Here is a 114,399-nt window from a genome sequence, read left to right on the forward strand (position 1 = left end):
CTGGTCGGAGGCGGACATCATGTCCCGCGTCGGCATGCGCATCACGACCCTCGGCGAGAAGGGTGTGGAGATCGTCGGCTCGGACGGCTCCGTGCTCCACGTCAGCGCCGTGCCCGAGACCACGAAGGCCGACCCGACCGGGGTCGGCGACGGCTTCCGCGCCGGGTTCCTGGCCGGTCTGACCCAGGGGCTCAGCCTCGAACGGTCGGCCCAGCTCGGCTCCTTCATCGCGGTGCTGGTGCTGGAGACCGTCGGCCCCCAGGAGTGGACCTTCGACAAGGCCGAAGCCCTCACCCGCATCGGTGGCGCGTTCGGTCCTGAGGCCGCCGCCGAGATCGGCGCCGTGCTTCCCGGCTGAGCCAGACCGCACTGCCGATTCGGTCCCCGCACCCACCAGGGTCGGGGACCGAATCCGTTTCGTCAGGCGGTGAGGATCCGCGGGCCGTCGTGGGTGATGGCGACCGTGTGCTCGGCGTGCGCGGCGCGGCTGCCGTCGGTCGTGCGCAAGGCCCAGCCATCGGCGGCGACCTGGTAGGTGTCCTTGCCGCCCGCGTGGAACATCGGCTCGATGGCCAGCACCATGCCCGCGCGCAGCGTCATGCCGCGGCCGGGGTCGCCGTCGTTGGGCACGCTCGGCGGCTCGTGCATCTCCCGGCCGATGCCATGCCCGCCGAAGTCCTCCGGGATGCCGTAGCCCGCCGCGCGGCCGATGGCGCCGATGGCGTGGGCGATGTCGCCGAGCTTGCGGCCGGGAACGGCGACCCGGATCGCGGCTTGCAGCGCCTCGTTCGTGGTCCAGATGAGGTCGAGGTCTGCCGGGTCCGCCGCACCGACGACGAAGGAGACCGCGGCGTCGCCGTGCCAGCCGTCGATGTTGGCGCCGAAGTCGACGCTGACCAGGTCGCCGTCGACGAGCTGGGTCTTGTCGGGGATGCCGTGCACGATGACGTCGTTGACCGACGCGCAGATCACCGCGGGGAACGGCGTGGGCGCGAAGTGCGGGTGGTAGTCGAGGAAAGACGACTTCGCGCCGTGCTTGGTCAGCACGTCCCGGGCGACCTCGTCGAGTTCGAGCAGCCGCACACCCACCGCCGCGGCCGCGCGGACGGCGGCCAGCGCCGCCGCGACCACCTTCCCGGCGACTCGCATGGCGTCCAGTTCCGCGGGTGTCTTCAGCTCGATCATGCGGATAACTATACCGGTATTACTATGACGGTCATGGTGCGACCACCGCTGACTCCGTTCGAACGCGACCGAGGCGAACTCCTAGGCCAAATCCTGCGCGACGCGCGGGCTGATCGCAGCATGGTGGAGGTCGCCGCCCACGCCGGAATCTCCGTCGAGACGCTGCGCAAGATCGAGCGAGGGCGGGTGCCCACGCCCGCCTTCTTCACCGTGGCGGCGATTGCCAATGCGGTGGGACTGTCCCTTGAGGACTTGATCGCCCAGACGGCAATCGACCCAGGACGCATGAGCGCCTGACATCGCCGTCCGCCGAGGGGGTTGACGCATTCTTCGGCGCTTGCCAGCCGGCCTGGTTACCGGCCGCCGGATGTTCGCGCACCAGCGAAGCCGGTGTTTGTCCACAGCCCAGCCGAGTCGTCCACAGGAATTCGCACACCGACCGCAAACCCCTTGCGCGCCGATAGACTGGCCAAGGGCAGCCCCCCGTGGTGGGTGGGGGCTTTGTTGTCGCGCGGGGGCGGTTCGCTAGAGCTTGACGGGTTCTGAGGCTCCGGGCTCTGTTGAGGCGCTGTGCAAGATCGGGCGTACCGTCGCCGCCATCGCGGGACTTGGTCAAAGGGCCCGGCGCTCCGGGCGGATCGACGACCGAACGGACAAACCACCCGACCGAGCCCACGATCTCGGCTTGGTCGGGTGGTTCGGTCTCGCGGCCTAGAGCTTGACCGGGTAGTGCGGCTCCGGGATCACCGGGGCGATCCGGCGCTCGATGAAGATGCCGTGCCACAGCATGAACACCAGCAGCGCCCAGATGCGGCGGCTGTGGTCCAGGGTGCCCGCCTTGTGCTCCTCCAGCAGGCGCAGGACGGCGTTCTTGTCGATCAGGGCGTCGGTTTGCGATGTCATCACGATGTCGCGGGCCCAGTCGTACATCTCGTCGCGCAGCCACAGGCGGATGGGGACCGGGAAGCCGAGCTTGCGGCGGTTCAGCACGTGCGCCGGGACCACCTTGCGCAGGGCCTGGCGCAGGGCGAACTTGGTGGTCTCGCGGGTGACCTTCTGCTCCAGCGGGACCTGGGCGGCGATCTTGAACACCTCGGGGTCCAGGAACGGCACCCGCAGCTCCAGGCTGTTGGCCATGGTCATCTTGTCGGCCTTGACCAGGATGTCGCCGCGCAGCCACGTGTAGAGGTCGACGTGCTGCATGCGGGTCACCGGGTCCCAGCCCAGCGAGTCGCGGTACGGGCCCGCGGTGATGTCCTTGTGGCTGACCGCCGGGTTGAAGGTCCGCAGGACCTTCTCCAGCTGGTCGTCCCGGAAGATCCGCGCGTTGCCGTAGTAGCGCTCTTCCAGCGACAGCGCGCCGCGACGCAGGAGGTCCTTGCCTCGGGTGCCCTCGGGGATCTTGGTCGACACCTTGCCCATGGCCCGCCGCAGGGCGCCCGGGACGCGTTCGAACGGGGCCAGGGAGATCGGCTCGCGGTAGATCGTGTAGCCGCCGAACAGCTCGTCGGCGCCCTCGCCGGACAGCACGACCTTGACGTGCTTGCGGGCCTCGCGGGCGATGAACCACAGCGGGACCAGCGCCGGGTCGGCCACCGGGTCGTCGAGGTACCAGACGATCAGCGGCAGCGCGTCCATCATCTCCTGCGCGGAGACCGTCTTGACGACGTGCTTGACCCCGATCGCCGCGGCCGACTCGGCGGCCACGTCGATCTCGGAGTAGCCCTGGCGCTCGAACCCGGTGGTGAAGGTGATCAGGTCCGGGTTGTGCTCGCGGGCCAGCGCGGCGATCGCGGTCGAGTCGATGCCGCCGGAGAGGAACGAGCCCACCGTCACGTCGGCGCGCATGTGCATGCGGACCGAGTCGCTCATCACATCGGCGATGCGCGAGTACAGCGCCTCGGCGTCGGCCGGGCCGCCCACGGGCTTCGGGGTGAACCGCGGCGCCCAGTACCGCTTGGTCACCGGCTCCTCGCCGGGAGTCAGCGTGAACGACGTGCCCGACTCGATGCGGTGGATCTTGGTGTGCAGCGTCGCGGGCTCCGGCACGTACTGCAGCGTCAGATAGTGCTGCAGGGCGCGGCGGTCGAGTTCCTGGTTGACGCCGATGAGGCCGGTCAGCTCCAGGATCGACTTCTTCTCACTGGAGAACGCCACCCCGCCGGGGCCCGCCGCGTAGAACAGCGGCTTGATGCCGAACGGGTCGCGGGCGCCGAAGAGCACCTGCTTCTGCCCGTCCCAGATGAGGAACGCGAACATGCCGCGCAGCCGGGTGACGGCCTCTTCGCCCAGGTAGTGATATGCGGCGACGATCGTCTCGGAGTCGCCGTCGGTGGTGAACCGGGCGCCGAAGCGCTGGGTCAGCTCCGCCCGCAGCTCGAGGTAGTTGTAGATCTCGCCGTTGAAGAGCAGCGTGTACCGCTCCGGCGACTCGGGCGGACCCCACGGAAGCGGCTGGTGGGAGTGCTCGATGTCGATCATCGAGAGCCGGTTGAAGCCGAAGACGGCCTCGCCCCCCGTCCACGTCCCGCTCTCATCGGGCCCACGGTGCCGTTGGCAGCGCATCGCGGCGCCAACAGCCGACCGCGCAGCCGCGGCATCCATCTCAGAAGGACAAACCAGACCAAGCAGACCGCACACGCTTCTCGCGCACCTCTCGTATCGAGCCGGAGTATCGCGGGGGAGTGGTCAGTATGCCGGTGTCCGAATCGACTGCGCCGCGCGGAGTGTGACCGACTTAGCTCTCACCCTCCGGGGGTGTGGCGTGGGTCGCTGGGCTAGGCTCCGCATTGCTCGACAGAGCGCTGTTCCTCCCTGCCCAGCGGGGTGGGAGCGGCCGAAATCGGGCATGGGTACGAGATCGCCTTCCCGCGCGGGTTCCCCGGAACCGGCGAGGATCGCAATAGGAGGAGTCGAGCAGTGGGCACACCCATGGCCTCCGGTGCGGACAAGCACCGGAACCGCACGTCGGTGACACGGCTGGCCAAGGTCGCCGGTCTCGCCGTGTTGGTCGTCCTCGCCGCCAGCGGCTGCTCCACCGAAGAGGTGCTGCGCTTCGGCTGGCCGGAGGGCGTCACCCCACAGGCGCACCGCATGCGCGACTTCTGGACCTGGTCGGTCATCGCCTCGCTCGCCATCGGCGTGCTGACCTGGGCGCTGATGCTGTGGCCGGTCATCGCCCACCGCAAGCGTGGGGACAAACTGCCGCGGCAGTTCCAGTACAACCACGTGTTGGAGATCATCTACACCGCGATCCCCGTGGTCATCGTCGTCGTGCTGTTCTACTTCACCGCGACCACCCAGAACTACGTCCAGGCCGAGACCGACAAGCCGGACGTCACCGTCGACGTCGTCGCCTTCCAGTGGAACTGGGAGTTCGACCACAAGTCGTTCATCAACTCCAAGGGCGCGCTCGACGTCCCCGCGGCGCCGGGTGACACGACGGTCCGCACGGTCGGCAGCTCGACCGAGATCCCGCTGTTGGTCCTGCCGATCAACAAGAAGATCCACTACAACCTGCGGGCGACCGACGTCATCCACTCCTTCTTCATCCCGGAGTTCCTGTTCAAGCGGGACGTCTTCCCGCACCCGGACAAGAACAACCAGGACCCGACGTTCCAGAACGAGATCGACCGGACCGGGTCGTTCGTCGGCCGCTGCGCCGAGCTGTGCGGCACGTACCACTCGGCGATGAACTTCGAGGTCCGGGCCGTCACGCCGGAGCTGTTCGAGCAGTACATGGCGCTGCGCACCAAGGTGAACCCGAAGACCGGCAAGGGCTACACCACGGCCGAGGCGCTCGCTCAGATGAACTGCGGCGAGCTCTGCACCCCGCACGCGGTGACCACGACGCCGTTCAACACCGACCGCACCGCGCGCAAGGCCTCCGGCTGAGGCCGGGGACCTGACAGCGGAATCAACGGTCGACAGGTGAATGTGAGGACAGCATGAAGGTCGAAGCCAGGCTCTTCGACGTCACGACCATCTTCTTCTTTCTCTCCGCCGTGGTGTACGGCGTGTGGGCGAAGGAGCCGGTGGGCACGGTCGGCCTGATCCTGACCGGCGGTCTGTCGCTGATCATCGGTTCGTACTTCCACTTCGTGGCGCGCCGGATCACCCAGCGGCCCGAGGACAACCCGGACGCGGAGGTCAGCGACGGCGCGGGCGAGCTGGGCTTCTTCAGCCCGGGCAGCTACTGGCCGGTGGCCCTGGCCGCCTCGGCGGCGGTGACCGGTGTCGCGCTGGCGTTCTGGCAGATCTGGCTGCTCGTGATCGCGATCGTCCTCGTCCTGCTCACCATCGGCGGGCTGGTCTTCGAGTACCACACGAGGCCCGAGCACGACTGAGTCGCGAAAGTGCTTCAGGCGCCGCCGAGACCAGGTCTCGGCGGCGCTTAACTTTTAACAGACTTCCGTTAATTCAGGGTATCTCCGCTGATCAGGTGAATAGGCGTGTGCTTATTCCCGCAAATCGCGAAGTTACCTTCTTGGTTGATACGCCCGACGCCGGAAAGCCGGCACGATCGCGCTGACCTGTCCCTGCCCCTGGGGAGAACCCCCGGGGGCAGCCAGCAGAAGGAGCGTTCGTGAAACTTGCCCGTCGAATGGAGCGTCTCGGCACCGAGTCGGCGTTCGAGGTGCTCGCCAAGGCGAAAGCCCTGGAGAAGACCGGCCGCCAGATCATCCACATGGAGATCGGCGAGCCCGATTTCGACACCCCGGCGCACATCGAGAGCGCCGCTCAGGAAGCGCTGAGCAAAGGGCACACGCATTATGTGGCGGCGCCCGGAATTCCCGAACTGCGCACGTCGGTCGCCGATTTCCTCGACCGCACGGGCAGGCTCGTCACCACGCCGGACCGGGTGATCATCACGCCCGGCGCGAAGCCGATCATGTTCTTCGCGATCATGGCGCTGTGCGAGGAGGGCGACGAGGTCATCTACCCCGACCCCGGCTTCCCGATGTACGCCTCCATCACGTCGTTCGCGGGCGCCACCCCGGTGCCGATACCGCTGCGCGAGTCCAACAACTTCACCATCGACCCCGACGAACTCGCGTCGCTGGTGACCGACCGGACCAAGCTGCTCATCCTGAACTCGCCGCACAACCCCTGCGGCAGCTCGCTCTCGCAGGAGCAGATCGAGGCCATCGCCAAGATCGCCATCGAGCGCGACCTGATCGTGCTCAGCGACGAGGTCTACTGGGCGCTGCAGTACGACGGTGAGCACCGCAGCGTGCTGAGCGTGCCCGGCATGGCCGAGCGGACGATCCTGCTCGACGGCTGGTCGAAGACCTTCGCCATGACCGGCTGGCGGCTCGGGTTCGGTGTGTTCCCCGAGAAGCTGGTGGAGCCGATCAGCAGGCTCGTCATCAACTCGGTGTCGTGCACGTCGGCGTTCAGCCAGCACGCCGCCATCGCCGCCCTGGACGGCCCGTGGGACGAGGTCGACAAGATGAAGGCCGCGTTCGCCGAGCGGGCCGAGATCATCGTCGACGGCCTCAACGCGATCCCCGGTGTCTCCTGCGTGCGGCCGGGTGGCGCGTTCTACGCGTTCCCGAACATCACCGGCCTCGGCCGCTCCTCGGGCGAGCTGTCGGACCTGCTGCTCAACAAGGCCGGTGTCGCGGCGCTGCCGGGCACGGCGTTCGGCGCCTATGGTGAAGGCTACCTGCGGTTCTCCTACGCCAACTCGCCGGAGAACATCCGCGCCGCGCTCGCCGCCTTCGCCGAACTCGCCGGAGAGGTCGCCAATGGCTGACTCGGAGATCCTGCTCACCCGCAGGCTGGTCGACGAGGCCATGGCGGCCCTGGACGGCACCTGCGAGGTCGACCTGTACGAGGGTCCGCCGACGGCCATCCCGCGCTCGGAGCTGCTGCGCCGGGTCAAGGGCAAGGACGGCCTGCTGACCCTGCTCACGGAGAAGGTCGACGCCGAACTCCTCGACGCGGCGGGTCCGCAGCTCAAGGTCGTGGCCAACTACGCGGTGGGTGTCGACAACATCGACATTCCTGAGTGCACCCGGCGGGGCATCCTGGTGACCAACACCCCGGATGTACTGACCGAGGCCACCGCCGACCTGGCCTGGGCGCTGATCCTGTCCTGTGTTCGCCGGGTCGCCGAGGGCGACCGGTTCCTCCGGTCGCGCGAAGAGTGGATCTGGGACCCGCGGATGATGCTCGGCCAAGAGCTCTACGGCCGCACGATCGGCATCGTGGGCTGCGGCCGTATCGGCCAGGCCACGGCCCGCCGCGCCCTCGGCTTCGGGATGCGGGTGATCTATCACAACTCCCGGCCGCTGCCCGCGGACATCGCGGGGGAGCTCAAGGCCGAGCTGCGCACGTTCGACCAGCTGGTGGCCGAGTCGGATGTCATCTCGGTTCACTGCCCGCTGACCCCGGCGACCCGGCACCTGTTCAACGCCGACGTCTTCGCCCGGATGAAGCCATCGGCGGTGCTGGTGAACACCGCCAGAGGCCCGGTCGTGGACGAGAAGGCCCTGGCCGACGCGGTCCGCGCGGGCGAGATCTTCGGCGCCGGACTCGACGTGTTCGAGCGGGAGCCGATCGTCGAGGAGTCGCTGCTCGACCTGGACGCGGTCACGATCGTCCCGCACCTGGGCAGCGCGACCGTGCAGACCAGGGCGGCGATGGGCCTGCTGGCGGTAGAGAATCTGCTGGACGGACTAGCGGGCACTAGGCCGCGTGCGCTGCTCAACCCGGAAGCGCTCAGTGACTAGAAGATGGAAGGTTTGACTACCTCGGAACGCGGGCATTCCGGCTGGTGAGGAGGTACTAATCATGGCAACCCTGTTGTGGATTATCGCTGTGGTGCTCGTAATCGGTGGCATTGTCACCTTGATTCGGGGACAAATGCTCTACGGAGCGCTACTGATCGTGCTCGGCCTGCTCATCGGCCCTGGTGGCGTCAGCATCTTCACCTGACCAAGCTGACCCCACCGCCTCTCTGAGGCACCTGACATAGCGAAGCCCGTGCGTGAATCACGCACGGGCTTCGCTATGTCAGCGACAGATCAGCCTGCGAGCTCCGTGGACCGCACGGTCCAGCGGTCGAGCAGGGTGCTCGCGGCGCCTGAGTCCAGGGCGAGCGTGGCCTGCCCGAGGGCGGCCTCCAGGTCGGCGTGCACGTCGGCGGACAGCCCGCGGAACGCCGCGATGGCGCCCGCGGCGTTGAGCACCACGGCGTCGCGGACCGGGCCGGACTTCCCGGCCACCAGATCGCGGATCACCTGGGCGTTGAACGCGGCGTCGCCACCGCGCAGGTCCTGCGGCTCGGCGGCGGTGACCCCCAGCTTCGCCGGGTCGATCCGGTCCTCCCGGACCTTGCCGCCACTGACCACCCATACCGACGTGGTGGTGGTCGTGGTGATCTCGTCGAGGTTGTCGTCGCCGCGCACGACCAGCACGCTCGCGCCGCGCCGGGCGAACACCTCGGCCACGATCGGCGCCATCCGGGCGTTCGCGCAGCCCACCAGGCCCGCGGTCGGCTGAGCCGGGTTCGTCAGCGGCCCCAGCACGTTGAACGCCGTGGGCACGCCCAGCTCGCGCCGGGTCGGGCCCGCGAACCGCAGCGCCGGGTGGAACGCGGGAGCGAAGCAGAACCCGATGCCGACCTCGCGCACGCAGGTGGCGACGGCGTCGGGGGACAGCTCGATCGCCACCCCGAGCTCCTCGAGGACGTCGGCGGTCCCGCACTGCGAGGACGCCGAGCGGTTGCCGTGCTTGGCCACCGGGACGCCCGCCGCGGCGGTCACCAAGGCGCTCATCGTGGAGATGTTCACCGTGTGGGCCTGGTCGCCGCCGGTGCCGACCACGTCGACGGCGTTGCCCCCGACATGGACGAGCTTGGCGTGCGCCAGCATGCCCTCGGCCATGCCCGCGATCTCGGCGGCCGTCTCACCCTTGGCGCGCAGGCCGATCGCGAACCCGGCGATCTGCGACGGGGTCGCGCTGCCGGACATGATCTCGTTCATCGCCCAGGTGGTGTCCTCGGCGGCGAGGTCGACCCCGTCGATCAGCTGGTTGAGCAGCCGGGGCCAGGTGCGGGCGGTCATGTCAACCACGCGCGACGGGAAGGCGCTTCGAGCGCAGCACGTCGGCGACCGTCTCGGCGGCGGTCAGCGGGTCGAGCGGGTGCACGATCACCGCGTCGGCCTGCGACCAGGTGGCCAGCCAGCGGTCGTCCTTGCGGCGCACGGCGATGACGACCGGCGGGCACTCGTCGATCTCGTTCTTGAGCTGGCGGCACAAACCGATGCCGCCGGTGGGCTGCGATTCGCCGTCGAGGATCGCGAGATCGATGTCACCGCCGTCCATCTCCATCAGCACCTCGGCCACGGTGCCGACCTCGACATACGCCACGCGGCCGATATCCGCCGCCGGACGTCGCCCGATGGCTGTGACGATGGTCTCCCGGACCTCGGGGCGGTGGCTGAACACCAGGATCTTCAGTGGCTGCGTGCTCATGCTCTGGGGTCCTTCGCTAGGCCAGGTGCTGGTGGACACGATGTTATCGGTCTCACGTTCGGGCCTGGCCCAAGGCGTCCAACTGGGGCCCGACGTGCGGTTTTCCGCTCGAACGGCCGACGGTTCGCCGGTGGGGGCGCACCTTCGCCCACGATCGTCAAGGTGTGACCGGGGCGACGCGCGACCCGCCGTGGACCCGATACGCCATCCCGGTCACACGCACGACATAATGCGTCGCGTGACAACAGCAGCGCCCTCCATTGGTCAGCGTGTGCATTCGCTGAACCGGCCGAACATGGTCAGCGTCGGCACCATCGTGTGGCTGTCCAGCGAGCTCATGTTCTTCGCCGGCCTGTTCGCGATGTTCTTCACCGTCAAGGCGCAGAACGCGACCGGACACTGGCCCCCGCCCCTCGAGGCGGGCGGTGAGCCGATCCACCTGAACCTGCCCTTCGCGCTGCCGTTCACCATCATCCTGGTGGCGTCATCGTTCACGTGTCAGCTCGGCGTGTTCGCCGCCGAGCGGGGCGACGTGTTCGGCCTGCGCCGGTGGTACATCCTGACGCTGATCATGGGTGCGATCTTCGTCGGCGGCCAGGCCTACGAGTACATGCAGCTCGTGCACGAGGGTGTCACCATCCCCTCGGGCGGCTTCGGCACCGTGTTCTACCTGACCACCGGGTTCCACGGCCTGCACGTCATCGGCGGTCTCGTCGCGTTCGTGTACCTGCTGATCAGGACGCGGCTGAGCAAGTTCACCCCGGCCCAGGCCACGTCGGCGATCGTGGTCTCGTACTACTGGCACTTCGTCGACATCGTGTGGATCGGACTGTTCGCGGTCATCTACCTGGTGCCGTGATGGCCGCCACCCACCACAGCTTCGCCGAGCCCGCACTGACAGCAAGGGTTGCCGCTTAAATGACCAAGAAACAACGGAGCCACAGCAAGGGCCGCAGGCGCATCGCGGGCCTGCTGGCGCTCGGCATGGCGCTGATGACGCTCGGCCTGCTGTACTCGGCGTTCGCGCCGCAGCCGCAGGTCGCACAGGCCCAGGGCGACCCGGCCGCGCTGCGCAAGGGCGAGCAGATCTACAACAACACCTGCATCAGCTGCCACGGCACCAACCTCGAGGGCGTCACCGACCGCGGCCCCAGCCTCATCGGCGTGGGCGAGGCGTCGGTGTACTTCCAGACCGCGACCGGGCGCATGCCCGCGGTCCGGCAGGAGGCCCAGGCCGAGCGCAAGCCTCCGAAGCTGACCCCCGAGGAGATCGACGCCCTGATGGCGTTCGTCCAGTCCAAGGGCGGCGGCACCCAGCTGCCCCAGGAGTCGGGCAGCCAGCTCGTCGGCGACAACCCCGCCCGCGGTGGCGAGCTGTTCCGGCTGAACTGCGCCTCGTGCCACAACTTCACCGGCCGCGGCGGAGCGCTGTCCTCGGGCAAGTTCGCGCCCAAGCTCGACGGTGTCAGTGAGACCGAGATGTACGCGGCGATGCTCGTCGGCCCGCAGAACATGCCGACGTTCTCCGACCGCCAGCTCAGCCCGGCTGAGAAGAAAGACATCATCGCCTACGTGAGGTCGGTGACCGACGGGAACAACAACCCCGGCGGCAATCCGATCGGCGGCCTTGGTCCGCAGTCCGAAGGCCTGATCGCGTTCATCGTGGGTATGGCGGCCCTGGTCGGCATCACCCTGTGGATTGGGGCGAAGTCATGAGTTCGAACACCCCCCAGGACGTGCCCAGCGACGAAGAGCTGGCCCAGATGTCCCGGGACGACCTGGTCAAGCTTGGCAACAAGCTCGACGGCGTCGAACTGGTCGAATACCCGGACCCGTGGCCGGTCAAGGGCACCCGCGCGGAGAAGCGCGCCGAGCGCGCCGTCGCACTGTGGTTCCTGATCGCGGCGCTCGCGGGGTTCGCGTTCATCGGCGTGTTCCTCTTCTGGCCGCACGCCTACGTCGCTCCGAACACCGACGGGTACTTCATGTACTCGCTGTTCACCCCGATGCTGGGTGCGACCCTGGGCCTGTCGATCCTGGGTGTCGGTGTCGGCGCGCTGCTCTACATGAAGAAGTTCGTCCCGCACGAGGTCGCGGTGCAGCAGCGCAACGACAGCGGGTCCTCCGAACTGGACAAGGCGACGATCCTCGCCGAGCTCGCCGACGCGGGTGACCGCACCACCATCGCCCGCCGCTCGCTGATCAAGCGCTCCGCCGGCCTCGGCGCGGGCGCGATGGGCCTCGGCATCGGCGTGTTCGCCATCGGCGGCCTGGTCCGCGACCCGTGGGCGCAGACCGAGTCCAAGGACTCGCTGTGGCACACCGGGTGGAAGCACGAGAAGCCGGGCGAGAAGGTCTTCCTGCGCCGCGCCACCGGCCACGCGCACGAGGTCTCCCTGGTCCGTCCCGAAGACCTGTCCGCCGGTGCGATGGAAACGGTGTTCCCGTTCCGCGAGTCGGAGCGTGAGGACCACCACGCGCTGTCCAAGGCGCTCAAGCGCTCGGACAACCCGGTCATGCTGATCCGCCTGCGCTCCGAGGACGGCCGCAAGGTCGTCAAGCACCAGGGCCAGGAAGACTTCAACTACGGCGACTACTACGCGTACACGAAGATCTGCAGCCACCTCGGCTGCCCGACGTCGCTGTACGAGGACGCCACCAACCGCATCCTGTGCCCGTGCCACCAGTCGCAGTTCGACGCGCTGGCCTACGGCAAGCCCATCTTCGGTCCGGCGACCCGCAAGCTGGCCCAGTTGCCCATCGCGGTCGATGAGGAGACGGGCTACTTTATTGCCAGGAGCGATTTCATCGAGCCGGTCGGGCCCGCATTCTGGGAGCGGAAGTCATGAGCGCAATCACAACTCCCACCAAGGCCAACTCCGCCGCCTCCCGTGCCGCGGGTGGTGCTGCCAAGTGGGCGGATGACCGCTATCACCTGGCCAAGGGCATGCGCCACCAGATGAACAAGGTCTTCCCGACGCACTGGTCGTTCCTGCTCGGCGAGATCGCGCTCTACAGCTTCATCGTGCTGCTGCTCTCGGGCACCTACCTGGCGCTGTTCTTCGACCCCTCCATGCAGGAGGTCGTCTACCAGGGTTCGTTCGTCAACCTGCGTGGCCTGGAGATGTCGCGGGCCTATGAGTCGACGCTGATCATCACCTTCGACGTGCGCGGCGGCCTGTTCGCCCGGCAGGTCCACCACTGGGCGGCCCTGCTGTTCATGGCGGCGATCGTCTGCCACATGTTCCGCGTGTTCTTCACCGGCGCCTTCCGGCGCCCGCGTGAGGTCAACTGGGTCATCGGCGTGCTGCTGTTCCTGCTCGGCGCGTTCGAGGGCTTCGCGGGCTACTCGCTCCCCGACGACCTGCTCTCCGGCGCGGGTCTGCGGATCATGTCCGGCCTGCTGCTGTCGCTGCCGGTCGTGGGTACCTGGGTGCACTGGCTGCTCTTCGGCAGCGAGTTCCCCGGCGAGGACATCGTGCCTCGCCTCTACACGGTCCACATCCTGCTGCTGCCGGGCATCCTGCTCGCGCTCATCGGCGTCCACCTCGCGCTGGTCTGGTACCAGAAGCACACCCAGTTCCCGGGCGTGCGGCGCAAGGAGACCAACGTCGTCGGCGTCCGGATCATGCCGGTGTTCGCGATCAAGGGCGGCGCGTTCATGGCCGTCGTCGTCGGCGTCACCGCCGCCCTGGGTGGCCTGTTCCAGATCAACCCGATTTGGAACTTCGGACCGTTCAACGCGGCGCACATCTCCGCGGGCACGGTGCCCGACTGGTACATGGGCTGGACCGACGGGTTGATCCGACTCTGGCCCGCGTGGGAGATCTACCTCGGGGACTACACGATCCCGGCGGCGTTCTTCCCGTTCCAGCTGGGTCTGCCGCTGCTCGGCGGCATCGCGGCGGCCTACCCGTGGATCGAGCGCTGGTTCACCAAGGACTACGCGCACCACAACCTGCTGCAGCGTCCGCGTGACGTTCCCGTCCGCACCAGCCTCGGCATGATGGCGATCACCTACTTCATGGTGTCGCTGCTGTCGGCGGCGAACGACGTGCTGGCCGAGAAGTTCTTCATCTCGCTCAACGCGACGACGTGGATGGGCCGCATCGGTCTGCTGGTGCTGCCGCCGCTGGCGTACTTCATCACCTACCGCATCTGCCTGGGCCTGCAGCGCTCGGACCGCGAGGTGCTGGAGCACGGTGTCGAGACCGGCATCATCAAGCGCCTGCCGCACGGCGAGTTCATCGAGATCCACCAGCCGCTCGGCCCGGTGGACGACCACGGCCACCCGATCCCGCTGGAGTACCAGGGCGCGGCGGTGCCGAAGAAGATGAACAAGCTCGGCTCGGCGGGTGCGCCGGTCGCCGGTTCCTGGCTCACGCCGGACCCGGTCGAGGAGACCACGGCACTGGCCCGGGCCCGCGCGGCCCAGCACAACGGCCACACCGAGATCGAGGCGACCAAGGCTGAAGAGCCGAAGAGTCACTAAGTCAGTCGAATAAGGGGCGGCACCCGGTTCAGGGGTGCCGCCCCTTTTCGTTTCCTGGGATGGTTTCAGGCGGCGCACGGTAGCCTGCCGCGGTGCTGGGGTCGCGTCGGGAATGGCTGCGGTGGGTCGCGAGCGGAATCGCGGTGTCCGCCGTACTGTCCTGTGCACCCGCCCGATCAAGCACCCCGGAGACACTGCCCGTGACGAGCCACGTGCAGGCGGCGCACGCCGCGTGCCCCTTGCCCGAATCCGGTTTCGACTGTGACTTCCAGGGCCGCTTCGCCGCCGTCGAGACCTACCTGGCGGGCAGGCCGGGCACGGTCGGGATCGTCGTGCGCGACGGCGCCACGGGTGCGCTGTGGAGCAACGGGCACGCCGAGGACCTGACGTGGACGGCGTCCACGATCAAACTCGCGATGGTGGTCGACCTGTTCGTGCGCGAGCGCGAACGCAAGCTCCGGCTGTCCGACGCAGACCGACGCGCGATCGACGCGATGCTGCACACTTCGGACGACGAGTCGGCGACCATGCTGTGGTCGAAATTCGGCGGACGTGACCATTTGGCGTTCAACAACGCCTTCCCCGCCTTCGGGATGACGTCGCTGAAGCCGCAGCCGGGGTTCGGGAAGATGTTCCCGTACTGGGGCTTCCAGAAGTGCACGGCGGCCGACCTGGAACGTCTCATGAGGTATGTGCTGACCGAGCTGCCCGCGGCCGAACGCTCCGCGATCGTCGACCGGATGCGCGGTGTGGGGCCGAACCAGCAGTGGGGTCTGTGGGCCGCGGGCACGGCGGCCCGGCCCGGGGTGAAGGCGGGTTGGTCGGACGAGGAGGGCGGCGCGGTGATGAACAGCGTCGGCTTCGTCGGGCCCGAGGAGCGCTACACGGTGGCGATCATGAACAACCTCGCGGGCCGGGGCGGCCAGGAAGACGGCCGGACAACGGTCAGCGAGGTCGCCAGGATGCTCTTCGACGGGCGGTTCTAGCCCCTCGTCTCTAGCCCTCGTCGACGCCGCTGTCGAACGCGGCGTCGGTGTCGCGCCTGGAGTACGAGCGGAAAGCGATGTGGGTGTCGGTGTCGAGGACACCGTCGACCTTGTTGATCTCGTCGGGGATCAGCTGCGCCAACTCCTCGTGCTGCGCGACCCGGACGATGGCGACCAGGTCGACGTCACCCGCGCACGAGTACACCTCGGCGACCCCCTCGATGTCCGCGATCGCCTGAGCGGTCTCGGGAATGCTGTCCGTCGCTGCCCGGATCAACACGATCGCGGTGATCATCTGACGCTCCCTTGTCGGTTCTCCTGAGCCTAGCCGCCGAAGACATTAGGCTCTCGACGGCGACCGTACGACAGGGGAGACACACGTGCAGACTCCGGACGAGTGGCTGGCGGACTTCGAGCGGAAAGTGGCCGACCTGCAGCAGAAGGCCACCGAGTTCAAAACGAACGTCGAGGCCGCCGGTGCGACTGAGCGGTCCGAGTCGGTGACGGTGACGGTCGCGGCTTCTGGGGCCCTTTTGGACCTGAAGCTGGAGGACTCGGCGCTGCGGAAGTCGGCTTCGGAGTTGGCGTCGGAGATTTTGACGTTGACCCGGCAGGCTCGGCAGAGTGCGGCGGTGGGGGTGGCTCAGGCGTTCCAGCCGCTTGGCGGGGACGCGGGGGTGGTGCAGCGGATTCCGGTGCCGGAGCCGGTCGAAGCGGATAGCCCCGCGCCCAAGGGGTCTGTCGCTCGGGACGATGATGACTTCGGTGATGAGACCGTGGTGCTTCGGGACGCGGACAAGTGGTGATGGTCTTCCCGGCTGCGGGCGTCGTTGGGCTGTGGGTGCCTGTTTGGGTGGTTCGCCTTGATTCGGGGACCCCGGAGAAGGACCTGCGCGGGTAAAGCGGGCAGGGTGAAGAAACTGCCCCGCGCCGGGCGAGTTTAGGTCCTTCTCACCCCGAATCAAGGCGAACCACCCAAACAGGCCGTTCTGTTGGGCCCCTTGCGTTCGCGGGTGGGTAGTTGGCCACTGCCCGCCACCGATCACCGCCCGCCACCGCCGGCCACGCTGGCCACTGCCGGCTATCGCTGGCACCGCTGGCCACCGCTGGCACCGCCGGCCACGCCCGCCATCGCTGGCCACTGTCGGCTATCGCCCGCCACGCCCGCCACTGCCGGCCACTGTCGGCTATCGCCGGCCACCGCCCGCCACTGCTGGCTATCGCCCGCCATCACCGCCAGCACGCCCGCCACTGCCGGCCACGCCCGCCACCGCCCGCCACGCCGGCCACCGCTGGCCACTGTCGGCTATCGCCAGCCACGCCGGCCACCGCTGGCCACTGCCGGCTATCGCTGGCCACCAGCGCCAGCACGCCCGCCACTGCCGGCCACCGCCAGCACGCCAGCCACCGCTGGCCACCGATTGCTATTGCGCCGTCGTCGCCACCGCCGGTGCTGTCCAGGGGCGTTGTGTTCTGTGGCCCCGCTTGTGTTTCAGTCCCTGGTCACCAATGCGACTCTGGCTCGGTCGGCGATGTCCAGCCACGGGCGCCATCTCGCGGCGCAGTGGGCGGGTTCGGACCACGGGGACGTGCAGCGGACCATTCGGGTTCCTGGGCGGTCGAGCCACCGTAAGACCACGCCCACCTCCTCGGCAGGCGCGCCCCTCAGCGGGCCCTCTCCGGGGATCACCGTTTCCGCCGACGCCACCAGGTGCTCCACGACCGGCATCGGTTGCACCCCTCGCCTGGCCACCCCCGCCGAGGCGAGTCGGCCGTGGCGGACTACCGCGAACTCCCACCCCCCGGCCGAGTCCGGGCGGGCCGCAACCAGCTCCTCTACTGAGGCCAGGGCCGCGAGGCGTTGGCCTCGGTCCAGGGCGCGGATGAGGGTTGACATTCGGTCTCGGCCGGTGCGGGCCTGTTCGAAGCGGTGCTCGGTGGACAGTGCGGCCAGCCGGGATTCCAGGAGCCGCAACGGGTCCAGGTGTCTGCCTGCCACCAGGGCGTCCACGGCGTGGACCATGGGGCGGTATTGCTCGACCGTCTGCCTTCCCGCGCAGGGTGCGCCGCAGCGGTCCAGTTCTGCCAGGGCGCAAGGGCTTCCGGTGGCCGCCTTCGCGGGAATCCTTACCGTGCAAGGGCGAATGCCGGTCGCTTCCTGCATGGCCAGTAACGCCTCGTCGGCCATTCGCTTGCTGCGGAACGGTCCCAGGGCGCCGTCGCGCGGGCGTCGCACCACCGAGAGCCGGGGGAACGGTTCCTCGGTCAACGTGATCCACCATGAGTTGCGAGAGTTCTTGGACCGCCGGTTGTACGCCGGTTTGTGCGCTGACAGCAGCCGCAGCTCCCGGACCTCCGCCTCCAGCGGGTGGGCGCAGGTGACCGTGTCGACCCGGACCGCGAGGCTGACCATCTCGCGCAGCCTGCGGCGGGTCTCGCCCGCCGTGAAGTACTGGCGGACCCGCCGTTTCAGGTCTGAGGCGGTGCCGACGTAGAGGACTTCCTCGGACGGTCCTCTGAACAGGTACACGCCGGGTTCGTTCGGCAGGTCTTCGGCGAGGGTGCGCTTGCGGCGCTGGGCGGCGGTGACCTCCGGCAGGTAGTCGAGCAGTTCCTCCAGCGACTGGACGCCGAGTGACCCCACCCGCTCCAGCAGGCCGTGCAACACGTCGACCGTCGCGCGGGCGTCGGCGAGGGCGCGGTGGTTGGGCATGGTGGAGGCGCGGAACAACGCGGCCAGGGCGGAGAGGCGGCAGCTTGGCGCCTCCTCCCGGGTGAGGACTCGACGGCCCAGCCGGACCGTGCAGACGACCGCGGGTTTCGGCCACCGGTAGCCGAGCCTGCGGCAGGCCGCCTTGATGAACCCGACGTCGAATCCGGAGTTGTGCGCGACCAGCACCGAGCCCGCCGCGAACTCCAGGAAGGCGGGCAGCACCGCCTCGAGTTTCGGCGCCGTGTAGACCATCGAGTCGGTGATGCCGGTCAGCGCGATGATCTCCGGCGGGATGCCCCGGCCCGGGTCGACCAGGGTGGCGAACTCGCCGATCACCTCACCGCCGCGCACCTTGACGGCGCCGAACTCGGTGATCGCGTCGGTCTCCGCGCTGCCGCCCGTGGTCTCCAGGTCGAACACGACGAAGGTGGTCTCGCGCAGCGGCGTTCCCAGCTCGTCGAAGGCGAGCTGGGTGCGGGTGGCGGATGCGGTGCTCATCACCGCCGAAGCTAGATCACACCACCGACACTTCCGTCGGTCCCACGGCCGAGGAGCCGTCAAGTCGCCCCCGGCCTCAGCCACTAGCCTTACGGAATGGCCACGCCGCCCCAGCCGGAAGACCCCGGCCCCGAACCGTCCACCAGGGACGAAACAGGCGGCGCGGACGGCACGAACACCGTGGCCGTGGACTGGTCGACCCTGCCCGACGCGGTCAGGAACCGGCTCGCCGAACTCGGCGCCGACGCGGTCGGGTCGCTGCCGCCGGTCGACATCCCGCAGATGGTGCGCCCGGTGGCCCGGTTCGCGCCCAGCAAGCGGGCCCGGCTCGGCGGCTCGGCGATCATCGCCGGCCTACGTGACGTTGTCGGTTTCCGAACCGCCGTCGTGCAGTGGTGCCGGGAGAACAAGCCCGCCGCGCTCGACCTGGGCGGCAACGACCCGGTGAGCGTCGCCGCGGCCGCCGTGCTGCTCGGCGAGGAATCTGCGGTGCACTACCTGGAGCTCGTCACCAGGCGCGCTTCGGACACTTCGTTGCGGGCGGAGCGGGACACCGCCGTCGCCCGGCTGCAGAAGGCCGAAGCCGAGTTGGCTCGGGTGCAGGCCCTGCTCGACGAGTCCGCGGGGGCGGTCGACCGGGTGCGCGCCGAAGCCGAGGCCGAGGTGGAGCGGCTGCGCAAGCGGCTGCGCGACCAGGGCGTGAAGCTGCGCGAGGCCAAGGACACCGCCGAAACCGCCCAAGCCGCCGTGGACCGGGTTCGCACCGAGTGCGCCGCCCAGGTCGCCGCGCTCACCGAGCAGCGCGACCGCGAACGCGACCGGGTCGAGACCGAGCGGGGCCGCGCCGAACGCGCCGAAGCCGACGCCGACATCGCCCGGCAGTCGGCCCGTGAGGCACGCCAAGCCGACGAGGTGCGCCTGGCACTGCTCGTCGACACCCTCGACGGCGCCGTCACCGGCCTGCGCCGCGAGCTCGCCCTCGGCGGCGGCGGCCCCCGGCCCGCGGACTTGGTGCGGGGCGCCACGGCCGCCCAGGGCGTGGTGGGTCGGGTCGAAGACCCGGCCGCACTCGACCGGCTGCTCGCGCTGCCCTCGGTGCACCTTGTCGTCGACGGATACAACGTCACCAAGACCGGCTACGCGGAACTCTCCCTGGCCGACCAGCGCGACCGCCTGGTCCGCCAGCTCGCCTCCCTCGCCGCGCGCACATCGGCGGAGGTCACGCTGGTGTTCGACGGCGCGGGAGTCGTCGCCGTGCCGGTCGCCGCCCCGCGTGGGGTCCGCGTCCTGTTCAGCGATCCCGGTGTCCTGGCCGACGACGTGATCAAGGCGTTGGTCACCGCGGAGCCCGAGGGCAGGCCGGTCGTCGTCGTCACGTCCGACCGGGCGGTGGCCGACGCGGTTCGTCGCCGAGGCGCCCACCCCGTGCCGTCGGCCGTCCTGCTCGCCCGGCTTGGGCGCATCTGATCACCCGATAGGGCCCGCGCCGTCACGTGGTCGGTACCTTCGCGTTAGTACTTGTGAGTAGGAACGCGACACCGAGGAGTTGGTACGCGGGTGCGTAGGTGGGGTTCGGTGAAGATTGCCGCCGCGCTGGCCTTGGTGGCCGCGCTGTTGGCCAACCCGCTCGCGGGCGCGCAGCCCACGGAGCCGCCGCAGGTCGAGGCCGGTGTCGGCCCGGGCGCCCCGGTGCCGGACTCCCGGCCGGGTGAGGCCTTCGCCGATCCCAAGGTCGCCGAACTGCAGCGCACCGCCACCGACGTGCAGCGCGAGCTCTCCGATCTCTCGGACAAGATCCGGACCGCCGAGGACGAGCTGCGCCAGGCCACCGGCCAGGTGGAACGCGCGCGCGGGGAGCGGGAAGCCGCAGACAAGATCGTGGCCGCCCAGCAGGGCGAAGTCGACGCCTACTCCGCCGCTCTGTACTCCGCGCTGGCTCAGCCCAGTGAGCTGCAGATGCTGCTCACCGCGGGCGGCCCGGAGGAGTTCCTGCAGGGCAGCAGCCTGATCGAGCGCGTGCGGATCGACCAGGACCAGCGGCTCGCCCAGGCGGTCGGCAGGCAGCGTGGGGCGCAGGAGGCCGAGAACGCCGCCCTGGGCACCGAGCGGGCCGCGGCCGAGCGCAAGGCCGACCTTGACCGCCGCAACGGCGACGCGTCCAACCGGGCCGCGGCCGTGTCGTCGGAACTGCGCGGCAAGGTCGAGGACACCAACGCCGCGGTGATCGCCCAGCAGACCGCGCAGCGCGAGCGCAACCAGAAGACAGCGGCGAGTTGGAAGGCCTATACCGACAAGCTGGCGCTCGCGGGCATCGTCGCTCCGAACGCTGCCGCCCTGCGCGATCCGGCGCAGCTGCCCGCCCGGTTGGAGCCGCTGCCCGGCTCGACCGGCGCGCCGCAGCCGGGCGTCGCCCGGGCCACGCTGCCGACCGGCGAGAAGCTGCTCGTCCTGCCCGCCGAGGTGATCGGCGCGGTGAACACCGCCGTCGGCGTGCTCGGCAAGCCCTACGTTCCCGGCTCGGGCGGCGAAGGCCCCAACGCGTACTCCTGTGACGGGCTGGTCAAGGCGGCCTTCGGGGCGGGTGGGCTGAGCCTGCCCGGTGCCGTGACCGAGCAGATGAGTGTGCTGACGCCGGTGCCGACCCCGGACGCCCAGCCCGGCGACGTCGTGTTCCTCGGCCCGGCTCGGCTGGGTGTGCAGGGCGTCGGCATCGTGCTCGACGAACGCACCATGCTCACCGCCGACGGCAGGCTGGCAGGCGTGGTGGTGACGGACCTGCCCGGCGGGGACACCCTGCTCGGGGTCGCCCGGCCCGCGCTCGGGCAGCGCCAGCCGCAGCCCGCGCCGCAGGCCACCGACGGCGGACTGCGCTGGCGCTGTGGGGGAGTGCAGCTCCCGCCACGCGGGCCTGGGGAGGCGCCCGGGGCTTGGGGCGGCTATCCCAACGGCCTCATCCCGCAGGCGGCGCTGTGCCTCATCGGTGTGGGCTCGCACTCGCTGCGCTGCGACGCGGCCGGGTCGTTCCGGGCGATGTCGGACGCGTTCGCCTCGGTGTTCGGCCGCGCGATCTGCCTGACCGACTCCTATCGGACCTTCTCCGCGCAGGTGCGGCTCTACGGTGTGAAGCCCGCTTTGGCCGCGGTGCCGGGCACCAGCAACCACGGCTGGGGACTGGCGGTGGACCTCTGTGGGGGAGCCCAGTCGTTCGGCACCCCGGAGTACGCCTGGCTCGCCCAGAACGCGGGCGTGTTCGGCTGGGCGAATCCGCCGTGGGCGCGTCCGGGACGGGGCCGCGAGGAGCCGTGGCACTGGGAATACATCGGTTCTTGATCCATCTGTTTCGATCATTTCGAACACCTGAGCGAAATTGTCGGTGCCCTCTTCTAGTGTGTGAAACACGAGATCGTCGGCACCGGAAAGGACCCGGGTAATGATCATCGATTGCGATAGCTGCGAGGTCCGCGGGAACGCTTGTCAGGATTGTGTGATCAGTGTGCTGCTTGGCGCGCCGCCCAATGTCGATCTCGACAGCTCCGAGCGGCTCGCGATCGATGCCCTCGCGAGCGCCGGCCTCGTACCCCGTCTGCGGCTGATTCCGGTGGAGAAAACGGCCTGAAACCGGGTGATCGGTTGGGGTGATCGCGAATATTCGCCGAACGGTCGCTCTAGATCGCCGAACGGTTCCACGCCCGGGTGAACTGGGTGTTGTCGTTGTCACAGGGTGGAGTTGCCACTGCTCCGTTGGTGTTTGGGAAGGATTCTCGGCGCTTTTCCGGCGCACCTGGTAGACGAGGAGGCTCACGTTTCGTAACCTGTCCGAGATCTCGCGGCCAGCAGCCGCCCACCCCGAGGGGGCTACGCGAGATCGCCGCCGAAGTCAGCCACGTCCGGCTGACCCGGATCCCCCACGGTGGGGTCGTCGATGATCGAGAAGTGAGCGACACGATCGCGAGCGGATCGGTCCGGCCGGAAGGCGCTTCCCCAAAGCGCGCCGGTGCCCGAGGACAACCCCGTCGGCGGTTTTGAGGACGAAGGAGTACGCGCGACGTGTCGTCGCATCGACTCAAGCGAGCTGTGCGTGGAGCCCTGAGTGTCACCGCGGTCATCTCGGTGATCGGTATGTCCCAGAGTCCCGCGTACGCGCAGCCGGCCCAGCCGCCGCCTCCGACCACCGTGTCGGAAGCGATCAAGCAGTTCCAGGAGCTCAGCAAGCAGGCCGAGACGGTCAGCGAGGAGCTCAACCACGCCAAGGAAGACCTCAAGGTCAAGCAGGCGGACCTCGACAAGGCCATCGCCGACGTCGCGGCCTCCGCCGAGCTGGAGAAGCAGGCCGCAGCTCAGGAAGAGCAGTTCCGCGGCCAGGTCGACCAGTTGACCAGCGCTTCGTTCCAGGGCGCGCGCTTCAACAAGATCAGCGCGCTGCTCACCGGGTCCTCCGCCGACGACTTCCTTGAGCGTGCTTCCGCGCTCACGGTGCTCGCCTCGGACAACCAGAACGCCCTGGAGAAGTACACCGGTGCGGTGGACCTCGCCGCCCAGGCCCGCAAGCTGGCCGAGGACGGCCAGAAGCGCGCGGCTGAGGCCAAGGCGGCCTCGGAGAAGCTGCTGGCCGACATCACCAAGAAGAAGTCCGACCTCGACGCTCAGATCAAGCAGGTCGAGGAAGCCAAGAACAGGCTTTCGCCCAAGGACAAGGACGACCTGTTCAACCCGCCCGTCGACACCGGCGTCTACGTCGGCTCCGGCGACGCGGGCAAGGCCATGGAGGTCGCGCTCGCGCAGCGCGGCGACCCGTACGTCTGGGGCGCCGAAGGCCCGAACGCGTTCGACTGCTCCGGCCTGGTTCTCTACGCCTACCGCGCCATCGGCATCAACCTGCCGCACTCCAGCCGGTCGCAGTACACCTACGGCAAGTCGGTCTCGAAGAGCGAACTCGCCCCCGGTGACCTGCTGTTCTACGGCGGCAGCGCCAGCTCGATCCACCACGTCGCCATGTACATCGGCAACGGCATGATCGTGCACGCCTCCACCTCGGGTGTGCCGGTGAAGACCGCCCCGCTCTCCGGTGGCGGCAGCGACTACTTCGGTGCCAAGCGCATCGTCGGGTAGTCGTCGGCAACAGTTTTCGAATCGGGACCAGTGCCATTGGGTACTGGTCCCGATTCATTTCTCCCTTACGATCACGCAATGGCCATGAGGGCACGGGTGCGAGCTTGGCTGAGCGCCGTGGTCGCCACGACCGCGCTCGCCGGGATGGTGTTCATCGCCGTCCCCGCGTCCCAGGTGGCCCCCTCGCCGGTCGCGCCCAGCCAGGGGCAGCCGCTGGGCGGCCTGGAGCCCGCGGGGCCCAAGGGCGGCGACACCGAGCGCGCCGACGCGATCCGGTCGCTGCTGGAGCGGCGCGCCGCCGCTGTCGCGCGCCGTGACGAGGCCGCGTTCCTGGCAGGCCTCGACCCGCTGGCCGACCCGAACTTCCTGGAGAGCCAGCGCGCGCTGTTCGCCAACCTCGCCGGGGTGCCGTTCGACCACTGGTCCTACGTGCTGCACCCCGACGACAGCCTCGACCTGACCTCGCTCGACGACGATCGCAGCGCCGAGCTGTGGGCGCCCGCGGTGGATCTGCGGTACGCGCTCGGCGGGGTCGATCCGGCCCCCACCAGCCGGGCCATGGGTTACCTGTTCGTCCACCGCGAGGGCACCTGGTACCTGCGGTCCGACACCGCCCTCAACGACCTGGGCAGGCGCTCGTGGCGCGGCCCGTGGGACTTCGGCCCGTGCGTGGTGACCAAGACGGCGTACGGCCTGGTCCTGGCCCACCCGGGCAGCCAGCCGATGGTCGACCGGCTGGTCCGCGAGCTGGATCCCTCGGTGGAGGCCGTCAGCCAGGTGTGGGGCAACGGCTGGTCCAAGCGGGTCGCCCTGTTCCTGCCCGACGGGCCCGCCGAGATGCGGGCCCTGGTCGGCCCGGACTTCCCGGTGGAGTCCGTCGTCGCCGTCGCGATCGCCGACCGGGTGGACACGGCCGAGCGGACCGCCACCGGGCAGCGGGTCATCCTCAGCCCGATGGGCGCCCGCGCGCTGTCGGTCGCCTCGCTGCGGGTGGTCCTGCGGCACGAGATCACCCACGTCGCCGCCCGGTCGGTGACCGTCGACGGCTCCCCGATGTGGCTGCTCGAAGGCTTCTCCGACTACGTCGGCTACCGCGACACCGACATCTCGCTGTCCCAGGGCGCGCCCGACCTGGCCAAACAGGTCCGCGAGTCGGGCCCGCCCGCGTCACTGCCCGAGGACCGCGCGTTCCGCGGCAAGGACCGCGAACTCGACCTCGCCTACCAGCAGGCGTGGTCGATCACCCGGTTCATCGCCGACCGTTTCGGCGAACCGCGCCTGGTCACGCTCTACCGCGAGCTGGGCGGGGCCGGGCCGCTGTCGGCCAGCGAGACCGACGACCTGCTGCGCCGGGTGATCGGCATGGACCGCGCGATCCTGCTCCGCGAGTGGCAGGCATACCTGCGTGGGGCGCTGCGATAGCCGGGGAATAGGTTGGCCGGGTGCGTCGAACGCTTCTGGTGACCAACGACTTCCCGCCCCGCCCCGGCGGCATCCAGACCTATCTGCACTCGTTCGCCACCCGGCTCGGGCAGGACCTGGTCGTCTACGCGCCGTCGTGGGAGTCGGGCACCCACGAGGAGTTCGACGCGAAGCAGCCGTTCACCGTCGTGCGGCACCCCGGCAAGCTGATGCTGCCCACCCCCGACGTCGCCCGCCGCGCCCGCGAGATCCTGCGCGCCGAGAGCTGCGACTCGGTGTGGTTCGGCGCCGCCGCCCCGCTCGCCCTGCTCGCGCCCACGCTTCGCGCCGCGGGCGCCCGCCGCGTGGTCGCCAGCACGCACGGCCACGAGGTCGGCTGGTCGATGCTCCCCGGCGCCCGCCAGGCCATCCGCCGGATCGGCGCGACCACCGACGTCGTCACCTACGTCAGCAAGTACACCCGAGCGCGGTTCGCCGCGGCCTTCGGTCGCTCGGCGGCGCTGGAACTGCTGCCCTCGGGGGTCGACACCGACCTCTACCGGCCGGACGCGGGCGCCCGGGCCGAGATCCGCGCCCGGTACGGGCTGGGTGACCGGCCGACCGTGGTGTGCGTGTCCCGGCTGATGCCGCGCAAGGGCCAGGACATGCTCATCCGCGCGCTGCCGGGGATCCGCTCCCGCGTGCCGGACGCGGCGCTGCTGCTGGTCGGTGGCGGCCCGTACCGGCCCCGGCTGGAGTCGCTGGCGCGGCAGGCGGGCGTCGCCGAGCACGTGGTGCTCACCGGTTCCGTGCCGTGGGAGGAGCTGCCCGCGCACTACGCGGCCGGTGACGTGTTCGCGATGCCGTGCCGCACCCATGGCCGCGGCCTGGATGTCGAGGCCCTGGGGATCGTCTTCCTGGAGGCCGCCGCCACCGGCCTGCCGGTCGTCGTCGGCGACTCCGGCGGCGCTCCGGAGACCGTGCTCGACGGCGAGACCGGCCATGTGGTCGACGGTCGGGACGTCGCCGAACTGTCCGACCGCGTCGGTAGCCTCCTGGCCGACCCCGCGAAGGCCGCCGCGATGGGCGCGGCGGGCCGCGAGTGGATGCGGCGGTCCTGGCAGTGGTCGGACCGGGCCGGGCGCCTGTCCACCCTGCTGGATGGTGAGACGACCTACCGGTTCGGCTTGAGCTGAGGAGCGCGCGCATGGTCTTGGACCCGTCGATCGAGGAACGTCCCGCGCAGGCGTACGTGGGCGTGCGTCGGGTGGTCACCATGGCGACGATGAACGAGATAGCCGACCGGATCCCGGAGATCATCGGCAGCCTGATCGAGCGCGGCGTCGCCATCGCGGGCGCGCCCTTCCTGCGGTACCTGCGGGTCGACACGGCGGGCGAGGTCGAGGTCGAGGCGGGCGTGCCGGTGGCGGCGTCGGACGTCGAGGAGGCCGCCGTGCTCCCCGCCGGCCGCTACGTGACGATCACCCACGTCGGCCACCCGGACGGCTTGACCGACCTCACCGCCGCCGTGCTCGCCTGGGGTGACGAGCTGAGCCTCGACTGGGACGTCGAGGACGGACTCTGGGGAGCACGGGTCGAACGCTTCCTGACCAACCCCATGGAGGAGCCCGACCCGGCCCGGTGGCGCACCGAGCTGGCCATCCGGCTCGCCGGTCAGCCGTAGAGGGCGGCGATCTCCTCGGCGTACGCCTTGATGATCGCCTCGCGCCGCACCTTCATGCTGGGCGTGATCTCACCCGCCGCCTCGGTGAAGTCGCGCGGCAGGATGGTGAACTCGCGGATCGACTCGGCCTTCGACACCGCGCGGTTCGCCTCATCCACCGCGGTCCGGATCTCGGCGCGCAGGTCGGGGTCGTCCACGAGGTCGGCGACGGTCAGCTGCTTGCCGTGGCTCGCCGCCCACACCGAGACGAAGTCGGGGTCGAGGGTCACCAGCGCGGCCACGAACGGCTGCCGGTCGCCGACCACCACGCACTGGCTGACCAGCGGGTGCCTGCGCACCCGGTCCTCCAGCAGCGCCGGGGCGACGTTCTTGCCGCCCGCGGTGACGATGATGTCCTTCTTGCGGCCGGTGATCCGCAGGAATCCCTCGTCGTCGAGGGTGCCGAGGTCGCCGGTGCGCAGCCAGCCGTCTTCGAGGACCTCCGCGGTGGCGGCCGGGTTGTGCCAGTAGCCGCGGAACACCATCTCGCCGGACAGCAGGATCTCGCCGTCGTCGGCGATGCGCACCGACGCGCCCGCGACCGGCTTGCCGACCGTGCCGACCCGGAAAGCCCGCTCGGTGTTGACGCAGATGGCTGCCGACGTCTCGGTGAGCCCGTAACCCTCGTACACCGGCACGCCGACGCCGCGGAAGAAGTGCGCCAGGTGCTCACCCAGCGGCGCGCTGCCGGAGATCGCCGCCACGCAGCGGCCGCCGAGGACCCCGCGCAGCCTGCTGTAGACGAGCTTGCTCATCGCCGCGCGACGGGCCTTCAGCGCCAGCGACGGGCCGGGCCCGTCCAGGGCGGTGCTGTATTCGACCGCGAGTTCCTCGGCGAGGTCGAAGACCCGGCCGCGGCCCGCGGCGTGCGCCCGCTGCTTCGCCGAGTTGTAGACCTTCTCGAACACCCGCGGCACGGCGACGATGAACGACGGCCGGAACGTCGCGAGGTCGGCGACCAGGTCGCGGACGTCGGGCAGGTGGCCCAGCGTGGTGCGGGAGTACACGCAGCACAGCGCGATGGCGCGGGCGAACACGTGGGCCAGCGGCAGGAACACCAGCATCGCGTTCGAGGGCCGCATGAGCTGCGGGAACGCGGCGATGTCCGCGCGGATCTCGGCCAGCAGGTTGCGGTGGGTCAGCTCGACGCCCTTGGGCCTGCCGGTGGTGCCCGAGGTGTAGACCAGGGTCGCGGTGTCGGCGGAGCGGACCGCGAGCCTGCGCTCGTGGGCGGTCTTGTCGCTGACGTCCGCGCCCGCCGCGGTGAGCTCGTCGACCGCCGGGTCGAGTTCGCCTCCCGGCTCGATCTGCCACACGTGCTCGACCTCGGCGAGCCGGTCGACCACCTTCTCCACGGTGTGCCGGTGGGCCTCGGTCTCCACCACGACCGCCCGCGCGCCGGAGTCGCCCAGGATCCACGCGATCTGCTCGGCCGAGGAGGTCTCGTACACCGGGACGGTCACACAGCCCGCCGCCCAGATGGCGAAGTCGAGCAGGGTCCACTCGTACCGGGTCCGCGACAACAGGGCCACCCGGTCGCCCGCCCGCAGCCCCGAGCCGATCAGGCCCTTGGCCACGGCCGCGACCTGCGCGGCGAACTCCGCCGTGGTGACGTCGATCCATGACCCGTCCACCCGCCGTCGGAACGCCACGGCGTCGGCGAACCGCTCGGCGTTCGCCCACACCATGTCGGTGAGGCTTTCCTCGTCGGCCACTGTTCCGATGGCGGGCACGCTGTATTCGCGCACGTAGACCTCCCCGTGATCGCCCCCAAAATTAGTCCTACCGGCCCGTGCCGTGTGGGTCACCCCGGGTGACATGGGATGCTGCGGGAATGCCGCATGTCGACGTGGTGGACGAGACGTTCATCGTGGTGCCACCGAAAGTCGTGGCCGCCGCCTTCGCCGATCCCGGTGCGTGGCGCCGTTACTGGCCCGACCTCGAGCTGGAGGTCTACGCCGACCGCGGCGACGAGGGCCTGCGCTGGACCGTGGGCGGCGCGCTGGTCGGGACCATGGAGGTCTGGCTCGAACCGGTGCTCGACGGCACCGTCGTGCACTACTTCCTGCGGGCCGACCTGCCCGAGGGTCGCTCGGTCAAGAACGTGCGCCGGGAGCTGACCGCGCGCCAGCTCGCGGCGAAGTCGGTGGCGCTGGGGCTCAAGGCCGTCCTGGAGGACGGGCGAGCGCCGGGATGCGCGCCGACGTCCGCGTAATGTAGATCCCGTGCGGGTTCATGTGGTGTCCGACGTTCACGGCAACGCCGAGGCCTTGGCCCGGGCTGGAGAAGGCGCCGACGCGCTCATCGTCCTCGGCGACCTGATCGACTTCGTCGACTATCACGACCACTCACGCGGCATCCTCGGCATGGTGTTCGGCGCGGAGAAGGTCGCGGTGTTCGCCGGGCTGCGCCGCGAGCGGCTCACCGCCGAGGCCTCCGCGTACGCCCGCGAGCTGTGGTCGACGCTGCACGACGCCGCGGGCGTGGTCGAGGAGGCCGTCCGCACGCAGTACAAGGCGCTGTTCGCGGCGATGACCGTGCCCACGTTCGCGACGCCGGGCAACGTCGACCTCCCGCACCTGTGGCCCGAGTTCGCAGGCGACGGTGTCGAGGTGCTCGACGGCGACGTCGCGGAAGTGGGCGGGCTGCGGTTCGGCTTCGTCGGCGGCGCCCTGCTTCCGCGCGGGGTGGCGCCCCGGCGCACCGGGCCGTTCGTGCCGTACCTGCGCACGCCCGAGGAGTTCGACGACGCCGTCGCGCGGCTCGCCGACGTCGACGTGCTGTGCAGCCACATCCCGCCGGACGTGCCCGAGCTGACCTACGACGTGATGGCGCGACGCGCCGAACTGGGCTCGGTGGCACTGGTCGACCTGATCCACCGGCAGCGGCCGCGCTGGTCGGTGTTCGGCCACGTCCACCAGCCGCTCTCCGCCCGGATGCGGCTGGGGCGCACCGAGTGCGCCAACGTCGGACACTTCCAGCGGACCCGGTGGCCGTACGTCCTGCGCTGGTGACGGGGTAACCTCCCGAACTATGGCCGACGAGTCCACGCAGTCCATCGTCGTCGACGCCCCGGCGGACGCGATCATGGCGGTAATCGCAGATTTCGAGGCATATCCCGAATGGGCGGGGGCGGTCAAACAGAGCGAGGTGCTCTCCCGTGACGCCGACGGCCGCGGGCAGGAAGTCACCTTCACCCTCGACGCCGGGGTGTTCAAGGACGTCTACACCCTGGCCTACACCTGGGCCGAAGACGGCCTCGCGGTCGACTGGACGCTGGTCAAGGGGCAGATGCAGCGCTCGCAGAAGGGCCGCTACGCCCTGCGCGAGGAGGGCGGCCGGACCACGGTCACCTACACCCTGTCCGTGCAGCTGATGGTGCCGATGATCGGCCTGTTCCGCCGCAAGGCCGAGAAAGTGATCATGGACACCGCGCTCAAGGAGCTCAAGCGCCGCGTCGAAGCGCTGTAGCGGAGGGCGTCGCGTGCGGATTCTGCTCTTCACCGGCAAGGGCGGGGTGGGCAAGACGACCCTGGCCGCGGCGACGGCCGCCCGCATCGCCGCGTCCGGCCGCAAGGCACTGGTGGTGTCCACCGATCCCGCGCACTCGCTCGCCGATGCGTTCGGCACAGTCCTGGGCGCCGAGCCGTCCGAAGTGGACACTTCGCTCTACGCCGCGCACGTCGACGCCCGGTCGCTGGTCGACCGGTCGTGGCCGGAACTGCGCGACCAGTTGCGCGGGGTCTTCGCGGGAGCGGGACTCGACGAACTCGACGCCGAGGAACTCACCGTCCTGCCCGGCGTCGACGAGCTGCTCGCGCTGTCCGAAGTGGCCCGACTCGCCGAGAGCGGGCCGTGGGAGGTCGTGGTCGTCGACTGCGGTCCGACCGCGGAGACGTTGCGGCTGCTCGCTTTGCCGGAAGCGATCGCCGGATACCTCGACCGCGTGTTCGGCTCCGCGCGGGGAATGCTCGCGAGCGCGCAGGTCCGCTCCGCCGCCAAGTCGATCTCCACGCTGGCCACGCACCTGGCGGGCCTGCGTGAGGTGCTGACGGACCCGGCGATGACCAGCGTGCGACTCGTGCTCACCCCGGAACGGCTCGTCGTGGCCGAGACCCGCCGCACGCTGGCCGCCCTCGCGCTGCGCGGGGTGCATGTGGACGCCCTCATCGCCAACCGGCTGGTGCCCAAGGCGCGGCTGTGGCAAGGGCCCGCGGCGAGCTGGCTGCGCACCCGCCGGTCCGAACAGGACACCGTGCTGTCCGAATTGGACGCCTCGACGCCGCTGTCGGTGCACGTCGTCGAACACCGTGCGGTCGAACCGATCGGCTCGCGCGCGCTGATCGACCTCGCCGACGAGCTCTACGCGGGTATCGACCCGCTCGACGGTCTGCGCAGGCCGGGTGTGCCGCTGCTGTCGGTGCAGGCCGACGGCGACGACTACCTGCTCACCGTCGCCCTGCCGCTGCTGGACGGCTGCGACCTGGACCTGGTGCGCGTCGGTGACGACTTGGCGGTCACTGTGGACGGCGTGCGCAGGCTCGTCGCGTTGCCGCTTATGCTTCGGCGCTACACCGTTATCGACGCCGAGGCCGACGGCGCCGGTCTGGTGCTGCGCTTCGCGCCCGGCCAGGAGGAGCGCCCGTGACGCAGACGACCACGCAGGACCCGGGGTCGAGGCTGGCCGACGAGCTGCGGCTGCTGATGGCCGCGGTCGCCGAGCGCGCGGGCCCGTGGCTCGACCGGGTCGCGGTCAGCACCCACGACGAGCACGAGCCCGCCCCGCCCGGTGAGTCGTGCCAGTGGTGCCCGGTGTGCGCGCTGATCGCCCTGCTGCGCGGCGAGCCGTCGGAGCTGGCCACCCGCGGCCTCGACCGTGTCGCCGACCTCGTGGCGCTGCTGCGCGCCGTGCTGGCCGACCGGTGGGAGCCGGAGGCCGACCCGCACATGCCGGGGTTCCGCCCGGAACCGCCCGCACCGTCGGGTTCGCCACGAGTGCAGCGGATCGTGGTGCGGCGCAAGGGGATGACGCCGGAGTGACGGCCATCGGTGTCGACATCGGCGGCACCAGCGTCCGGGCGGGTGTGGTGGACGCCCACGGCTCGGTGCTCGACACGGCCCGCGGCTCGACGCCGAGTGGCGAGGCCGAACTCGAGGACGTGATCTGCTCCACCATCGAGACGCTCCGGCGCAAGCACGAGGTCAGCGCTGTCGGGCTCGCGGTGGCGGGCTTCGTCGGCAACGACCGCCGCTCGGTGATGTTCGCACCGCACCTGGCCTGGCGCGCGGCCCCGGTCGCCGACCGCATCGCTTCGCGTATCGGGTTGCCGGTGGTTCTGGAGCACGACGCCAACGCGGCGGCTCTGGCCGAGTATCACTTCGGCGCTCTTCGTGGGGCGCGGGTCGGGCTGCTGATCGCGATCGGGACGGGCATCGGCGGTGCGCTGCTGATCGACGGGAAGCTGTTTCGGGGGGCGCATGGGGTGGCGCCGGAGCTTGGGCACCTGCGGTTGGTGCCCGGGGGACGGCCGTGTCCGTGTGGGAAGTCGGGGTGTTGGGAGCGGTACTGCAGCGGGACGGCGCTGAGCGCGACCGCGGTGGATCTTCTGGCCCGGCATCCTTCGTCGACGCTGGTTCGGGAGGCTGCTCGGGATTCTCGGGCGTTGACTGGGCGGAAGGTGGCCGCGGCTGCCCGTGAGGGTGATGCGGTGGCGCTGATGGCGATGGCGGATCTTGCCAAGTGGTTGGGGGAGGGGTTGGCGCTTGTCGCCGATGTTTATGACCCCGAGCTGATTGTGATCGCGGGTGGGGTTTCGGAGTCCGGGCCGTTGTTTCTGGATGACGCTCGGGATCGTTATCGGGCTGTTGTGACTGGGGCGGGGCATCGGCCGTTGGCCCGGGTGCGGATCGCGCATCTTGGGGATGACGCTGGATTGGTGGGGGCTGCCCTCGCTTGCGGCGTCAGGTGATGCTCGCCTGCGGCATCGGGCTCGGCGAACACCACCTACCCGTGCGTTTGCGTTGGCCGGTGCGGGATCGGGGGCAAGGGTCTCTAGAACTTCTCTAGACCTGAGCCCCGTTGTCTTCGTCAAAGTCCGGGGGCGTTTTGCGCACTCGCATGAGCAAGAAACCGATTCCGCCCGCGAGTGAGATCAACGCGATAGGTGTGGCGATCCTTGGGTCGAGCCCGATGATGTTGGGCAGCACCAGCAGGACTACGCCGATCACCAACAAGACGATCGCGATGATTGTCAGCGGGCGCAATTTCGGCAGGGGTGGCGGTTCCGGTGGTTCGTAACCGCCTGGGTCGTCGTCGCCCGCCCAGTCGAAGTCGGACTCGTGGCCGCGCCAGGCCGATGCCGTGGCCGGGGCCGGCGGTGCCGGTGGGGGTTCCGGTTCTTCCTGGACAGTGTCCGATCGGCGCTGTTCGACGTCGCGGCCGATTCCTTCGCGTTCGAGGTCGGCGATGATCTCGGCGAAGGCCGCGTCCACGTCTTCTGGGCCGTCGCCCGGGCGGTTGATCACACTCGCTCACCTGCGGTAATCCGACGAACGAACTCGACGCTGGAGTCGAAGATCAGTTGGGCGTCGTGGTCGAGGGTGGCGACGTGGAAGCTGTTCTCCAGGACCACCTCGGTGGCGTCGGCGCTGGACACGCGGCGCAGGATCTCGTGGGAGTTCTCCGGCTCCACCACGTGGTCGACCGCCGAGTGCAGCACCAGCAGCGGCTGGTCGACCTTGCCCAGGTCCTGCCGCACGAGCGCCCAGAACTTGGTCAGGCTCGCCATCGCGCGCAGGGGAGTGCGGGGGTAGGCGTACTCGCTGACGCCCGCCAGCGCGATGTCGTCGCTGATCGGCGGTATCGACGGGACGACCTTGGACAGCATCCCGACGAACCGGACCTCCTTGCGCAAGGTCATGATCGACGGGTTGACCAGCACCACCCCGGCGATCGCGTCCCCATGCTCCTCCGCGAGCCGCAGGCACAGGGCCCCGCCCATCGACAGGCCGAAGACGAAGACCTGGTCACAGCGTTCGCGCAGCTCGGCGAAGGACTCCGACACCGTGGCGTACCAGTCGGGCCAGCCGGTGCGGTTCATGTCCTGCCAGCGCGTGCCGTGGCCGGGGAGCAGCGGCACCCGGACGCTGTAGCCCTGGGCGACCAACTGGTCGGCCCACGGGCGCATGCTGAAGGGCGAGCCGGTGAAACCGTGGCTGAGCAGCACACCGATCTCGGTGGACCCATCGTGCGCGTAGGCCTGCGCGCCTTCGATAGCGGGCACCCCGCTCCTCCTATGATCAGCTCGGTGAGCCTGGGATGTGGCCATAGTCGCACGAACTGGCGCCTCGGTGACCGGATCCGTGCCCGTGGTTTCCTCGTTGTGTACTCGGATGACTTGGGTGTCTCGCCTCGGTGCGTTCGTGTTACCGCTTGGCCGTAGCGTTGTGCGGGCCACCGGGGGTTCGTAGGCTCGAGTGGGAATCAGGGGAGAACGGGAGCGCTGGTCGCGTGGTGTACTGGTTGGTCAAGTGGGTCTTCCTGGGGCCTTTGCTGCGCCTGTTCTTCCGTCCCAAGATCGAGGGCGCGGAGCACATTCCCGCCGAGGGCGGTGCGATCCTGGCGAGCAACCACCTGGCGGTGTCGGACTCGTTCTTCCTCCCGCTGAAGGTGTCCCGGCGGGTGACGTTCCCAGCCAAGATCGAATACTTCACCGCGCCCGGGATCAAGGGCAAGCTCAAGAAGCTGTTCTTCACCGGTGTGGGTCAGATCCCGATCGACCGCTCCGGTGGGTCCGCCGCGCAGGCCGCGATCGCCACCGGCGTCCGGCTGCTGCGCGAGGGCCACCTGATGGGCATCTACCCCGAGGGCACCCGCTCGCCCGACGGCAGGCTCTACAAGGGCAAGACCGGCATCGCGCGGATCGCGCTGCAGGCGGGCGTGCCGGTCATCCCGGTCGCGATGTTCGGCACCGACAAGGCGAACCCGATCGGCTCGAAGATGTGGCGGCCGTACCCGATCCGGATCAAGATCGGCAAGCCGCTGGACTTCTCCCGCTACGAGGGGCTCGAAGGCGACCGGTTCGTCGAGCGGTCCATCACCGACGAGATCATGTACGCCCTGATGGAGCTCTCCGGGCAGGAGTACGTCGACGTGTACGCGGCGAAGGCCAAGGAACTGCAGGCCGCGCACGACGCCGGGACCGTCACCGACGTGCCGACCCAGCTCAAGCGCGACGCCCGAATCCCGGAGACCGAGGCCAGCTAGGCTTCTGCGGTGCGATTTCTCTACGACACCGATCCGTATCGGGCGATGATTTCATGAGCCCAGGCCAGTGCGTCCTCGACGCGTTGCCCGCGCGGCTGTCGAGTGACCCACAGCTCCAGGTTTTCGGGTCGGTTGTCCACTCGGTCGCCGTTGAGGTGGTGGACGTTCTCGCCGGGCAGCAAGGGGCGGCCGAGCTTCAACTCCATGATGTGCCGGTGCTCCAGAACCCAGCCGCCCGCTTTCAGGCGAATCAGCCGATAGCCGTTGGACGTCAAGCGCTGTCCGGGTTTCTCGTTCCGTCGCGGTCGGCCGGGCGCTCCACGGCCCGGAGCGGCTTCAATTGAACCCCATTTGCGTATCTTGACCAGGTGCGGTCCGCAGATTCCGAGGGCTCGCTGTCCCGGCCGTGTGCAGTTCTCGACCGAGCACGTTGGGCGCTGTCGGTCGAGATGAGCCAGGTAGTGCTTTCCGCACAAGCGGTTCGTGGTGTTGCGCACTGGTCGGGAGCACCCGGTCGTAGAGCAGACGGACACATCGGCCATGAACACATCTTAGGAGAAAACGTAGCGTGCGCTTCTTTTATGACTGCGAATTCATCGAGGACGGAACGACCATCGACCTGGTGTCGATCGGTGTCGTCGACGAGAACGGCCGCGAGTTCTACGCCGTCTCCACCGAGTTCGACCCGAACAAGGCGGGCCAGTGGGTCCGAGACAACGTCCTCGACAAGCTGCCCTCGCCCGCGGACAAGGCGTGGTGTGACCGCGCGACCATCCGCAAGCGGTTGCTGGAGTTCCTGACCACGCCCAAGACGCGCGACAAGATGGAGCTGTGGGCCTGGTTCGGCGCCTACGACCACGTCGTCCTGGGCCAGCTCTGGGGCGCCATGCCCGCGTTGCCGCGGGAGATCCCGCGCTTCACCCGGGAGCTGCGGCAGCGCTGGGAGGACGTCGGCAAGCCCTACCTGCCCACCCCACCCAACGACGCGCACGACGCCCTCGCCGACGCCCGCCACAACCTCGTGCGCTGGAAGATCATCGAAGCCGAGTGGCAGAAAATGATCGCCGACTGACGAGTTGTCCACACCCTGGACACCCCTGCTTGCTACACCGATTCAGTAGCCGGCAGGCTTGGCGTCGAAGTGGTGACGGCGGTCACTGCTCGCGAAGTCGGAGGAGGGTCGAAGACATGCGCGTCGGCGTGCTCACCGGTGGTGGTGACTGTCCAGGTCTCAACGCGGTCATCCGGGCCGTGGTGCGAAAAGGCATCGAGGGGCACGGCTGGGAGATCGTCGGCTTCCGCAACGGCTGGCAAGGCCCGCTCGAAGGGCTCACCAAGCCGATCGGCCTCGCCGAGGTCGAGGACATCCTGACCCGCGGCGGCACCATCCTCGGCTCCTCGCGCACGAATCCGTACAAGGTCGACGGTGGCCCGGAGAAGATCCGCCAGACCCTGGCCGAACTCAAGGTCGACGCGCTGATCGCCATCGGCGGCGAGGACACCCTCGGGGTCGCCAAGCGCCTGACCGACGACGGCATCGGCGTGGTGGGCGTGCCGAAGACGATCGACAACGACCTCGGCGCCACCGACTACACCTTCGGCTTCGACACCGCGGTGCACATCGCGACCGAGTCGATCGACCGGTTGCGCACCACCGCCGAGTCTCACCACCGCGCGCTGGTCGTGGAGGTCATGGGCAGGCACGCGGGTTGGATCGCCCTGCACTCCGGGCTCGCGGGCGGCGCGAACGTGATCCTGGTCCCCGAGCGCCCGTTCAGCGTCGACAAGGTCATCGAGTGGGTGCAGCGCCGCTTCGAGCGCCAGTTCGCCCCGATCATCGTCGTGGCGGAAGGCGCGCTCCCCGAGGGCGGCGCGGAACTGCTGGCCAGCGGCGAGCGGGACGCCTTCGGGCACGTCCGGCTCGGCGGCGTCGGCCAGTGGCTGGCCGAGGAGATCGCCGCCAAGACCGGCAAGGAGTCGCGCGCCGTCATCCTCGGCCACACCCAGCGCGGCGGCACCCCCACCGCCTACGACCGAGTCCTCGCCACCCGCTTCGGCCTGCACGCGGTCGACGCCGTGGCCGACGGCGACTTCGGCGTCATGGTCGCGTTGCGTGGCACCGACATCGTCCGGGTCAAGCTGGCGGAGGCGACCGCCGAGCTCAAGACCGTGCCGCTGGAGCGATACGCCGAGGCGGAGATCTTCTTCGGCTGAGCTACTTGAGTTGGCCGCGCACCTCGCCACCGGTGTAGGTCGGGGTGTGCACGTTGACGTAGTAGGCCCGTGGGTTCGCGACGATGCCCGCGAGTTCCGTCGGGGTCAGCGCGCCGCCCTCGACGGCGGTGACGCACCCGGAGACGGTGCTCGTCGCCGCTGGGGGAGTGATCAGGCCGACGACCACCGGGCCCGCGACGTTGCGGGCGCCGACGTGGATGTGGGCGGCGACCGGGCTTCCGGTCAGGTTCCGCACTTCGAGGGTGTAGCAGAGCTCGCTGCCGTCGACCTCGTAGGTGAAGAACCCGCTGCCGCCGCTGACCACGGTGCCCGTCTCCTGCTCGGGGTTCAGCGGGATCGCGGGCGCCGCGGCCGCGACACCCGCGGTCAGCACGAACGCCGCCGCGGTGGTGGTGATCAAGGTGAGCGCTCTGGCCATTGTCGTCTCCTCGGATCGGGGTCCCCTTAAAGACAACGCGTGCCGAAAGCCCGGGGTTCAACGACTGGACCACAAACGCGTACCCGCGGGTATGGTGCCCGCCATGGAAGATCTGCTCTGGGCCGGAGCCCACGCGCAGGCACGGGCGCTGAGCGCGGGTCAGGTCACCGCGCCGGAGCTGCTCGAAGCCGTGCTGCGCCGGGCCGAGACGGTGAACCCCACGGTGAACGCCTTCCGCGTGCTCTACGCCGACGCGGCGCGAACGGCCGCTGTGGACGCCCAACGCAGACTCGACGCGGGGGAGCGCACGCCGCTGCTCGGCGTCCCCATCGCCGTCAAGGACGACACCGATGTGGCGGGTGGCGTGACCACCAAGGGCGGCCGCCCGCAGTCGCCGCCCGCCGAGCAGGACAGCGCCGTCGTCGCGAAGCTGCGCGCGGCGGGCGCGGTGATCGTCGGCCACACGCTCACCCCCGAGCAGTGCCTCTGGCCGTTCACCGAGTCGCTGGCCTACGGCGCCACCCGCAACCCGTGGAACCTCGACTACACCCCCGGAGGCTCCTCCGGCGGTTCGGCGTCGGCCATCGCCGCGGGCATCGTCGGCGTGGCCACCGGCTCCGACGGCGGCGGCTCGATCCGCATGCCCGCCTCCGCCACGGGCATCTTCGGCGTCAAGACCTCCCGGGACCTCGTCGACGTGGCACCGTGGTCCGGTACGTGGAGCGGCCTGTCGGTGATCGGCCCGCTCGGCCGCACGGTCGCCGACACTGCCGCCATGCTCGACGTGATCGCCGAGGACGCCGGCACCTACGGCGACGCGGTCACCGCCGACCCGGGCACCCTGCGTATCGCCCTCTCCTGGCGCACACCGCTCGGCCCCACGCCGATGAACCCCCGCTGGAAGCGCGCCGTCGTCGACACCGCCGACCGGCTGCGCGACCTCGGCCACCGGGTCACCGTCGCCGACCCCGCGCTCGGCACCGGCCCGTCCACCCAGTTCCTGATCCGCTACCTGCGCGGCGTCGCCCAGGACGTCGCCAAGCTGCCGAACCCGAAGTGGCTGGAGCCGCGCACCCGCAAGGTCGCCGCCCTCGGCAGGCGCGTCCCCGACCGCACCCTGCGCTGGGCGCACGCGGGTGAGGCCCCGCTGCGCCGGGTGCTGGAGGAGTTCTTCACCCGTTTCGACGTGATCCTGCAGCCCTCGTGGACCCGCAGGCCGACCCGCATCGGGCAGTTCCACGGCAGCGGGCTGTCCGCGACGTACACGGGCGTGACGCACCGCATCCCGTACTTCCCGACGTGGAACGTCCTGGGCAACCCGGTCGCCGCCCTCCCGGTCGGCCGCGACGAGACGGGCATGCCGATCGGCGTCCAGCTGATCGGCCCGGACCGCTCGGAGCGCCTGCTGCTGTCGCTGGCCGGGCAGTATGAGCGGGCTCACCCGTGGGTCGACCGCAGGCCCGACCTCTGAGGCCGGAGAAAGCGGCTGCCACCAGCGAAAATCGGGTGCACGCAAGTCGCTTGGCAGGACCCCGTCCGGTGAATCGGTCAAGGGATTCGTCGTCCACGTGATGGGACCTGGTGTCCCGCTGTGCGGTCGCCAAGTCCGACCTCCTACTCTTGACACGTGAACTGGACCGTGGACGTGCCAGTGGACACGCTTCCCGAGCTGCCCCCGCTGCCTCCGACGCTGCGTACCCGACTCGACGACGCCCTTGCGCGGCCCGCCGCGCAACAGCCCGAGTGGCCCGACGCCGACCAGGTGCGCCAGGTGCGCACCCTGTTGGAGTCGGTGCCGCCGATCACCGTGCCCGCCGAGATCGACCGGCTCAGCCGCCGACTCGCCGAGGTGGCCAACGGTGAGGCGTTCCTGCTGCAGGGCGGCGACTGCGCCGAGACCTTTGTCGACAACACCGAGCCGCACATCCGCGGCAACATCCGCACGCTGCTGCAGATGGCGGTCGTCCTGACCTACGGCGCGAGCATGCCGGTGGTCAAGGTCGGCCGCATCGCCGGGCAGTACGCCAAGCCGCGGTCGAACAAGACCGACGCGCTGGGCTTGGCGGTCTACCGGGGTGACATCGTCAACTCCCTGGTCGCCACGCCCGAGGCCCGGGTGCCGGACCCGTCGCGGATGATCCGCGCCTACGCCAACGCGGGCGCGGCCATGAACCTGCTGCGCGCCCTCACCGCCGCGGGCATGGCGGACCTGACGAAGGTCCACGACTGGAACCGCGACTTCGTGCGCACCTCACCCGCGGGTGAGCGCTACGAGGCGCTGGCCACCGAGATCGACCGCGGCCTGCGCTTCATGCAGGCGTGTGGTGTCGAGGACAGCTCGCTGCACACCGTCGAGGTGTTCGCCAGCCACGAGGCACTGCTGCTCGACTACGAGCGCGCACTGCTGCGGCTGGACGCGACCGGCCCGGAGCCCAAGCTCTACGACCTGTCGGCGCACTTCCTCTGGATCGGGGAGCGCACCCGCCAGCTCGACGGCGCGCACATCGCGTTCGCGGAACTGCTGTCGAACCCGATCGGCCTCAAGATCGGCCCGACGACCACCCCGGAACAGGCCGTCGAGTACGTCCAGCGGCTCGACCCACGCAACGAGCCCGGCAGGCTGACCCTGATCAGCCGCATGGGCAACGGCAAGGTCCGCGAGGTCCTGCCCGCGATCGTGGAGAAGGTCGAAGCCTCCGGCCACAAGGTCATCTGGCAGTGCGACCCGATGCACGGCAACACCCACGAGTCGTCGACCGGCTACAAGACCCGCCACTTCGACCGGATCGTGGATGAGGTCCAGGGCTTCTTCGAGGTCCACCGCAGGCTGGGAACCCACCCCGGCGGCATCCACGTGGAGCTCACCGGCGAGGACGTCACCGAGTGCCTCGGCGGCGCCCAGGAAATCTCGGACGCCGACCTGCATGGCCGCTACGAGACCGCCTGCGACCCGCGCCTGAACACCCAGCAGTCCCTGGAACTGGCCTTCCTGGTCGCGGAGATGCTCCGCTCGTAATCACCGAGACAAAGCGCCCTTCCTGGAGCAAACCGTTCCAGGAAGGGCGCTTTGTCCATTTGCCCCGTCAAACGCCACGGGCCAGGACAAACAGGCGCCAGCGGCCAGAGCAGGCATCCGAGCTGCGGAACTAACGACCAGCCCGAGCAGCAAGAAATTCAGCGAACTCCACCAGCAACTCCAGCCGCCGATCCTCAACCACCGGATCAGGAGCGATCTCCCGCCGAATCGTCTCCCCGTCAAACGTGTGCTCCAACGTATTGACCAGCAGCTCCAAATCCGCGTCCGAGAACACCTCAGTCCCGCGAACAGTCCGCGCGATCTGCTGGATCTCGGCGAAGAACCACTGCCAGGTCGCGGACAGCCGCGAGCGCAGCGCCGGATCGGTCCGCGCCGCGACCAGCAGTTCGAACCACACCACGTTGTCCACGGCCCGGTGCCGTTCGCGCATCACCCGCATGGCGTCGGCGATCGTTGGCGCCCGCAGTTCGGCGAATCGGGCTCGCACGCTCTGGGTGTGCCGCCGGGCGACTTCCTCCGCCGCGGCGACGACCAGGTCCAGCCGCGAGTCGAAGTGCCGAAACAATCCGCCTTTCGAGACGCCCGACCGCTCGCACACAGCCCCAAGGGAAGTCTGTGCGTATCCGACCTCGGAAATGGTGTCGATCGTTGCGTCGATCAACAGCCCGATGGTCGTTTCCCGGCGTTCCTGCTGGCTGCGCCGCTGCTGCCCGCTCACATGCCTCCGACAGTCTCCCGCAGTGTCGCCGGGTCGACTGTGCCGCGCGGCTCGCCCGCGCGCAGGAACCGGCCGGTGCGCCGGGGTGGGGCGAACTCGCCCGCGCCGAACACCTGGTTGCCCGCGACAAGCGTCGCCGTGACGGCGCGGTCGTTGCGGTTCACCATGCGGCTGAGGTTACCGAAGACCTCCACCGGTGCCTCGCTGAACTGGTCGACCGATTCGTCGAGCCCGGCCGGGTCGATGACCACGAGGTCGGCCCGATCACCCTCACGGATCCGTCCGGCGTCGAGGTCGTACCAGTCGGCGAGTTCGCCGGTGAGACGGTGCACCGCCCGCTCGATGGTCATGAACCCGCTCGTGTGCGCCCGGCGCAGCAACCGCAGCCCGAAGTTGTAGAACGCCATGTTCCGCAGGTGCGCCCCGGCGTCGGAGAAGCCCATCTGCACGTCGCGCAGCGAGCTGAGCTTGTCGAGGACCTTCGGCCGGTGGTTGGAAATCGTTGTGTACCAACGCACTCCGGTGCCGTGTTCGACGACGAGGTCGAGGAACGCGTCGACCGGGTGCAGCCCGCGTTCGTCGCCGACCTGGCCGAACGTCTTGCCCACCACCGACTCGTCCGGGCAGGCCAGGATGTGCGCGTCGTAGAAGTCGCGGTTCCACACCCGGGGCGTCCACTTGCGGTCGTACTCGCGCCGGAACCGCCGCCGGTAGGCCTCGTCGCGCATCAGCTCGGTGCGCGCCTCGTCCTTGAGGTGCAGCGCCGCCGCGCCCGAACCGAGTTCCTCGAACACCACCAGGTCGATGCCGTCGGCGAAGATGTCGAACGGCACCGGCAGGTGCTGCCAGCGGAAGTCGCCGCGGCCGACCCGGTTGGTGAAGCCCGCGATCGGGCCCATGAGGTGGCCGAGCGCCGGGTTCGCCTTCACGTCGGCGGCGGTCAAGAAGCTGGTCTTCAGGGCGGGCCGCAGCCCGAAGCCCATCGACTCGAGCAGGTAGGGCGCCAGGCTCGTCGGCGTGGTCAGGTTCGGGATCGACTGCAGCACCCGACCCTCGCGGCGCAGGATCCGGTGCAGCGCCCGGTACTCCTTCCACGACGCGTACGTCGAGGGCAGGGTGCGTGAGCGGTAGCGGTCGCCGTCGAGCTTGTCCCACGGGCTGCGCATCTCCGAGAGCCCGACGAACCCGGCCGCCAACGCGTCCTCGAGCAGGTCCCGCATCCGGTCCAGTTCGGCGGCGCTGGGCTTGACCTTGCGGTCGGTCGAGCGGTCCAGCCCCATCACCCCGGCGCGGAGATCCGAATGGCCCAGGAACGAGGTGACGTTCGGCCCCAGCGGCAGCGACTCCAGCGCGGCGACGTACTCGGCCGCGTTCGACCAGGTCTTGTGCTCCTCGACCGCCTTGACCACGCAGTCATGCGGGATCGCCTCGACCCGGCTGAACAGGTCGGCGGCGTCGAGCGCGTCGACGTGCAGGGTGCCCAGCGAGCAGGAGCCGATCAGCACGGTCGTGACCCCGTGCCGCACCGACTCGGTCAGCCCGGGCGCCAGCAGGACCTCGGCGTCGTAGTGGGTGTGGATGTCGACGAACCCCGGCACCACCCACTGCCCGGCCGCGTCGATCACGTTCGCGCAGCCCGTCGCGTCGAGTGGGGTCGCGGACACGGCGGCCACCCGGCCGTCCTTGATTCCGAGGTCTCGGATGGCGGACGGTGCACCGGTGCCGTCGAACCAGCGGCCACCGCGGATCAGTGAGTCCCAGGTCATGCCTAAAGATAGAAACCGATCGGTCTCAAAATGTCAACGGATCAGGCGCAGAGCTCGTGCAGGGTCGCTGTCGACTTGACGATCGCGTCGGCGAACCGGCCGAGGTTCGCGACCGCGCCCGCGTCCGCGTTGATTCCGATGTGGACACCGTCGCGATAGGTCGACACGGCGATGCTCACCCGGTGGCCGGGCGCGATCGGCACGATCGGGTACACCTCCCGCATCTCCGCGCCCGCCAGCCGCAACACCATGGGAGGGAAGGGAACCGCGGTCACGACGGTGTCGAACAGCATCGGCGTCGCCGCCGCGAGCAGCCGGGTGCCGACCCGGTGGGCCAGCGGCGGCAGCCACGACGCCATCATCGACAGCGCGCCCGCGCCCTTCTTGGGACCGGCCAGCTTGTTGGCGTCCATCGCCGTGCGGACCGTCTTGAGCCGGGCGACCGGATCGGGCTCGCCGACCGGCAGGTCGCACAGGTAGCCGGAGATCTGGTTGCCGCCGCCCGCGTCGCCCCGGCCGCGGATGTTCACCGGGATCAGGGCTCGCACGTCCACGCCGTCGACCTTGCGCCCCGAACCCTCCATCCAGTCGCGCAGCGCGCCGGTGAGGACCGCGAGGACCACGTCGTTGACCGTGCCGCCGTGGGTTCGGCGGATGTGCTTGATGTCGGCCAGGTCGAGCCGCACGCGGGCGAACTCGCGGGCGGGCGTGGTCCGGCTGAGCAGGGGAGCCGACCAGGGCGCCCGCATCGCCTGGACCACCGACCCGGCGACGTCCACGCCCTGCCGGACCCGGTCGAGCAGCCCGGGCAGCGGGGCAGGAGCGGACTCGGCGGGCTGGGGGTGCTCGCAGAGCCCGTCGAGCAGGCCCGCGGCGATCTCGACCGCGCCCGCGCCGTCGGTGAGCGCGTGGTGCAGCTTGAACAGCACCGCGAACTCGCCGTGCGGCAGGCCTGCGACGACGTGGAGGTCCCACGGCGGCCTGCTCAGGTCCAGCGGCCGCTCCACCCACGACGAGGCGTAGGCGTCGAGCAGGTCGAGTTCCTCGGGCAGGCGGTACACCGAGATCTGGTCGGCCGCGCGGAAGTCCGGTGTGGACGCCCACTCGGCGCCGCCGGGCGGGAACAGGGTGGACCGAACCCGCTTGCGCAGCTTCGGCATGGCGTCGATCCGGTCGGCGAGGAGGCGGGCGACCTCGTCCGGGTCGACCGGGGTCCGCGGTCGGAACACCGCGACCGCGCCCACGTGCATGGGCGTGCTCGCGCGTTCCAGGCTCAGGAAAGCGACGTCAAGGCCGCTTAATGGGGTCGTGGGGGGCATACCTCAACGACACCAGATCGACATGACACCTGGGTTACCCCGGCGGGTCTACGCCGCGGTAATCCCCCAATCGAGTTCGTCACACTCAGAAGGCGAAGGCCCCGATCTTGGTGCCGCGTTGGACCTTCGTGCCGGGCGGCGGGTTCTGCGCGCGGATGATCCCGTTCGGATTGGTGAACACGCCCAGGTCCAACTCCAGGCCCAGCGGCGCCAGCGTCGCCTGCGCGTCCGGAACCGTCTTGTTGCTGAGGTCGGGCACGGTCACCGCGTTCGAGACCACGACCGCGACCCGTTTGCTCGCGTCGGGCGCGATCTTGGTCCCCGGCGCGGGATCGGTGCGGATGACCCGTCCGCCCTCGACGTCGGCGGAGAACTCCGCGGTCCCGTCGAACGGCTCGAAGCCTTGGTCCTGCAACGCCTTGAACGCCTCTTCGCGCGTCTTGTTCCGCACGTCGGGCACCGGTTTCGGGGCAGGCCCCTTGCTCAGCACGATGATCACGCGCTGGCCCAGTTGCAGCTTCGTGCCCGGCGGCGGGTCCAGCCGCACGACCGTGCCCTTGGCAACCTGTTCGTCGAAGACGTTCTTGCCGTCGTCGCGCTGCGGCTGCAGTTCGGCCGCGCGCACCAGCTGCTCGGCCTGTTCCACAGTGGACCCGGCGGCCACGTCCGGCACGACCGGGCGCCCGGCGGACACGATCAGCTTCACCTCGTCGCCGCGCAGGGCCTCGGTGCCGCCGCCGGGCTCGGTGCCGATCACCTCGCCTGCGGCGATGTCGTTGTGCCGGACCGTGGTGACGTTCGGGTTCAGGTCAGCCGCGCGGATCGCCTGCTCGGCGGTGGCGGAGTCCTTGCCCTGCACGAGCGGGACCTCGGTGTAGCGGCCGCTGGTGAACCACCAGAGCGACGTGACCAGCACCGCCAGAACCACCGCGCCCGCCACGCCCCAGCCGATGATCTTCTTCGTCCGCGACGGCGGCGGCGGGGGAGGAGGGGGCGGGCCCGCGTGGATGGGACCGCTGTGGATCGGGCCGCTGTGCGGGCCCACGTGGTGCGGGACCGGGTGCGGACCGGTCGGCGGCATCGGGTTCGCCGCCGCCGAGTCGATCACCTTCTCCAGGTCCGATCGCAGCATCGCGCGCGTCCCCTGTGGACCGCCGCCGCTGAACCCCGTGGGCGCCTGTCGCATCACCGTCGCGTCCGGCGGCGGTACCGCCAGGTTCGGCACGGGCATGTTCCGGACGGTCGCCTCGGGGTCGGCCAGGACCGGGGCCACAGAGCGGGTGGAGTCCTCCCCGACGGGCGCGGCGACCTCGGCGGGCGGCACCGGCGCGGCCACGTCGATCGGCGGCGCCTCGACCACCGGCACCCGCATCCGGGGCAGTGCGAGCTGTTCGCGGACCGACCGCAGCTCGCGGAGGAACGCGGCGCCGTCGGCGGGCCGCGACTCCGGGTCGCGGCGGGTCGCCCGGACCACCAGGTCGTCGAGCAGCGCCGGGATGCCGGGAGTCGACGAGCCGGGGGCGGGCATGTCCTCGTTGACGTGGCGGTAAGCCACCGACAGGGCGTTGTCGCCGTTGTACGGGGTGCTCCCGGTCAGCATCTCGTAGAAGACGATGCCAGCGGAGTACACGTCGCCGCGCGCGGTGGCGGTGCCCGCCTCGACCTGCTCGGGTGAGAGGTAGGACACGGTGCCGAGGATGACGCTGCTCTTGGTCGTGCCCGGGCTGGCCACGGCGCGGACCAGGCCGAAGTCGGCGACCTTCACCACGCCGCCCGCCCCGATCAGCACGTTCTCCGGCTTCACGTCGCGGTGGATCAGCCCGGCCTCGTGCGCGGCGCCGAGGGCGGCCAGGACCGGCTCCATGATCGCCACGGCCAGCGGCGCGGGGAGCGTCCCGCGCTGGGCGAGCAGGTCACGCAGGGTGCCGCCGGAGACCAGCTCCATCACCAGGTAGACGTGCTCGCCGTCGAGCCCCTGGTCGTGCACGGCGACCACGTTCGGGTGGTGGATCTTCGCGGCCGACCGGGCCTCCCGCTCGAACCGCTCGACGAACGACTTGTCGTCGGCGAACCGGGAATCCATCACCTTGATCGCCACCGGCCGGTCCAGCCGGGTGTCGAGCCCCCGGTAGACCGCCGACATGCCCCCGCGCGCGAGCAGCGCGTCGACTCGGTAGCGCTGCTCCAGCAGTGCCCCGATCAGCCCCGGTCCCTTGTCCGCCACAGTCGTGGATCGTACGGAGCCACGCCGACGGGCGTGGCGTCCCCCATCCATCTGTGACCTAGGGCCTCTTGTGACTATCGTTGTTCCTCGTGAGTTCGATTCCCGCCGCCACCGACGTCCTGGACGCCTCGGTCGACGTGCTTCCGCTGCCCGATGTCGCCGAGCGGCTGAACCAGCCCATTACCCGCGTGCACCAGGCGCTGCGTGACCGCCATCTGATCGCCATCCGCCGCAAGGGCGTGCTGCTGGTTCCCGCGGCCTTCCTCAACGACGAGGGCGAGGTCGTCAAGGGCCTCATCGGGACGATCACCGTGCTCCACGACTCCGGGTTCGGCCCCGACGAGATGCTGCGCTGGCTCTTCACCGAGGACGAGACCCTCCCCGGCACCCCGATCGACGCACTGCGCGGCGACCGGGGCCGTGAGGTCAAGCGCCGCGCGCAGGCTCTCGCGTTCTGACCCGCGCCGCCAGGCACCTGGCCGCCCCCGGCAGCGCCACCGCGAGCCGCCGGGCCGGGGGCACCACCGCGCGGCCGGCCAGCACGTCGTAGTCGGCCGCCGCGATCTCGTCGAGGATGCCGCCGTAGAGCCGTGACGCGGTTTCCACGCACGGCCGCGCCACCGGGTCGAGCAGGTCGATACCGGGCTCGGCGGCCCGGTAGAGGGCCCTCGTGTGGGCGACCAGGTGCGCGATCGCCCGCCGGATCGCCCGGTCCGTCCGTCCGGTCCGCACCGCGTGCAGCAGCCGCTCCCGGTCGACCCCGAACGCCGCCAGGTGGTCGGCGGGCAGGTAGACCCGGCCCCTGGCCAGGTCCTCGGCGACGTCGCGCAGGAAGTTCGTCGCCTGGAACGCCTCACCCAGCCCCCGCGCGTACGGCGCGGCCTCGGCGCGCGGGCCGACCGTGCCCAGGATGGGCAGCATCATCAGCCCGATCACCCCGGCCGACCCGTGCGTGTAGACGGCGACGTCGTCGAGGGTCGCGTAGTCGGTGACGGTCAGGTCCATCCGCATGGACGCCAGGAAGTCGGTGAACAACCCGGGGTCGAGGTCGTAGCGGCGGACCGTGTCGGCCAGCGCGGGCAGCACCGGGTGCGGCGTCGGCTCACCCGCCAGCGCGTCCTTCAGGCAGATCTCCAGCTCGCCCAGCGCCCCGGACGGATCGGGGCCGGGGGCGTCGACGATCTCGTCGGCCAGGCGCGCGAAGGCGTAGAGGGCGTGCACGGCCGGACGCCTGCGCGCGGGCAGCAGCCGGGTCGCGAGGAAGTAGCTGCGCCCGTAGTGGGCGTTGATCCGACGGCACGCCGCGTAGGCGGTTCGGAGGGTGGGTTCGTGGGCACGCATGGCGCGCGCCATCGTCGCACGCGCGCCCGACGGAGCCGATTCGAACGTGTCAGCGCTTACAGCTCGCCCATTGGCCGGTGGGGCATTCGCCCTTCTCGGTCTTGTACTTGTCGACGAGTTGGTGGGCCAGCCCCTGCGCGGAGGCCGCCTGGTCGGTCGCGGTGACCATGTCGACCCCGCAGCCCGAGCCGGTGGACCGCAGGCACGTCGGCAGCTGCTGGTCGGCGTGGTCCTCCCAGAACTTGCCCGCGACCACGCCGTACTTCCAGACCTTCGCCTGGCGGGCGGAGTCGGAGTAGGTGATCGCGTAGACGTAGTGCGTGCCCTCGGCCTTGGGTGCCTTGGGGTCCGCGGGCTTCGCCCCGGCCCGCGCGGTGAGCTGCGCCAGGTCGGGCGCCTCGGCGAGGACGACCGTCGACCACTCGACGCTGTACGGGTGGTTGCCCGGAACCGAGTTGGCCCGCTGGTAGAACTTGACCCACTCCGGGCTGGCCAGCGTGCAGGTGGCGCTGCCGCCCTGACCGGGGGCGACCGGGCCCGCCGTGGCGTCGCACACGCCGAGCGGGGCGTTGTCGCCCTGCCACACGCCGCGCACGGACACCTTCACTGCGACCTTCCCCGGGTTCGTGAACTGCACGATGATCGAGCAGCTCGCCGCGCCGCAGGCGTCGAAGTTGTGGGTGCCCTCGGTGACCGTGGTCAGCACGTCGATGGGGGCGGTGAGGCCCGCCGCCTGGGTCGCGGTGTCCTGGTAGAACTTGCCCAGCTCGGCGGAGGTGTCCCGCACCGTGGCGACCAGGTCGCGCACGCTGCTGGTGTCGGCGCGGCCCACCCGGTCGGTCTCGACCTTGAGCACGCCGTGCGGCGCCTTCTCGTCGACGTAGACCGTGCCGCCGCCGGTGGTGACCTTGACCGCGCGCGCCGACCCGACGTCGACCCGCTCGCCGTCGCCGATCGCGCGGTCGCCCGCCTGTTCGCTGCCCTTGGCCAGGTTCTGCCCGAGCACGTCGGGCAGGAACACGTCGCCGAACTCGATCCCGATCAGGCTGCTGGGGACCTTGACCCAGCGGTCGGCCACCGCGGTGCCCTTGTTCTCGCCGTTGCCGACGCCGGACAGGGCGGCCCAGAACTCGGCGGTCGCCTTGACGTAGGTGGCCTTGTTGACCACGAGCAGGGTGGCGGGCTTGCCGTCGAGGGTGAACGTGCCGTGGATCTCGCCGGTCTGCGCCGCGGTGAGGTCGAACGTCACCGGGTCGTCCGAGGCCGACGACATCGTGCCCTGGTAGTGGACCGCGCCCGCCTCGCCGAGGTTGATCAGCGACTGCGTGATCGACTCGGCCGCGGTCGGCGGTGCCACGTCGGCCGCGATGGCGCTGCCCGACACCGCGTTGCTGCATCCGGCCACCGCGAGCACGGCCGATCCGAACACGGCCGCCAACCGGCCGCGCCTTGGTACCCGGGTCACCGCACCCCACCTCACTGACATGTCGCCGCCGCCCGCCGCAGCATTATCGCTGTCGGCGGCGATGAATCCGCTCGCGGAACCTCACAGTCCGCTTACGGATTTCCCCCGAACTCCCGTCGCGGTCACCAGTCGCCCGGCGATCCGCTGGGCGGCGAGCCTGCCGGAGATCACCACCGGCGGGATCCCCACCCCAGGCGTCGTCCCGCTTCCCGCGAGGACCACATTATCGACACCCCGGACCAGGTTCCTCGGCCGGAAGGGTCCAGTTTGGGCGAATGTGTGCGCCACCGAGAACGGACTGCCCTCGGCCAGGCCCGCCGCCTCCCAGTCGGCGGGCGTGACCAGCCGCTGCATCTCGATCGACGAGTCGAACCCGGTCAGGCCGCGCTGCTCCAACACCCGAACAAGATCATCACGATAGCGCGGCCCGATCCGGCGCCAGTCGATCGGGCCGGTGCGCAGGTTCGGGCACGGGGCCAGCACCGAGATCTGGTGCCGCCCCTCGGGGGCCAGCGTCGGATCCGTCGCCGTGGGCCGGGTGACCAGCAGCGACGGGTCGCTCATCAGCACGCCCTCGCGGGTGATCTCCCGAAACGTGCGCTCCCAGGCGCGGCCGAAGAAGATCGTGTGGTGGTCGAGTTCCGGCCACGAGCGCGTGGTGCCCGTGTGCAGCACGACGGCCGAGGGGGAGTAGCGCAGCGCGAGCGGGCGGCGCGGCGTCACGCCGAGCAGCCGGTAGCTCGCGGCAAGGTCCGCTGTCAGCACCACGGTGTCGCACGCGATCCGCTCGCCCGTCGTGGTGCGCACGGCGCCGACCCGGGTGCCCACCCGCTCCAGCCAGGCCGCGCTGGTCGAGTACCGCACCCGCACACCCGCCCGGGCCGCCGCGCCCGCCATCGCCTCGGCCACCGCGCCGACCCCGCCACGCGGGAACGACACGCCCGCGACCGTGTCCATGTAGGCGATGACCGCGTAGGCCGCCAACGCGCGGCTCGGCGGCACCCCCGCGTAGAGCGCCTGGAACGAGAACAGCCTGCGCAACCGGTCGTCGGACAAGAACCGGCCCACCGCGGGACCGAGCCTGCCGAAGCCGCCGAGTGCGGCCAGCCGGGCCAACTCGGGGCCGACCAGGTCGGTGGGGGAGTCGAAGTTCGCGCCGATGAACCGGTCGCGCTGGACCTGGTAGAGGTCGGTCAGCCAGGCGCGCAGCCTGCGGTAGCCCTCAGCCTCGCGCGGGCCCGCCGCCTCGCGGATCTCGGCCTCCATGGCCGCGGCGTCGGTGTGCACCGCGATCGTGCTGCCGTCGGCGAAGCGGGCCCGGTAGGCCGGGTCCAGCTTGATCAGGTCGACCTCGGCTGCCAGCGACGTCCCGACCGCGGCGAACGCCTCGTCGATCAGCTCGGGCATGGTCAGCACGGTCGCGCCGGTGTCGACCCGGTAGCCCTCGATCGTCTCCTGGCCCGCGCGCCCGCCCGGCTTCGCGGCGGCCTCGATCACGGTCACCTCGCGGCCGGTCCCCGCCAGGTGCAGCGCGGCCGACAGGCCGGACAGGCCCGCGCCCACGGCGACGACGTGGTCGGTGCGGCCGGGGATGGTCTTGCGGTCGGCCACGGTCAGTGCGCCCTGCGGGTGGCCGCGACGGCGAGGTCGGACAAGACCTTTCCGGCGGGCGCGTCGAGGTCGGCGGCCGCCAGGGTGGCGAGCGCGGTCCCGGTCAGCTCGTCGATGCGGCGGTCGAGTTCGGCGACCGCGCCGAGGTCGGTCAGCAGCTCACGGGCCCGTTCGACGGTCGCCGTGGTCAGGTCGTCGTCGCCGAGCGCGCCCCGCAGCAGCGCCGCGTCGGCCGTGCGCCCGGCCGCGTCGGCGTTGGCCAGGCCGACCGACATCAGCAGGGTCCGCTTGCCTTCGCGCAGGTCGTCCCCGGCGGGCTTGCCGGTGACGTCGGTGTCGCCGAACATGCCGAGCAGGTCGTCGCGCAGTTGGAAGGCCAGGCCGACGTCGGCGCCGAACGAGCGCAGCGCGGCGATCGTCGGTTCGGGCGCGCCCGCGAGCGCCGCGCCGAGGTGCAGCGGGCGTTCGACGGTGTAGGCGGCGGTCTTCATCCGTGCGACGCTGAGCGCCGCCTCGGCCGACTCGTCGCCCTTGGCCTGGGTCAGCACGTCGAGGTACTGCCCGGCGAGCATCTCCGCGCGCATCGCCCGCCACGGCACCTGGCCGTCGGCCTGGCGCCGCGGGTCGACGCCGGAGCCTGCGAACATGTCGTCGGCCCACGCCAGGGCGAGGTCGCCGAGCAGGATCGCGGCGGCCGCGCCGAACCGCTCGGACTCACCCAGCCAGCCGCGCTCGCGGTGCCGGGCGGCGAAGGAGACGTGCACCGTCGGCTTGCCCCGACGCATCGCGGAGGCGTCCATCAGGTCGTCGTGCACCAGGGCGCAGGCCTGGATCAGCTCCAGGGCGCTGACCGCGCGCAGCACGGCGTCGGCCTGCTCGCCCGCGCCCGCGCCACCCGTGCCGCGCCAAGCCCACCACGCGAAGGTCGGCCGCAGCCGCTTGCCGCCGCCGAGCACGAACTCGGCCAGCGACCCCACCGCGGAGCCGAACGACGGCGCCATCTCGGCCATCCCGGCGTGACGGGTGGCCAGGTAGTCGGCGAGGGCCCGTTCGACGTGATCGGCGACCGCGCCGTCGATGGACTCTGGGTCGAATACCGGGGTTTCCGGGGCCTGCTGCACACCGCTATGGTCCGCTGTAACGAAGAAGTCGGCACCAGCGGGGGTGCCCGGATGTGACGTTCGGCGATCTTCTTCCAAAGTGTGGGAGCGCTGTCCCAACGCTCGGACGCCCGATACTCTTCGGTATATGACCACCGTTTTGCAGCGAATCCGCTCGGACAGGCCGGTTTTCTCGGTCGAGTTCATGCCCCCGAGGGACCAGGCGGACGAACGTCGGCTGTGGAACGCCATCCGCGAACTCGAGGGCTACGACCCCGCGTTCGTGTCGGTCACCTACGGCGCGGGCGGCTCCAGCCGCGACCGCACCATCCGCACGACCGGCCGTGTCGCGCGCGAGACGACCCTGGTCTCGATGGCCCACCTGACCGCGGTCGGCCACTCCGTCGCCGAACTGCGCAACGTCATCGGCTGGTACGCGGCGCTGGGCATCCGCAACATCCTCGCCCTGCGCGGCGACCCGCCCGGCGACCCCAACGGCCCGTGGGTCGCGCACCCCGACGGCCTGAACTACGCCGACGAACTCGTCGCGCTGGTCCGCGAACTCGGCGACTTCTGTGTGGGCGTGGCCGCGTTCCCCTACGGGCACCCGCAGTCGGCCGACATCGACGCCGACACGGCGAACCTGCTCCGCAAGTTCCGCGCCGGAGCCGACTTCGCCATCGCGCAGCTGTTCTTCGAACCGGAGGACTTCCTGCGCCTGCGCGACCGGGTCGCGGCGAAGGGCTGCGAGTCCCTGCTCCTGCCCGGCGTGATGCCGCTGACGACCCCGAAGATCCTGGCCAAGACCGTCGAGCTGTCCGGCGCCCCCGTGCCCGCCCGCATCGCCGCCCGGCTCGACCCGCTGGTCGGCGACGCGGCCGCGTTCCGGGCCGAGGGCATCGACCTGGTCACCGAGGTGTGCGAGCGGCTCATCGCCGAAGGCGTGCCGGGCCTGCACTTCTACACGTTCAACCGGGCCAAGGCGACGCGGGAAGTGGTGGGGCGGCTCGGTTTGGTGCCCAGCCGGGCCTGATCAGCCGAGCCGCTCGCGAGAGGCGAGCCGCTCGCGCGCGACCGTGCGCCGGTGGGTGAACAGCGCGAGCGCCAAGACCAGCAGCGCGACACCGATGGCCGACGCGCCGACGATCGTGACCCACTTCGTCCACGAGACGCCCGAGGAGTCCGTGTACTGCACGGTCGCGTTGAACTCGGTGACCGCGCCCGGCTTCGGCTTCCAGCTGATCGTCCCGTTGTCGTTGACCCCGTTGGTCCGGCTGACCGTCCCCGGCAGGGTCACCTTGAACTGCACGTCGGCGCGGTCCTTGGGCAGCTCCGTGAGATCGACCGAACCGGCCATCGTCACCAGGTCGCCCGCGCGCCGGAAACTGAGCCGGTACTGCTTGCCGACGGTGATCGAGTCCGACAGGATCCCGACCTCGGCGAAGGTCAGCTCCTGCAGCGCGATGGTCTGCCCGACGTAGCCGTCGGCGGCGTAGACCTGGGTCTTCACCTTGCCTGCCAGCTCGGGCGGGATCTTCAGCGTGGGACCGGTGTCGCCCTGCTTGATCGAGACCGCGGCGATGACGAGCTGACCGGAGACGAGGTCGTTCTCCGAGACGGTCATCGATGCCTGGACCCGGACGCAGCCGGACAAGGTCAGCACGGCGAGAAGACTCAGCAGGGCGAAAGCGGCCCACCTGGGAAAACGGGGGATGGCCTGATGCACTCGGCCATCCTGCCGGCTCTGTGCCCTCCACCGCTGCCCGGCTGTTTATCGGTTGCCTGCGGGCGGTGACCGAACGGTAGCGTGCGAGTCATGGTGTCCTTACCGCACGCCGGCGTGCACAAGATCAGTGATTCCTATGTCGACGACTCGGCGGCCGCGGAGCCGATTCTCGCCACCTACCTCGGCATCGCCGGGTACGACGACCAACTTCCCGACTTGTCGCCCGACGGCGTCGACCACCGAGCGGCGATCGCCACCGCCGCGCTGGCGGCGATGACCGCCGCCGAGCCCGCTGACGTCTCGGAGGCCAACGCCAAGGCGGTGTTCCTCGAACGGGTCGGCCTGGAGGCCGAGCTGCACGAGGCGGGCGAGTTCCACCGCACCCTCAACGTGATCGCGAGTCCCGCGCAGGACGTGCGGCAGGTGTTCGACCTGATGCCGACCGCCACCGCCGAGGACTGGGCGGTGATCGCCAAGCGGCTGTCCGCGGTTCCCGCGGCGCTCGCCGGCTACCAGGAGTCGCTGCGGTTCGCCGCGGCCCGAGGCGACGTCGCGGCGCTGCGCCAGATCACCAAGACCGCCGAGCAGTGCCGGACCTGGGCGGGCCAGGGCGACGCCAAGTCGTTCTTCGCCGCGTTCGCCGAGAGCGCGGACGGGGTCGCCGAGGGCGCTCTGCGCGCCGAGATCGACGCGGGCGCCAAGGTTGCCGCCAAGGCCTACGGCGAACTGGCCGACTTCCTGACCGGTGAGCTGGCCCCCAAGTCGAGCCCTGAGGACGCTGTCGGCGAGGAGCGGTACCGGCTCTGGTCGCGCGAGTACACCGGCGCCACGCTCGACCTGCACGAGGCCTACGAGTGGGGCTGGGCGGAGTTCACCCGCCTCGAGACGGAGATGAAGGAGGTCGCGGGCCGCATCACCCCCGGCGGCACCATCGCCGACGCGGCGGCCAAGCTCGACGCCGACCCCCGCTACCAGGTGCGCGGCAAGAAGGCCTTCGAGGAGTGGATGCAGGGTCTGTCCGACCGCGCGCTGTCGGACCTGCGGGGCGTGCACTTCGACATCTCCGACCAGATCATGCGGCTGGAGTGCAAGATCGCCCCGCCCGGCGGCGGCGTCGGCGCGTACTACACCGGCCCGACCGACGACTGGAGCCGTCCAGGGCGCATGTGGTGGTCGGTCCCCGCGGACAGGGAGGAGTTCTCCACCTGGCGCGAGGTCACCACGGTCTACCACGAGGGCGCGCCCGGGCATCACCTGCAGATCGCCACCGCGGTGTCGCAGGGGGAGAGCCTCAACAAGTTCCAGCGCCTGCTCACCTGGGTGCCCGCCTACGGCGAGGGCTGGGCCCTCTACGCCGAGCGCCTGATGCGCGAGTTCGGATACCTGGAGGACGACGGCGACCTGCTGGGCATGCTCGACGCCAACATCTTCCGCGCGGCCCGGGTGATCATCGACATCGGCATGCACCTGAAACTGGAGATCCCGCGCGGCGCGGGCTTCCACGACGGCGAGCGGTGGTCCCCCGAGCTGGGGCTGGAGTTCCTGCTCACCCGCACGATCACCGACAAGGCGCACGTGCACGACGAGATCGACCGTTATCTCGGCTGGCCGGGCCAGGCCCCGACCTACAAGCTCGGCGAACGCCTCTGGCTGCAGGCCCGCGACGAATACCAGGCGCGGCAGGGCGAGAACTTCTCGCTCAAGACGTTCCACCAGCGGGCCCTCGAGATGGGCGCCATGGGTCTGGACACCCTGCGCACCCGCCTCGCGGCTCTCTAGAGGGTTCTAGAGGGGGAGTGGGCGGCCCAGGACACCGAAGGGGCGTGGGTCGCCCGTGAACTGGTAGTCGCGCAGGACGTCGTCGAAACCGAGCCGCCGGTAGAGACGCCACGCGCGGGAGGGTCCCTCCGGGGTGGACAGCAACACGTTGGACGTGTCCGCCCCGGAGACCAGCCTGCGCACCAGTTCCTCGCCGATGCCCTGCCCCTGGCGGTCCGGGAGCACGTGCAGCTCGGTCAGCTCGAAGTAGTCCGACATCCACGCCTCGGCGACAGCGGGCCCACGGTTCTCGGTCACGCCGCGGCGCACCTGCTCGTGCCACCACTGCCCGGGCGAGCCCCGGTAGCCGTAGGCGATGCCGGTCATGCGGTCGTCGCTGTCGAAGGCGGCCACACAGCGCCAGCCCGCGCGGAGCATGTGGGCGAGCCACATCGGGGCCCGTTGCTCAACTGTGCCCTTCGGGTAGCGCATGGCGGTGACGTAGAGCGCCAACGCCTCGCGCAGGCGCACCCGCAGCTCCTCGGAGCTCAGCTCGGCGAACCGGTCGACGCGGGGGGAGGGGGCGGCGGTCACGAGGCCCGATCATCCTCTTCGCGCGCGACATCCGCAGCCGTGCCCCCGGTGAGCGTCACCAACTCGGCGAACGTCGTGGGGAACAGCGACTTCGGGTGACCCGCGGCCGCCCACACCACGGCGTGGCGCTCAAGATGGCGGTCGACCAGCGTCCTGAGGGGCGCCGGGTGGCCGGTGGGGGCGACTCCGCCGATCGGCTGACCGGTGTGCTCCCGGACATACGTGGCGTCGGCCCGGCCGACTTCGCGCACACCCACCAGCTCGGCGAGGAGTTTGGTGTCGGCCCGGTGCGCGCCGGAGGTGAGGGCGAGCAGCGGGCCGCTGTCGGTGCGGAAGATCAGACTGTTGGCGATGGCCCCCACCTCGACCCCCAACGCCGCCGCGGCCGCCGCGGCGGTCTTCACGTCGGCGTCGAGGATCCGGATCCCGTCGGCGGCCCGGTCCATCCCCGCTTCGCGCAGAGCCGCGGCGACCTTGGCCACGGCGGGGTATTCGAGTGTGCTCACCGCTCCATCTCACCATCCCTGATCTGGTCGTGGGCAAGTAGTCCACAGGTCACATCCGAGCCTGCTTGAAGCCCGGGGGCCGTCGGGTTAGGCTGGCGTTGTTCGAACACTAGTTCGAATCTGCTCGGTGGTGGGGCGGGGGAAGCGCCTCACCACCGAGCGCCGCCGGCTTCCCCTCGGCGCCGCCCGTCACCAGCCGTGACGGAAATCTTGCGAGGAGGCCACGATGACCAGCACCTTGGACTTCCCAGTCACCCCGGCCCCAGCGTCGGACGGGTTCGCCCAAGCCGAGTTGGGCTTCGACCCGCTTGCCATGCATGCCCACCCCCGATCCCACCATGGCATCGCCCCGACGCCGCGAGGTGTGTCAGTCACCGGCGGGTCAGGGGCTGTGGACCAGCCCGACCTGGGCATTTACCCAGCCGCCACCTCGGTACCGGCGCAAGGGCCGGCCGCCGCCCCCACTGCGGAGGCCGACGTTGTGCCGGTGCGGTCGGGTGGCGGTGGTGCGGCCGGATTGGTTTCGTCCGCACGGGGTCGTGAGGGCTCCGCCGCTATAGCTGCGGAGGCCGACGTTGTGCCGGTGCGGTCGGGTGGCGGTCGTGCGGCCGGGTCGGTTTCGTCCGCACGGGGTCGTGAGGGCTCCGCCGCTATGGCTGCGGAGACCACCGCCGCGTCGGTGCGGTCGGGTCGCGGTCGTGCGGCCGGGTCGGTTTCGCCCGCACGGGGTCGTGAGGACGCGGCTGTCGTTGTTGGGAAGGCCGCTGTTGTGCCGGTGCGGTCGGGCGGTGGGCGTGCGGCCGGATTGGTTTCGTCCGCAGGGGCTCGTGAGGACTCCGCCGCTATAGCTGCGGAGACCACCGCCGGTTCGGGCATCCCTGCCCCGCGGGAGCGCCAAGTCGGCGGCCCGGCCTCGGTCCCCGGATCTCGGAGTCGGACCGTCCTCCCTCGCGCACGGTCCGGTCAGTCGTCCACGCAGGATGAGCGGGGCCTCGTGCCCGCGGCGCCCCCGGCCGCGCTCGGGCTGCTCGCTCAAGCCGAGCAGGGGCTCACCGCGGCCGTCCGGCAGCCCCAGCCCGCCCAGCGGTTCGCGGACGCGTACCTCTGCGCGCTTCGGGCCGCCGCCGCGCTGCTCGCCGCCCGTGGGCGGCCCCATCGGGGGCGCGCCAAGCCGACCAGTGTGTGGACCCTGCTCTCCTCGGTCGCCCCGGAGATGCGGGAGTGGGCGGCGTTCTTCGCCTCCTGCTCCACCACCCGCGCCGCCGTCCAGGCGGGCATCACCAGCCGCGTCGGTCCCCGCGCCGCCGACGACCTGGTCCGCCAGTCCGGGCAGTTCATCGCCCTCGTCCACCGTGCCGTGCACGGCGACAGGCGATGAGCGGGACGCCGCTCCTGGATTACGACAGATACCTCGACATCCTCGAACACGAAGGAGGCCTGCTCGCCGCGTCCGCCGAGGCCGCCGACCACGACCGCCCCATCCCCGGCTGCCCCGGCCTCGACATCGGCGAAACGGTCCGGCACGTCGGCAGCGTCTACCGGACCGTGGTGTCCTGGATCCGGGCGGGCGACCGCCCGACGTCCTGGCAGCGCCAACCCCTCGGCGACCAAACCGTCGAGGACTATCTCCGCGACGGTCTGCGGGCGCTCCTCGGCGAACTTGTCACCCACCACCCCGACGAACCCTGCCCCACCTGGGATCCCGCACAGCACCACTACGGGTTCTGGGGTCGCCGCATGGCCCACGAGAGCACCGTCCACCGCATCGACGTGCAGACCGCGGCGGGCGGCGAGATCGACCTGGTCGAGCCCGAAGTGGCACTCGACGGCATCGACGAGGTCCTGCGGCTGTGGTTCACCCACCGCCTCTCGGTTCTCGGGGTCTCCGGCACCCGCCGGGGCACCGTCGCGCTCAAGGCGGGAGACAGGTTCTGGGTCGCCACCCTGGGCCCGGTCACCACCAAGGCCACACGGGCGACGGCAGCCGAGGCCGAGACCGCGGACGCCTCGGTCAGCGGCGACGCGGTGGAGTTGTACCTGTGGTTATGGGGCAGGCGGGCGGTGTTCGACAGGTCGCTCACGCTTGAGGGAGATCTCGACATCTCGTCCCAGATGTGGGCGCTCCTGCGGCTCGCCACCCGCTGACCACCGCCTTCGCCCACCGTCCACCGCCCCGCTGCGCATGCCATCGCGCCGATGGCGGTGGGCTTGGTGCCTGACGACCGGCGCGGGCTGTCACCGGCACCCCTCCTGGTGGGGGTCGTTGGCGTTTGGTTGCCTGGGGTTCGGCCATTCGGTGGGATCGCGTCGCCGCCCGGCGTCGTGCGCGGGTGGACCGAAGTTCGCACATGATCTTCGAAAGTGCTGGTCGGCGCGTCGGCGGGTGGATGTCGAAACGCGATGGCGCGGACGCGGCTACCGTGTCCGGTATGTCCACCCGCCTGGCGAGCGTCGTGATCGAAGCGGCGGATCCGAGTGCCGCCGCCGAGTTCTGGTACGTCATGCTCGGCGGCACCGCCGTTCCCGACGGTGCCCGCGGCCGCAGACTGGTGGCGCCGGAGATCGGTGGCTGCGACCTTGACCTGGTGTTTGTCCCCGCCCACGGTGCCAAGACCGCCAAGAACCGCATCCACGTCGACCTCGCCACCGAGAGCCCGCACGAGTACCAGGTCCTCACCTCCCTCGCCGCGGACATCGGCGCCCATGTCGTCGATGTCGGCCAGGGGCCCACCATGCCGTGGACGGTGTTCCAGGACCCCGAAGGCAACGAGTTCTGCGTCCTCGAACCACGGGAGCTCTACACCGACACCGGCCCGCTCGCCGCCGTCGTGATCGACTCGGTCGCCCCGGCCCGCGTCGCGGACTTCTGGTCGGCGGCGACCGGCTGGCCCGTGGTGCACGTCTGCGAGGACTCGGCCGCCCTGCGCCCCCTGGACACCCACGGACCCTGGATCGAATTCCTCCGCGTGCCCGACCCGAAGCGCACCCCGAACCGCATCCAGTTCGACATGTTCCCCACCGACATCGAGGACCCGGTCGGCTGGCTGCTCGCCCTCGGCGCCACCCGGCTGTCCGACCGCGTCCTGGCCGACCCCGAGGGCAACGAGTTCAACCTGGTGTGCGAACCGGCCATCGACATCCCGGTCCGCCGCTTCAGCCGCTAGCGTCGACCTGTGTCGACCCGCCCGGTGAACGTCGTCATGGACAGTGTCGATCCGTTGGCACTGGCGAGGTTCTGGGCCGACCTCCTCACCGTGCCGCGCGACGGGACGCGAGTCCACGCCCCCGAGCTGACGCTGACCTTCTTGCCCGAGGACGAGCCGAAGACGGTGAAGAACCGGATCCACCTGGACCTGGCCTCCCAGTCGGCGGGTGAGCAGGACGAAACCGTGTCCCACGCGCTGTCACTGGGCGCCTCCCACGCCGACATCGGCCAGGGGCGGACGCCGTGGGTGGTGCTGCGGGACCCGCAGGGCAACGAGTTCTGCGTCCTGGAACCCCGCCCCGAATACACGGCGACGGGTCCGGTGGCGGCGATCGTGGTCGACGCTCTCTCGCCCGCGAGTCAGGCGGCGGCGTGGTCGGCCATCACCGGTCGTCGGGTGGCGCGGGTGACCGCTGACTTCGCTTCGCTTGAAGGTGTCGGTCCGTGGCTGGAGTTCGTTCGGGTCGGGGAGCCGAAGGTCTTCAGGAACCGAGTTCGGTTGGCGGTTGGTGGTGTGCTTTCCGCCGATCCGGAAGGCAACGAGTTCTACGGGGATGGCTGAGCGGGTCTAAGCGGACGGCCGGAGGGGTCTAAGCGCGTAGGCGGAGGCCTTTGGGGGTGGCGCGGAAACCCGCGTCTCGGAGAACCGTTGCCAGGGATGAGGTCAGGGCGACTTCGCCGTCTGCCTTCTGTACTGACAGGGAGCCCAGCCAGCCGTCGTGGACGGCGCGGGAGAGGGCTTCGGCGGCGGCGCGCAAGGGTTGTTCCGCGTCGGTGAAGGACAGGAGGGATCGGCCGCCGCGTTCGACGTACATGGCGGGGACGCCGTCCACCAGCACCACCAACGCCCCGGCCTTGCGGCCTGGGCGGTGTTTGCCGTCTCCCAATGGTTCCGGCCACGTGAGTGCCGCGCCGTACGGCTGGGCCGGGTCGGCGGCGGCGAGGACGGTCGCGGGGAATTCGGGGGCGTCGGCCGCGTCGGCGCGCGACAGGGCCCGTAGGCGGTCCACCGCGCCGCGGGCGGCGAACTGGGAAGCGCCCAAGCCCTCCACGACGTAGCCGCGGATGATCTGGCCCGACTCCTCCATCGCCCGCAGCACCTTGTAGACGCCGCTGAAGCCACCCGTGACCCGCTCGGTGTCCAGCGCGCCGCGAGTGAGAACCCCGTGGCGTTCAAGGAAAGCCTCGGCCCGGGCGTGGGCGCGCCGCGTCGGGTCTTGCTCGCGGGGGACGACCAGGGACCAGCGGCCGCCGACGGTCGGCGGTCCGGTGCGGGTGGGCATATCCGGGCGGGCGGTGCGCAGCCGGGCGTAGCGCCCGCGGGGGGCTGTCCGCCGAGGACGGTGCGCGGCGCCCTTGCCGGAGACCAGAGCACGCAGCGGCGCGATGGTGTCGTTGGTGATCAGGCCGCCCCAGACCAGGTCCCACAGCGCCGCGATGACGTCCGGGTCGTTCGGGGCCTCGGCGCCGCCGTCGAGCAGGATGGCGCCGGTTCGGTCGGCGACCTGCCGGAAGAACAGGGCGCCACCGTCCAAAGCGGACAGAACCGCCGTGTGCAGTGGGGTGTCGGGGACGGCGTCCTCGACCTCGGGGAGCAACAAGTCGGCGACGTCGGCGGGCGCCAACGCGATCCAGCCGTCGCCTCCGGCGAGCGCGCCGGTTCCGCACCAGGTGACCTCGCCCGCCGCCGTCAGCTCGTCGAGCAGGGCGGGGGAGTAGCCGCGCAGCCGCGCGGGCAGGACCAGCGACTCCAGGGCGCTCGCGGGGATCGGCGCACCCGCGAGCTGCTCCACCACCGCCAGGACGTCATCGGCGGTCGCCGTGGAACGGGACTTTCGGCCGATGCCGTGCCAGCTCGGCAGGAATCGGCCCAGGGCCGCCGGTTCGACCGGCTCGACCTCGGCCCGCAGCCGCGCGAGCGACGAGCGCCGCAGCCGCCGCAGGACGTCGGCGTCGCAGTATTCGACGGCCGCGGGCGGCTCCGGGCCGCTGATCGGCCGCAGCTCACCGCGCACCAGCCTGCCCGCGCCCGCCAGCCGCTCCAACACACCGGTCACCACCGACGTGCCAAGCCCGAACCGGGCGGCGGCCTCCATCGCCGGGAACGGCCCGTGTGTGCGCGCGTAGCGGGAAAGCAAGTCGCCCAGCGGATCGGCGACCGGCTCGGTGAACACCTCGGGCACGCCGACCGGCAGCGCTGTGCCGAGCGCGTCGCGGACTCGGCCCGCGTCCTCGATGGCGATGAACCGCTCGTCGCCCGCGATGCGGACCCGCAGCACCCGGCGCGCCGCCTCCAGTTCCGCGAGCCATTCCGGTGCCACACCCCGGGCCTGCGCCTCCGCCACGGAAAGATCACCCAGGAACCGCAACAGATCCGCCGCGTCCTCGGCGTGGCGGGCGTGCCGGTTCGGGTCGAGCCGCTGCAGCGAGCGCTCCACCTCGGCCAGCACCTCCGGGTCGAGCAGCTCTCGGATCGCCTCGGAGCCAAGGAGTTCGGCGAGCAGCGCGCTGTCGAGCGACAACGCCGCCGCCCGCCGTTCCGCGAGGGGAACGTCGCTGCCGTAGAGGAACATCCCGACGTAGCCGAACAGCAGGCTGCGCGCGAACGGCGACGCGGACTGCGTCTGCACCTCCACCACCCGCACCCGGCGGGCCCGCACGTCCGACATCAGCTCACGCAGGCCACCCACGTCGTAGACGTCCTGCAGGCATTCACGCATCGCCTCCAGCACGACCGGGAACTGCTCGTACTTCGCCGCCACCGACAGCAGCTGCGCCGAACGCTGCCGCTGCTGCCACAGCGGGGTGCGCCTGCGCGGATCCCGCCTGGGCAGCAGCAACGACCGTGACGCGCACTCGCGGAACCGGGCGGCGAACAGGGCCGACCCACTGACCTCGGCCACCACGATCTGCTCGACCTCGTCCGGGTCGAGCAGCACGTCCTCGGCGCCCGCCACGACTTCCTGGCCCAGGTCGTCGACCGCGTCGGGCAGCCGGATCACGATGCCGTCGTCGCCGTGCGCGATCTGCGCCTCGACCCCGCGCCGCTCACGCAGCCGGGCGCCGATCGCCAGCGCCCACGGCGCGTTGACCTGCCCGCCGAACGGTGAGTGCACGACCAGCCGCCAGTCGCCCAACTCGTCGCGGAACCGTTCGACCACGATCGTCCGGTCGTCCGGCACATGCCGGGTCGCCTCGCGCTGCTCGGACAGGTACGCGAGCAGGTTGTCCGTCGCCCATCCGTCCAGCCCGGCCACCGCCGCCCGATCCCGCGCGGCCGCATCGTCCACACTGGACAGTTCGCGGACGAACTTGCCCAGCGCCCGACCGAGTTCCAGCGGACGCCCGGGAGCGTCGCCCTTCCAGAACGGCATCCGGGCGGGCTCGCCCGGCGCGGGCGTGACGATCACCCGGTCGTGGGTGATGTCCTGCACCCGCCACGCGGACGTGCCGAGCAGGAACGTGTCGCCCACCCGCGACTCGTAGACCATCTCCTCGTCGAGTTCGCCGACCCGCGACCCGGCGCCCCGCTCGTCCGGCGGGGTCATCACCGTGAACAGCCCCCGGTCGGGGATCGTGCCACCGGAGGTGACCGCGAGCCGTTGCGCGCCAGGCCTTCCGCGCAGCTCACCGCTGATCCGGTCCCACGTCACCCGGGGTCGCAGCTCGCCGAACTCCTCGCTCGGATAACGGCCCGCCAGCATGTCGAGCACCGCGTACAGCGCCGAATCCGGCAGCGACGCGAACGGCGCCGCGCGCCGAACCAGAGTCGCGAGCTCGGTGACCGTCCACGGCTCCACCGCCACCATCGCGACGATGTGCTGCGCCAACACGTCGAGCGGGTTGCGCGGGTACCGGACCGCCTCGATCGCGCCCTGAGCCATCCGCTCCGCCACCACGGCGCAGGACACCAGGTCGCCGCGGAACTTCGGGAACATCACGCCGCGCGACACCGCGCCCACCTGGTGGCCCGCCCGTCCGACCCGCTGCAGCCCGGACGCGACCGTCGGCGGCGCCTCCACCTGGACCACCAGGTCGACCGCACCCATGTCGATGCCCAGCTCCAGCGACGACGTGGCCACCACACAGGGCAGGCGCCCGGATTTGAGGTCTTCCTCCACCAGCGTGCGCTGCTCACGCGACATCGAGCCGTGGTGCGCCCGAGCGATCACCGGCGAGGCCATCGTCGTGAGGCCCGACTGCCCGATCGCCTCGGCAGGGAACCGGTCGAGGTCGAGCACCTCCTCGTCGGCCAGCTCGTTGAGCCGGGCCGTCATCCGCTCCGCGAGCCGGCGCGAGTTGGCGAAGACGATCGTCGACCGGTGCTGCCGGACCAGCTCGAGCACCCGCCGCTCCACCATCGGCCAGATCGAGGCGGTGGTCCGGTCTCCTGCGTCGTCGTTGTGCTGCTCGGTCAGGCTCGACATGTCCTCCGTGGGGACCTCGACCCGCACCTCCACCGTCTTGCCGATCTTCGGCTGGACCAGCGTGACCGGCCGCCCGCCGCCGAGGAAGCCGCTCACCTCGTCCACCGGCCGCACTGTCGCCGACAGCCCGATCCGCTGGGCGGGCCGCTCCAGCAGTGCGTCCAGCCGCTCCAGCGACAGCGCCAGGTGCGACCCGCGCTTGGCCCCGGCGACCGCGTGCACCTCGTCCACGATCACCGTGCGCACCCCGCGCAGCGACTCGCGCGCCGCTGATGTCAGCAGCAGGAAGAGCGACTCCGGTGTGGTGACCAGCACGTCCGGCGGTGTCCTGGCGAACGCGCGGCGCTCGTCGGCCGGTGTGTCGCCGGTCCGCATGCCCACCGTGATATCCGGCTCCGGCAGGCCGAGCCGGTGCGACGCCTGCCGGATGCCCGCCAGCGGCGCCCGGAGGTTGCGCTGCACGTCGACCGCCAGCGCCTTGAGCGGAGACACATACAGAACACGGCAGCGGTGCTTGGCGTCGACCGGCTTGCCCTCGGCCGCCAGCCGGTCGAGCGCCCAGAGGAACGCCGCGAGCGTCTTGCCCGACCCGGTCGGCGCCACGACCAGCGCGTGCTCGCCCGCCGCCGCCGCCCGCCATGCCCCCGTCTGGGCATCGGTGGGCGCGTCGAAAGCGCCCGCGAACCACTGTCTCGTCGCGGGCGTGAACAGGTCGAGCGCGTTCTCCGCCACATGTCAATGCTTACCTGACGGCACCGACACCGCCCAGTCCTCCGGCGTCGCCTGTGGACAACTTCGCCAGGCAGTTCGCCCTACCGGGACCGCGCGAAAGGTCGGGCATGGGACTATCTGCGCGACTACCCGGGGGCTTGAGGCGTAGTCGAGTGCGATGAGGGGAGAGCAGTGAACGTCCTGTCGGTGGATCTCGGCACGTCGAACACCGTTGCCGTGCTGTCCGCGCACGGCCGCCCGCCGAGGGTGGTCGATGTCGACGGGTCGTCGATGATGCCGTCTGCGGTGTTCGCGGCCGAGGACGGCGGGCTGGTCGTGGGCCGCGACGCCGAGCGCCGGGCCCGTCTCGACCCCTCGCGCTTCGAACCCAACCCCAAGCGCCGCGTCGATGAGGGCACGCTGCTGCTGGGCGACACCGTCGTCCCCGTGACCGACGCGCTCGCGGGAGTGCTGCGGCGTGTCGCCGATGAGACCTCCCGGCAGCTTGGCGGCGCCAAGGCCGACGAGGTCCGGCTGACCCACCCGGCGCAGTGGGGTCCGGTTCGGCGCAACGTGCTGCTGTCGGCCGCGCGGCAGTCGGGACTCGGGTCCAACCTCGTGCTGGTGCCCGAACCGGTCGCCGCCGCCGCGCACTTCGCGTCCTTCCCCGGCCAGACCCTCGGCCCCGGCCAGGCTCTCGCCGTCTACGACCTCGGCGCGGGCACGTTCGACGTCGCCATCGTCGGCGCCACGCAGAAGGGGTTCGCGGTTCTCGCCGAGGCGGGGCTGCCCGACCTCGGCGGACTCGACGTCGACCAGGCGCTCCTCGAACACGTCGGCCGCCAGGTCTCCCACCGCGACCCGGCGGGCTGGCAGCGGCTGCTGCGCCCGGAATCCACCGGAGACCGGCGCGCCCAGCGCGCGCTGCGCGAAGACGTCAAGGCATCCAAGGAAGCGCTCTCGCGCCACCCGCAGACCGAGGTGCCGCTGCCCGAGCCGTTCGACGACGTGCTGGTCAGCCGGGTCGAACTGGAGGCGATGATCCGCCCGGGGATGCTGCGCAGCGTCGAGTTGCTCGCCGCGACCATCCGCTCCACCGGCATGACCCCGGACCGTCTGGTCGGCATCTACCTCGTCGGCGGTTCGAGCCGGATCCCGCTCGTCGCCACCCTGATCGCCGAGCAGCTGCGGGTCGTGCCGACGAGCCTGGACCAGCCCGAGACCGCCGTCGCCCTCGGCGCGCACCACGTGCCCCAAGAGGGCGTGACCATGCGCACGGGCGACATGAGCAGCACCGTCGAGTCGGTCCAGCGCACCCAGGCGATCGTGCCGCTGCGGACCGGCGGGTTCGCCGCCCAGCCCGCTCAGCCCGCCGCCCGGCAGCAGTTCCCGCAGAGCGGTCCGCAACGCGTCCTGCCGCCCCCGCCGCAGCACCGGCCCCAACCGCAGCCGCAGGCCCAACCCCAATCGCAGCCGCAGGCCCACCAGCAGGCCCAGTCGGGCCCGCCGTCGGCGCCGACGCCGGTGCAGACCAGGCCCGCGCCGCCGAGATTCCCTGCGCAGCCCGCCCCGCAGGCCAAGCCGCAGTCGAACAAGGTCTGGTACCTCGCGACCGCCGTCGTCGCGGTCGTGGTCATCGGCATCGTCAGCGTCATCATCGCCACCGCGGGCTCCTCGGGAGGGGTGACCGCCGACTGCGCGGACAAGCAGACCGACGGCAAGGGCTTCACGCCGTGCATGCGGGAAGTCGCGGGCACGGTGGCGGACAAGGGCGACTGCGAGTCCGGCGCCAACTTCGGCGGCCAGGCCATCGCGACCCCGGGGGCGACGTCGGCGACCTGCAAGATCGGCGGAAACTACCTGGCGATCTATATCCAGTTCGACTCCGCCGACCTGGTCGACGCGAACGTCCAGACCGCGCTGACCAGTCTGAAAGCAGGCGCCAAGAACGTCAGCGACGGCGACTGGTCCGGCGGGGGCATGTCGGGCAAGTACCACTCGGTGGAGATCGCGACCGGGTCCGAGATGCTCATCTACACGGTCGAGAACACGCCCATCATGGGCTGGGTCATCGCCACCGGTTCCGTGAGTGGCAAGACCAAACTCCTGTCCTACTTCAACGAACACATCAAGCCGGGCAGCACCGGCTGACTAAGGGGAGCGCGCTGTGAACGTCCTGTCCGTCGACCTGGGGACGTCCAACACCGTCGCGGTGCTCTCGGCCCACGGGCGCGCGCCGCGGGTGATCGAGGTGGACTCGTCCGCGACCATGCCGTCCGCGATCTACGCCGATGAGGACGGCGGACTCGTCGTCGGTCGCGACGCCGAGCGCCGAGCGCGGCTGGACCCGTCGCGGTTCGAGCCCAACCCGAAGCGCCGCGTCGATGAGGGCACGCTGCTGCTGGGCACCACCGTCGTCCCCGTGACCGACGCGCTCGCGGCGGTGCTGCGGCGGGTCGCCGATGAGACTTCCCGGCAGCTCGGCGGTGCCAAGCCCGACGAGGTCCGGCTGACCCACCCCGCGCAGTGGGGTCCGGTGCGACGCAACGTGCTGCTCTCCGCCGCGCGGCAGTCGGGACTCGGGTCCAACCTCGTGCTGGTCCCCGAACCGGTCGCCGCCGCCGCGCACTTCGCCTCCTTCGGCCACACCCTCGCGCCCAATCAGGCGCTCGCCGTGTACGACCTGGGCGCGGGCACGTTCGACGTCGCCATCGTCGCCGCGACCCAGAACGGGTTCGCCGTGCTCGCCGAGAACGGTCTGCCCGACCTCGGCGGCATGGACGTCGACCAGACGCTGCTCGAACACGTCGGCCGCCAGGTCTCCCACCGCGACCCGGGCGGCTGGCAGCGGTTGCTGCGCCCGGAGTCCCTCGCCGACCGACGCGCGCGACGGGCGCTGCTGGAGGACGTGAAGGCGGCCAAGGAGGCGCTGTCGCGGCACCCGCAGACCGAGGTGCCGATGCCGGAGCCGTTCGACGACGTGCTGGTCACCCGGGCCGAACTGGAGGCGTTGATCCGGCCGAGCATGCTGCGCAGCGTCGAGCTGCTGGCGGGCACGATCCGCGCGACCGGGTTGTCACCGGAGCGGCTTGTGGGGATCTACCTGGTGGGCGGGTCCAGCCGGATCCCGCTGGTGGCGACCTTGATCGCCGAACAGCTCCGCGTGGTGCCCACGAGCCTTGACCAGCCGGAGACCGCGGTCGCCCTTGGCGCGCACAACGTGTCCCAAGAGGGCATCAGCATGCGCACCTCGCAGGTCGGGCCGCAGTCCGGGGGAGTGCAGGCGCAGCCGTCGACGGGCGGGTTCCCCGCCCAGCAGCAAGCCGCCGGTGGTTTCGCGTCCCAGCATGGCGGGCAGCAGCCCGCGTCGGGGGGCTTCCCGGCGCAGTCGGGCGCCGCGGGATCGCAGCCGCCGCAGACCGGGTCCTTCGCCGCCCAGCAGAACTTTCCGCAGCCGACGCAGCAGGCCAACTTCCCGAACCTGGCGGGCAACTTCCCGACCCCGCCGCGGCAGCCCGCCGCCGCGGGGCGCAAGAAGCTGGTGGTCACCGCCGTCGCGGCGGTGGTCGCGCTCGCGGCGATCGCGGGCGGGATCTTCTACTTCACACGGTCGGGTGAACTTCCGACGGCGCAGTCCTGCGCGACCAAGGGCACTGCCGACGACAAGGGCTTCACCGACTGCCTGCGGCAGCTGGCGGGCGGCGTGCCGGACGCCAACACCTGCGAGCGCGGCGCCGACGTCACCTGCGCCCTGCCGGACGCTTACCGCGTGACCTACACCCACGCCGGTTCCACCGACGATGTCCAGCGCGTCTGGGAGACCGAGCTCGGCAAGGTGGACGCGGGCGAGCACGTCGTCGCCGACTGGCAGGGCAACGGCCTCGACGGCAAGCTGCGCGCAGGCGTCAAGGACGGGGTCGGGGTGTTGGTCTTCACGGTCAAGGACCGGCCTTTGGTGGGCACCCTCACCAAGTCCGACGCGGCCGATCTGAGCCCGGACAAGCTGGCCGACTTCTTTGCCGCCAACGTCCAGCCGGGAACCTAACGCCGGCGGTTTCGCAGGGCGATGAGGCCTACGACGATGGCGGCGACGCAGGCGCCGATGGATCCGATGGTCAGCCACAGTTCCTCGGTGGCCGACGGGTTCTCGATGGCGAAGGTGAACACGTGCCCGAGTGTGCCACCTACACTCAGCCCCGATGCGCATCACCGCCTTCCGGTCCCGCCTCGCCGAGGAATTCGGCGCCCAGCGGGCCGACACCATCGCCCACGACCACGTCTTCAGCGTGCTCGGCGGCCGCACGGTCGACCAGGCGCTCGACGCCGGGATTCCCACGAAGGAGATCTGGCGGGCCGTCTGCGAGGCCTTCGAGGTCCCGCCCGAGCGGCGCTGAACGCCGACCTACACCATCGGCGTGTCATTACCAGGATCGAACAGGTGTTCGCTACGATGTTGTCCACATCGGGTCCGCTTGTCCACAGACCGGCGGTGCCTTCCGAGAAACGTCGGCCCTTGCCCGTAGCGTCGGCGCCGTGAGTACGAAACAGTCTCGAGTCAACCGAGGTGGAACCAAGATGGCACCAGCACCCGACCGGGATAAGGCGCTCGAACTCGCCCTTGCCCAGATCGACAAGAACTTCGGCAAGGGCTCGGTCATGCGCCTCGGCGAGGAGGGCCGCGCCCCTATCGCGGTCATCCCGACCGGCGCGATCGCGCTCGACGTCGCGCTCGGCATCGGCGGTCTGCCGCGCGGGCGCGTGGTCGAGATCTACGGTCCGGAATCGTCGGGTAAGACCACCGTCGCCCTGCACGCGGTGGCCAACGCCCAGCGCAACGGCGGCATCGCCGCGTTCATCGACGCCGAGCACGCGCTCGACCCGGAATACGCCAAGAACCTGGGCGTCGACACCGACGCCCTGCTGGTGTCGCAGCCCGACACCGGCGAGCAGGCGCTGGAGATCGCGGACATGCTGATCCGCTCCGGCGCGCTCGACATCCTGGTCATCGACTCCGTCGCGGCGCTCGTCCCGCGCGCGGAGATCGAGGGCGAGATGGGCGACAACCACGTCGGCCTGCAGGCCCGGCTGATGAGCCAGGCCCTGCGGAAGATGACCGGCGCCATGAGCAACACCGGCACCACCGCGATCTTCATCAACCAGCTCCGCGAGAAGATCGGCGTCATGTTCGGCTCCCCGGAAACGACGACCGGTGGCAAGGCGCTCAAGTTCTACGCCTCCGTGCGGCTCGACGTGCGTCGCATCGAGACGCTCAAGGACGGTGGCGAGCCGGTCGGCAACCGCACCCGAGTCAAGGTGGTGAAGAACAAGGTCGCGCCGCCGTTCAAGCAGGCCGAGTTCGACATCCTCTACGGCAAGGGCATCAGCCGCGAGGGTTCGCTCATCGACATGGGCGTCGACCAGGGCATCCTCCGCAAGTCGGGCGCTTGGTACACCTACGAGGGCGACCAGTTGGGGCAGGGCAAGGAGAACGCCCGCAAGTTCCTGCTGGAGAACCCGGACGTGGCCGACGAGATCGAGAAGCGGATCAAGGACAAGCTCGGCATCGGCGCGAAGCTCGACGCCGACGAGACGGTCGCGGCTCCTGTCGAGTTCTAGTGGCGGAGCGCAAGTACGCGCGCAGGACTCGGGGGACGGGCGGCGACTCGTCCCCCGAGGAATCGCGTAAGACCGAGGAACAAGACCCGGCCGCCAAGGCCCGGGAGATCTGCTACCGCCTGCTCACGGTTCGTTCGAGAACCCGTCAGGAACTCGAACAAGCCTTGCAGCGCAAGGAAATCCCGGACGACGTCGCCCAGACCGTGCTCGGCAAGTTCGCCGCCATCGGCCTGATCGACGACGAGGCGTTCGCCGAGAGCTGGGTCCGTTCCCGCCACACCTACCAGGGCTTGGGGCGTCGCGCGCTCGCGATGGAGCTACGCCGCAAGGGCGTGGCCGACGAGGTCGTCGCCGAAGCTGTGGACGCGGTCGACAGCGAGGCCGAGGACGAACGCGCCCGGCAGTTGGTGCGCAAGAAGCTCGGCGCCATGTCGGGCCTGGAAGACCAGGTCCGCATCCGCAGACTCGTCGGAATGCTGGCCCGCAAAGGGTATTCGGAGGGCATGGCCTTCCGGGTGGTGCGCGAGGAGCTGTCCGCCTACGGCGGCGACGCGTCCGAGTTGGACACCATTCCGGACTGAGCCGCGCGGACCGGTCGTGCCAAATGGCGCGACCGCCCGGCGGGTGTCTGCGAAGCTGTCGCGGTGAACGAAGACTGGGAACGGCGCACCGCCGAAGCATGGGCCGCCATCGACAACCACGACGCCGAGACGTTCCGGGCGCTGATCGACACCCTGGCCGACGAACTCCCCGCGGACAGTGCGATCGCGGACTTCGAGCGGGCCTGCGCGTTCGACTCGACCGGCCACTCGGATCGTGCCGTCCCGCTCTACCGCAAGGCGCTCGACCGCGGTCTGACCGGTGAACGCAGGCGCCGAGCCGTGATCCAGCTGTCCAGTTCGCTGCGCAACATCGGCAACCCACAGGAGAGCGTCGACCTGCTGACCGCCGAGCTGAACGCGGGCTCCGACCACCTGGACGACGCCGTCCGTGCCGTGCTCGCCCTGGCGCTCACCGATCTCGGCCGGGAACGGGAGGCCGTGTCCCTGGCCATCGGTGCCCTCGCCCCGCACCTGCCGAGGTATCAGCGCTCCATGGCCAACTACGCCCGCCTGCTGGTGGAAAAGGAGTAGATCAGCTCTTTACGCGCGAATTACTCGCGAGTATCTTTCAGGTTTCGAACCTGGAGGAGGAACCCGATGATCCGTCCTCGCTTATCCGTCCGAAAGCTGACCGTCGCGGTCGCCGTGCTGCTCGCCGCGGGGGTCACGGCGCTGCCGGGGATGGGTCAGGCCGCCCAGAACCCGCCGGGCACTGAAGTCGGGGCGGTGGGCGTGCCGTTCAAGGGAACCCTGCCCGACGGCACGGTCCAGGGCTTCCTCGACGCCCACACCCACGTCTTCTCCAACGTCGCGTTCGGCGGGAACGTGGTCTGCGGCAAGCCTTTCGACCCCGCGGGCCCGCAGAAAGCGCTCGTCGACTGCCCGGACCACTTTCCCAACGGTGAGTTCGCCTGGTTCGAGAACTTCACCAAGACCGGCTCACCGGTCGGCACGCACGACCCGGTCGGGTACCCGACCTTCAAGGACTGGCCCGCGCACAATTCCCTGACGCACCAACAGGCCTACTACAAGTGGATCGAGCGCGCCTGGCGCGGCGGGCTGCGGCTGATGGTCAACCACCTCGTCGCGAACCGGCAGCTGTGCGACCTCTACCCGATCAAGAACCAGCCCTGCGGCGAGATGGACTCCATCCGGCTGCAGGCCCGCCTGATGAACGATTTGCAGAACTACATCGACGCGGAGAACGGCGGCGCGGGCAAGGGCTGGCTGCGAGTCGTACGCGGCCAGGACGAGGCGCGCAGGACCATCGAGGACGGCAAGCTCGCCGTCCTGCTCGGCGTGGAGACCTCCGAGCCGTTCGGCTGCAGGCAGATCCTCGGGGTCGCCCAGTGCTCGAAGGCCGACATCGACCGCGGACTCGACGAGATGCACGCGCTCGGCGTGCGGACGATGTTCGTCTGCCACAAGTACGACAACGCCCTGTGCGGTGTCCGCTTCGACGGCGGCGTAGCCGGGGTGGCGGTCAACGCGGCCAACTTCCTGGGCACCGGGCAGTTCTGGGACGCCCGCACCTGCACCACCGAGTACTCCGACAACACCGTCGCGGCAGGCGGGACGATCCCCGACGCGCTCAAGCCGCTGGTGCCGCTCCCGGTCTACCCGCCCGCGCCGCACTGCAACACCCGCGGGCTGACCGACCTCGGCGAGCACATGGTCAAGGGCATGATGGCGCGCGGCATGATGGTCGAGGTCGACCACATGAGCGTCAAGGCCGCCGACCGCACCCTCGACCTGCTCGAAGAGGTCCGGTACCCGGGTGTCGTGTCGTCGCACAGCTGGACCGACACGAAGTACTTCCCGCGGATCTACGCCCTCGGCGGCATGATCGCCCAGTACGGCCACTCCGCGCCGCAGTTCCTCGCGGGCTGGCAGCAGGGCGAGGGCTACCGCGACCAGCACGGCATCACCGGCTACGGCTTCGGCATCGACGTCAACGGTCTCGGCGGGCTGCCCGGGCCCCGTCCGGACAACGCGGGCAACGGCGTCACGTACCCGTTCACCTCGGTCGACGGCAGCGTGACGCTGGACCGGCAGCGGATGGGCGAGCGGACCTGGGACGTCAACCGGGAGGGCATGGCGCACTACGGCCTGATGCCCGACTGGATCGAGGACATCCGCCGGGTGGCGGGCGACGAGATCGTCCAGGACCTCGTCGGCGGCGCCGAGGCCTACCTGCGCACCTGGGGGGCCGCCGAGCGGTTCCAGGCCCCCGCCAACCTGGCCCGGGGCGCGACCGCGACGGCTAGTTCGTCGGAGTGGAGCCCCTGGTACGACTTCCGGCCGCACCGGGCCGTCGACGGCGATCGCGGCACCCGCTGGGCGTCGGGCTGGAGCGACGGCCAGTGGTACCGGATCGATCTAGGCGCCCAACGTCCGATCAGCCGGGTCGCGTTGCGCTGGGAGGCCGCCTACGGGTCGGCCTACCGGGTCGAGGTGTCCGATGACGGCCAGAGCTGGCGGTCGGTGGCGGCGGTCGACGGGGCGTCCGGCGGACTCGATGTGGTCTCATTCGCGCCGACTTCGGCCCGTCATGTGAAGGTCCAGGGAGTCCGCAGGGGGACGAACTACGGCTACTCACTGCGAGAGGTCGGCGTCTACTGAGATCCACTCGGGAACTGGCGGGAGCCGTTGCGGCGCAACGGTTCCCGCCAGTTTTTTGTGTCCGGTATCACCTGGTGTGTGCCCGAAATCACAAGGGAATATGCTTCTCCGTAGCGGGCCAGTGACCCACCGGTTCGCCCCATGTGGTACTTGTCACATCTGCTGTCGGCAGGCAAAGTCGGCAACGAGCGGGCACCCTCGGTCTACCCACGGCCGGGGTCCGCGAATGGACCGGCGTACGGAGGTGCGTACATGTCGAGCACGGAGATCCACGAACTGCAGCGAACCATCGGCCAGCTGCGGCACTGTGTCGGCGCGCTGCGGGGTCGCTACGGCGACATCCCCGCGGTGCGCAGGCTCATGAACGACATCGAACGGCTCGACATCGACTCGAGTGAGTTCTCCGCGACTCCCAGCACGCCCGTGCCCAGGCCCGCGGCCGAAGGCGAGTTCGTCGTCGTGCCGGACACCCCGTACGACCCCGCCCTGTGGCAGGGAGCCGACGACGAAGGAGTCGGCGGCTACCACCGATAACCCCCAGGGTCCCCCACCACGAGAGGTATCCGACGCGGGCCGCCCCGAGCCCGCGAGGATCGCAACAAAGACGAGGAAACGATGACGTCAGGCGTCGGCGCCCCCAGGCGGGCGCGGATCTCCGCGCGCACCCTTCGGACGGACCGGTGGTGGCTCCCGCCGCTGCTGACGAACCTCGGCCTGCTGACGTTCGTGGTCTACGCGGGCGCCCGTTCGTTCATGGGCAAGTGGTACTGGGTCGAGGAGTACGGCTACCTCACGCCGTTCTACTCGCCCTGCCTGAGTGAGTCGTGCCTGCCGGGATCCAGCCACTTCGGCACTCCGCTTCCGGAGCTGCCGGGCTGGATCCCGCTGGGCTTCGTGGCCCTGCCGTTCCTGCTGGGCTTCCGCCTGACCTGCTACTACTACCGCAAGGCGTACTACCGCTCGGTGTGGCAGTCCCCGCCCGCCTGCGCGGTCGCCGAGCCGCACGGCAGCTACTCCGGTGAGACCAGGCTGCCGCTGATCGTGCAGAACGCCCACCGGTACTTCTTCTACGTCGCGCTGGTCGTCTCGGTGATCAACACCTACGACGCGGTGCTCTCGTTCACCCACGGCGTCGGCCTCGGGTCGCTGGTCCTGTCGATCAACGTGATCCTGCTCTGGGCGTACACGCTGTCCTGCCACTCGTGCAGGCACATCGCCGGTGGCCGCCTCAAGCACTTCTCCAAGCACCCCGTGCGCTACCGCGCCTGGACGCTGATCTCCAAGCTGAACGTCCGCCACATGCAGCTGGCGTGGACGACCTTGGCGACGCTGATGCTGACCGACCTCTACGTGATGCTCGTCGCCAGCGGCGCCATCTCCGACCTGCGGTTCTTCTAGAAGACCCGCCCTCCCCACCACAGTTTGTCTTTCGAGAGGATCCAATGAGTCAGGTCGAGCGGCACTCCTACGACGTCGTCGTCGTCGGAGCGGGCGGCGCGGGGCTCCGCGCGGTGATCGAGGCCCGCCAGCGCGGGTTGCGCGTGGCGGTCGTGTGCAAGTCGTTGTTCGGTAAGGCCCACACCGTGATGGCCGAGGGCGGCTGCGCGGCGTCGATGGGCAACGCCAACTCCAACGACAACTGGCAGGTCCACTTCCGCGACACCATGCGCGGCGGCAAGTTCCTCAACAACTGGCGCATGGCCGAGCTGCACGCCCGGGAGGCGCCGGACCGCGTCTGGGAGCTGGAGACCTATGGCGCGCTGTTCGACCGCACCGAGGACGGCCGGATCAGCCAGCGCAACTTCGGCGGCCACACGTACCCGCGGCTGGCGCACGTCGGCGACCGGACCGGCCTCGAGCTGATCCGCACCATGCAGCAGAAGATCGTCTCGCTGCAGCAGGAGGACTTCGCCGAGACCGGTGACTACGAGGCGCGGATCAAGGTCTTCGCCGAGGTCACCATCACCGAGCTGGTCAAAGATGACGGCCGCATCGCGGGTGCGTTCGGCTACTACCGCGAGACCGGCCGGTTCGTGCTGTTCGAGGCCCCGGCCGTGGTGCTCGCGACCGGCGGCATCGGCAAGTCGTTCAAGGTCACGTCGAACTCCTGGGAGTACACCGGCGACGGCCACGCGCTGGCCATGCGCGCGGGCGCGACCCTGATCAACATGGAGTTCGTCCAGTTCCACCCGACCGGCATGGTCTGGCCGCCCAGCGTGAAGGGCATCCTGGTCACGGAGGGCGTGCGCGGCGACGGCGGCGTGCTGAAGAACTCCGAGGGCAAGCGCTTCATGTTCGAGTACGTCCCCGAGGTGTTCAAGGGGCAGTACGCGGAGACCGAGGAAGAAGCCGACCGCTGGTACACCGACCAGGAGAACAACCGGCGCACGCCCGACCTGCTGCCCCGTGACGAGGTCGCTCGCGCGATCAACTCCGAGGTCAAGGCGGGCCGCGGCTCACCGCACGGCGGCGTCTATCTCGACATCGCGAGCAGGCTGCCCGCCGAGGAGATCAAGAAGCGGCTGCCCTCGATGTACCACCAGTTCAAGGAACTGGCCGATGTGGACATCACCGCGGAGCCGATGGAGGTCGGTCCCACCTGTCACTACGTGATGGGCGGCATCGAGGTCGACCCGGACACCGCGGCGGCGAGCGTCCCCGGCCTGTTCGCCGCGGGTGAATGCTCCGGCGGCATGCACGGCTCCAACCGGCTCGGTGGCAACTCGCTGTCGGACCTGCTGGTGTTCGGCAGGCGCGCGGGTCTCGGCGCGGCGTCCTATGTGGAGTCGCTGGAGTCGCGGCCGACGGTGTCGCAGTCCGATGTGGACGCGGCGGCGGAGATGGCGCTCTCGCCGTTCGACCCGCCCACCGAGGGCGTCGAGGAGAACCCGTACACGCTGCAGAACGAGCTGCAGCAGTCGATGAACGACCTGGTCGGCATCATCCGCAAGTCGGAGGAGATCGAGCAGGCGCTGGAGAAGCTCGCCGAGATCCGCTCGCGCATCCGCAACGTCACCGTCGAGGGCCACCGGCAGTTCAACCCGGGCTGGCACCTCGCGATCGACCTGCGCAACATGCTGATGGTCAGCGAGTGCGTCGCCCGCGCGGCCCTGATCCGCACGGAGAGCCGCGGCGGCCACACCCGCGACGACCACCCCGGGCTTGACGCGCAGTGGCGCAACAAGCTTTTGGTGTGCAGCGCGAAGAACGATGACCCGGTCGTTCCTGGTGTCGAGGTGACGCCGAAGGAGCAGTTGCCGATGCGGCAGGACCTGATCGAGCTCTTCGAACTGCCTGAGCTGGAGAAGTACTACACCGAGGACGAGCTGGGCAGCCACCCGGGAAGGACGGCCTGAGGTGTCGTACAAGGCGAAGTTCAAGATCTGGCGCGGCGACGACCAGACCGGGGAGCTGCACGACTACCTCATCGAGGTGAACGAGGGCGAGGTCGTCCTCGACATCATCCACCGGTTGCAGGCCACCGCCGCGCCCGACCTCGCGGTCCGCTGGAACTGCAAGGCGGGCAAGTGCGGCTCGTGCTCGGCGGAGATCAACGGCAGGCCGAAGCTGCTGTGCATGACCCGGATGTCCACGTTCACCGAGGACGAGGTCATCACGGTCACGCCGCTGCGCGCCTTCCCGGTGATCCGCGACCTGGTGACCGACGTGTCCTTCAACTACCAGAAGGCCCGCGAGATCCCGTCCTTCACCCCGCCGCCGGGCCTTGAGCCGGGCGAGTACCGGATGAAGCAGGTCGACGTCGAGCGCTCGCAGGAATTCCGCAAGTGCATCGAGTGCTTCCTGTGCCAGGACACGTGTCACGTGATCCGCGACCACGAGGACAACAAGGAGTCCTTCGCGGGCCCGCGTTTCCTCATGCGGATCGCCGAGTTGGAGATGCACCCGCTGGACTCCGCGGACCGGGTCCGCGAGGCGCAGGACGACCACGGTCTGGGCTACTGCAACATCACCAAGTGCTGCACCGAGGTCTGCCCGGAAGGCATCAAGATCACCGACAACGCGCTCATCCCGATGAAGGAGCGCGTCGCCGACCGTAAGTACGACCCGATCGTCTGGCTGGGCAGCAAGCTGTTCAAGCGCGAGAAGGCGTGAGCTCCGGGGCTTCCGGAAGCTGAGTGCGGCTTCCGGAAGCCCTGGCCAGCACCACCTGGGCGGCGACGATGCCGACGAGCATCACGACCGAGCCGACGAGCTGAACGGGCGTCAGCAGTTCGCCGAGGAGCACCGCGGCCAGCCCGGCGCCCACCAGGATCTCCACGCACGAGATGAGGCTCGCCGCGGTCGACGAGATCGTGCGCTGCCCCAGTGCGCTGAGCAGGACCGCCGTGGCCATGCCCACGACACCGATCCACGTCAGCAGGAACCAGTCCGTCGCGTCCACCCGGTCGAACGGGAACGGCGCCAGGGGAAGCAGGCTCACCGCGCCGACGCAGGCGCCCCAGGTGGTGAGGACCAGCGGGTCGTGCACGCGGAGACCGTGTTCGGCCAACAGGAACCGGCCCGCCAGCGTCGCCGCCGCCACCATGGCGGTGAGCAGGCCGAGAACGTCCAAGGACATCGTCGTCCACACCTGGCTGACCAAGGCCAGACCCAGCAGGGTCGTCCCGATCCCCACCCACAGCGTGCCCGGCAGCCGGGTGCGCCGGACGAAGCGGATCCAGAGTGCGATCAGCACCGGGGCCAGGTATTCGATCAGCAGCGTGATCCCGACGGGCAGCCGGGTGATCGCGAACGTGTAGCTGACCTGGTTGAGAGACAACGTGAACACGCCGTAGAGGCCGAGCAGCCACCAATGTCGATAGTGGATGCGAAGGCTCCGCCGAGTGGCCACGGCCAGGAGCAGCAGGGCGACCGCGCCGATGGTCATGCGGCCCTGGATCACGTTGACCGCCGACAGCCCCGACCCGGCGAGCATTTTCAGCATGGGGGCGGAACTCCCCATGGCCACCGCGCCGAAAGCGGCGAGCACCAGCCCTCGTCTCATGTCCGCGACGCTAACCGAGGCGCCCATGGCCGCGATTGAAAGTTTTCCCGCCGAGGCGCAAGATTATTGCGTGACCACTGTGGCCCTGGATGAGACCGACCATCAGTTGCTTGCTTTGTTGCAGCGGGATTCCGCCCGCACCCTGGGTGAACTCGGCGAACTGGTGTCGCTCTCACCCAGCGCAGTGCAGCGGCGGATCGACCGCTACCGCAAGGCAGGGCTCATCGAACGCCACGTCGCCGTGCTCGACCCAGCACAGGTCGACGTGCTGCTCGCGGTGTGTCTGGTGACTCTCGCCAAGGAGTCCCGCGCGCTGCACGCCGCGTTCCGGCGCAGGCTCCTCGCCGCGCCGGAGGTCCAGCAGCTCTACAGCGTCTCGGGGGAGACGGATTTCGTCGTGGTGCTGGCCACCACGGGAATGTCCCACTTCCGAGAGGTGTCCGAGCGGCTGCTCAAGGACGCCCCCAACATCCAGCGCTACAGCACGATGTTCGTCCTCGACCCGGTCCGCACCGGCACCGCTCTGCCCACCCGCCGCTGAAAACGACGATGGCCGCCTCCCGGTGCGGGAAGCGGCCATCGAAGGGTCGGAATCGGGGTCAGCCCACGTTGGTGGCCCCGGCGCCCGCGAGGTCGTCGGCGTGCACGACGGCGGCTCCCTCATCGGTCTTGACGGCCTTCTTGCCCTGGCTCAGCCTGCGTTCGACGTAGATCGCGAACCGGCTCAGCGCGTAGTTGACGATGATGAAGATCACCGCGATCAGCAGATAGGTCTGGATCGGGTTGCTGAGGACCTGGACGATCTGGCCCCCGACGCGCACCGTCTCCTCATAGCTGATGATGAAGCCCAGCGACGTGTCCTTGAGAATCACGACAAGCTGGCTGATCAGCGCGGGGAGCATCGCCCGGAACGCCTGCGGGAGCAGGACCAGCCGGAGCACCTGTCCGCGGGTCAGGCCGAGTGACTCGGCCGCTTCGCGCTGTCCCTTGGGCAGGGAGTTGATGCCCGCTCGCACGATCTCGGCGATGACCACCGAGTTGTAGAGCGTCAGGCCGATCACCAGGTACCACATGGGTTCCAGGCTCACGCCGAACTCGGGCAGCACGCGTGCGACGAAGAAGATGGCGATGACGACGGGGATACCGCGCAGCAGTTCGATGAAACCGACGACGATCCAGCGGTACCACGGTGCCGAGGTGACCCGGGTGACCGCCAGGAGGGTGCCGATGATCAGCGAGAACACCACGGCGAGCACGGCCGCCATCAGCGTGTTGGCCAGTCCCTCGCTGATGCGGTTCCAGACCAGGTTGAACTGGGCGTCACTCGGGTCGAACAGCGGAGTCCACTTGTCCGCGTCGAACTGGTTCTGCTTGTCGAGCTGCCGGTACACCACGTACAGACCGGCGAGCAGACCCGCCACGGCGAGAATGCTGAACAGCAGGACCCGGCGCTTGGCCCGCGGTCCCGGGGCGTCGTAGAGGACGGACGCGCTCATCGGGCGATCGCCACCTTTCGCTCCAGCCAGCCGAGGAAGGCACCGGCCGGGAGTGTGATCAGCAGGTAGGCGATGACGATGCCGGTCAGCACGGGCAGTGCTGCCTCACCGCGCGACCCGGTCAGTGTGTCCGACACCGCGAACAGTTCCCCACCCACGCCGAACGCGCCGACGATGGCCGAGTTCTTGATCATCGCGATGATCACGCTGCCCAGCGGCGGCACGACGGTGCGGATCGCCTGCGGCAGGATAATGCTGGTCAGCGACTGGCCGAACGTCAGCCCGACCGCGCGCGCCGCCTCGGCCTGACCCGCGGGCACCGAGTTGATGCCACTGCGCACCGCCTCGCAGACGAACGCCGACGTGTAGAGCACCAAGGCGACGATGCTGAACCAGAAGTAGGCGCCGTTGATCCCCACCTCCGGCAGGCCGAAGGCGCAGAAGAACAACACCACGGTCAGCGGGCAGTTGCGGAAGACATTGACCCAGGACGTGCCGATCCACCGCAGTGGGGGCACGGGGGACACTCGGAAGCCCGCCAGGATCGTTCCGAGGATGAGCGAACCGACCATGGCGTAGCCGCAGATGTACAGGGTCTTGAAGAACCCGTCGCGGTACAGCGCGAAGTTCTCGAAAATGACGTTCACGTGGACTCCGAGCCCGATTAAGGCTCGGGGCGCCTGCCGGTCAGCAGACGCCCCGAGGGCGGGTCAGTCGATCAGCTGCAGGTGGCCAGCGTCGGCAGCTTGGGGGTCTCGGGCGCGACCTTGCCCGCGGTGTCCTTCCACGCCTTCTCGTACTCGGCGGACGACTCGCTCAGAGTCTTGTGGATGAACTCGCAGAACTTGGTGTCGCCCTTTTCGATGCCGATGCCGTACGGCTCCTTGGTGAAGGGCTTGCCGACAAGCTTGAAGTCACCCTTGCTGGCGTCGATCAGGCCGAGCAGGATCACGTTGTCGGTGGTGACGGCCTGCACCTGGCCGGTGCGCAGCGCGTCGGCGCACTTCGAGTACACGTCGAACAGCACGATGTTCGCCGCGTCGACGTACTGCTTGATCTTCTCGGCGGGCGTGGAGCCGGTGACCGAGCAGACCTTGGCGTTGGCGGCCTTGAGTGCTTCCGGACCCGCGATGTCGGAGTCCTTCTTCACCATCAGGTCCTGACCCGCTTCGTAGTACGGGCCCGCGAAGGAGATGCGCTCCTTGCGCTTGTCGTTGATCGTGTAGGTGGCGACGACGAAGTCGACCTTGCCCTGCTCGATGACCTCTTCGCGGATCTTCGAGGGGGTCTCCACCCACTCGATCTTGTCCGCGGAGATGCCGAGCTTGGCCGCGATCAGCTTGCCGATCTCGACGTCGAAGCCCGCGGGCTTGCCGTCGAGACCCTTGAGGCCGAACAGCGGCTGGTCGAACTTCGTGCCGATCGTGACCTTGCCCGCCTTCTGCAGCGTGGCCATGGTCGTGCCTTCGTCGAACTTCGCCTCGGTGTTGACCGGTGGGTTGGTTCCCGCGTCGTTGCCTTTGTCACCGCAAGCGGTCATCGAGAGGGCGAGAGCGGCGGTCACGGTGCCAACCAGAAGGCCCCGGAGTCGCATGTGGTGCTCCTTTGTTTTCGATTCGGCTGCGGTCCAGCCGAACAGTTGTGGGACTAGCTAGTGAGTAAGGATCTTGCCAAGGAAGTCTTTCGCGCGCGCGGATTTGGGCGCGGTGAAGAACTCGTCGGGCGTCGTGTCCTCCACGACCTCGCCGTCGGACATGAAGATCACCCGATGGGCTGCTTTTCGGGCGAAGCCCATCTCGTGGGTCACGACGAGCATCGTCATGCCCTCGCTCGCCAGCGAGGTCATCACGTCGAGCACCTCCTGGACCATTTCCGGGTCCAGCGCGGAGGTCGGCTCGTCGAACAGCATCACCTTGGGCTTCATCGCCAGCGCGCGCGCGATCGCCGCGCGCTGCTGCTGGCCGCCGGAGAGCTGCGCGGGGTACTTGTCCGCCTGGTTGGCGATACCGACCCGCTCCAGGAGCGCCATCGTCGTCTTGCGCGCCTCCGCGGCGGGCATCTTGCGCACCTTGAGCGGGGCGAGGCTGACGTTCTCGGCGATGGTCTTGTGGGCGAAGAGGTTGAACGACTGGAACACCATGCCGACCTCGGCCCGCAGCTGCGCGAGCTGCTTGCCCTCGGCGGGCAGCGGCTTGCCGTCGACCTCGATGAGGCCCGAGTTGATCGGCTCGAGCCGGTTGATGGCGCGGCACAGCGTCGACTTGCCGGAACCCGACGGACCCAGGACGACGACGACCTGGCCCTTCGGTACCTCGAGGTTGATGTCCTTGAGGACGTGCAAGGTCCCGAAGTACTTGTCCACCGCCTCCATCCGGATCATGGCTGGGGCGGTGTTCGAGGCGGTCATGTAGGTCCTCCACGAGCGCGTTCGTGACGATTGCGGCTTCGGCGGGCACGCGATGGCGGAAACCTACTCCGGCTCCCGCCGATGTCCAGGCCAGTTGAGCAACACTTAGGGTCTCAACTCTGTCACACAGCCGCCTGGTGAACCGGAGGACACGCGTGCGAGTGCTGCTCGTGGAAGACGACGACAGGGTCGCGGAGGCGCTGATCCCGGCCCTGGTGCGGCGCGGACTGGCGATCAAGCGGCTCGCGTCGGGCGCCGGGGTGCTCGACACCGTCCGCGAGGTCGACGTGGTCCTGCTTGACCTCGGCCTGCCCGACGTCGACGGGATCGTCCTCTGTCGACAGATCCGCGCGGCCAGCGACGTGGCGGTCATCGTGGTCTCCGCGCGCGGCGAGGTCGACGACCGCATCCTCGGTCTTCGCGCGGGGGCGGACGACTATCTGGTGAAGCCCTACGACGTGGACGAACTCGTCGCCCGCGTGCACGCCGTGCGCAGGCGCAAGTCGCCAACGCCCGGCGGGCCGGGCATGGCGGGGGTCGCCGAGGTGGGTGACGTCCGGGTCGACCTCGACCGGCACGAGGTCACTGTGGACGGTGCGGTGATCGCCTTGTCCCGCAAGGAGTTCCACGTGTTCTCGCTGATCGTCGCGGCCCAGGGCTCGGTGTGCACCCGGGACCAGATCCTCGCCGAGGTGTGGGGTCGGGCGGGCTCGGCGGAGAACCGCTCGCTCGACGTGCACGTCGCGACGCTGCGCACCAAGCTCGGCAGGCCCGCGCTGATCGAGACCGTTCGCGGGGTCGGATACCGGCTGGCGAACCAGCCGGGCAAACTCGTCTGAGCAACCTGGGGAGGTCTCGTGCGGACGCGGCTGTTGGGGATGATCTGGTTTCTCGTCGCGCTGGTCGTGTTCGGGCTGGGCATTCCGCTGGCGATGGCCGTGGCGGGCGCGGAGCAGCAGAAGCTTTTCCTCGACCGGCTCACCGACACCAGCCGGTTCGCCTCGATGGCCCAGCGCCCGCTGACCGACGCCCGGCCCGAGTCGCTGCGTGAGGAACTGCAGCGGTACTCCGAGATCTACGGCATCGACGTGGTGATCGTCGACCAGGACGCGAACCCGGCGGTCGGCTCGGGGCGCACGGACGCCCCCAGCCCGGTCGACCTGACCGATCCAGAGGTGCGTGAGCAGGTGCAGGCCGCGCTCGCGGGCACGCGCCCGAAGGTCGGGCCGCTGGTGCTGCCATGGGACGACGAGCCCTTGGTGCTGGCCGGGCCCGTGCTGGTCGACGGGGAAGTGCGCGGCGCGGTCGTGTCGGTGTCGCCCACCGACCGCAGCCGGTCCCGGATGCTCTGGTGGTGGCTGCTCATCGGCGCGGGCGGCGTCCTGGCGTTCGGGCTCGCGCTGATGCTCGCCGTGCCGGTCATCCAGTGGATCCTGCGGCCCGTCCGCAGGCTCGACGAAGCCACCGGGTCGCTGGTGAGCGCCGTGGTGAGCGGACGCGACGCCGAGTTGGTCGGTGGCGCCCACGGGCCTCCTGAGCTGCGCAAACTCGGCAAGTCGTTCGACCAGATGGCGGCCAGCGTCGGCGACACCCTCGCCGCCCAGCGCGCGTTCGTCGCCGACGCGTCGCACCAGCTGCGCAACCCGCTGACCGCGCTCAAGCTGCGGCTGGTCAACCTCGAAGGCCACGTCGACGCCGAGGCCGAGGTCCACCGGGTCGCGGCCGCCGCCGAAGCCGACCGGCTCAACCAGATCCTCGACGAGCTGCTGTCGATGGCGCGGGCCGAGAGCGCGGGCAGCGATCTGGTGCCCACCGACGTCGACACCGTCGTCGCCGAGCGGGTCGCCGACTGGCGGGTCGTGGCGGTCTCGCGCGACATCACGCTGGACTGCGTCGGCGCGGCGGGCGACACGTGGGCGATGGCCCCGCCGCGCGGCGTCGACGGCATCCTCGACGCGCTGCTGGACAACGCGCTGAAGTTCACCGGATCAGGTAGTGCCGTGGAACTCGCGGTCGACGTGGTCGACGACGTCGTGCGGCTGTCGGTGCGCGACCACGGCCCTGGTCTTCGACCCGAGGAACTGGAACGGGCCACCGACCGGTTCTGGCGCAGCCACAGCCACCAGAACGTCCCCGGCTCCGGGCTGGGCCTGGCCATCGTCAGCCGCATCGTCGCCAGGGCGGGCGGGGACCTGCGGCTCGACCTGCCCGAGGGCGGCGGCCTCCGGGTGACCGTCGACCTGCCCGCCGACCGGCTTTAGGTCCTGTCCGACCTGGTCAGGCCTTCTCGTCGCGGTAGTAGCGCAACGCGCCCGCGTGCAGCGGGACCGGATCGGTCTCGATGGCCGAGTGGATGTCGATGGCCAGGGCCGCGCGGTTCGCCCTCGCCAGCTCGCCGTGCGCGTCGAACAGGCCCCGGACCAGCGCCTCGGCGACGTCCGTGGGCATCGCGTCGGTGACGAGCAGGTAGTTCGGCACGGCCAGCGTGGTGACCGGCCCGCCCGCCAGGTTGTACGTCGACACCGGGATCGACGCGGTGTTGTAGACCGGGTACTGGTTGCGCATGTTCGGCATCGCGTCGGTCAGGTCGAGCAGGCGCAGCGGGACCACCGCGGCCAGGTCGGTGATCGCCTTCGTCGGCAGGCCGCCCGACCAGAAGAACGCGTCGACCTGCCCGCGCTTGAACGCCTCGATGGACTCGGTCAGCCCGAGGTGCACCTTGCTCAGCGTGCCCGGGTCGGACAGCCCCGAGAGTTCCAGGAGGCGTTTGGCGATGAACGCGACCCCGGATTCCGGCGAACCGATCGCCACCCGCGCGCCGCGCAGCCCGTCGAGGTTGCGGATCGAGCCGTCGCCGCGGACCACGACGTGCAGGTAGTCGTCGTAGAGCCGGGCGAGCGCCTGCGGCTTGCGCGGGGTGTTCGTGGGCTGGGCGGCGACGTCGGCGGCGCTGAAGGCGACATCGGCCTCGCCGGCGCACAGCTTGCGGATGTTCTCCGGGGATCCGCTGGTCTTGAGGACCTCCGGCCGCTCGATCACCAGCTGCCGCTGCCAGGCGTTGGCCAGCGATTCGGACAGGCTGTGATAGACCCCGGAGGGGAACCCGGCGGCGATCCGCAGCCGCACCCCGGCGAACTGGCTGTCGCACCCGGACAGCGCGCTCGCCAGGCAGACCAGGGCCAGGACCATGCCGCCGAGTCGTGTCCGCACCATTGGCCGATCGTGCCAGACGCCTGCCTTCGGCGGGACCGGGATGGCCGCGTACCCTCGGACAGCGAGATGAGCGCGCGCACTTACGAAGTTCGCACCTATGGGTGCCAGATGAACGTCCACGACTCCGAGCGGCTGTCGGGGTTGCTTGAGGACGCAGGCTACGTCGCCGCCGACAGCGGCGCCGTCGCCGATGTCGTCGTCTTCAACACCTGCGCGGTCCGGGAGAACGCCGACAACAAGCTCTACGGCAACCTCGGCCACCTCGCCCCCGCGAAGACGTCGAACCCGGACATGCAGATCGCCGTCGGCGGCTGCCTCGCCCAGAAGGACCGCGGGGAGATCGTCCGCCGCGCCCCATGGGTCGACGTCGTGTTCGGCACGCACAACATCGGCTCGCTGCCCGCCCTGCTCGACCGGGCCCGGCACAACCAGCGGGCCGAGGTCGAGATCCTGGAGTCGCTGGAGGTCTTCCCCTCCACGCTGCCCGCCCGGCGCGACTCGGCGCACTCCGGCTGGGTGTCGATCTCGGTGGGCTGCAACAACACGTGCACCTTCTGCATCGTCCCGTCGCTGCGCGGCACCGAGCGCGACCGGCGCCCCGGCGACATCCTGGCCGAGGTCGAGGCCCTGGTCGCCGAGGGTGTCCTCGAGGTGACCCTGCTCGGTCAGAACGTGAACTCCTACGGCGTCGAGTTCGGCGATCGCTTCGCCTTCGGCAAGCTGCTGCGCGCCTGCGGCGAGATCGACGGCCTGGAGCGGGTCCGGTTCACCTCCCCGCACCCCAAGGACTTCACCGACGATGTCATCGCCGCGATGGCCGAGACGCCGAACGTGTGCCACCAGCTGCACATGCCGCTGCAGTCCGGATCGGACAAGGTCCTCAAGGACATGCGCCGGTCGTACCGCACGGCCCGCTACCTCTCGATCATCGAGAAGGTCCGCGAGGCCATGCCGGACGCGGCCATCACCACCGACATCATCGTCGGCTTCCCCGGTGAGACCGAGGAGGACTTCCAGGGCACCCTCGACGTCGTCCGCCAGTCCCGCTTCGCCAGCGCCTTCACGTTCCAGTACTCCAAGCGCCCCGGAACGCCGGCGGCGACGATGGCGGGACAGGTGCCGAAGAAGGTCGTCCAGGAGCGCTACGAGCGGTTGATCGATCTGCAGGAGGAGATCTCCTGGGACCTCAACAAGGAACTGGTCGGCCGCACCGTCGAGGTCGTCGTCGCGGCGGGGGAGGGGCGCAAGGACGCCGACACCCACCGGATGAGCGGTCGCGCGCGCGACAACCGCCTGGTGCACTTCGCCCCGACCGGGGCCACCGAGTCGATCCGCCCCGGCGACGTCGTCGAAACGACCATCACCTACGCCGCCCCGCACCACCTGGTCGCCGACGGTGACGTCGTGTCCCACCGCCGGACCCGCGCGGGCGACCACCACGAGGCGGGCATCCGCCCGAAGACGACGGGGGTCGGCCTTGGCCTGCCCGCGTTCGGCGTGCCCGCCCCGCTGCCCGAGGCCACCGGCTGCGTGACCACGTGAGCGAAGACGACATGGCAGGCCTCAAGCGCGAGATCGACGAAGTCGAGCACCAGGCGGCCCGCACGGTCGAACTGGGTGGCCGCGCGGTGATCATCTCGGTCGCGGTGTTCGTGCTGATCGTCGGCTACCTGCTGCCGTGGATGGGCAGTGCCCCCGGCTGGGAAGTCCTTCTGCACCAAGGGGATGCGGCGGGCAAGGCCGGAATGGTCCCCCGCCTGTTCGCCGCGACGGCGGCCCTGTTCGGCGTCGTCACGTCGGTGCTGGCGCTGATCACCCGACGCTGGGGACTCACCTGGGTGTGCGCCCTGGGTTCGTGGTTCGCTTCGGTGGACGGCCTCCTGGCGATCTGGACGCGCCAATCGGTAGCGGGCCTGACCTCACCCGGCCCCGGCATCGGCCTGATCATCAGCGAAATCGCCATGGTCACCCTCGGCGTCCTCTGGTTCCGCACGGCCTGGTCGAGGCTTTAAGCATCGCGCTTTCCTGATTCGCAAAGACCTCGGATGGCCTTGCGATTCTTCAGCGAGAAGCGACACTTTGTTCATCGGCGGCCGGCCACTCGCGCCACTGGGTGGCCTGAGCGCCGGCGGAGTCCCCGGCCCGCACCCAGCACGGACTTGATCATCAGCGAATCGCCGAGTCACTCCTGGGCGTCCTCTGGTTCCGCACGGGTGGTCGAGGTTCGCGCCTGAATGTCGAACTCACTTGCCGGGAGGGGCGACTCGTTTGCTGGAAGGGGCGACTCGCGGGTATGGGAAAGGCCGCCCCGGAGGGCGGCCTTTCGTTGAACCTCAGCGGGAAGCGACAGCCTGCTCGGCCGCTGCCAGCCACTCACGCCACTGTGCGGCCTGAGCCTCGGCCTGCTCGGCGCGGCGCTTGTCGCCGGCTGCCCGGGCCTTCGCGGCCTGGGCCTCGAACTGCTCGACCCGCTCACGGAACTGCGCGGCCCGTGCCTCGGCCTCGGGGTCGGTCTTGCGCCACTGCGCGTCGGCCGCGGTCCGGACCTTCTCCTCGACCGTGCGCATGCGGCCCTCGAGCTCACGGATCCGCTCGCGCGGGACCTTGCCGATGAGCTCCCACTTCTCCTGGATCTTGTGGAGCTGGGCCCGCGCGGCGTCGAGGTCGCCCTTGACGTTGATCTTCTCCGCCTCGGCGAGCAGCTCTTCCTTGAGCTTGGCGTTCTGCGCGAACTCCGCGTCCCGCTCGTCGAACACCGAGGAGCGCCTGCTGAAGAACTTGTCCTGCGCCGCCCGGAACCGCTGCCACAGCGTGTCGTCGGCGTCCTTGGGCGCGCGGCCCGCCGCCTTCCACTCCAGCATCAGGTCCTTGTAGCGGGCGGCGGTCGGGCCCCAGTCGTCGGACTCGGACAGCAGCTCGGCCTCTTCGACCAGTTCCTGCTTGCGCGACTTGGCCGTGGAGCGCTGGCGGTCGAGGTCGGCGAAGTGCGACCCGCGCCTGCGGTTGAACGTGTCACGGGCCTTGGAGAACCGGCGCCACAGCTGCTCGTCGGTCTTGCGGTCGACGCCCTTGATCGTCTTCCACTCGTCGAGGATCTGGCGCAGCCGGTCGCCCGCGACTTTCCACTGAGTCGACTCCTCGGCCAGCTGCTCGGCCTCGGTGACCAGCTCTTCCTTGCGTGCCACCGAACCGGCCCGCGCCTCGTCCCGCGCGTGCTTGGCGTGGTCGAGCGCGACCGCGGCGTGCGCGATCACCTGGTCGAGCCGGGCCTCCAGACCCACCAGGTCGCCGACGACGTGCGCCTCGGCGAGGGAGTCCTTGATGTGCTTGGCGTTCGTCGCCGCGTGCTTGGGATCGCCGGACCCGGCGGCGAGCCGGGTCTCGAGCAGCTCGACCTCGGTGCGGATGTCGTCGAACCGACGCGCGAAGTGCGCGAGCCCTTCCGCGGGCTCACCGGCCTGCCACGACCCGACCACGCGCTCACCGTCTGCGGTGCGCACGTACACGGTGCCTTCCTCGTCGACCCGACCCCACTTGGACGGGTCGGCCGACGCCACCGCGACGGGCGGCAGCGCGTCGACCGGAGCCGCGGTGGGCACGGGCGCGGCGACCGGCGCGGCGTGCGCGACCTTCGCGACAGCCGACGGCAGCGCGGCGGGCTTGGGCACCGGCTTCGCCGCGGGCTTTGCGGGGGCTTCCTCAGCGGCGGGCTTGACCTCTGCCGCCTCCGTCGATTCTGCCTGGTCGGCGGCAGGGGCCTCAGCGGCCGCGGACTGGGCCTCGGCCGCACCATCGGTGTCACCGGTGGTGACATCGGCCGCCGTGGGGCTCGCGGTCTCGGTTTCGGGCTCCACGGCCACCGGGTCGCTCGCCTCGGCGTCAGTGTTGTCCTCGGAGATGTCGGCGCCCGTCACAGCCGCGACCTCGGCCGGGTCGACGGGTACAGCGGGGCGGGGTTCGCCTCCCGGACCTGGCGTGACCGCCTCGGGAACGCTCCCAGGCGCATCGACAACGGCGTCTACACCGCTGTTCCGCTCCGTCACCGTCTCGGCGCTGTTGTCCCTGTCCGTCATGGCCGGCTCCTTTTGCCTGCGTGCCCGTGTTCCCACGGGCGCCCCGCTCGCGGCGGGGCCCAGCACTGTTCGTACGACCCTCAGGCCGTGCGGCTCTACCCGCGCGCATTCAAACAGGTCAGGCGCCGCCTGGGTACTCCGAGGGCCGCAATGGTCATCATGGTGCCGCAACTCGGCCGTTCGTGGGCCGTCAACGACAAGATACTTCGACGGACAGTAACCTCGGCCGGGTGATATCCCGCGTCGCGGTGCTTCCGCAGCCACCCCTGCTCGTGCCCGAACTCGTCGGCGGGGACGACGTCGACGCGGTGGCCGTCCGGGCGGCGGCCGTGGCGGTCGCGAAGGACTTGGCGCAGGTCGCGCCCACCTGGCTGGTCGTCGGCGTGGGGGAGCGGGCCGAGCGGATCGAGAACGCCGCGGGGACCTTCCGCGGCTTCGGCGTCGACGTGCGGGTCGAGCTTGGGCCGGGTGCCGCCGAGCGGGTGGCCGATCTCGACCTGCCGCTGCCCGCGCTGGTCGCCGGATGGCTCCGCGCCCAGGTCGGGGCCGCCGAGGTCGCCGTCGAACTGGTTCCAGCGGACCTGCCGACCGAGCAGTGTCTCGCCGAAGGCAGGCGACTCGCGGGCGGTGAGGAGCCCGTAGGTCTGCTGGTGCTCGGCGACGGGTCGCACCGCCACGGCGACAAGGCGATCGGCAGGCCCGACGCCCGCGCGGGCTCGTTCGACGACTCGATCGCGGCGGCGTTCGCCCAGGTCGACCTCGACGCGCTGCTGGCCATCGACCCGGCGGAAGCCGACGAACTCGGCGCCGTGGGCCGAGCGCCGTGGCAGGTGCTCGCCGGGGCGGTCCGGGCGGACGGCCGGTCCTGGCGGTGCGTGCGCTCAAGCGTCCAGCTGCCCTTCGGCCTCGCCTACCACTTCGCCGTCTGGGAACCGGTGGCCTCGTGACGCTGAGTGTCGCCGTCGTGGGTCCGACGGCCACCGGCAAGTCCGACCTCGGTGTCGCCCTTGCCGAGCGCCTCGGCGGCGAGGTGGTCAACGCCGACGCCATGCAGCTCTACCGGGGCATGGACATCGGCACCGCGAAAGTCACCATGGACGAGCGGCGGGGCATCCCGCACCACCAGCTCGACGTCCTCGACGTGCGCGAGACCGCCTCGGTGGCGGCCTACCAGCGGCACGCCCGCGCGGCCGTGGAGGACATCCTGGCGCGCGGCCGGGTCCCGATCCTGGTCGGCGGCTCCGGCCTCTACGTGCAAGCCGTGGTGGACGAACTGGACTTCCCCGGCACGGACGCCGCCCTGCGCGCCCGGCTGGAATCCGAACTGGACACGGTGGGCGTGGCCCCCCTCTACGCGCGGTTGCGGGTGCTCGACCCGGTGGCCGCGGAGTCGATCCTGCCCACCAACGGCAGGCGGGTCGTGCGCGCGCTCGAGGTCATCGAACTGACCGGCCGCCCGTTCTCCGCGACGATGCCCAAGCCCGGCCCCGCCCGCTACGGCATGGTCATGGTCGGCATCGACCGCGACGCCGCCGCGCTGGACGAGCGGGTCGACCTGCGCGTCGAGCGGATGTTCGCGGGCGGGCTCGCCGAGGAGGTCCGCGAGTTGGAGAACCAGGGCCTGCGCGAAGGCCGGACCGCGTCCCGCGCGCTCGGCTACCAACAGGTCTTGACCGCCTTCGACGGCGATTACGACCTCGACGCGGCCGCGGCCGAGACCGCGCGGGCGACTCGCCGGTTCGTCCGCAGGCAGCGCTCGTGGTTCCGCCGCGACAAGCGCCTGACCTGGCTCGACGCCGCCCGCCCCGACCTGGTCGACGCGGCCGCGGCCCTGGTCGAACGGTAACCTGGGCACGTGGCGATCACGTTTCTCAAAGGACATGGCACGGAGAACGACTTCGTGCTGCTGCCCGACCCCGACGGCGGTCTCGACCTCACCGTCGCGCGGGTCCGCGCGCTGTGCGACCGGGCCCGTGGGCTCGGCGCCGACGGCGTCCTGAGGATCGTCCGAGCCAAAGCACTTGCCGACGCGCCCGCGGGCATCGACGGCGACGTGTGGTTCATGGACTACCGCAACGCCGACGGCTCGATCGCCGAGACGTGCGGCAACGGTGTGCGGGTCTTCGCGCGATACCTCCACGACACCGGCCTGGTCGACGGCCCCGAGTTCCCCGTCGGCTCCCGCGCGGGTCTGCGTCCCGTGGTCGTGCACCCGGACGGCACGGTGACCATAGACATGGGACCGGTTCGCCGACTCGGCAACTCCGTCGCGGTCGTCGACGGCGCGACGTTTGCCGGAATCGGTATCGATGTCGGCAACCCCCACCTGGCCTGTGTCCTCGACTCCGTCGACCTCGACAGCCTCGACCTGACGGTCCAGCCGGAATTCGACACGACCCTCTTCCCGAACGGCGTGAACGTCGAATTCGTCGCGCCGGTCGGTCCGGACGAGATCCACCTGCGCGTCCACGAGCGCGGCGTCGGCGAGACCCGTTCCTGCGGCACCGGCACGGTCGCCGCGACGGCCGCCGCCCTCGCGGCCCAGGGCGAAACCACCGGATCGTGCACTGTCCACATCCCCGGCGGGACCGTGCACGTCACGATCAGCGAAACGTCGAGCACCCTCACCGGCCCCGCCGTTTTCGTCGCGCGCGGCGAACTCGACCAAGCCTGGTGGGACGCACAGCGCTGAGCGCGGCGTAGGGGGTACCCGGCCCGCGGGCGTTCCAACCCGCGGGAATAACTGAGTCGAATACGCCGCTGAACCATGGGACTATGGGAACAACGGAATCGACGATTCCACCCGACGCGAAGGATGTGCTCACCAGGTGACAGAGGAATTCACTCAGCAGGAAATCAACGGCGCGGTGGCCGACCCGGCTGAGCTCTCCCTCGGTGACCTGGAGCGAGAAGAGCGATCATCACTGCGCCGTGTAGCCGGTCTGTCGACCGAGCTCCAGGACATCACCGAGGTCGAATACCGAAAGCTGCGACTCGAACGGGTCGTGCTGGTCGGCGTGTGGACCGAGGGCTCCGCGCTGGAATCGGAGGCCTCGCTGGCGGAATTGGCCAGGCTGGCCGAAACGGCGGGTTCCGAGGTCCTCGAAGGTCTCGTGCAGCGCCGCGACAAGCCGGACCCGGCGACCTACATCGGTTCCGGCAAGGTCATCGAACTCGGCGACATCGTCCGGGCGACCGGCGCGGACACCGTGATCTGCGACGGTGAGCTCTCGCCAAGCCAGCTGCAGCAGCTGGAGGCGCGGCTCAAGGTCAAGGTCATCGACCGCACGGCGCTGATTCTCGACATCTTCGCCCAGCACGCCCGGTCCCGGGAGGGCAAGTCCCAGGTCGAGCTGGCGCAGCTGCAGTACTTGCTGCCGCGCCTGCGTGGTTGGGGTGAGACGCTGTCCCGCCAGGCCGGTGGCCGTGCGGGCGGCGGCAACGGCGGTGTGGGTCTGCGTGGTCCCGGTGAGACCAAGCTCGAGACCGACCGGCGCCGGATCCGCGCGAAGATCTCCAAGCTGCGCAAGGAGATCAAGTCGATGACCACCGTCCGCGACACCAAGCGCGGGCAGCGGGTCGCCAACGAGATCCCCAGCGTCGCTATCGCCGGCTACACCAACGCGGGCAAGTCGAGCCTGCTCAACGTGCTGACCGGTGCGGGAGTGCTCGTCGAGGACTCGCTCTTCGCGACCCTCGACGCGACGACCCGGCGCACCGAGACCCCGGACGGCAACACGTACACGCTGACCGACACGGTCGGCTTCGTGCGCCACCTGCCCCACCAGCTCGTCGAGGCGTTCCGGTCCACCCTGGACGAGGTCGCCGATGCGGACCTGGTCGTGCACGTGGTCGACGGCGCCGACCCGATGCCCGAGTGGCAGGTCAGGGCGGTGCGCGAGGTGCTCAACGAGATCGGCGAGCGCCGCGACGTGAAGATGCCGCCCGAGCTGGTCGTGGTCAACAAGGTCGACGCGGCCTCCGAGCTCGCGCTGGCCCGGCTGCGGCACCTGCTGCCCGGCGCGGTGTTCGTCTCGGCGCACACCGGGGCGGGCATGGAGGAGCTGCGCGAGCGCATCGCGGCCCTGATCCCGCGGCCGAACCAGCAGGTCGACGTCCTGGTCCCGTACGCCCGCGGCGAGCTCGTCGCCCGGGTCCACCGCGAGGGCGAGGTGCTGACCGAGGAACACACCGCGGCGGGCACCCAGCTGCGCGCGATGGTCAAGGCGGACCTCGCCGGTGTGCTGGAGAGCTTCGCGGCCAACGGCACCTCGGCGTAACTGACCTACAAGGACAACGCGATACTGCGACATGCTGGCGGCCCGGAGTGATCCGGGCCGCCGACGCACGTCCGGGTGGAACGCGACACGCTCCGACACGTCCACCGTTGCGTGACCCCTCCGACGGCTACCGTTGGTGGGACAAGCGGAATGGGGGAGGTGGCAGTGCGGGCGTTGGTGACGACTGCGCTCGTGGCGGGTCTGGTGGGCTTCGGAGCCACGAGCGCGTCCGCGCGTGAGCAGGCTCCGCGGGATGTCTGCGTGATGGCCGACAAGCGGATCGGGGAACTGTCCGGGCTCGTCGCCGACGGCGACCGGTGGTACGCCGTCAACGACGGCGGCACCAAGTCGACGGTGTACGTGCTCACCAAGGAGTGCAAGGTCGAGCGGGTCATCAGCGGCCCGACCGACCCCTTCGACGTCGAAGACCTCGCCCGCGGCGCCGACGGGACCTTCTGGCTCGCCGACACCGGCGACAACGACAAGAAGCGCGAGACGGTCGCGCTGATCGCGCTCACCCCGGACGGCAAGACCAAACTGCACCGGCTGACCTACCCGGACGGCGCCCACGACACCGAGGCGCTGCTGCTCGACCGCGCGGGCACGCCCTATCTGATCACCAAGAACCCCTTCGGCCGCGGCGACATCTACCGACCCGTCGCGGCGATCACCAGCCCAGGGCCGACCGCGCTGGAGAAAGTCGGCTCGGTGCAGCTGACCAGCACCGACACGAAGGGCGGGCCGGTCAACCCGAGCATCGGCTCGGTCGTGGTGACCGGCGCGGCCTCGAACCCGGGCGGCACGGTGGTCGCGCTGCGCACCTACACCGACGCGTACCTGTACGCCGTGCCCGACGGCGACCTGCTCGCCGCACTCAAGACCGACCCAGTGCGGATTCCGCTGCCTGAGGAGAAGCAGGGGGAGGCCATCGGGCTCGAACCGGACGGCACCCTCGTATCCGCGTCCGAGGGCGTGGGCCAGCCGATCCGCGCCGTCACCGGGGCCGCCGGGCGGCTCGCCCCACCGCCGAAGGCGGAGGACGAATCACGCTCCGGTGGGCAGGCGGCCGCCGCGAAGGGTGCCGATGGCGGCGGGCTGGACCCGCTGCCCGCCATCGGCTTCACCGTCATCGCCATCGGCGGCGTCCTGTTTTTCATGCACCGTCGCGCAAGCCGCCGCTAGTCCGCCTCCCCGGAATTCTTAGATTTGGTCACCTGCCGTCTGACGTGCGGGTTTGGGGGTAGCCGTGGTCGGGTTTCGACACGGTCCCCTTAGGTGCGGTCAGGTGCACCGCCGTTGGGCGCGGTGCCAGGTGTCGGGCCTGTTTACAAGCGGCGCAGGACTGCGACGACCTTGCCGAGGACGGTGGCGTCGTCGCCCGGGATGGGGTCGTACGCGGCGTTGTGGGGCAGCAGCCACACGTGGTCGTCGCGGTGCTTCAGCGTCTTCACCGTCGCCTCGCCATCGATCATCGCGGCCACGATCTCGCCGTTGTTCGCGGTGGGCTGCTGGCGGACGACGACCCAGTCGCCGTCGGCGATCGCCGCGTCGATCATCGAGTCGCCCGCGACCTTGAGCATGAACAGCGAGCCCTCGCCGACGATCTCCTTCGGCAGCGGGAACACTTCCTCGATGGCCTGCTCGGCCAGGATGGGCCCACCGGCGGCGATCCGACCCAGGACCGGCACGTACGTCGGCTTCGGGCCCTCGTCGGCCGCCTCGATGAGCACCGGGGCGACCTGTTCGCCGCGCAGCTGTCCCGGGGTGGCGTCCGCGGGCAGCACGCCGATCGCGCGCGGGCGGTTCGGATCCCGGCGCAGGTAGCCCTTCTCCTCCAGCGCGCGCAGCTGGTAGGCCACCGAGGACGTCGAGGTGAGCCCGACGGCCTCGCCTATCTCGCGAACGCTCGGGGGATAGCCGAAGCGCTGGACCCACGACCGGATGACTTCGAGGACCTGACGCTGGCGTAGTGGCAGCTCAGCGCCGTCCGGGGTTTGGTCCAGCTCGGGGAAACTGCGCACGTTGCCCCCCGACAAGGGCTTCCGCTTCGGTGTCCCTGCGGGCTTGCGACCACTCGTGCCTGCCACTGCGCTGCCTCCCTGCGAACCCGGGACGGCCGATCGCGTCCCGGAGTGGATCGACGTCGATCATCTCCGGTCTCGACGTTAGTCCGCCGACCTGGGCAGATCAAACACCTGTTCGAGCGACACGCCGGACAGGTCTCGATTTTGTCGGTGCCGGGTGGTAGACATTCGCACGGACGTTCGATCGAACGGTAGTTCGAGGAGGTTGCGATGGCTGCGACTGCCGCGGTGGCGGTACCTAGGTCGGCCGGCTTGCCGGAAGGCCGATCCCCGCAGGTGGTGGCGCCGCCGAAGTCCGCGCCGCGTCCCGCCCGGCCGATCGGCCAGGGCAGGCTGCGGCCGCCGACCAGGCGACGTCGGGTGCTCGCTCCGCACGTCGTGGCGTCCCCGGCCCGCGGCCCACGGCCTGCGTCGCCGCCGCTCGTCGTGCTGGTCGGCTTGGCGGTGGTGGTCGCGCTCGCGATCCTCGGTCTCGGCTCGTTCGCCGGCGCCATGACGGGGGCCGACGTTCCGACGACGACCACCGTGGTCCGCGTGGAGCCCGGCGAGACCCTGTCCGACCTCGCCGCCCGGATGGCGCCCGACAGCGATGTCACGGCGGTGGTCGACAAGATCCGTGAGCTCAACGCGCTTGACGGCTCGATGGTCCGCGCGGGTCAACCGCTGAGGGTGCCGTCCTCCCGCTGAGCTCGACGCTTCAAACAGACTGACCCGTGCCTCGGTGAGGTGCGGGTCTTGCGCTGTCCGGGGGGAAGTTGATCTACGGTGTAGCCCGCCCGGGTGCGGCCCGGGTTCCGCCGAAAGAGTGAATAAACCGGTTCACCTGGATGTTGGAACTACTGGATGTGTACCCGGTTTCCGCTCGCTCACGTTCGGTGCTACAGCGGCGAGTCAACTTGCATCATGTGGCGTCGACGAATAAGTTCAACCCCAACATCTAGTAGTTACGCCGCTGTAGTTCGTCCACAGGTTGGGTTGAGTTACCCACAAGCTGTCCACAGATTGATCACCAAGCGTGGTCGTGGACGCCCGGACATGCGGCTACTCGGATGACCGGAGCAGAGAGGGAGGGGTGAGACCCGATGAGGTGTCCATTCTGCCGCCACTCCGACTCCAGGGTCGTCGACTCGCGCGAGGTCGACGACGGGCAGGTGATCCGCCGCAGGCGGTCCTGCTCCAAGTGCAGCCGCCGCTTCACCACCGTCGAGGAGGCGGTCCTCGCCGTGGTGAAGCGGTCGGGGGTCACCGAGCCGTTCAGTCGGGACAAGGTGATCACGGGCGTGCGGCGGGCCTGTCAGGGCAGGCCGGTCGACGAGGACCAGCTGCAGCTGCTCGCCCAGAAAGTCGAGGAGACGATTCGCGCCACCGGCAGCGCCGAGATCCCGAGCCACGAGGTCGGGTTGGCGATCCTGGGGCCGCTGCGGGAGCTGGACGGGGTCGCGTACCTGCGGTTCGCCAGCGTTTACCGCGCTTTTTCCTCGGTCGAGGACTTCGAGAAGGAGATCGCCGACTTGCGCGCCGCCATGGCGGGCGAGGCGAAGACGGATGACGACTAGACGCGCCGCGCGCACCCAGGGCGGGAGCAAGCGCGGGAAGAGACTTGAGCCGCATCGGACGGGGAGCCCGGACGTGGCCACACCAGGACAAGCCAGTGATGAGGGAGAGGGACCGGTCATGACCGAAACCGTGGGCACCCCGGCGAAGGGCGACCGCGCGGAGCGCAACGGCACGCCGAAGCAGGGGCTCAGCGTGCAGCGCGTCTACACCACCGAGGGGGTGCACCCCTACGACGAGGTCACCTGGGAGCACCGCGACGTGGTGATGACCAACTGGCGCGACGGCTCGGTGAACTTCGAGCAGCGGGGTGTCGAGTTCCCCGACTTCTGGTCGGTCAACGCGACCAACATCGTCACCAGCAAGTACTTCCGCGGCGCCGTCGGCAGCTCGGTGCGCGAGAGCTCGCTGCGCCAGCTGATCGACCGCGTCGTGAAGTCCTACGTCGCCGCGGGCATCAAGTTCGGCTACTTCGGTACGCCGAAGGACGCCGAGGTGTTCGAGCACGAGCTGACTTGGATGCTGCTGCACCAGGTGTTCAGCTTCAACTCGCCGGTGTGGTTCAACGTCGGCACCAGCTCGCCGCAGCAGGTCAGCGCCTGCTTCATCCTGGCCGTCGACGACACGATGGACTCGATCCTCAACTGGTACAAGGAAGAGGGGCTGATCTTCAAGGGCGGCTCCGGCGCGGGCCTGAACCTCTCCCGCATCCGCTCCTCGAAGGAGCTGCTCTCCTCCGGCGGCACCGCGTCCGGCCCGGTGTCCTTCATGCGCGGCGCCGACGCCTCCGCGGGAACCATCAAGTCCGGTGGCGCGACCCGCCGCGCGGCGAAGATGGTCGTCCTGGACGTCGACCACCCCGACGTCGAGGAGTTCATCGAGACCAAGGCGCGCGAAGAGGCCAAGATCCGGGTCCTGCGCGACGCGGGCTTCGACATGGACCTCGGCGGCAGCGACATCACCTCGGTCCAGTACCAGAACGCGAACAACTCGATCCGCGTGTCCGACGCCTTCATGCACGCCGTGGAGAACGATGGCAAGTTCGGGCTGCGCTCGCGCACCACCGGCGAGGTCATCGAGGAGGTCGGCGCCAAGCCGCTGTTCCGCAAGCTCGCGCAGGCCGCGTGGTCGTGCGCCGACCCGGGCATCCAGTACGACGACACGATCAACGACTGGCACACCTGCCCCGAGTCGGGCCGGATCAGCGCGTCGAACCCGTGCAGCGAGTACATGCACCTCGACAACTCGAGCTGCAACCTGGCGTCGCTCAACCTGATGAAGTTCCTCGGCGACGACGGCACGTTCGACGCCGAGACCTTCGTCAAGGCCGTCGAGATCGTCATCACCGCGATGGACATCTCCATCTGCTTCGCGGACTTCCCGACCGAGCCGATCGCCGACACCACCCGCAAGTTCCGCCAGCTGGGCATCGGCTACGCCAACATCGGCGCGCTGCTGATGGCCACCGGCCACGCCTACGACTCCGAGGGCGGCCGCGCCCTGGCGGCGGCGATCACCTCGCTGATGACCGGCACCGCCTACCGCCGCTCCGCCGAGCTGGCCGGTGTCGTCGGCGCGTTCGAGGGCTACGCCCGCAACGCCGACGCGCACCAGCGGGTCATGCGCAAGCACGCCGCCGCGAACGACCTGCTGCGCACCCACCACTCCACCGACGCCACCGTCCAGCGTGTGGCGACCCGCGAGTGGCAGGCCGCACTGGAGATCGGCACGAAGTCGGGCTGGCGCAACGCGCAGGCCAGCGTGCTCGCGCCGACCGGCACCATCGGTCTGATGATGGACTGCGACACCACCGGCATCGAGCCGGACTTGGCGCTGGTCAAGTTCAAGAAGCTCGTCGGCGGCGGCTCCATGCAGATCGTCAACCAGACGGTGCCGCGCGCGCTGAAGTCGCTGGGCTACCAGGACGAGCAGGTCGAGGCCATCGTCGAGTACATCGCCGAGCACGGCCACGTCGTGGACGCCCCCGGCCTGCGCCAGGAGCACTACGAGGTCTTCGACTGCGCCATGGGCGAGCGCTCCATCGCGCCGATGGGCCACGTGCGGATGATGGCCGCGGTGCAGCCGTTCATCTCGGGTGCGATCTCCAAGACCGTCAACATGCCGGAGGCGGCGTCGGTCGAGGACGTCGAGGAGATCTACTTCCAGGGGTGGAAGCTGGGCCTCAAGGCGCTGGCGATCTACCGCGACAACTGCAAGGTCGGCCAGCCGCTGTCGGCGGGCAAGGGTGCCAACAACGGCAACACGGCCAAGGCCGAGCCGGAGAAGGTCATCGAGTACCGGCCGGTCCGCAAGCGCCTGCCGAAGAAGCGCCCGTCGCAGACCGTGTCGTTCACCGTCGGCGGCGCCGAGGGCTACCTGCACGCCGGTTCCTACCCCGACGACGGCCTCGGCGAGATCTTCGTCAAGCTCGGCAAGCAGGGCTCCACCCTGGCGGGCGTGATGGACGCGTTCTCGATGTCGATCTCCGTGGGCCTGCAGTACGGCATCCCCCTGGAGTTCTACGTCTCGAAGTTCCAGAACCTCCGTTTCGAGCCCGCGGGCATGACCGACGACCCGGACGTCCGGATCGCCACCAGCGTCCTCGACTACCTGTTCCGCAGGTTGGCCCTGGACTACCTCCCGTACGAGAAGCGAGCCCAACTCGGCATCTTCACCGCCGACGAGCGCTCCGCGGAGGTCTCCGCGGGCTACGGCGGTCCGGCCGATGTGGACCTCGAAGGCCTGCGCACCTCGGTCGACGCCAGCCCCCGAGCGACGATCGAGGCGGCGGAGTCCACGGAGAAGTCCGAGGCACACAGCTCGACGGAGCTGCTGGAACTCCACCTGGGCAAGGCTGCTGACGCCCCGCTGTGCATGACCTGCGGGACGAAGATGCGCCCGGCCGGCTCTTGCTACGTGTGCGAGGGCTGCGGCAGCACCTCGGGCTGCAGCTGATAGCTCGTCATTGGCGCTGTGCCCGAAGGCCGTGGTGATGGATCACCACGGCCTTCGGGCATTTCTGGCCTACGCCGCGGTTCGCCGGGTCGATGTCACTTGTCCGTGAACGCCAGTTTCGCGCCCAGGGCAAGGAAAGCGCCCGCAAAAGTTCGGAGCATCCACGCCAGGATCTTCGGCCGTGAGATGACATGCGTGCGAATCGCGGCGGCGAACAGGCCGTAAGCCGTGAACACGACGAACGTCATGGCCATGAACACACCGCTCATGGCGATCATGCGCAGGAACGCGTTGGGGTCGCCCGTGGTCACAAACTGGGGCAGGAAGGCGAAGAAGAAGATCGTGAGTTTCGGGTTGAGCAGGTTCAGCACGATCGCCGAGGTGATCACCTTGCGCACCGACTGCGGGCCCGTTTCCTCCGTAACGGTCAACGCGCTCTTGTCGCGGAACGTGCTGATGGCCATGTACAGCAGGTAGGCGACGCCCAGGTACTTGAGGATCTGGAATGCCAGTGCGCTCGTGTGCAGCAGGGCCGCGAGGCCGGTGATCGCGGCCAGCATGTGGGGGACGATCCCGACGGTGGATCCCAATGCCGCCACGACACTCGCGCGTGAGCCTCGGGCCAGGCCTGCGGCCATCGTGTAGACGACGCCCGTTCCCGGCGTGATGACGATGATGAAAGTGGTCAGCCAAAACTCGACGCTCACGGCGTGGACCTCCGTGTGATGTGCCTATCCCCAGTACAGATCAACGTACAGGCCATCAGGCAGGATCCGAACCGTGGACGACGTGGTCGAATTCGAGGCGCAGCGGTCTCGGCTGTTCGGGATCGCCTACCGGATGCTCGGGTCGGCCACCGAGGCCGAGGACATCGTCCAGGAGACCTACCTGCGGTGGAGTCAGGCCGACGGCGTCGACACTCCCTCCGCCTGGCTGGCCACCGTGGTCACCAACCTGTGCCTCAACCACCTCACCTCCGCCCGCGCCCGCCGCGAGCGCTACGTCGGTCCCTGGTTGCCCGAGTCCGTCGCGACCGCGGACGGCGCACTGGGGCCGGTGGACACCGCCGAGCGGCGCGAGTCGGTGTCGTTCGCGCTGCTGGTGTTGCTGGAGCAGCTCACGCCGGTGGAGCGTGCCGTGTTCGTGCTTCGTGAGGCCTTCGCCTACCCGCATGCCGACGTGGCCGCGGTGCTCGGGCTCAGCGAGGCCAACAGCCGCCAGTTGCACCGCCGGGCCCGGCAGCGGTTGGCGGGCCACCAGCCTCGGACGAGCGCGAGCCGCGACCGTGAGCTGCTGGAACGCTTCCTCGCCGCCGCGTCCGAGGGTGATGTCGCCGGCCTTGAGCGGATGCTCGCCGCCGACGCCACGTCGTGGGCGGACGGTGGCGGCAAGGTCAACGCCGCGCGCAGGCCGGTGGTCGGGGCGAACAAGGTGGCCCGCTACCTCATCGGCCTCCTCCGCCGGTTCAACGCCGCGACGACCGCCACGTTCGTGGAGGTCAACGGTGATCTCGCGGTGCTCGGCTGGGTCGACGAGACACCGCTGGGCCTGTTCGCGCCGCAGATCGAGGGGGACCGGGTGGTCACGCTCCGGATCGTGGCGAACCCCGACAAGCTGACCTATCTGGCCGGCCAGCTGTCACGTTCCGGGGAGCTGTCCGGTCTTCAGGGATGACCGACCAACCCTGGAGGAACCCCGTGACCCCACCGATTCTGGTGACCGGCGGCAAAGGCACCCTCGGCCGTGTCGTGGTGCGCCAACTGACCGACGCACGCAGGCCCGTGCGCGCGATCAGCCGCTCGACTACACCGCCCGTCGACCTGCTCACCGGCGACGGTCTGGACGCCGCGCTCGCCGAGGTGGACGTCGTCATCCACTGCGCGACCACGCTGGGCAGCAAAGACGTTGTCGCCACCGAGAAACTTCTCGCCGCCGCCAAGACGGCCGGTATCAAGCATTTGGTCTATATCTCGATCGTCGGCATCGACCGCGTTCCGCTGCCGTACTACAAGACCAAGTTGGCGGTAGAGCGGCGGATCGAGGACTCGGGCATTCCGTGGACGACTTTGCGCACCACGCAGTTCCATGACCTGCTCGCGCTCCTGTGGTCGCGGCAGCGGCTCCCAGTCCTGTTCTATCCCTCGCTCCGGTTCCAGCCCGTCGACACCGAGACCGTGGCCGCCCGGCTCATCGACCTGGCGGGCAGTGCGCCCGCCGGTCGGGTTCCCGACCTGGGCGGACCCAGGGTCGAGAAGGCGGGCGACCTCGCCCGCGCCTACCTGCGGTCGACCGGCAGCCGCCGCCCCGCCGTCCCGCTGTGGCTGCCCGGCAAGACCTTCGCCGCCTACCGGCGTGGGGAACACCTGACACCCGAGCACGCCGACGGCCTCGTCGACTTCGACACGTTCCTGGCGAAGTCATGAGGGCGATCGTGGCGCTGCTCGCCCTCACCGAGGCCGTGCTGGGTGGGTGGACCCTGCTGTTCCCGCGCTCGTTCTACGACACCGTCCCCACGGTCGCGCTGGACCCACCGTTCAGCGACCACCTCTTCCGCGACTTCGGCGCGGCGAGCCTGGGAATCGCCGTGGTGCTCACGGCCGCCGCGGTCACGCTCGAACGAACGCTCGTCCGAGTCGCGCTGATGGCGTACTTGACCTTCGCCGTCCCGCACCTGGTCTTCCACGTGACCAGGACCGGCCACTATGGGCAGGCTGAGGGCACGCTGGTGTTGGCGGGACTCGCCACGGCCGTCGTGCTGGGCGCGATAGCGCTATCGATGACTCGACGTCTGCCGAAAGTGGTCTCGTAGCGCTCCGCATATGATGGGCACGGCCGGTTCGGGGGGACCGCACGCCCATCGGGCGCCGGTCCACAAGCGGCCGACGACGGGGGTGGCAGGTGAACGAGCCGGAGGGTGAGCGTCCGCGGACGCCCGCGCTGCCCGAGGACTACCGGGAAGTCTTCCTGTCCCAGGTCTCCGTCGTCACGATCGCCGAGCCGCCGCGCCGCAACTCGCCGCTGGTGCTGTTCGCCGTGCTCTGCATCGTGCTGGTCGGCATCGCGTGGATCGCCGTGCTCGGCAAGGTGACCTCTGGTGGTCTGTCGACGACGGTGGAGGGCACCGCGTACGCGGTCGGCGAGCACGGCGTGGGCCAACGCCCCCGCGCCGATCCGGGTTCGCTTGCCGAACTCGCGGCCAACCCGGTGCTGGTTCCCGGCGCGGCGCTGCGCTCGGCCGCGTGCGACCTGCCGGACCTCGACACGGGTGCGGGCGAACTCGAGAGCTACTACCGCAAGGGCATCACCTGCCTTGACGAGGCGTGGCGACCCGTGTTGACCTCGGTGAACCTGCCGTTCCGCAGCCCCGGGCTCAACATCGCCGACGACCCGCGCACCAAGTGCGGCTTCGCCCCGCACGAGGACGAGGCGACGGCGTTCTACTGCGCCCGCGACAAGATCATCTACATGCCGCGCGAGCGGCTGATCCGCGACGCGGGCGACGAGACGGCGTACCACCTCGCCGTCCTCGCCCACGAGTACGGGCACCATGTGCAGGCCCAGGCTGGCATCCTGCGCGCCGTCCAGGATCAGGAACGGGTCGCCGACGAAGCCGAGTTGCTCGAACTGAGCAGGCGCGTGGAGCTTCAGGCGAACTGCTTCGCCGGGGCGTTCCTGGCCGCCGTCGCCGGAAACGGTTCGGTGGACAAGGACCTGGCGCAGGCTTCCGTCGACAGCTTCGACGACACGGTGAACAGCGACACCCACGGCAGCCGCAAGAACCAGTCCGCCTGGGCGAAGGCAGGCTTCGAGGGCAAGTCCAGTGCCTCCTGCAACACCTGGCAGGCCCCCAGCGACGAGGTCAAATAACCGCGAGTCGCCCGTTCCCGACAACGAGTTCACCGTTCAGAACAGTGAGTTCGCAGTTCAGGACAGTGAGTTCGCAGTTCACGGTGCGCGCCACTCGGCGAGCACCCGCTCGATGTCGTCGCGGATCCGCTCGCGCGCCTCGGCTCGGGCGACCCCGGCCATGAGCATCGCGTCGTACTCGGTCTCCTCGTGCCGGATGGCCGCGACCACCGCGAGCGTGACCGCGTTCTCGTCCAGCGCCTGACCGGCCGCCGAACGCCCGACGCGGCCACTGGACCTTGTTCCCGCGTGCTCGGCGATCGCCTTCGCCCGCTCGATCGCCAGGCGCGGGAACAGGTCGGCGATGCGCAGCGCGAACGCCGCCTGGAACTCGACGTCCTGGGCGGCGCGCCGCTCACGGTCGCGGGCTTTGCGCCGCTCCCGAAGTTCCTCGTCGGCGAAGCACTGCTCCTCGGCGACGTCGAGCGCGCCCCGCTCGACCAGCAGTCCCCGCCGCTGGAAGCGTTTGCGGGACTTGTCCCACCGCACGACCACCGCGGCCAGCCCGCTGGCCTTGCGGGCGCGCCGGGTCAGTGCCGTGTCGCCCGACGGCAGGAACACCAGGTGGTCCATGTCCGCGCAGCCCAGGCACAGCGGGCGCTCGTCCTCCAGGAAGTGGAAGTCGCCGGTGTCCTGGCACTGCGAGCAGTACCAGTGCTTGTCCGGCTGGATGACCACGAGATCCGGCACTTTCCGCTGCCGTTCCAGCACTTTCTCCCGCCGCGCCGCGGGCAGTTCGGGGTCGGTCCAGTGGGTGCGGTACCGCTTGTCGTCGGTCCCGCTGAAGACCAGGGCCCGGCGATCCCGGGTCGCGGCGATGTAGTCCACTTCGGACGGTGCGAGCCCGCGCTCCTCGGCCCACTCGTGCAGCAGTTCGACAACCTCGGCCATCCGCTCCGCGGGCACGGCCGCGACCTGGTCCAGCTGCGGCGTCCGGCCTTGCTCCCACGACTCGACCACGCGCCCGCTGAGCCAGCCCAGCCCGGTCATCACGTCGAGCGGGCTGACGAACTTCTTGCGGCGCAGCAATTCCTCGGCGACCGCGGCCACCCGTCCGGCAAGTCTCATGAACCTTCCACCATGGTCCGGTACGCGGGTCGGAGGAACTCGACCATCGCCCGCCCACGCACGATCACCGGCAGCGGGTCGAGCTGGTCGAGCAGGGCGTCCGGTTTGTCCGCCGCGGCCGGTGCGTCCCCGGTGCGCGGGGATGGCTTGCCCCAGAAGGAATCGAGCACTGACGAGAGCGGTTCACCGACGTCCGCGGGCGCCGCGGTCACCGTGCTGTCGCGCAACGCCCGGAGATGATCCAGGAGTTCCTGTCTGCCGCGGCCGCGCCAGGCGAGCATCTCGAACGGGTCGGCGTCGAACGACTCGGCGAGCAGATAGCAGGCGGCGGCCAGGTGTTTGCACGGAACTTCCCAGTCCGGGCAGGAGCAGTCCATCGACAGTTCCCGCGACGAGTCGGGGAACAGCTTGAGTCCGACGGTGTCGAACACCGCCTCGATGTCGGCGGGCATCTCCCCGGCCAGCAGCTTCGCCATGAACAGCGCCTGCCCCGCAAGCGCTTTCTCCACTTCGATCCACTGCTCCGGGGTGAACGCCTTGATCCCGATGCGCGCCCGGTACGGCTCCGGCCGCGAGCCTTGGACCTGCGCGACGGCGATGCTGGTCGACAGCGACAGGCTCAACACCTGCCCCGCGCGCGCGTACCGCTTGCCGCGTTCGAGCCGCCCGCCCATGCCCAGCGACTCCAGCACCTCGAAGAACCGGCGGGACCACCAGGTGCGCGCGATGTCGCCGTGCTGGCTGCGCGTACGGATCCCGCCCTCGACCCGGATTGGCTTGGTCGGCTCGGTGCGCCACCACTCGTCACTCACCGACGGCCTCCGCGGACAGGGTGACCAACTCGCGCAGTTCGGCGGTGGACAGCTCGGTCAGCCAGTCCTCGCCCGCGCCCACGACGAGCTGGGCAAGCGCTTTCTTCTGTTCGATCATCTTGTCGATCCGCTCCTCGAGCGTCCCGATGCAGACGAACTTGCGCACCTGCACGTCGCGCCGCTGCCCGATCCGGAAGGCGCGGTCGGTGGCCTGGTCCTCCACCGCCGGATTCCACCAGCGGTCCAGGTGGATCACGTGGTTGGCGGCGGTCAGCGTCAGGCCCGTGCCGCCCGCCTTGAGTGACAGCAGGAAGATCGACGGGCCGTCGCCGGACTGGAACCGCTCGACCATCGCGTCGCGCTGCTTCTTGGGCGTCCCGCCGTGCAGGAAGAGCACGTCGGTATCGAACCGGGCGGCCAGATAGGGGACCAGCATCGCGCCGTAGCTCGCGAACTGCGTGAAGCACAGGGCGCGGTCGCCCTCGGCGAGCGCTTCCTCCAGGATGTCCTCCAGCCGGGCGAGCTTGCCCGAGCGGCCCGCGATGCGTGAGCCGTCGCCGAGGAACTGCGCCGGGTGGTTGCAGACCTGCTTGAGCTTGGTCATGGTCGCGAGCACCAGACCCTTGCGCTGCACGCCTTCGCTCTCCTCGATCTTGCCGAGCATGTCGTCGACAACCGCGCGGTAGAGCGTGGCCTGCTCGGTGGTGAGGTTGCAGAGCTGCTTCATCTCGATCTTGTCCGGCAGGTCGTCGATGATCGCCGGGTCGGTCTTAACCCGGCGAAGCACGAACGGGCCGGTGATCCGCCGCAGCCGGGCCGCGGCGTCCTCGTCGCCATAGCGCTCCACCGGGACCGCGTAGCGCGCACGGAACCGCGACAGCGGTCCGAGGAGTCCGGGGTTCGCGAAGTCCATGATCGACCACAGTTCGGCGAGCCGGTTCTCTACCGGCGTGCCGGTTAGCGCGATCCGGTGCCGCGCGGGCAGCGACCGAACGGCCTGCGCCTGCCGGGACGCGCTGTTCTTGATGTTCTGCGCCTCGTCGAGGACGATCCGGTCCCACGTCAGCTCAGCCAGCTCCGCGGTGTCGCGGGCGGCGAGGGCGTAGGTGGTGATGACCAGGTCGGTGCCCTCGACGGCGGCGGCCAGTTCCGGCCCGCTCATCCGGTCCGCGCCGTGGTGGACGTGGACTCGCAGGTCGGGGGCGAACTTCTCGGCCTCGCGCTGCCAGTTGCCGACCACCGACATCGGGCACACCAGCAGGGTCGGCGCGCGGCCCGGTGTCGCGCGGGCGGCGACTTCGAGCGCGAGCAGCTGCACGGTCTTGCCCAGGCCCATGTCGTCGGCGAGGCAGGCGCCCAGCCCGAGCCGGTCCAGGAACGTGAGCCAGGCCAGCCCTCGGCGCTGATAGGGGCGCAGTTCGGCGGTGAAGCCCGCGGGCGTGTCGACCGGGTCGAGGGTGGCTTCGACGGACCCGCCGAGGAGGTCGGCCAGCCAGCCGGTGCCGCCGACGTCGAGCAGCGGGACCGGGAACTCGCCGTCGTCCGGCGGCATCCCGGCCAGGTCGATGACCTCGCCCGCGGACATCTGCCCGCTGCCCGAGCGTTCGAGGAAGGCCAGGCCTGCCGCGAGCCTGCGCTGGTCGAGATGCATCCACTGGCCGCGGACCTTCACCAGCGGCACCTTGGCGGCGGCCAGCTCCTTGAGTTCGTGCTCGCTGAGGGTGAGGTCGCCCAGCGCCAGATCCCAGCGATAGTCGACCAGTTCGTCCTTGCCCAGCATGGTGTTGCGGCTGACCGTGCCCGCGGTGCCGCGCGACGCCGTGGTCAACCGCAGGCCGATGCCCGAGGACTGGCGCCACCAGGTCGGCAGCAGCACGCCGAACCCGGCCTGGTCGAGCGCGGGGGCGTGGCTGAGGAACCGGTGGGCGCCCTCGGTGTCGAGCTTCATGCCGATCGGCCGCGAGTCGCGCAGGGCGGTGTCGAGGTCGGGGAAGATCCGCGCCGCCTTCGCCAAGTCGGCGATCAGCAGCTCCTGCGGGCGGGTCACCCAGCGGTGCAGGACGCTCTCGCCGTTCCACACCTGCGCGGCGGGCACGAGGACGCTCGGGTCGTCGGCGGCCTGCAGCAGGAACTCGACCTCCCACTGCTCGGCCTGCTCCGGGGACTTCAGCCGCAGACACGTGCGGACCGGGTTCTGGTGCGCGGCGCCGGACCGCCAGGTGTCGAGCTGGCGGCTCAGCAGGTCGACCAGGGAGCTGTCGGCATCGATGTGCGGGTCCCCGGTCAGCGCGTTGAGGAACGCCCCGGACGCCTCCTCAATTGCCCGGTAACTACCCGGGGGCGCGACAGGGGAGTCGGCGAGCCTGCTTCGCGCGACCCCGTCGACCATGGCGTCGAGCAGTTGCCGCAGCACGTCGTCGGCGTCGCGCCCGTCGAGCAGGTCGGGCTCGAACTGCTCCGCGCGCGCCACCGGCGGGACGCTGTCGCGCAGTCGGGCGAACCGGGCGGCGTCGGCTCCGGAGAGCACCGGCCGCCAGCGCGCCGCCGGACCGTCGGCCTCGGTGACGATGGCGGGCAGCACCCGCCCGCGGTCGACGAGGTCTTCGGCGAGCGCGGCCACGGTGGCGACGAAGCGGACACTCGCGCCTGGCCGGATGTCGTCGTCGAGGTCGAGCAGCCGCGGCAGTTCGGCGGCCAGCGCGGCCGGTTCGCAGCCGAGGACCGGCACCTGCCAAGGCCGCAGCGTGACCTCCCCGCGCGGCTTGGCGAGGATGACCATGGGGTCGCGGACCAACTCGGGGGAGTCGACCGGCGCGGCCGGTCGGGAGGGCAGCAGGACCGGCAGCGTCCGGGCCTTGGCGGCCACGCCGAGCCGGTCGGTGAGGACGTCGGAGGGCACCGCGAACGGATGTGCCCGAGCCGTTCGACTCGCGCGGCGCGGGGGCAACTCCGAATCCTCAGCCCACAGCGCCACCTCTCCCGCAGCCGTGGCCAGACAGTGCAGCGCCAACACGCGCTAGACCCTACAGACAGGCACCGACAGGCTCGTTCACTGCAGTGTGCGCAGCAGGAACTCGTAGACGATGGCCGACATGAACGCCCGCTGCTCGTTGTCCGCCGCCGCCCCGTGCCCGCCCTCGATGTTCTCGTAGTACTTCGGTTCATAACCGAGTTCGCGCATCCTCGCCGCCATCTTCCGCGCGTGACCCGGGTGCACCCGGTCATCGCGCGTAGAGGTGATGAAGAAGGCAGGCGGATACTCCCGTCCACTGTGGACGTTGTGGTACGGCGAGAACTCCTTGAGGTAAGCCCAGTCCGCCGGGTCATCCGGGTCGCCCCACTCGGCCATCCAGGACGCGCCCGCCAACAGCAGGTGGTACCGGCGAAGGTCGAGCAGCGGGACCTGGCTGACGACCGCGCCGAACAGCTCCGGGTAGCGGGTCAGCATGACGCCCGCGAGCAGGCCGCCGTTGCTGCCGCCCTGCATGCCCAGGCGCGACGGGGTGGTGACGCCGCGGGCCACGAGGTCGCGCGCGACCGCCGCGAAGTCCTCGTACGCGCGGGGGCGGTTCTCGCGCAGCGCCGCGCGGTGCCACGCGGGCCCGTATTCGCCGCCGCCGCGGATGTTGGCGACCACGTAGGTGCCGCCCTGGGCGAGCCACGCGCGGCCCATGCCGCCCGCGTAGGACGGGGTCAGCGAGATCTCGAAGCCGCCGTAGCCGTAGAGCAGCGTGGGCCCCTTCGGGTCACGTCCGGCGACCACGAAGTAGGGGACCTTCGTGCCGTCGTCGGACGTGGCGAAGTGCTGTTGGACCGTGAGGCCCTCGGTGTCGAAGAACGCGGGCGCCTGCTTGAGGGCCTCGACCTCGCCGCCGATCTCGCCGCGCAGCAGGGTCGCGGGCTGCAGGTAGCCGCTTACGTTGAGCAGGTACTCGTCGCTGTGGTCCGGGTCGGTGTCGATCACGTCCGCGGAGCTGAGCTCGGGCGCCCCAGGAAGCGGTGCGCGCGTCCAGCCGTCCGGTCCTGGAGTCAGCGCTTCGAGCTTGGTCTTCACATCGACCAGCTCATTGAGGATCAGGTGGTTGCGGGTCCAGGAGTAGCCGGCCAGCGAACTGTGCGCGTCGGGCTCGAACAGGACCGTCAGTGAGCGCTCGCCCGCGAGGAAGGCGTCGAAGTTCGCGGCGAGCAGCGAGCCGGACCGGTAGGTGGTGTCGGCCACGGTCCAGTCCGAGCGCAGCCAGACCAGCAGCCACTCGCGGTGGGCGTCGGAGGTGGCGTCGTCCGGCACGTCGATGCGGACCAGGCCGCCGGGGGTGCGCACGAACTCCTCGGAGGTGAAGAACTCCGGGTGGCGGCCGACGAAGTCCCGCTCGAACCCGGGGGTGGAGTCGTGCACCGCGTAGGCGGAGACGTCCTCGGGCTTGCCCTCGAACACGGTGACCGCCTCGGCCAGCGGTGTGCCGCGGTGCCACTCCTTGATCACCCGCGGGTAACCCGAGGTGGTCAGCGAGCCGTCGCCGAAGTCGGTGCCGACGTAGATCCGGTCCGCGTCGATCCAGCCGACCCGGGACTTGGCCTCCGGCAGGGTGAACCCGTCGGCGACGAACTCGCCGGTCCGCAGGTCGAACTCGCGGACCACCGTGGCGTCGGCGCCGCCGCGGGAGAGCTCTACCAGCGCGAGGTGGTAGTCGGGCTTGAGGACCGCGGCACCGGCCCACACCCAGTTCTCGTCCTCACGCTCGGCGAGCGCGTCGACGTCGAGCAGGACCTCCCACTCGGGTTCGGCGGTGCGGTACTGCTCCAGCGTGGTCCGCCGCCACAGTCCCCGCACGTGGGTGGCGTCCTGCCAGAAGTTGTAGAGGAACTCGCCGCGGCGCCGCGGGTACGGGATCCGGTCGTCGGCGTCGAGGACCTCCCTGATTCCCGCGCGAAGAGAGTCGAAACGCTCGCCCGCCAGCTCGGCCGTGGTCTCGGCGTTGCGCGCCTTCACCCAGTCCAGGGCGGTCTCGTCGGTGACCTCTTCCAGCCACAGGTACGGGTCGTCGAGTCCCTCAGTCATGCCGCCAGTGTGCCGCATCAGTAGCGTGGGGCTCGTGCTGATCGGATTCGCTGCCCCGGTGTCAGGCTCGTGGGCGACAGTGGCCAACCTCGTGCGGGTCGCCGCCCGCGCCGAGGAACTCGGCTACCACTCGGTGTGGACGTTCCAGCGGCTGCTCTCGCCGCCGGACGGCAGTTGGGGTGAGTCCTACCGGTCGGTCCTCGACCCGGTCGCGGCGACGTCGTTCCTCGCCGCCCACACCAGCCGGGTGCGGCTCGGCATCGCCGTGCTCAACCTGCCGTTCTTCGCCCCGCCGCTGCTGGCCAAGCAGCTGGCCACCCTCGACGTGCTCAGCGGCGGCAGGCTCGACGCGGGCCTGGGCATCGGGTGGGCGAAAGAGGAGTACGCCGCCGTCGGCGCGGACATGGCGGGCCGCGGCAAGCGCGCGGAGGAATACCTGCCGCTGCTGCGCCGGTTCTGGACCGACGACGTCGTCGAGCACGACGGCGAGTTCTACCGCGTGCCCGCGACCCGGATGGATCCCAAGCCGGTGCAGCCGGGCGGCCCGCCGATCCTGCTCGGTGCGACCGCGGAACCGGCGTTGCGTCGCGCGGGTCGGCTCTGCGCGGGCTGGGTGAGCAGCAGCCGCGCCGACCTCTCCGCTATCGGCGATTCGGTCAAGATCGTGCGCGAGGCCGCGGCCGACGCGGGCCGCGACCCCGATCAGCTGCGGTTCGTGTGCCGAGGCGCGGTTCGCGTGCGCGCGGAGCGGACCCGTCCACTCACCGGCACGCTTGAGCAGATCCGCGGCGACTTCGCGTTGCTGGCGGAGCAGGGCGTCACCGAGCTGTTCATCGATCTGAACTTCGACCCGGAGATCGGCTCCCCGGACGTCGACCCGGCCGAGTCGATGCGCCGGGCCGAGGACGCCCTGACCGCGTTCGCGCCTTAGTCCCGCCAGCCCGACATCTCCACGCCCTTCGCGATATCCAGGCGGAAGCCGAGGTCGATCTCGGTGCTCTTGCCGGGGGCGAGGTCGAGCTTCCAGGTGACTTCGCCCAACTCGGTCCGTTCCGCCGGGTCCGGGCGCAGCGTGACTTCGCGGACGATGATCGATTCGCTTCGCGAAACGGGAACCTGGTCTATGACCGTGACCCTCGCCGCGCGCGGACCGAAGTTGCCCACCTTGATCCGGTAAGCGGCCTCTTGGCGCCGCGTGCCGCCTAGGACCGCCTTGCCCGCCGAGCGACGGACCAGTTCACGCTCGACCCGGATGCGCTCGTCGACGCCCAGCGTCAGCTCGACCTCCTCGCCCGGCGCCCACGGCTCCAGGTCGGTCGCGCCGACGAACTCCGTGTCGTGGAAGATCGACGCCCGGCCCGGTCGCAGCGTGTGTTCCGACGTGTTGGTGACCGTGGCCCGCAGGTACGCCTCGGGCCCGCGCACGGGCACGGTCACGTGGTCGGTCTCAGCGGGCAGGTCGAACGCCGCCACCGTGGTGCGGTGCGCCGTGCCGTCCGCGGGGACGGCGATGGGGCGCGCGGGCCGGTAGGTGGCCGAGGTGGCGCCCTGCTCGACAACCGCGTACCGCTCGTCCATCGCAGGCGCTGCCGCCGCCATCGCGGGCATCGGCATCGACCCGCCCGGAGCGGCGTCCATGGCCGCTCCGTAGCCGCCGCCACGCGCCATCTTGGGCGCGATCGGCCGCAGCACGTCGACGTACCAAGGCGACAGCTCGGGCACGTTCAGGCCGTCGGTGGGCTGGGCGGTCGAGAGCCGCAAGTCGCACTCCGGCCAGTCCTCGCCCGTGTGCTGGGTGACCAAGCCGAACCAGGTGACCGCGAGCGAGCCCTCGGACAGCCGCACGTCGTAGCGCGACTCCCAGTTGCCCCCGTGCACCAGATAGGAGACCTCGAACTCCAGGTCACCTGCCTCGGCGACCTCCACGTCGACGTCGACGGCCATCCGGTCCGGCGCGCGATGGCCGTAGCGGTCGTTGAGCTTGCGCTCGATCTCGTCGTGCTCCTCCTGCACCTTGCGTCGCGCGGAGGCGAGGTCGCGCTGGTCGGCCAACACGGACGCGAGCTGCCGTGCCAGTTCGTCGGACACGGACGCGACGCGCGCGGGGTCGGTCTGCTCGCGCGCGAGGGCCTTGGCGAAGGTGCCGCCCGCGTGCTTGCCCAGGTTCGTGACCATGTCCGCCCGCGCGGCAAGCACGGTCTCCTTGTCGCCGATCTCGTCGAGAGCGCGGCGGATCAGGTCCCGCTGCTCCTCCAACTCGGCGACAACGCCGTCGGGGGTTCGCGGGTGGTGCTCGGCGCGCACATCGACACCCAGCACGGTCGCCGGGCCGCGGCCGTTGACCCGCACCGAATCCGGATGCAGCGACATCGGCAGCCCGCCGATGGCCACCCGCTGCTCACCCGGCTCGAGGCCGAGCACTCCGCGGCGGGTGATCCGCGCTTGTCCTGGATAAACGGTCACGGCGACGATCGGGGCGTCGAGTCGACTGGTCACCCCGCGAGGCTACCCACGCCGGGCCCGCGCGGCACGTGTCCACAGTGGAGAGAACGACTTTCGGCGTATTGACACCCTGTGGACGTTGACGGAATGGTTCGGCCCGACCTGACACCCTGCCTCGTCTGGAGTC

Annotated in this window: 105 protein-coding genes (1 of these 105 running past the window's edge); 67 read left to right on the plus strand and 38 right to left on the minus strand. The window is 70.1% G+C overall.

From position 1 onward, the window contains the following. Positions 1–358: the 3' portion of a carbohydrate kinase family protein gene (locus C8E96_RS18710; protein WP_091372856.1), read on the plus strand. Its footprint begins 578 nt before the window's first position; 358 of the gene's 936 nt are visible here — the last part of the coding sequence; the start codon falls outside the window, past its left edge; the stop codon is at positions 356–358. 62 nt (positions 359–420) lie between these two features. On the opposite strand, the gene map is transcribed toward C8E96_RS18710, so the two are convergent. Further along, positions 421–1,185 (minus strand): type I methionyl aminopeptidase, encoded by a 765-nt coding sequence (map, locus tag C8E96_RS18715; protein ID WP_091371758.1) that lies wholly within the window; start codon positions 1,183–1,185, stop codon positions 421–423. Between the two features lie 33 nt (positions 1,186–1,218). On the opposite strand from map, the gene C8E96_RS18720 reads away from it, so the two are divergent. After that, positions 1,219–1,482 carry a helix-turn-helix domain-containing protein gene (locus tag C8E96_RS18720; protein WP_091372852.1) on the plus strand — a complete coding sequence of 88 codons (264 nt, stop codon included), beginning with the start codon at positions 1,219–1,221 and terminating at the stop codon, positions 1,480–1,482. Positions 1,483–1,896: 414 nt separating this feature from the next. On the opposite strand, the gene asnB is transcribed toward C8E96_RS18720, so the two are convergent. Further along, complete coding sequence (gene asnB / locus C8E96_RS18725; RefSeq protein ID WP_091371757.1) at positions 1,897–3,825, minus strand: asparagine synthase (glutamine-hydrolyzing); 1,929 nt, start codon at positions 3,823–3,825, stop codon at positions 1,897–1,899. A 291-nt stretch (positions 3,826–4,116) separates the two neighbouring features. Between asnB and ctaC the strand changes: the two genes are divergently transcribed. The 5 genes from ctaC (at position 4,117) to C8E96_RS33380 (ending at position 8,127) form a co-directional block, all read left to right on the plus strand. Further along, positions 4,117–5,079, plus strand: coding sequence for an aa3-type cytochrome oxidase subunit II (ctaC, locus tag C8E96_RS18730; protein WP_091371755.1), 963 nt, complete (start codon positions 4,117–4,119; stop codon positions 5,077–5,079). A gap of 53 nt (positions 5,080–5,132) precedes the next feature. Then, the gene (locus C8E96_RS18735) at positions 5,133–5,531 is read left to right on the plus strand and encodes a cytochrome c oxidase subunit 4 (protein ID WP_091371753.1); all 399 of its coding nucleotides are present in this window, start codon (positions 5,133–5,135) and stop codon (positions 5,529–5,531) included. Between the two features lie 239 nt (positions 5,532–5,770). Beyond that, positions 5,771–6,943 carry a pyridoxal phosphate-dependent aminotransferase gene (locus tag C8E96_RS18740; RefSeq protein ID WP_228769747.1) on the plus strand — a complete coding sequence of 391 codons (1,173 nt, stop codon included), beginning with the start codon at positions 5,771–5,773 and terminating at the stop codon, positions 6,941–6,943. Further along, complete coding sequence (locus C8E96_RS18745) at positions 6,936–7,922, plus strand: 2-hydroxyacid dehydrogenase (protein ID WP_091371750.1); 987 nt, start codon at positions 6,936–6,938, stop codon at positions 7,920–7,922. The genes C8E96_RS18740 and C8E96_RS18745 overlap by 8 nt, the downstream gene beginning before the upstream one ends. 61 nt (positions 7,923–7,983) lie before the next feature. Further along, entirely contained in the window at positions 7,984–8,127 is a 144-nt protein-coding gene (locus C8E96_RS33380; RefSeq protein WP_166658046.1) for a GPGG-motif small membrane protein, read from the plus strand. 89 nt (positions 8,128–8,216) lie between these two features. Here the strand turns inward: C8E96_RS33380 and trpD are convergent, their stop codons facing one another. Together trpD and C8E96_RS18755 are read right to left on the minus strand one after the other, a co-directional pair. Continuing rightward, positions 8,217–9,257, minus strand: coding sequence for an anthranilate phosphoribosyltransferase (gene trpD / locus C8E96_RS18750; RefSeq protein WP_091371749.1), 1,041 nt, complete (start codon positions 9,255–9,257; stop codon positions 8,217–8,219). 1 nt (position 9,258) lies between these two features. Next, positions 9,259–9,669, minus strand: a complete 411-nt coding sequence (locus C8E96_RS18755) for a hypothetical protein (RefSeq protein ID WP_091371747.1) — start codon at positions 9,667–9,669, stop codon at positions 9,259–9,261. A 229-nt stretch (positions 9,670–9,898) separates the two neighbouring features. On the opposite strand from C8E96_RS18755, the gene ctaE reads away from it, so the two are divergent. The 5 genes from ctaE to C8E96_RS18780 all read left to right on the plus strand — a co-directional run bounded on the left by ctaE (position 9,899) and on the right by C8E96_RS18780 (position 15,147). Then, positions 9,899–10,528, plus strand: coding sequence for an aa3-type cytochrome oxidase subunit III (ctaE, locus tag C8E96_RS18760; protein WP_091371746.1), 630 nt, complete (start codon positions 9,899–9,901; stop codon positions 10,526–10,528). 59 nt (positions 10,529–10,587) lie between these two features. Beyond that, the gene (gene qcrC, locus C8E96_RS18765; RefSeq protein ID WP_091371744.1) at positions 10,588–11,385 is read left to right on the plus strand and encodes a cytochrome bc1 complex diheme cytochrome c subunit; all 798 of its coding nucleotides are present in this window, start codon (positions 10,588–10,590) and stop codon (positions 11,383–11,385) included. Then, positions 11,382–12,518: a cytochrome bc1 complex Rieske iron-sulfur subunit gene (qcrA, locus tag C8E96_RS18770; protein ID WP_091371743.1), complete on the plus strand. Its 1,137-nt coding sequence runs from the start codon at positions 11,382–11,384 to the stop codon at positions 12,516–12,518. Before qcrC ends, qcrA begins: the two co-directional genes overlap by 4 nt. Continuing rightward, entirely contained in the window at positions 12,515–14,161 is a 1,647-nt protein-coding gene (gene qcrB / locus C8E96_RS18775) for a cytochrome bc1 complex cytochrome b subunit (protein ID WP_091371741.1), read from the plus strand. Before qcrA ends, qcrB begins: the two co-directional genes overlap by 4 nt. Positions 14,162–14,253: 92 nt before the next feature. After that, positions 14,254–15,147 carry a serine hydrolase gene (locus C8E96_RS18780; protein ID WP_228769746.1) on the plus strand — a complete coding sequence of 298 codons (894 nt, stop codon included), beginning with the start codon at positions 14,254–14,256 and terminating at the stop codon, positions 15,145–15,147. A 10-nt stretch (positions 15,148–15,157) separates the two neighbouring features. Here the strand turns inward: C8E96_RS18780 and C8E96_RS18785 are convergent, their stop codons facing one another. Continuing rightward, positions 15,158–15,442, minus strand: a complete 285-nt coding sequence (locus tag C8E96_RS18785; protein WP_091371739.1) for an Lrp/AsnC family transcriptional regulator — start codon at positions 15,440–15,442, stop codon at positions 15,158–15,160. Positions 15,443–15,527: 85 nt separating this feature from the next. Between C8E96_RS18785 and C8E96_RS18790 the strand changes: the two genes are divergently transcribed. After that, positions 15,528–15,953: a YbaB/EbfC family nucleoid-associated protein gene (locus C8E96_RS18790; RefSeq protein WP_091371736.1), complete on the plus strand. Its 426-nt coding sequence runs from the start codon at positions 15,528–15,530 to the stop codon at positions 15,951–15,953. Between the two features lie 686 nt (positions 15,954–16,639). Here C8E96_RS18790 and C8E96_RS18795 read toward each other — a convergent pair. Continuing rightward, positions 16,640–18,358, minus strand: coding sequence for a DEDD exonuclease domain-containing protein (locus C8E96_RS18795; RefSeq protein WP_091371735.1), 1,719 nt, complete (start codon positions 18,356–18,358; stop codon positions 16,640–16,642). 96 nt (positions 18,359–18,454) lie between these two features. Here C8E96_RS18795 and C8E96_RS18800 point away from each other — a divergent pair, with 96 nt between their 5' ends. The 7 genes from C8E96_RS18800 to C8E96_RS18830 all read left to right on the plus strand — a co-directional run bounded on the left by C8E96_RS18800 (position 18,455) and on the right by C8E96_RS18830 (position 26,552). Further along, entirely contained in the window at positions 18,455–19,825 is a 1,371-nt protein-coding gene (locus tag C8E96_RS18800; protein WP_091371733.1) for an NYN domain-containing protein, read from the plus strand. 108 nt (positions 19,826–19,933) lie between these two features. Beyond that, positions 19,934–21,688 (plus strand): D-alanyl-D-alanine carboxypeptidase family protein, encoded by a 1,755-nt coding sequence (locus tag C8E96_RS18805; protein ID WP_091371731.1) that lies wholly within the window; start codon positions 19,934–19,936, stop codon positions 21,686–21,688. Positions 21,689–21,842: 154 nt separating this feature from the next. Beyond that, a complete protein-coding gene (locus tag C8E96_RS18810; RefSeq protein ID WP_312880607.1) occupies positions 21,843–21,974 on the plus strand; it encodes a hypothetical protein in 132 nt (43 codons plus the stop codon). Between the two features lie 431 nt (positions 21,975–22,405). Beyond that, entirely contained in the window at positions 22,406–23,467 is a 1,062-nt protein-coding gene (locus C8E96_RS18815) for a C40 family peptidase (protein WP_133794578.1), read from the plus strand. Between the two features lie 78 nt (positions 23,468–23,545). Then, complete coding sequence (locus C8E96_RS18820) at positions 23,546–24,889, plus strand: gluzincin family metallopeptidase (protein ID WP_133794580.1); 1,344 nt, start codon at positions 23,546–23,548, stop codon at positions 24,887–24,889. Between the two features lie 20 nt (positions 24,890–24,909). Next, complete coding sequence (locus C8E96_RS18825; RefSeq protein ID WP_091371723.1) at positions 24,910–26,064, plus strand: glycosyltransferase family 4 protein; 1,155 nt, start codon at positions 24,910–24,912, stop codon at positions 26,062–26,064. A gap of 11 nt (positions 26,065–26,075) precedes the next feature. After that, the gene (locus tag C8E96_RS18830; protein WP_091371721.1) at positions 26,076–26,552 is read left to right on the plus strand and encodes a GyrI-like domain-containing protein; all 477 of its coding nucleotides are present in this window, start codon (positions 26,076–26,078) and stop codon (positions 26,550–26,552) included. Here C8E96_RS18830 and C8E96_RS18835 read toward each other — a convergent pair. Continuing rightward, complete coding sequence (locus C8E96_RS18835) at positions 26,543–28,339, minus strand: AMP-dependent synthetase/ligase (RefSeq protein WP_091371719.1); 1,797 nt, start codon at positions 28,337–28,339, stop codon at positions 26,543–26,545. The genes C8E96_RS18830 and C8E96_RS18835 overlap by 10 nt on opposite strands. A gap of 86 nt (positions 28,340–28,425) precedes the next feature. On the opposite strand from C8E96_RS18835, the gene C8E96_RS18840 reads away from it, so the two are divergent. The 6 genes from C8E96_RS18840 to C8E96_RS18865 are packed head-to-tail and all read left to right on the plus strand — an operon-like array spanning position 28,426 to position 32,560. Continuing rightward, a complete protein-coding gene (locus C8E96_RS18840; RefSeq protein WP_091371718.1) occupies positions 28,426–28,806 on the plus strand; it encodes a polyketide cyclase / dehydrase and lipid transport in 381 nt (126 codons plus the stop codon). 10 nt (positions 28,807–28,816) lie between these two features. Then, positions 28,817–29,605: a metallophosphoesterase family protein gene (locus C8E96_RS18845; protein WP_091371716.1), complete on the plus strand. Its 789-nt coding sequence runs from the start codon at positions 28,817–28,819 to the stop codon at positions 29,603–29,605. A gap of 19 nt (positions 29,606–29,624) precedes the next feature. Next, entirely contained in the window at positions 29,625–30,062 is a 438-nt protein-coding gene (locus C8E96_RS18850) for an SRPBCC family protein (RefSeq protein ID WP_091371714.1), read from the plus strand. A gap of 13 nt (positions 30,063–30,075) precedes the next feature. Next, positions 30,076–31,239, plus strand: a complete 1,164-nt coding sequence (locus C8E96_RS18855) for an ArsA family ATPase (protein ID WP_091371712.1) — start codon at positions 30,076–30,078, stop codon at positions 31,237–31,239. Continuing rightward, complete coding sequence (locus tag C8E96_RS18860) at positions 31,236–31,631, plus strand: hypothetical protein (protein ID WP_228769745.1); 396 nt, start codon at positions 31,236–31,238, stop codon at positions 31,629–31,631. Before C8E96_RS18855 ends, C8E96_RS18860 begins: the two co-directional genes overlap by 4 nt. Then, entirely contained in the window at positions 31,628–32,560 is a 933-nt protein-coding gene (locus tag C8E96_RS18865) for an ROK family glucokinase (protein ID WP_091371711.1), read from the plus strand. Before C8E96_RS18860 ends, C8E96_RS18865 begins: the two co-directional genes overlap by 4 nt. Before the next feature lie 94 nt (positions 32,561–32,654). Here C8E96_RS18865 and C8E96_RS18870 read toward each other — a convergent pair whose 3' ends face one another. Both C8E96_RS18870 and C8E96_RS18875 read right to left on the minus strand, forming a co-directional pair. Then, positions 32,655–33,116, minus strand: a complete 462-nt coding sequence (locus tag C8E96_RS18870; RefSeq protein ID WP_091371709.1) for a hypothetical protein — start codon at positions 33,114–33,116, stop codon at positions 32,655–32,657. Further along, complete coding sequence (locus tag C8E96_RS18875) at positions 33,113–33,874, minus strand: alpha/beta hydrolase (RefSeq protein WP_091371707.1); 762 nt, start codon at positions 33,872–33,874, stop codon at positions 33,113–33,115. The genes C8E96_RS18870 and C8E96_RS18875 overlap by 4 nt, the downstream gene beginning before the upstream one ends. Before the next feature lie 227 nt (positions 33,875–34,101). Here C8E96_RS18875 and C8E96_RS18880 point away from each other — a divergent pair, with 227 nt between their 5' ends. Then, positions 34,102–34,857, plus strand: coding sequence for a lysophospholipid acyltransferase family protein (locus C8E96_RS18880; RefSeq protein WP_091371705.1), 756 nt, complete (start codon positions 34,102–34,104; stop codon positions 34,855–34,857). A 20-nt stretch (positions 34,858–34,877) separates the two neighbouring features. Here the strand turns inward: C8E96_RS18880 and C8E96_RS34125 are convergent, their stop codons facing one another. Next, positions 34,878–35,132 carry an HNH endonuclease gene (locus tag C8E96_RS34125; protein ID WP_228769744.1) on the minus strand — a complete coding sequence of 85 codons (255 nt, stop codon included), beginning with the start codon at positions 35,130–35,132 and terminating at the stop codon, positions 34,878–34,880. A gap of 293 nt (positions 35,133–35,425) precedes the next feature. Between C8E96_RS34125 and C8E96_RS18890 the strand changes: the two genes are divergently transcribed. Both C8E96_RS18890 and C8E96_RS18895 read left to right on the plus strand, forming a co-directional pair. Continuing rightward, entirely contained in the window at positions 35,426–35,929 is a 504-nt protein-coding gene (locus C8E96_RS18890) for a polyadenylate-specific 3'-exoribonuclease AS (RefSeq protein ID WP_091371701.1), read from the plus strand. 116 nt (positions 35,930–36,045) lie between these two features. Beyond that, complete coding sequence (locus tag C8E96_RS18895; protein ID WP_091371699.1) at positions 36,046–37,071, plus strand: 6-phosphofructokinase; 1,026 nt, start codon at positions 36,046–36,048, stop codon at positions 37,069–37,071. A 1-nt stretch (position 37,072) separates the two neighbouring features. Here C8E96_RS18895 and C8E96_RS18900 read toward each other — a convergent pair whose 3' ends face one another. After that, positions 37,073–37,510 (minus strand): CHRD domain-containing protein, encoded by a 438-nt coding sequence (locus tag C8E96_RS18900; protein WP_091371697.1) that lies wholly within the window; start codon positions 37,508–37,510, stop codon positions 37,073–37,075. 103 nt (positions 37,511–37,613) lie between these two features. On the opposite strand from C8E96_RS18900, the gene C8E96_RS18905 reads away from it, so the two are divergent. Continuing rightward, on the plus strand, positions 37,614–38,981 hold the full coding sequence (locus C8E96_RS18905) for an amidase family protein (RefSeq protein WP_091372839.1): 1,368 nt from the start codon (positions 37,614–37,616) through the stop codon (positions 38,979–38,981). Positions 38,982–39,137: 156 nt separating this feature from the next. Further along, a complete protein-coding gene (locus tag C8E96_RS18910) occupies positions 39,138–40,526 on the plus strand; it encodes a class II 3-deoxy-7-phosphoheptulonate synthase (protein ID WP_091371695.1) in 1,389 nt (462 codons plus the stop codon). Between the two features lie 130 nt (positions 40,527–40,656). On the opposite strand, the gene C8E96_RS18915 is transcribed toward C8E96_RS18910, so the two are convergent. The 4 genes from C8E96_RS18915 to C8E96_RS18930 all read right to left on the minus strand — a co-directional run bounded on the left by C8E96_RS18915 (position 40,657) and on the right by C8E96_RS18930 (position 46,574). Continuing rightward, complete coding sequence (locus C8E96_RS18915) at positions 40,657–41,265, minus strand: TetR/AcrR family transcriptional regulator (RefSeq protein WP_091371693.1); 609 nt, start codon at positions 41,263–41,265, stop codon at positions 40,657–40,659. Then, positions 41,262–43,031 (minus strand): N-acyl-D-amino-acid deacylase family protein, encoded by a 1,770-nt coding sequence (locus tag C8E96_RS18920; protein ID WP_091371690.1) that lies wholly within the window; start codon positions 43,029–43,031, stop codon positions 41,262–41,264. The genes C8E96_RS18915 and C8E96_RS18920 overlap by 4 nt, the downstream gene beginning before the upstream one ends. 41 nt (positions 43,032–43,072) lie before the next feature. Continuing rightward, entirely contained in the window at positions 43,073–44,350 is a 1,278-nt protein-coding gene (locus C8E96_RS18925; protein ID WP_091371688.1) for a wax ester/triacylglycerol synthase domain-containing protein, read from the minus strand. Between the two features lie 85 nt (positions 44,351–44,435). After that, positions 44,436–46,574 carry a Stk1 family PASTA domain-containing Ser/Thr kinase gene (locus C8E96_RS18930; protein WP_267463813.1) on the minus strand — a complete coding sequence of 713 codons (2,139 nt, stop codon included), beginning with the start codon at positions 46,572–46,574 and terminating at the stop codon, positions 44,436–44,438. Between the two features lie 89 nt (positions 46,575–46,663). Between C8E96_RS18930 and C8E96_RS18935 the strand changes: the two genes are divergently transcribed. Further along, positions 46,664–47,032, plus strand: a complete 369-nt coding sequence (locus C8E96_RS18935) for an Rv2175c family DNA-binding protein (protein ID WP_091372834.1) — start codon at positions 46,664–46,666, stop codon at positions 47,030–47,032. Here the strand turns inward: C8E96_RS18935 and C8E96_RS18940 are convergent. From C8E96_RS18940 to C8E96_RS18955, 4 genes are all read right to left on the minus strand, one after another. Then, positions 47,001–47,915, minus strand: coding sequence for a phytoene/squalene synthase family protein (locus C8E96_RS18940; protein WP_091372831.1), 915 nt, complete (start codon positions 47,913–47,915; stop codon positions 47,001–47,003). The genes C8E96_RS18935 and C8E96_RS18940 overlap by 32 nt on opposite strands. A 49-nt stretch (positions 47,916–47,964) precedes the next feature. After that, positions 47,965–49,380 (minus strand): hypothetical protein, encoded by a 1,416-nt coding sequence (locus C8E96_RS18945; protein WP_133794584.1) that lies wholly within the window; start codon positions 49,378–49,380, stop codon positions 47,965–47,967. Positions 49,381–49,461: 81 nt separating this feature from the next. Beyond that, on the minus strand, positions 49,462–50,991 hold the full coding sequence (gene crtI, locus C8E96_RS18950; RefSeq protein ID WP_091371681.1) for a phytoene desaturase family protein: 1,530 nt from the start codon (positions 50,989–50,991) through the stop codon (positions 49,462–49,464). Positions 50,992–50,993: 2 nt separating this feature from the next. Continuing rightward, positions 50,994–52,112 carry a polyprenyl synthetase family protein gene (locus C8E96_RS18955; protein WP_407642635.1) on the minus strand — a complete coding sequence of 373 codons (1,119 nt, stop codon included), beginning with the start codon at positions 52,110–52,112 and terminating at the stop codon, positions 50,994–50,996. 127 nt (positions 52,113–52,239) lie between these two features. Here C8E96_RS18955 and C8E96_RS18960 point away from each other — a divergent pair, with 127 nt between their 5' ends. After that, positions 52,240–53,124: a methylenetetrahydrofolate reductase gene (locus C8E96_RS18960; RefSeq protein WP_091371679.1), complete on the plus strand. Its 885-nt coding sequence runs from the start codon at positions 52,240–52,242 to the stop codon at positions 53,122–53,124. Here C8E96_RS18960 and C8E96_RS18965 read toward each other — a convergent pair whose 3' ends face one another. Continuing rightward, the gene (locus tag C8E96_RS18965) at positions 53,125–53,817 is read right to left on the minus strand and encodes an LppM family (lipo)protein (protein ID WP_091371677.1); all 693 of its coding nucleotides are present in this window, start codon (positions 53,815–53,817) and stop codon (positions 53,125–53,127) included. Between the two features lie 90 nt (positions 53,818–53,907). On the opposite strand from C8E96_RS18965, the gene C8E96_RS18970 reads away from it, so the two are divergent. Beyond that, the gene (locus C8E96_RS18970; RefSeq protein ID WP_176926738.1) at positions 53,908–55,596 is read left to right on the plus strand and encodes a DUF885 domain-containing protein; all 1,689 of its coding nucleotides are present in this window, start codon (positions 53,908–53,910) and stop codon (positions 55,594–55,596) included. 6 nt (positions 55,597–55,602) lie between these two features. Here C8E96_RS18970 and C8E96_RS18975 read toward each other — a convergent pair whose 3' ends face one another. Continuing rightward, complete coding sequence (locus C8E96_RS18975; RefSeq protein WP_091371675.1) at positions 55,603–56,169, minus strand: GNAT family N-acetyltransferase; 567 nt, start codon at positions 56,167–56,169, stop codon at positions 55,603–55,605. Next, a complete protein-coding gene (locus tag C8E96_RS18980) occupies positions 56,166–56,675 on the minus strand; it encodes a YbaK/EbsC family protein (protein WP_091371672.1) in 510 nt (169 codons plus the stop codon). Before C8E96_RS18980 ends, C8E96_RS18975 begins: the two co-directional genes overlap by 4 nt. Positions 56,676–57,669: 994 nt before the next feature. Between C8E96_RS18980 and C8E96_RS34130 the strand changes: the two genes are divergently transcribed. The 4 genes from C8E96_RS34130 to C8E96_RS19000 all read left to right on the plus strand — a co-directional run bounded on the left by C8E96_RS34130 (position 57,670) and on the right by C8E96_RS19000 (position 60,442). Beyond that, the gene (locus C8E96_RS34130; RefSeq protein ID WP_091371669.1) at positions 57,670–58,053 is read left to right on the plus strand and encodes an SAV_6107 family HEPN domain-containing protein; all 384 of its coding nucleotides are present in this window, start codon (positions 57,670–57,672) and stop codon (positions 58,051–58,053) included. Beyond that, entirely contained in the window at positions 58,050–58,820 is a 771-nt protein-coding gene (locus C8E96_RS18990) for a maleylpyruvate isomerase family mycothiol-dependent enzyme (RefSeq protein ID WP_091371667.1), read from the plus strand. Before C8E96_RS34130 ends, C8E96_RS18990 begins: the two co-directional genes overlap by 4 nt. 284 nt (positions 58,821–59,104) lie before the next feature. Next, positions 59,105–59,839, plus strand: coding sequence for a VOC family protein (locus C8E96_RS18995; RefSeq protein ID WP_091574720.1), 735 nt, complete (start codon positions 59,105–59,107; stop codon positions 59,837–59,839). Positions 59,840–59,848: 9 nt separating this feature from the next. Continuing rightward, a complete protein-coding gene (locus C8E96_RS19000) occupies positions 59,849–60,442 on the plus strand; it encodes a VOC family protein (RefSeq protein ID WP_091371662.1) in 594 nt (197 codons plus the stop codon). Between the two features lie 28 nt (positions 60,443–60,470). Here C8E96_RS19000 and C8E96_RS19005 read toward each other — a convergent pair whose 3' ends face one another. After that, complete coding sequence (locus C8E96_RS19005) at positions 60,471–65,039, minus strand: ATP-dependent helicase (RefSeq protein WP_091371660.1); 4,569 nt, start codon at positions 65,037–65,039, stop codon at positions 60,471–60,473. Positions 65,040–65,210: 171 nt separating this feature from the next. Here C8E96_RS19005 and C8E96_RS19010 point away from each other — a divergent pair, with 171 nt between their 5' ends. Then, complete coding sequence (locus C8E96_RS19010) at positions 65,211–67,169, plus strand: Hsp70 family protein (protein WP_091371658.1); 1,959 nt, start codon at positions 65,211–65,213, stop codon at positions 67,167–67,169. Positions 67,170–67,185: 16 nt separating this feature from the next. After that, entirely contained in the window at positions 67,186–69,063 is a 1,878-nt protein-coding gene (locus tag C8E96_RS19015; protein ID WP_091371656.1) for an Hsp70 family protein, read from the plus strand. Here C8E96_RS19015 and C8E96_RS34410 read toward each other — a convergent pair. Next, complete coding sequence (locus C8E96_RS34410; RefSeq protein ID WP_267463814.1) at positions 69,060–69,185, minus strand: hypothetical protein; 126 nt, start codon at positions 69,183–69,185, stop codon at positions 69,060–69,062. The genes C8E96_RS19015 and C8E96_RS34410 overlap by 4 nt on opposite strands. A 32-nt stretch (positions 69,186–69,217) precedes the next feature. On the opposite strand from C8E96_RS34410, the gene C8E96_RS19020 reads away from it, so the two are divergent. From C8E96_RS19020 to C8E96_RS19060, 9 genes are all read left to right on the plus strand, one after another. After that, the gene (locus tag C8E96_RS19020; protein ID WP_091371654.1) at positions 69,218–69,412 is read left to right on the plus strand and encodes a DUF3046 domain-containing protein; all 195 of its coding nucleotides are present in this window, start codon (positions 69,218–69,220) and stop codon (positions 69,410–69,412) included. A 181-nt stretch (positions 69,413–69,593) separates the two neighbouring features. Then, entirely contained in the window at positions 69,594–70,634 is a 1,041-nt protein-coding gene (gene recA, locus C8E96_RS19025; RefSeq protein WP_091371651.1) for a recombinase RecA, read from the plus strand. Further along, the gene (locus C8E96_RS19030) at positions 70,634–71,215 is read left to right on the plus strand and encodes a regulatory protein RecX (RefSeq protein WP_091371650.1); all 582 of its coding nucleotides are present in this window, start codon (positions 70,634–70,636) and stop codon (positions 71,213–71,215) included. Before recA ends, C8E96_RS19030 begins: the two co-directional genes overlap by 1 nt. Before the next feature lie 63 nt (positions 71,216–71,278). After that, the gene (locus C8E96_RS19035) at positions 71,279–71,767 is read left to right on the plus strand and encodes a tetratricopeptide repeat protein (RefSeq protein ID WP_091371648.1); all 489 of its coding nucleotides are present in this window, start codon (positions 71,279–71,281) and stop codon (positions 71,765–71,767) included. Positions 71,768–71,833: 66 nt separating this feature from the next. Continuing rightward, entirely contained in the window at positions 71,834–73,858 is a 2,025-nt protein-coding gene (locus C8E96_RS19040; RefSeq protein WP_091371646.1) for a discoidin domain-containing protein, read from the plus strand. A gap of 252 nt (positions 73,859–74,110) precedes the next feature. Next, positions 74,111–74,392 (plus strand): hypothetical protein, encoded by a 282-nt coding sequence (locus C8E96_RS19045; protein WP_091371644.1) that lies wholly within the window; start codon positions 74,111–74,113, stop codon positions 74,390–74,392. A gap of 81 nt (positions 74,393–74,473) precedes the next feature. Beyond that, positions 74,474–75,256, plus strand: a complete 783-nt coding sequence (locus tag C8E96_RS19050) for a hypothetical protein (RefSeq protein WP_091371642.1) — start codon at positions 74,474–74,476, stop codon at positions 75,254–75,256. Positions 75,257–75,300: 44 nt separating this feature from the next. Beyond that, positions 75,301–77,214: a fumarate reductase/succinate dehydrogenase flavoprotein subunit gene (locus C8E96_RS19055; RefSeq protein ID WP_091371640.1), complete on the plus strand. Its 1,914-nt coding sequence runs from the start codon at positions 75,301–75,303 to the stop codon at positions 77,212–77,214. A gap of 1 nt (position 77,215) precedes the next feature. Beyond that, positions 77,216–77,971: a succinate dehydrogenase/fumarate reductase iron-sulfur subunit gene (locus tag C8E96_RS19060; RefSeq protein WP_091371638.1), complete on the plus strand. Its 756-nt coding sequence runs from the start codon at positions 77,216–77,218 to the stop codon at positions 77,969–77,971. On the opposite strand, the gene C8E96_RS19065 is transcribed toward C8E96_RS19060, so the two are convergent. Continuing rightward, the gene (locus C8E96_RS19065; protein WP_166658049.1) at positions 77,952–78,863 is read right to left on the minus strand and encodes a DMT family transporter; all 912 of its coding nucleotides are present in this window, start codon (positions 78,861–78,863) and stop codon (positions 77,952–77,954) included. The two genes, C8E96_RS19060 and C8E96_RS19065, sit on opposite strands and share 20 nt — an antisense overlap. Before the next feature lie 70 nt (positions 78,864–78,933). Here C8E96_RS19065 and C8E96_RS19070 point away from each other — a divergent pair, with 70 nt between their 5' ends. Further along, positions 78,934–79,404 carry an Lrp/AsnC family transcriptional regulator gene (locus C8E96_RS19070; protein WP_228769743.1) on the plus strand — a complete coding sequence of 157 codons (471 nt, stop codon included), beginning with the start codon at positions 78,934–78,936 and terminating at the stop codon, positions 79,402–79,404. A gap of 58 nt (positions 79,405–79,462) precedes the next feature. Here C8E96_RS19070 and C8E96_RS19075 read toward each other — a convergent pair whose 3' ends face one another. The 4 genes from C8E96_RS19075 to C8E96_RS19090 all read right to left on the minus strand — a co-directional run bounded on the left by C8E96_RS19075 (position 79,463) and on the right by C8E96_RS19090 (position 82,739). Beyond that, positions 79,463–80,359 (minus strand): amino acid ABC transporter permease, encoded by an 897-nt coding sequence (locus tag C8E96_RS19075; protein WP_091371632.1) that lies wholly within the window; start codon positions 80,357–80,359, stop codon positions 79,463–79,465. Beyond that, positions 80,356–81,006 carry an amino acid ABC transporter permease gene (locus tag C8E96_RS19080; protein ID WP_091371630.1) on the minus strand — a complete coding sequence of 217 codons (651 nt, stop codon included), beginning with the start codon at positions 81,004–81,006 and terminating at the stop codon, positions 80,356–80,358. Before C8E96_RS19080 ends, C8E96_RS19075 begins: the two co-directional genes overlap by 4 nt. Positions 81,007–81,077: 71 nt before the next feature. Continuing rightward, the gene (locus C8E96_RS19085; protein ID WP_091371629.1) at positions 81,078–81,953 is read right to left on the minus strand and encodes a glutamate ABC transporter substrate-binding protein; all 876 of its coding nucleotides are present in this window, start codon (positions 81,951–81,953) and stop codon (positions 81,078–81,080) included. 57 nt (positions 81,954–82,010) lie between these two features. Then, positions 82,011–82,739: an amino acid ABC transporter ATP-binding protein gene (locus C8E96_RS19090; protein ID WP_176926745.1), complete on the minus strand. Its 729-nt coding sequence runs from the start codon at positions 82,737–82,739 to the stop codon at positions 82,011–82,013. A gap of 182 nt (positions 82,740–82,921) precedes the next feature. On the opposite strand from C8E96_RS19090, the gene C8E96_RS19095 reads away from it, so the two are divergent. Together C8E96_RS19095 and C8E96_RS19100 are read left to right on the plus strand one after the other, a co-directional pair. After that, positions 82,922–83,605 (plus strand): response regulator transcription factor, encoded by a 684-nt coding sequence (locus C8E96_RS19095; protein WP_091371625.1) that lies wholly within the window; start codon positions 82,922–82,924, stop codon positions 83,603–83,605. Between the two features lie 18 nt (positions 83,606–83,623). Continuing rightward, complete coding sequence (locus C8E96_RS19100) at positions 83,624–85,027, plus strand: sensor histidine kinase (protein ID WP_091371623.1); 1,404 nt, start codon at positions 83,624–83,626, stop codon at positions 85,025–85,027. 16 nt (positions 85,028–85,043) lie between these two features. Here the strand turns inward: C8E96_RS19100 and C8E96_RS19105 are convergent, their stop codons facing one another. Beyond that, positions 85,044–85,979 carry a TAXI family TRAP transporter solute-binding subunit gene (locus C8E96_RS19105; protein WP_091371622.1) on the minus strand — a complete coding sequence of 312 codons (936 nt, stop codon included), beginning with the start codon at positions 85,977–85,979 and terminating at the stop codon, positions 85,044–85,046. Positions 85,980–86,045: 66 nt separating this feature from the next. Between C8E96_RS19105 and miaB the strand changes: the two genes are divergently transcribed. Then, positions 86,046–87,521: a tRNA (N6-isopentenyl adenosine(37)-C2)-methylthiotransferase MiaB gene (gene miaB / locus C8E96_RS19110; protein ID WP_091371620.1), complete on the plus strand. Its 1,476-nt coding sequence runs from the start codon at positions 86,046–86,048 to the stop codon at positions 87,519–87,521. A gap of 11 nt (positions 87,522–87,532) precedes the next feature. Next, on the plus strand, positions 87,533–87,991 hold the full coding sequence (locus tag C8E96_RS19115; protein WP_091372820.1) for an Rv2732c family membrane protein: 459 nt from the start codon (positions 87,533–87,535) through the stop codon (positions 87,989–87,991). Between the two features lie 321 nt (positions 87,992–88,312). Here C8E96_RS19115 and C8E96_RS19120 read toward each other — a convergent pair whose 3' ends face one another. Beyond that, entirely contained in the window at positions 88,313–89,578 is a 1,266-nt protein-coding gene (locus tag C8E96_RS19120) for a DUF349 domain-containing protein (protein WP_228769775.1), read from the minus strand. 704 nt (positions 89,579–90,282) lie between these two features. Here C8E96_RS19120 and C8E96_RS19125 point away from each other — a divergent pair. The 5 genes from C8E96_RS19125 to C8E96_RS19145 all read left to right on the plus strand — a co-directional run bounded on the left by C8E96_RS19125 (position 90,283) and on the right by C8E96_RS19145 (position 95,514). Continuing rightward, positions 90,283–90,999, plus strand: coding sequence for a class III extradiol ring-cleavage dioxygenase family protein (locus tag C8E96_RS19125; protein WP_091371618.1), 717 nt, complete (start codon positions 90,283–90,285; stop codon positions 90,997–90,999). Then, positions 90,996–91,898, plus strand: a complete 903-nt coding sequence (gene miaA, locus C8E96_RS19130) for a tRNA (adenosine(37)-N6)-dimethylallyltransferase MiaA (protein ID WP_091371617.1) — start codon at positions 90,996–90,998, stop codon at positions 91,896–91,898. The genes C8E96_RS19125 and miaA overlap by 4 nt, the downstream gene beginning before the upstream one ends. Positions 91,899–91,907: 9 nt before the next feature. After that, positions 91,908–92,744: a diaminopimelate epimerase gene (gene dapF, locus C8E96_RS19135; protein WP_091371616.1), complete on the plus strand. Its 837-nt coding sequence runs from the start codon at positions 91,908–91,910 to the stop codon at positions 92,742–92,744. A 136-nt stretch (positions 92,745–92,880) separates the two neighbouring features. Next, entirely contained in the window at positions 92,881–94,332 is a 1,452-nt protein-coding gene (hflX, locus tag C8E96_RS19140) for a GTPase HflX (RefSeq protein WP_176926737.1), read from the plus strand. A gap of 150 nt (positions 94,333–94,482) precedes the next feature. Further along, positions 94,483–95,514, plus strand: a complete 1,032-nt coding sequence (locus C8E96_RS19145) for an SdiA-regulated/phytase-like domain-containing protein (RefSeq protein ID WP_407642636.1) — start codon at positions 94,483–94,485, stop codon at positions 95,512–95,514. A 143-nt stretch (positions 95,515–95,657) separates the two neighbouring features. Here C8E96_RS19145 and lexA read toward each other — a convergent pair whose 3' ends face one another. After that, positions 95,658–96,419 (minus strand): transcriptional repressor LexA, encoded by a 762-nt coding sequence (gene lexA / locus C8E96_RS19150; protein ID WP_166658050.1) that lies wholly within the window; start codon positions 96,417–96,419, stop codon positions 95,658–95,660. A 207-nt stretch (positions 96,420–96,626) separates the two neighbouring features. Here lexA and C8E96_RS34135 point away from each other — a divergent pair, with 207 nt between their 5' ends. From C8E96_RS34135 to C8E96_RS19165, 3 genes are all read left to right on the plus strand, one after another. Continuing rightward, positions 96,627–97,103 (plus strand): LysM peptidoglycan-binding domain-containing protein, encoded by a 477-nt coding sequence (locus C8E96_RS34135; protein ID WP_228769741.1) that lies wholly within the window; start codon positions 96,627–96,629, stop codon positions 97,101–97,103. Between the two features lie 395 nt (positions 97,104–97,498). Next, the gene (gene nrdR, locus C8E96_RS19160) at positions 97,499–97,972 is read left to right on the plus strand and encodes a transcriptional regulator NrdR (protein WP_091371613.1); all 474 of its coding nucleotides are present in this window, start codon (positions 97,499–97,501) and stop codon (positions 97,970–97,972) included. A 118-nt stretch (positions 97,973–98,090) separates the two neighbouring features. Further along, positions 98,091–100,925: a vitamin B12-dependent ribonucleotide reductase gene (locus C8E96_RS19165; protein ID WP_091371611.1), complete on the plus strand. Its 2,835-nt coding sequence runs from the start codon at positions 98,091–98,093 to the stop codon at positions 100,923–100,925. 95 nt (positions 100,926–101,020) lie between these two features. Here the strand turns inward: C8E96_RS19165 and C8E96_RS19170 are convergent, their stop codons facing one another. Beyond that, positions 101,021–101,632 (minus strand): LysE family translocator, encoded by a 612-nt coding sequence (locus tag C8E96_RS19170; RefSeq protein WP_091371610.1) that lies wholly within the window; start codon positions 101,630–101,632, stop codon positions 101,021–101,023. A gap of 73 nt (positions 101,633–101,705) precedes the next feature. Between C8E96_RS19170 and C8E96_RS19175 the strand changes: the two genes are divergently transcribed. The 4 genes from C8E96_RS19175 (at position 101,706) to C8E96_RS19190 (ending at position 104,792) form a co-directional block, all read left to right on the plus strand. After that, a complete protein-coding gene (locus C8E96_RS19175; protein ID WP_091371608.1) occupies positions 101,706–102,599 on the plus strand; it encodes an RNA polymerase sigma-70 factor in 894 nt (297 codons plus the stop codon). 23 nt (positions 102,600–102,622) lie between these two features. After that, complete coding sequence (locus tag C8E96_RS19180; protein ID WP_091371607.1) at positions 102,623–103,348, plus strand: SDR family oxidoreductase; 726 nt, start codon at positions 102,623–102,625, stop codon at positions 103,346–103,348. Beyond that, the gene (locus C8E96_RS19185) at positions 103,345–103,734 is read left to right on the plus strand and encodes a hypothetical protein (protein WP_091371605.1); all 390 of its coding nucleotides are present in this window, start codon (positions 103,345–103,347) and stop codon (positions 103,732–103,734) included. Before C8E96_RS19180 ends, C8E96_RS19185 begins: the two co-directional genes overlap by 4 nt. 89 nt (positions 103,735–103,823) lie before the next feature. Then, entirely contained in the window at positions 103,824–104,792 is a 969-nt protein-coding gene (locus tag C8E96_RS19190; protein WP_166658051.1) for a neutral zinc metallopeptidase, read from the plus strand. Positions 104,793–104,870: 78 nt separating this feature from the next. Here C8E96_RS19190 and C8E96_RS19195 read toward each other — a convergent pair whose 3' ends face one another. From C8E96_RS19195 to C8E96_RS19210, 4 genes are read right to left on the minus strand one after another with little or no spacing between them, the layout of a single operon-like run. Further along, positions 104,871–105,899, minus strand: a complete 1,029-nt coding sequence (locus tag C8E96_RS19195; protein WP_091371599.1) for a DUF2293 domain-containing protein — start codon at positions 105,897–105,899, stop codon at positions 104,871–104,873. After that, positions 105,896–106,711, minus strand: a complete 816-nt coding sequence (locus C8E96_RS19200) for an SWIM zinc finger family protein (protein ID WP_091371591.1) — start codon at positions 106,709–106,711, stop codon at positions 105,896–105,898. The genes C8E96_RS19195 and C8E96_RS19200 overlap by 4 nt, the downstream gene beginning before the upstream one ends. Beyond that, on the minus strand, positions 106,704–109,724 hold the full coding sequence (locus tag C8E96_RS19205) for a DEAD/DEAH box helicase (protein WP_091371590.1): 3,021 nt from the start codon (positions 109,722–109,724) through the stop codon (positions 106,704–106,706). Before C8E96_RS19205 ends, C8E96_RS19200 begins: the two co-directional genes overlap by 8 nt. 36 nt (positions 109,725–109,760) lie before the next feature. Continuing rightward, entirely contained in the window at positions 109,761–111,770 is a 2,010-nt protein-coding gene (locus C8E96_RS19210; RefSeq protein ID WP_091372803.1) for a prolyl oligopeptidase family serine peptidase, read from the minus strand. 34 nt (positions 111,771–111,804) lie between these two features. Between C8E96_RS19210 and C8E96_RS19215 the strand changes: the two genes are divergently transcribed. Further along, entirely contained in the window at positions 111,805–112,701 is an 897-nt protein-coding gene (locus C8E96_RS19215) for a TIGR03619 family F420-dependent LLM class oxidoreductase (RefSeq protein ID WP_091372800.1), read from the plus strand. Here C8E96_RS19215 and C8E96_RS19220 read toward each other — a convergent pair. Continuing rightward, complete coding sequence (locus C8E96_RS19220) at positions 112,698–114,266, minus strand: mucoidy inhibitor MuiA family protein (protein WP_091371588.1); 1,569 nt, start codon at positions 114,264–114,266, stop codon at positions 112,698–112,700. The two genes, C8E96_RS19215 and C8E96_RS19220, sit on opposite strands and share 4 nt — an antisense overlap. Positions 114,267–114,399 lie beyond the last annotated feature (133 nt).

The organism is Actinokineospora alba (genome assembly GCF_004362515.1).
In the GTDB taxonomy this organism is placed as follows: domain Bacteria; phylum Actinomycetota; class Actinomycetes; order Mycobacteriales; family Pseudonocardiaceae; genus Actinokineospora; species Actinokineospora alba.

Excerpts from the sequence above, each read along its gene's own strand:
- map (WP_091371758.1), bottom strand. The coding sequence starts at position 1,185 with ATGATCGAGCTGAAGACACCCGCGGAACTGGACGCCATGCGAGTCGCC.
- C8E96_RS18720 (WP_091372852.1), top strand. The coding sequence starts at position 1,219 with ATGGTGCGACCACCGCTGACTCCGTTCGAACGCGACCGAGGCGAACTC.
- ctaC (WP_091371755.1), top strand. The coding sequence starts at position 4,117 with ATGGCCTCCGGTGCGGACAAGCACCGGAACCGCACGTCGGTGACACGG.
- C8E96_RS18735 (WP_091371753.1), top strand. The coding sequence starts at position 5,133 with ATGAAGGTCGAAGCCAGGCTCTTCGACGTCACGACCATCTTCTTCTTT.
- C8E96_RS18745 (WP_091371750.1), top strand. The coding sequence starts at position 6,936 with ATGGCTGACTCGGAGATCCTGCTCACCCGCAGGCTGGTCGACGAGGCC.
- C8E96_RS33380 (WP_166658046.1), top strand. The coding sequence starts at position 7,984 with ATGGCAACCCTGTTGTGGATTATCGCTGTGGTGCTCGTAATCGGTGGC.
- trpD (WP_091371749.1), bottom strand. The coding sequence starts at position 9,257 with ATGACCGCCCGCACCTGGCCCCGGCTGCTCAACCAGCTGATCGACGGG.
- C8E96_RS18755 (WP_091371747.1), bottom strand. The coding sequence starts at position 9,669 with ATGAGCACGCAGCCACTGAAGATCCTGGTGTTCAGCCACCGCCCCGAG.
- ctaE (WP_091371746.1), top strand. The coding sequence starts at position 9,899 with ATGCGTCGCGTGACAACAGCAGCGCCCTCCATTGGTCAGCGTGTGCAT.
- qcrC (WP_091371744.1), top strand. The coding sequence starts at position 10,588 with ATGACCAAGAAACAACGGAGCCACAGCAAGGGCCGCAGGCGCATCGCG.
- qcrA (WP_091371743.1), top strand. The coding sequence starts at position 11,382 with ATGAGTTCGAACACCCCCCAGGACGTGCCCAGCGACGAAGAGCTGGCC.
- qcrB (WP_091371741.1), top strand. The coding sequence starts at position 12,515 with ATGAGCGCAATCACAACTCCCACCAAGGCCAACTCCGCCGCCTCCCGT.
- C8E96_RS18785 (WP_091371739.1), bottom strand. The coding sequence starts at position 15,442 with ATGATCACCGCGATCGTGTTGATCCGGGCAGCGACGGACAGCATTCCC.
- C8E96_RS18795 (WP_091371735.1), bottom strand. The coding sequence starts at position 18,358 with ATGAGCACCGCATCCGCCACCCGCACCCAGCTCGCCTTCGACGAGCTG.
- C8E96_RS18800 (WP_091371733.1), top strand. The coding sequence starts at position 18,455 with ATGGCCACGCCGCCCCAGCCGGAAGACCCCGGCCCCGAACCGTCCACC.
- C8E96_RS18820 (WP_133794580.1), top strand. The coding sequence starts at position 23,546 with ATGGCCATGAGGGCACGGGTGCGAGCTTGGCTGAGCGCCGTGGTCGCC.
- C8E96_RS18830 (WP_091371721.1), top strand. The coding sequence starts at position 26,076 with ATGGTCTTGGACCCGTCGATCGAGGAACGTCCCGCGCAGGCGTACGTG.
- C8E96_RS18840 (WP_091371718.1), top strand. The coding sequence starts at position 28,426 with ATGCCGCATGTCGACGTGGTGGACGAGACGTTCATCGTGGTGCCACCG.
- C8E96_RS18850 (WP_091371714.1), top strand. The coding sequence starts at position 29,625 with ATGGCCGACGAGTCCACGCAGTCCATCGTCGTCGACGCCCCGGCGGAC.
- C8E96_RS18895 (WP_091371699.1), top strand. The coding sequence starts at position 36,046 with ATGCGCGTCGGCGTGCTCACCGGTGGTGGTGACTGTCCAGGTCTCAAC.
- C8E96_RS18900 (WP_091371697.1), bottom strand. The coding sequence starts at position 37,510 with ATGGCCAGAGCGCTCACCTTGATCACCACCACCGCGGCGGCGTTCGTG.
- C8E96_RS18905 (WP_091372839.1), top strand. The coding sequence starts at position 37,614 with ATGGAAGATCTGCTCTGGGCCGGAGCCCACGCGCAGGCACGGGCGCTG.
- C8E96_RS18920 (WP_091371690.1), bottom strand. The coding sequence starts at position 43,031 with ATGACCTGGGACTCACTGATCCGCGGTGGCCGCTGGTTCGACGGCACC.
- C8E96_RS18925 (WP_091371688.1), bottom strand. The coding sequence starts at position 44,350 with ATGCCCCCCACGACCCCATTAAGCGGCCTTGACGTCGCTTTCCTGAGC.
- C8E96_RS18940 (WP_091372831.1), bottom strand. The coding sequence starts at position 47,915 with ATGCGTGCCCACGAACCCACCCTCCGAACCGCCTACGCGGCGTGCCGT.
- C8E96_RS18960 (WP_091371679.1), top strand. The coding sequence starts at position 52,240 with ATGACCACCGTTTTGCAGCGAATCCGCTCGGACAGGCCGGTTTTCTCG.
- C8E96_RS18970 (WP_176926738.1), top strand. The coding sequence starts at position 53,908 with ATGGTGTCCTTACCGCACGCCGGCGTGCACAAGATCAGTGATTCCTAT.
- C8E96_RS18990 (WP_091371667.1), top strand. The coding sequence starts at position 58,050 with ATGAGCGGGACGCCGCTCCTGGATTACGACAGATACCTCGACATCCTC.
- C8E96_RS18995 (WP_091574720.1), top strand. The coding sequence starts at position 59,105 with ATGTCCACCCGCCTGGCGAGCGTCGTGATCGAAGCGGCGGATCCGAGT.
- C8E96_RS19020 (WP_091371654.1), top strand. The coding sequence starts at position 69,218 with ATGCGCATCACCGCCTTCCGGTCCCGCCTCGCCGAGGAATTCGGCGCC.
- recA (WP_091371651.1), top strand. The coding sequence starts at position 69,594 with ATGGCACCAGCACCCGACCGGGATAAGGCGCTCGAACTCGCCCTTGCC.
- C8E96_RS19040 (WP_091371646.1), top strand. The coding sequence starts at position 71,834 with ATGATCCGTCCTCGCTTATCCGTCCGAAAGCTGACCGTCGCGGTCGCC.
- C8E96_RS19045 (WP_091371644.1), top strand. The coding sequence starts at position 74,111 with ATGTCGAGCACGGAGATCCACGAACTGCAGCGAACCATCGGCCAGCTG.
- C8E96_RS19050 (WP_091371642.1), top strand. The coding sequence starts at position 74,474 with ATGACGTCAGGCGTCGGCGCCCCCAGGCGGGCGCGGATCTCCGCGCGC.
- C8E96_RS19055 (WP_091371640.1), top strand. The coding sequence starts at position 75,301 with ATGAGTCAGGTCGAGCGGCACTCCTACGACGTCGTCGTCGTCGGAGCG.
- C8E96_RS19065 (WP_166658049.1), bottom strand. The coding sequence starts at position 78,863 with ATGAGACGAGGGCTGGTGCTCGCCGCTTTCGGCGCGGTGGCCATGGGG.
- C8E96_RS19075 (WP_091371632.1), bottom strand. The coding sequence starts at position 80,359 with ATGAGCGCGTCCGTCCTCTACGACGCCCCGGGACCGCGGGCCAAGCGC.
- C8E96_RS19085 (WP_091371629.1), bottom strand. The coding sequence starts at position 81,953 with ATGCGACTCCGGGGCCTTCTGGTTGGCACCGTGACCGCCGCTCTCGCC.
- C8E96_RS19090 (WP_176926745.1), bottom strand. The coding sequence starts at position 82,739 with ATGATCCGGATGGAGGCGGTGGACAAGTACTTCGGGACCTTGCACGTC.
- C8E96_RS19105 (WP_091371622.1), bottom strand. The coding sequence starts at position 85,979 with ATGGTGCGGACACGACTCGGCGGCATGGTCCTGGCCCTGGTCTGCCTG.
- miaB (WP_091371620.1), top strand. The coding sequence starts at position 86,046 with ATGAGCGCGCGCACTTACGAAGTTCGCACCTATGGGTGCCAGATGAAC.
- C8E96_RS19115 (WP_091372820.1), top strand. The coding sequence starts at position 87,533 with ATGGCAGGCCTCAAGCGCGAGATCGACGAAGTCGAGCACCAGGCGGCC.
- C8E96_RS19145 (WP_407642636.1), top strand. The coding sequence starts at position 94,483 with ATGGGGGAGGTGGCAGTGCGGGCGTTGGTGACGACTGCGCTCGTGGCG.
- C8E96_RS34135 (WP_228769741.1), top strand. The coding sequence starts at position 96,627 with ATGGCTGCGACTGCCGCGGTGGCGGTACCTAGGTCGGCCGGCTTGCCG.
- nrdR (WP_091371613.1), top strand. The coding sequence starts at position 97,499 with ATGAGGTGTCCATTCTGCCGCCACTCCGACTCCAGGGTCGTCGACTCG.
- C8E96_RS19165 (WP_091371611.1), top strand. The coding sequence starts at position 98,091 with ATGACCGAAACCGTGGGCACCCCGGCGAAGGGCGACCGCGCGGAGCGC.
- C8E96_RS19185 (WP_091371605.1), top strand. The coding sequence starts at position 103,345 with ATGAGGGCGATCGTGGCGCTGCTCGCCCTCACCGAGGCCGTGCTGGGT.
- C8E96_RS19195 (WP_091371599.1), bottom strand. The coding sequence starts at position 105,899 with ATGAGACTTGCCGGACGGGTGGCCGCGGTCGCCGAGGAATTGCTGCGC.
- C8E96_RS19210 (WP_091372803.1), bottom strand. The coding sequence starts at position 111,770 with ATGACTGAGGGACTCGACGACCCGTACCTGTGGCTGGAAGAGGTCACC.